The 115343-nt window shown below is 30.9% G+C and carries 113 protein-coding genes, 2 tRNA genes, 3 rRNA genes, 1 other RNA gene, 4 pseudogenes and 2 riboswitches (1 of these 125 only partly in view); of the genes and pseudogenes, 24 read left to right on the top strand and 99 right to left on the bottom strand.

The genetic code is table 11. From position 1 onward, the window contains the following. Window positions 1-350, top strand: partial view of a GTP-binding protein gene (locus tag AB8B23_RS11205; RefSeq protein ID WP_006805894.1) — the 3' portion only. Its footprint begins 343 nt before the window's first position; only the last 350 of its 693 coding nucleotides appear in the window; its start codon lies off the left edge, out of view; its stop codon occupies window positions 348-350. A 34-nt stretch (window positions 351-384) separates the two neighbouring features. Further along, on the top strand, window positions 385-1401 hold the full coding sequence (locus AB8B23_RS11210; protein WP_369712810.1) for an ATP-binding cassette domain-containing protein: 1017 nt from the start codon (window positions 385-387) through the stop codon (window positions 1399-1401). Window positions 1402-1727: 326 nt separating this feature from the next. On the opposite strand, the gene AB8B23_RS11215 is transcribed toward AB8B23_RS11210, so the two are convergent. Further along, on the bottom strand, window positions 1728-2405 hold the full coding sequence (locus AB8B23_RS11215; RefSeq protein WP_369712811.1) for a hypothetical protein: 678 nt from the start codon (window positions 2403-2405) through the stop codon (window positions 1728-1730). Between the two features lie 203 nt (window positions 2406-2608). Further along, window positions 2609-3052, bottom strand: a complete 444-nt coding sequence (locus AB8B23_RS11220; RefSeq protein ID WP_369712812.1) for a hypothetical protein — start codon at window positions 3050-3052, stop codon at window positions 2609-2611. A 330-nt stretch (window positions 3053-3382) separates the two neighbouring features. On the opposite strand from AB8B23_RS11220, the pseudogene AB8B23_RS11225 reads away from it, so the two are divergent. Beyond that, a pseudogene (locus tag AB8B23_RS11225) lies at window positions 3383-4312 on the top strand (IS30 family transposase). Window positions 4313-4913: 601 nt separating this feature from the next. On the opposite strand, the gene AB8B23_RS11230 reads toward AB8B23_RS11225, so the two are convergent. The 9 genes from AB8B23_RS11230 to nadN form a co-directional block, all read right to left on the bottom strand. Continuing rightward, window positions 4914-5330, bottom strand: a complete 417-nt coding sequence (locus tag AB8B23_RS11230; RefSeq protein ID WP_021745277.1) for an adhesion protein FadA — start codon at window positions 5328-5330, stop codon at window positions 4914-4916. Between the two features lie 76 nt (window positions 5331-5406). After that, window positions 5407-5814: an adhesion protein FadA gene (locus tag AB8B23_RS11235; protein ID WP_369712813.1), complete on the bottom strand. Its 408-nt coding sequence runs from the start codon at window positions 5812-5814 to the stop codon at window positions 5407-5409. A gap of 166 nt (window positions 5815-5980) precedes the next feature. Further along, complete coding sequence (gene eno, locus AB8B23_RS11240) at window positions 5981-7291, bottom strand: phosphopyruvate hydratase (protein ID WP_021745279.1); 1311 nt, start codon at window positions 7289-7291, stop codon at window positions 5981-5983. A 322-nt stretch (window positions 7292-7613) separates the two neighbouring features. Further along, a complete protein-coding gene (locus tag AB8B23_RS11245) occupies window positions 7614-8129 on the bottom strand; it encodes a hypothetical protein (protein ID WP_021745280.1) in 516 nt (171 codons plus the stop codon). A gap of 27 nt (window positions 8130-8156) precedes the next feature. Further along, complete coding sequence (locus AB8B23_RS11250; RefSeq protein WP_369712814.1) at window positions 8157-8627, bottom strand: hypothetical protein; 471 nt, start codon at window positions 8625-8627, stop codon at window positions 8157-8159. Window positions 8628-8642: 15 nt separating this feature from the next. After that, entirely contained in the window at window positions 8643-9521 is an 879-nt protein-coding gene (locus tag AB8B23_RS11255; RefSeq protein WP_369712815.1) for a hypothetical protein, read from the bottom strand. Window positions 9522-9574: 53 nt separating this feature from the next. Beyond that, on the bottom strand, window positions 9575-11230 hold the full coding sequence (locus AB8B23_RS11260) for a bifunctional metallophosphatase/5'-nucleotidase (protein ID WP_369712816.1): 1656 nt from the start codon (window positions 11228-11230) through the stop codon (window positions 9575-9577). A 130-nt stretch (window positions 11231-11360) separates the two neighbouring features. Next, window positions 11361-11759: a MazG nucleotide pyrophosphohydrolase domain-containing protein gene (locus AB8B23_RS11265; RefSeq protein WP_369712817.1), complete on the bottom strand. Its 399-nt coding sequence runs from the start codon at window positions 11757-11759 to the stop codon at window positions 11361-11363. Between the two features lie 605 nt (window positions 11760-12364). Then, window positions 12365-14155 carry an NAD nucleotidase gene (gene nadN / locus AB8B23_RS11270; RefSeq protein ID WP_369712818.1) on the bottom strand — a complete coding sequence of 597 codons (1791 nt, stop codon included), beginning with the start codon at window positions 14153-14155 and terminating at the stop codon, window positions 12365-12367. A 202-nt stretch (window positions 14156-14357) separates the two neighbouring features. Here nadN and AB8B23_RS11275 point away from each other — a divergent pair, with 202 nt between their 5' ends. Continuing rightward, window positions 14358-14606, top strand: coding sequence for a hypothetical protein (locus AB8B23_RS11275; protein WP_369712819.1), 249 nt, complete (start codon window positions 14358-14360; stop codon window positions 14604-14606). 121 nt (window positions 14607-14727) lie between these two features. Here AB8B23_RS11275 and AB8B23_RS11280 read toward each other — a convergent pair whose 3' ends face one another. After that, window positions 14728-15645: an acyltransferase gene (locus AB8B23_RS11280; RefSeq protein WP_369712820.1), complete on the bottom strand. Its 918-nt coding sequence runs from the start codon at window positions 15643-15645 to the stop codon at window positions 14728-14730. A 258-nt stretch (window positions 15646-15903) separates the two neighbouring features. On the opposite strand from AB8B23_RS11280, the gene AB8B23_RS11285 reads away from it, so the two are divergent. Beyond that, on the top strand, window positions 15904-16422 hold the full coding sequence (locus tag AB8B23_RS11285; protein WP_021745289.1) for an OmpA family protein: 519 nt from the start codon (window positions 15904-15906) through the stop codon (window positions 16420-16422). A 200-nt stretch (window positions 16423-16622) separates the two neighbouring features. On the opposite strand, the gene AB8B23_RS11290 is transcribed toward AB8B23_RS11285, so the two are convergent. Next, entirely contained in the window at window positions 16623-18887 is a 2265-nt protein-coding gene (locus tag AB8B23_RS11290; RefSeq protein ID WP_021745291.1) for a RelA/SpoT family protein, read from the bottom strand. Between the two features lie 292 nt (window positions 18888-19179). On the opposite strand from AB8B23_RS11290, the gene AB8B23_RS11295 reads away from it, so the two are divergent. The 14 genes from AB8B23_RS11295 (at window position 19180) to AB8B23_RS11360 (ending at window position 32591) form a co-directional block, all read left to right on the top strand. Continuing rightward, window positions 19180-20889 carry a DUF262 domain-containing protein gene (locus tag AB8B23_RS11295; protein WP_369712821.1) on the top strand — a complete coding sequence of 570 codons (1710 nt, stop codon included), beginning with the start codon at window positions 19180-19182 and terminating at the stop codon, window positions 20887-20889. Window positions 20890-21041: 152 nt separating this feature from the next. After that, a complete protein-coding gene (locus AB8B23_RS11300) occupies window positions 21042-21527 on the top strand; it encodes an HMA2 domain-containing protein (protein ID WP_369712822.1) in 486 nt (161 codons plus the stop codon). Further along, complete coding sequence (locus tag AB8B23_RS11305) at window positions 21527-21898, top strand: HMA2 domain-containing protein (protein WP_147004897.1); 372 nt, start codon at window positions 21527-21529, stop codon at window positions 21896-21898. Before AB8B23_RS11300 ends, AB8B23_RS11305 begins: the two co-directional genes overlap by 1 nt. A 33-nt stretch (window positions 21899-21931) precedes the next feature. Further along, on the top strand, window positions 21932-24112 hold the full coding sequence (locus tag AB8B23_RS11310; protein ID WP_369712823.1) for a heavy metal translocating P-type ATPase: 2181 nt from the start codon (window positions 21932-21934) through the stop codon (window positions 24110-24112). Between the two features lie 36 nt (window positions 24113-24148). Further along, on the top strand, window positions 24149-24895 hold the full coding sequence (locus tag AB8B23_RS11315; RefSeq protein WP_369712824.1) for a hypothetical protein: 747 nt from the start codon (window positions 24149-24151) through the stop codon (window positions 24893-24895). 50 nt (window positions 24896-24945) lie between these two features. After that, window positions 24946-25233 carry a hypothetical protein gene (locus tag AB8B23_RS11320; protein ID WP_021745297.1) on the top strand — a complete coding sequence of 96 codons (288 nt, stop codon included), beginning with the start codon at window positions 24946-24948 and terminating at the stop codon, window positions 25231-25233. A gap of 63 nt (window positions 25234-25296) precedes the next feature. Further along, window positions 25297-25983, top strand: coding sequence for a 2,3-diphosphoglycerate-dependent phosphoglycerate mutase (gene gpmA, locus AB8B23_RS11325; RefSeq protein ID WP_021745298.1), 687 nt, complete (start codon window positions 25297-25299; stop codon window positions 25981-25983). Between the two features lie 147 nt (window positions 25984-26130). Beyond that, the gene (locus AB8B23_RS11330; RefSeq protein WP_021745299.1) at window positions 26131-26550 is read left to right on the top strand and encodes a DUF2721 domain-containing protein; all 420 of its coding nucleotides are present in this window, start codon (window positions 26131-26133) and stop codon (window positions 26548-26550) included. 52 nt (window positions 26551-26602) lie between these two features. After that, entirely contained in the window at window positions 26603-27550 is a 948-nt protein-coding gene (locus tag AB8B23_RS11335) for a hypothetical protein (protein WP_369712825.1), read from the top strand. 222 nt (window positions 27551-27772) lie between these two features. Then, a complete protein-coding gene (gene glmU, locus AB8B23_RS11340) occupies window positions 27773-29107 on the top strand; it encodes a bifunctional UDP-N-acetylglucosamine diphosphorylase/glucosamine-1-phosphate N-acetyltransferase GlmU (protein ID WP_369713939.1) in 1335 nt (444 codons plus the stop codon). A gap of 132 nt (window positions 29108-29239) precedes the next feature. Continuing rightward, on the top strand, window positions 29240-30232 hold the full coding sequence (locus AB8B23_RS11345; RefSeq protein ID WP_369712826.1) for a ribose-phosphate diphosphokinase: 993 nt from the start codon (window positions 29240-29242) through the stop codon (window positions 30230-30232). Next, complete coding sequence (locus AB8B23_RS11350) at window positions 30213-30827, top strand: L-threonylcarbamoyladenylate synthase (RefSeq protein WP_369712827.1); 615 nt, start codon at window positions 30213-30215, stop codon at window positions 30825-30827. The genes AB8B23_RS11345 and AB8B23_RS11350 overlap by 20 nt, the downstream gene beginning before the upstream one ends. A 37-nt stretch (window positions 30828-30864) precedes the next feature. Next, window positions 30865-31338, top strand: a complete 474-nt coding sequence (locus tag AB8B23_RS11355; RefSeq protein ID WP_021745304.1) for a hypothetical protein — start codon at window positions 30865-30867, stop codon at window positions 31336-31338. 44 nt (window positions 31339-31382) lie between these two features. Then, a complete protein-coding gene (locus tag AB8B23_RS11360) occupies window positions 31383-32591 on the top strand; it encodes a GspE/PulE family protein (RefSeq protein WP_369712828.1) in 1209 nt (402 codons plus the stop codon). Window positions 32592-32780: 189 nt separating this feature from the next. On the opposite strand, the pseudogene AB8B23_RS11365 reads toward AB8B23_RS11360, so the two are convergent. From AB8B23_RS11365 to recG, 11 genes and pseudogenes are all read right to left on the bottom strand, one after another. Beyond that, a pseudogene (locus tag AB8B23_RS11365) lies at window positions 32781-33652 on the bottom strand (IS630 family transposase). Between the two features lie 130 nt (window positions 33653-33782). Beyond that, window positions 33783-34313, bottom strand: coding sequence for an adenine phosphoribosyltransferase (locus AB8B23_RS11370; RefSeq protein ID WP_147006227.1), 531 nt, complete (start codon window positions 34311-34313; stop codon window positions 33783-33785). Window positions 34314-34607: 294 nt separating this feature from the next. Next, on the bottom strand, window positions 34608-35060 hold the full coding sequence (locus AB8B23_RS11375) for an NUDIX domain-containing protein (protein WP_369712829.1): 453 nt from the start codon (window positions 35058-35060) through the stop codon (window positions 34608-34610). A 9-nt stretch (window positions 35061-35069) separates the two neighbouring features. Further along, complete coding sequence (locus AB8B23_RS11380) at window positions 35070-36359, bottom strand: hemolysin family protein (RefSeq protein WP_369712830.1); 1290 nt, start codon at window positions 36357-36359, stop codon at window positions 35070-35072. Window positions 36360-36395: 36 nt separating this feature from the next. Further along, window positions 36396-36881, bottom strand: a complete 486-nt coding sequence (gene accB, locus AB8B23_RS11385) for an acetyl-CoA carboxylase biotin carboxyl carrier protein (RefSeq protein ID WP_369712831.1) — start codon at window positions 36879-36881, stop codon at window positions 36396-36398. Window positions 36882-36916: 35 nt separating this feature from the next. Beyond that, window positions 36917-37768, bottom strand: a complete 852-nt coding sequence (folD, locus tag AB8B23_RS11390) for a bifunctional methylenetetrahydrofolate dehydrogenase/methenyltetrahydrofolate cyclohydrolase FolD (protein ID WP_369712833.1) — start codon at window positions 37766-37768, stop codon at window positions 36917-36919. Between the two features lie 43 nt (window positions 37769-37811). Continuing rightward, a complete protein-coding gene (locus AB8B23_RS11395; RefSeq protein ID WP_299570659.1) occupies window positions 37812-38477 on the bottom strand; it encodes a redox-sensing transcriptional repressor Rex in 666 nt (221 codons plus the stop codon). Window positions 38478-38523: 46 nt separating this feature from the next. Continuing rightward, on the bottom strand, window positions 38524-39483 hold the full coding sequence (fmt, locus tag AB8B23_RS11400; RefSeq protein WP_369712835.1) for a methionyl-tRNA formyltransferase: 960 nt from the start codon (window positions 39481-39483) through the stop codon (window positions 38524-38526). Window positions 39484-39508: 25 nt separating this feature from the next. Beyond that, window positions 39509-40024, bottom strand: coding sequence for a peptide deformylase (gene def / locus AB8B23_RS11405; protein WP_039901191.1), 516 nt, complete (start codon window positions 40022-40024; stop codon window positions 39509-39511). Window positions 40025-40544: 520 nt separating this feature from the next. Continuing rightward, window positions 40545-41429, bottom strand: a complete 885-nt coding sequence (locus AB8B23_RS11410) for a DMT family transporter (RefSeq protein ID WP_369712836.1) — start codon at window positions 41427-41429, stop codon at window positions 40545-40547. Window positions 41430-41537: 108 nt separating this feature from the next. Then, the gene (gene recG / locus AB8B23_RS11415) at window positions 41538-43607 is read right to left on the bottom strand and encodes an ATP-dependent DNA helicase RecG (protein WP_369712837.1); all 2070 of its coding nucleotides are present in this window, start codon (window positions 43605-43607) and stop codon (window positions 41538-41540) included. 404 nt (window positions 43608-44011) lie between these two features. Between recG and AB8B23_RS11420 the strand changes: the two genes are divergently transcribed. After that, complete coding sequence (locus AB8B23_RS11420; RefSeq protein WP_369712838.1) at window positions 44012-44887, top strand: hypothetical protein; 876 nt, start codon at window positions 44012-44014, stop codon at window positions 44885-44887. A gap of 522 nt (window positions 44888-45409) precedes the next feature. Here the strand turns inward: AB8B23_RS11420 and AB8B23_RS11425 are convergent. The 11 genes from AB8B23_RS11425 to AB8B23_RS11475 form a co-directional block, all read right to left on the bottom strand. Next, window positions 45410-46207 carry an energy-coupling factor ABC transporter ATP-binding protein gene (locus AB8B23_RS11425; RefSeq protein ID WP_369712839.1) on the bottom strand — a complete coding sequence of 266 codons (798 nt, stop codon included), beginning with the start codon at window positions 46205-46207 and terminating at the stop codon, window positions 45410-45412. Between the two features lie 51 nt (window positions 46208-46258). Then, on the bottom strand, window positions 46259-46786 hold the full coding sequence (locus AB8B23_RS11430) for a hypothetical protein (RefSeq protein ID WP_369712840.1): 528 nt from the start codon (window positions 46784-46786) through the stop codon (window positions 46259-46261). Window positions 46787-46825: 39 nt separating this feature from the next. Next, the gene (locus AB8B23_RS11435) at window positions 46826-47638 is read right to left on the bottom strand and encodes a hypothetical protein (RefSeq protein ID WP_369712841.1); all 813 of its coding nucleotides are present in this window, start codon (window positions 47636-47638) and stop codon (window positions 46826-46828) included. Continuing rightward, window positions 47635-47850, bottom strand: coding sequence for a macro domain-containing protein (locus AB8B23_RS11440; protein WP_369712842.1), 216 nt, complete (start codon window positions 47848-47850; stop codon window positions 47635-47637). Before AB8B23_RS11440 ends, AB8B23_RS11435 begins: the two co-directional genes overlap by 4 nt. A 49-nt stretch (window positions 47851-47899) precedes the next feature. Next, window positions 47900-48739, bottom strand: coding sequence for an energy-coupling factor ABC transporter ATP-binding protein (locus tag AB8B23_RS11445; protein WP_369712843.1), 840 nt, complete (start codon window positions 48737-48739; stop codon window positions 47900-47902). Continuing rightward, complete coding sequence (locus tag AB8B23_RS11450) at window positions 48721-49476, bottom strand: energy-coupling factor transporter transmembrane component T (protein ID WP_369712844.1); 756 nt, start codon at window positions 49474-49476, stop codon at window positions 48721-48723. The genes AB8B23_RS11445 and AB8B23_RS11450 overlap by 19 nt, the downstream gene beginning before the upstream one ends. A gap of 15 nt (window positions 49477-49491) precedes the next feature. Then, the gene (locus AB8B23_RS11455) at window positions 49492-50085 is read right to left on the bottom strand and encodes an ECF transporter S component (RefSeq protein ID WP_369712845.1); all 594 of its coding nucleotides are present in this window, start codon (window positions 50083-50085) and stop codon (window positions 49492-49494) included. Between the two features lie 490 nt (window positions 50086-50575). Then, window positions 50576-50652, bottom strand: a tRNA-Asn gene (locus AB8B23_RS11460). Window positions 50653-50665: 13 nt separating this feature from the next. Next, window positions 50666-50778, bottom strand: a 5S ribosomal RNA gene (gene rrf / locus AB8B23_RS11465). Between the two features lie 63 nt (window positions 50779-50841). Beyond that, window positions 50842-53745 (bottom strand): 23S ribosomal RNA (locus tag AB8B23_RS11470). A 115-nt stretch (window positions 53746-53860) separates the two neighbouring features. Next, window positions 53861-55372 (bottom strand): 16S ribosomal RNA (locus AB8B23_RS11475). The 16S, 23S and 5S rRNA genes sit together here with 1 tRNA gene alongside, the layout of an rRNA operon. A 293-nt stretch (window positions 55373-55665) precedes the next feature. Here AB8B23_RS11475 and AB8B23_RS11480 point away from each other — a divergent pair. Beyond that, window positions 55666-55908: pseudogene (locus AB8B23_RS11480) on the top strand (helix-turn-helix domain-containing protein); the annotation flags it as partial. Beyond that, window positions 55823-56122 (top strand): hypothetical protein, encoded by a 300-nt coding sequence (locus AB8B23_RS11485; RefSeq protein WP_369712846.1) that lies wholly within the window; start codon window positions 55823-55825, stop codon window positions 56120-56122. The pseudogene AB8B23_RS11480 and the gene AB8B23_RS11485, both read left to right, overlap by 86 nt. 447 nt (window positions 56123-56569) lie before the next feature. Here the strand turns inward: AB8B23_RS11485 and rsmG are convergent, their stop codons facing one another. From rsmG to AB8B23_RS11560, 15 genes are all read right to left on the bottom strand, one after another. Further along, window positions 56570-57292 (bottom strand): 16S rRNA (guanine(527)-N(7))-methyltransferase RsmG, encoded by a 723-nt coding sequence (gene rsmG / locus AB8B23_RS11490; protein WP_369712847.1) that lies wholly within the window; start codon window positions 57290-57292, stop codon window positions 56570-56572. 65 nt (window positions 57293-57357) lie between these two features. Then, on the bottom strand, window positions 57358-59280 hold the full coding sequence (gene mnmG, locus AB8B23_RS11495) for a tRNA uridine-5-carboxymethylaminomethyl(34) synthesis enzyme MnmG (RefSeq protein ID WP_369713940.1): 1923 nt from the start codon (window positions 59278-59280) through the stop codon (window positions 57358-57360). A 201-nt stretch (window positions 59281-59481) separates the two neighbouring features. Further along, window positions 59482-59820: a transfer-messenger RNA gene (gene ssrA, locus AB8B23_RS11500) on the bottom strand. A 185-nt stretch (window positions 59821-60005) separates the two neighbouring features. Continuing rightward, a complete protein-coding gene (locus AB8B23_RS11505; RefSeq protein WP_369713941.1) occupies window positions 60006-60512 on the bottom strand; it encodes a COG2426 family protein in 507 nt (168 codons plus the stop codon). A gap of 159 nt (window positions 60513-60671) precedes the next feature. Beyond that, window positions 60672-61403 carry a class I SAM-dependent methyltransferase gene (locus tag AB8B23_RS11510; RefSeq protein WP_369712848.1) on the bottom strand — a complete coding sequence of 244 codons (732 nt, stop codon included), beginning with the start codon at window positions 61401-61403 and terminating at the stop codon, window positions 60672-60674. Window positions 61404-61557: 154 nt separating this feature from the next. Then, on the bottom strand, window positions 61558-62232 hold the full coding sequence (locus AB8B23_RS11515; protein WP_369712849.1) for a cupin domain-containing protein: 675 nt from the start codon (window positions 62230-62232) through the stop codon (window positions 61558-61560). 240 nt (window positions 62233-62472) lie between these two features. After that, window positions 62473-63486 carry a type I glyceraldehyde-3-phosphate dehydrogenase gene (gene gap / locus AB8B23_RS11520; protein ID WP_369712850.1) on the bottom strand — a complete coding sequence of 338 codons (1014 nt, stop codon included), beginning with the start codon at window positions 63484-63486 and terminating at the stop codon, window positions 62473-62475. Between the two features lie 214 nt (window positions 63487-63700). Then, a tRNA-Gln gene (locus tag AB8B23_RS11525) sits at window positions 63701-63775 on the bottom strand. A gap of 244 nt (window positions 63776-64019) precedes the next feature. Beyond that, window positions 64020-64736 (bottom strand): hypothetical protein, encoded by a 717-nt coding sequence (locus tag AB8B23_RS11530; protein WP_369712851.1) that lies wholly within the window; start codon window positions 64734-64736, stop codon window positions 64020-64022. Window positions 64737-64937: 201 nt separating this feature from the next. Continuing rightward, complete coding sequence (locus AB8B23_RS11535) at window positions 64938-65117, bottom strand: hypothetical protein (RefSeq protein ID WP_369712852.1); 180 nt, start codon at window positions 65115-65117, stop codon at window positions 64938-64940. A 68-nt stretch (window positions 65118-65185) separates the two neighbouring features. Beyond that, on the bottom strand, window positions 65186-65839 hold the full coding sequence (locus AB8B23_RS11540) for a hypothetical protein (protein WP_369712853.1): 654 nt from the start codon (window positions 65837-65839) through the stop codon (window positions 65186-65188). A gap of 264 nt (window positions 65840-66103) precedes the next feature. Further along, window positions 66104-67129, bottom strand: coding sequence for a hypothetical protein (locus AB8B23_RS11545; protein WP_369712854.1), 1026 nt, complete (start codon window positions 67127-67129; stop codon window positions 66104-66106). 61 nt (window positions 67130-67190) lie between these two features. Continuing rightward, window positions 67191-67775 (bottom strand): hypothetical protein, encoded by a 585-nt coding sequence (locus AB8B23_RS11550; protein WP_369712856.1) that lies wholly within the window; start codon window positions 67773-67775, stop codon window positions 67191-67193. Beyond that, the gene (cobM, locus tag AB8B23_RS11555; RefSeq protein ID WP_369712857.1) at window positions 67775-68536 is read right to left on the bottom strand and encodes a precorrin-4 C(11)-methyltransferase; all 762 of its coding nucleotides are present in this window, start codon (window positions 68534-68536) and stop codon (window positions 67775-67777) included. Before cobM ends, AB8B23_RS11550 begins: the two co-directional genes overlap by 1 nt. A gap of 34 nt (window positions 68537-68570) precedes the next feature. After that, window positions 68571-69218: a hypothetical protein gene (locus tag AB8B23_RS11560; RefSeq protein ID WP_369712859.1), complete on the bottom strand. Its 648-nt coding sequence runs from the start codon at window positions 69216-69218 to the stop codon at window positions 68571-68573. Between the two features lie 274 nt (window positions 69219-69492). Between AB8B23_RS11560 and AB8B23_RS11565 the strand changes: the two genes are divergently transcribed. Next, complete coding sequence (locus AB8B23_RS11565; protein WP_369712860.1) at window positions 69493-69906, top strand: pyridoxamine 5'-phosphate oxidase family protein; 414 nt, start codon at window positions 69493-69495, stop codon at window positions 69904-69906. A gap of 20 nt (window positions 69907-69926) precedes the next feature. Here the strand turns inward: AB8B23_RS11565 and AB8B23_RS11570 are convergent, their stop codons facing one another. From AB8B23_RS11570 to cobD, 49 genes and pseudogenes are all read right to left on the bottom strand, one after another. Further along, a complete protein-coding gene (locus AB8B23_RS11570) occupies window positions 69927-70256 on the bottom strand; it encodes a winged helix-turn-helix transcriptional regulator (protein WP_036060499.1) in 330 nt (109 codons plus the stop codon). A 257-nt stretch (window positions 70257-70513) separates the two neighbouring features. Beyond that, window positions 70514-72151 (bottom strand): AAA family ATPase, encoded by a 1638-nt coding sequence (locus AB8B23_RS11575; RefSeq protein ID WP_369712861.1) that lies wholly within the window; start codon window positions 72149-72151, stop codon window positions 70514-70516. Window positions 72152-72257: 106 nt separating this feature from the next. Beyond that, the gene (locus AB8B23_RS11580; protein ID WP_369712862.1) at window positions 72258-73106 is read right to left on the bottom strand and encodes a hypothetical protein; all 849 of its coding nucleotides are present in this window, start codon (window positions 73104-73106) and stop codon (window positions 72258-72260) included. Then, a complete protein-coding gene (gene cobI, locus AB8B23_RS11585; RefSeq protein WP_369712863.1) occupies window positions 73082-73810 on the bottom strand; it encodes a precorrin-2 C(20)-methyltransferase in 729 nt (242 codons plus the stop codon). The genes AB8B23_RS11580 and cobI overlap by 25 nt, the downstream gene beginning before the upstream one ends. Window positions 73811-73902: 92 nt before the next feature. Beyond that, the gene (locus AB8B23_RS11590) at window positions 73903-74574 is read right to left on the bottom strand and encodes a hypothetical protein (protein ID WP_369712864.1); all 672 of its coding nucleotides are present in this window, start codon (window positions 74572-74574) and stop codon (window positions 73903-73905) included. 195 nt (window positions 74575-74769) lie between these two features. Beyond that, entirely contained in the window at window positions 74770-76008 is a 1239-nt protein-coding gene (locus AB8B23_RS11595; protein ID WP_369712865.1) for an ATP-binding protein, read from the bottom strand. A 307-nt stretch (window positions 76009-76315) separates the two neighbouring features. Then, window positions 76316-77422: a cobalt-precorrin-5B (C(1))-methyltransferase CbiD gene (gene cbiD / locus AB8B23_RS11600; protein WP_369712866.1), complete on the bottom strand. Its 1107-nt coding sequence runs from the start codon at window positions 77420-77422 to the stop codon at window positions 76316-76318. Window positions 77423-77561: 139 nt separating this feature from the next. Next, window positions 77562-78218, bottom strand: a complete 657-nt coding sequence (locus AB8B23_RS11605) for a precorrin-8X methylmutase (RefSeq protein ID WP_299575095.1) — start codon at window positions 78216-78218, stop codon at window positions 77562-77564. A 150-nt stretch (window positions 78219-78368) separates the two neighbouring features. After that, window positions 78369-79712, bottom strand: coding sequence for a cobyrinate a,c-diamide synthase (locus AB8B23_RS11610; RefSeq protein WP_369712867.1), 1344 nt, complete (start codon window positions 79710-79712; stop codon window positions 78369-78371). Further along, a complete protein-coding gene (locus AB8B23_RS11615; protein ID WP_369712868.1) occupies window positions 79709-80515 on the bottom strand; it encodes an energy-coupling factor ABC transporter ATP-binding protein in 807 nt (268 codons plus the stop codon). Before AB8B23_RS11615 ends, AB8B23_RS11610 begins: the two co-directional genes overlap by 4 nt. After that, the gene (locus AB8B23_RS11620) at window positions 80508-81200 is read right to left on the bottom strand and encodes a CbiQ family ECF transporter T component (protein ID WP_369712869.1); all 693 of its coding nucleotides are present in this window, start codon (window positions 81198-81200) and stop codon (window positions 80508-80510) included. The genes AB8B23_RS11615 and AB8B23_RS11620 overlap by 8 nt, the downstream gene beginning before the upstream one ends. After that, complete coding sequence (locus tag AB8B23_RS11625; protein ID WP_012806217.1) at window positions 81187-81489, bottom strand: energy-coupling factor ABC transporter substrate-binding protein; 303 nt, start codon at window positions 81487-81489, stop codon at window positions 81187-81189. Before AB8B23_RS11625 ends, AB8B23_RS11620 begins: the two co-directional genes overlap by 14 nt. Next, window positions 81489-82196, bottom strand: a complete 708-nt coding sequence (locus AB8B23_RS11630; RefSeq protein WP_012806216.1) for an energy-coupling factor ABC transporter permease — start codon at window positions 82194-82196, stop codon at window positions 81489-81491. Before AB8B23_RS11630 ends, AB8B23_RS11625 begins: the two co-directional genes overlap by 1 nt. A 193-nt stretch (window positions 82197-82389) precedes the next feature. Beyond that, window positions 82390-82573: riboswitch (cobalamin riboswitch) on the bottom strand. A gap of 224 nt (window positions 82574-82797) precedes the next feature. After that, the gene (locus AB8B23_RS11635) at window positions 82798-83061 is read right to left on the bottom strand and encodes a Txe/YoeB family addiction module toxin (RefSeq protein ID WP_021743468.1); all 264 of its coding nucleotides are present in this window, start codon (window positions 83059-83061) and stop codon (window positions 82798-82800) included. Further along, entirely contained in the window at window positions 83061-83315 is a 255-nt protein-coding gene (locus AB8B23_RS11640) for a type II toxin-antitoxin system RelB/DinJ family antitoxin (protein WP_012806209.1), read from the bottom strand. Before AB8B23_RS11640 ends, AB8B23_RS11635 begins: the two co-directional genes overlap by 1 nt. A gap of 87 nt (window positions 83316-83402) precedes the next feature. Then, window positions 83403-84206, bottom strand: coding sequence for an ABC transporter ATP-binding protein (locus tag AB8B23_RS11645; protein ID WP_369712870.1), 804 nt, complete (start codon window positions 84204-84206; stop codon window positions 83403-83405). Continuing rightward, window positions 84199-84984, bottom strand: coding sequence for an ABC transporter ATP-binding protein (locus AB8B23_RS11650; RefSeq protein WP_369712871.1), 786 nt, complete (start codon window positions 84982-84984; stop codon window positions 84199-84201). The genes AB8B23_RS11645 and AB8B23_RS11650 overlap by 8 nt, the downstream gene beginning before the upstream one ends. Window positions 84985-84993: 9 nt before the next feature. Further along, window positions 84994-86559: an ABC transporter substrate-binding protein gene (locus AB8B23_RS11655; protein WP_369712872.1), complete on the bottom strand. Its 1566-nt coding sequence runs from the start codon at window positions 86557-86559 to the stop codon at window positions 84994-84996. Window positions 86560-86607: 48 nt separating this feature from the next. Next, on the bottom strand, window positions 86608-87429 hold the full coding sequence (gene nikC, locus AB8B23_RS11660; RefSeq protein WP_299574511.1) for a nickel transporter permease: 822 nt from the start codon (window positions 87427-87429) through the stop codon (window positions 86608-86610). Window positions 87430-87440: 11 nt separating this feature from the next. Continuing rightward, window positions 87441-88382: a nickel ABC transporter permease gene (gene nikB, locus AB8B23_RS11665; RefSeq protein WP_369712874.1), complete on the bottom strand. Its 942-nt coding sequence runs from the start codon at window positions 88380-88382 to the stop codon at window positions 87441-87443. Between the two features lie 248 nt (window positions 88383-88630). Next, window positions 88631-88813: riboswitch (cobalamin riboswitch) on the bottom strand. A gap of 19 nt (window positions 88814-88832) precedes the next feature. Further along, window positions 88833-89573 (bottom strand): sirohydrochlorin cobaltochelatase, encoded by a 741-nt coding sequence (locus AB8B23_RS11670; protein WP_369712875.1) that lies wholly within the window; start codon window positions 89571-89573, stop codon window positions 88833-88835. Between the two features lie 254 nt (window positions 89574-89827). Then, a complete protein-coding gene (gene pncB / locus AB8B23_RS11675; RefSeq protein WP_369712876.1) occupies window positions 89828-91207 on the bottom strand; it encodes a nicotinate phosphoribosyltransferase in 1380 nt (459 codons plus the stop codon). 136 nt (window positions 91208-91343) lie between these two features. Next, window positions 91344-91805: a cupin domain-containing protein gene (locus AB8B23_RS11680; protein WP_021743459.1), complete on the bottom strand. Its 462-nt coding sequence runs from the start codon at window positions 91803-91805 to the stop codon at window positions 91344-91346. A 25-nt stretch (window positions 91806-91830) separates the two neighbouring features. After that, window positions 91831-92928 carry a haloacid dehalogenase-like hydrolase gene (locus AB8B23_RS11685; protein WP_039901017.1) on the bottom strand — a complete coding sequence of 366 codons (1098 nt, stop codon included), beginning with the start codon at window positions 92926-92928 and terminating at the stop codon, window positions 91831-91833. Between the two features lie 83 nt (window positions 92929-93011). Beyond that, window positions 93012-94109, bottom strand: a complete 1098-nt coding sequence (eutH, locus tag AB8B23_RS11690) for an ethanolamine utilization protein EutH (protein ID WP_369712877.1) — start codon at window positions 94107-94109, stop codon at window positions 93012-93014. Window positions 94110-94372: 263 nt separating this feature from the next. Further along, window positions 94373-95026: an ethanolamine utilization microcompartment protein EutL gene (eutL, locus tag AB8B23_RS11695; protein WP_006805299.1), complete on the bottom strand. Its 654-nt coding sequence runs from the start codon at window positions 95024-95026 to the stop codon at window positions 94373-94375. 44 nt (window positions 95027-95070) lie between these two features. Beyond that, window positions 95071-95997, bottom strand: coding sequence for an ethanolamine ammonia-lyase subunit EutC (gene eutC / locus AB8B23_RS11700; RefSeq protein ID WP_147004703.1), 927 nt, complete (start codon window positions 95995-95997; stop codon window positions 95071-95073). A 13-nt stretch (window positions 95998-96010) separates the two neighbouring features. After that, the gene (locus AB8B23_RS11705; RefSeq protein WP_006805301.1) at window positions 96011-97375 is read right to left on the bottom strand and encodes an ethanolamine ammonia-lyase subunit EutB; all 1365 of its coding nucleotides are present in this window, start codon (window positions 97373-97375) and stop codon (window positions 96011-96013) included. 30 nt (window positions 97376-97405) lie between these two features. Beyond that, on the bottom strand, window positions 97406-98836 hold the full coding sequence (gene eutA, locus AB8B23_RS11710; protein ID WP_369712878.1) for an ethanolamine ammonia-lyase reactivating factor EutA: 1431 nt from the start codon (window positions 98834-98836) through the stop codon (window positions 97406-97408). 26 nt (window positions 98837-98862) lie between these two features. Beyond that, on the bottom strand, window positions 98863-100266 hold the full coding sequence (locus AB8B23_RS11715) for a sensor histidine kinase (protein WP_369712879.1): 1404 nt from the start codon (window positions 100264-100266) through the stop codon (window positions 98863-98865). Beyond that, window positions 100259-100837 carry an ANTAR domain-containing response regulator gene (locus tag AB8B23_RS11720; protein ID WP_299573810.1) on the bottom strand — a complete coding sequence of 193 codons (579 nt, stop codon included), beginning with the start codon at window positions 100835-100837 and terminating at the stop codon, window positions 100259-100261. The genes AB8B23_RS11715 and AB8B23_RS11720 overlap by 8 nt, the downstream gene beginning before the upstream one ends. Window positions 100838-100858: 21 nt before the next feature. Next, window positions 100859-101977, bottom strand: a complete 1119-nt coding sequence (locus tag AB8B23_RS11725) for a 1-propanol dehydrogenase PduQ (RefSeq protein ID WP_369712880.1) — start codon at window positions 101975-101977, stop codon at window positions 100859-100861. 118 nt (window positions 101978-102095) lie between these two features. Next, window positions 102096-102398 carry a hypothetical protein gene (locus AB8B23_RS11730; protein WP_369712881.1) on the bottom strand — a complete coding sequence of 101 codons (303 nt, stop codon included), beginning with the start codon at window positions 102396-102398 and terminating at the stop codon, window positions 102096-102098. Between the two features lie 4 nt (window positions 102399-102402). Beyond that, on the bottom strand, window positions 102403-102672 hold the full coding sequence (locus tag AB8B23_RS11735; protein ID WP_039900985.1) for a EutN/CcmL family microcompartment protein: 270 nt from the start codon (window positions 102670-102672) through the stop codon (window positions 102403-102405). A gap of 1 nt (window position 102673) precedes the next feature. Further along, on the bottom strand, window positions 102674-103318 hold the full coding sequence (locus tag AB8B23_RS11740) for an ethanolamine utilization protein (RefSeq protein ID WP_369712882.1): 645 nt from the start codon (window positions 103316-103318) through the stop codon (window positions 102674-102676). A 22-nt stretch (window positions 103319-103340) separates the two neighbouring features. Further along, complete coding sequence (gene eutD, locus AB8B23_RS11745) at window positions 103341-103979, bottom strand: ethanolamine utilization phosphate acetyltransferase EutD (protein WP_369712883.1); 639 nt, start codon at window positions 103977-103979, stop codon at window positions 103341-103343. A gap of 20 nt (window positions 103980-103999) precedes the next feature. Beyond that, on the bottom strand, window positions 104000-104785 hold the full coding sequence (locus AB8B23_RS11750) for a cobalamin adenosyltransferase (RefSeq protein WP_369712884.1): 786 nt from the start codon (window positions 104783-104785) through the stop codon (window positions 104000-104002). A gap of 17 nt (window positions 104786-104802) precedes the next feature. Further along, entirely contained in the window at window positions 104803-106269 is a 1467-nt protein-coding gene (locus AB8B23_RS11755; protein WP_369712885.1) for an acetaldehyde dehydrogenase (acetylating), read from the bottom strand. A gap of 51 nt (window positions 106270-106320) precedes the next feature. Beyond that, window positions 106321-106617 carry a BMC domain-containing protein gene (locus AB8B23_RS11760; RefSeq protein WP_006805312.1) on the bottom strand — a complete coding sequence of 99 codons (297 nt, stop codon included), beginning with the start codon at window positions 106615-106617 and terminating at the stop codon, window positions 106321-106323. A gap of 2 nt (window positions 106618-106619) precedes the next feature. Then, the gene (locus tag AB8B23_RS11765; protein ID WP_369712886.1) at window positions 106620-107375 is read right to left on the bottom strand and encodes a BMC domain-containing protein; all 756 of its coding nucleotides are present in this window, start codon (window positions 107373-107375) and stop codon (window positions 106620-106622) included. Then, a complete protein-coding gene (locus AB8B23_RS11770) occupies window positions 107376-107825 on the bottom strand; it encodes a EutP/PduV family microcompartment system protein (RefSeq protein ID WP_039900984.1) in 450 nt (149 codons plus the stop codon). It abuts the gene before it with no gap. Between the two features lie 2 nt (window positions 107826-107827). Further along, window positions 107828-108178 carry an ethanolamine utilization microcompartment protein EutS gene (gene eutS / locus AB8B23_RS11775; RefSeq protein ID WP_021743442.1) on the bottom strand — a complete coding sequence of 117 codons (351 nt, stop codon included), beginning with the start codon at window positions 108176-108178 and terminating at the stop codon, window positions 107828-107830. A 26-nt stretch (window positions 108179-108204) separates the two neighbouring features. Beyond that, window positions 108205-108480: a BMC domain-containing protein gene (locus AB8B23_RS11780; protein WP_006805317.1), complete on the bottom strand. Its 276-nt coding sequence runs from the start codon at window positions 108478-108480 to the stop codon at window positions 108205-108207. Window positions 108481-108551: 71 nt separating this feature from the next. After that, the gene (locus tag AB8B23_RS11785; protein ID WP_021770241.1) at window positions 108552-108836 is read right to left on the bottom strand and encodes a BMC domain-containing protein; all 285 of its coding nucleotides are present in this window, start codon (window positions 108834-108836) and stop codon (window positions 108552-108554) included. Between the two features lie 482 nt (window positions 108837-109318). Beyond that, window positions 109319-110812, bottom strand: a complete 1494-nt coding sequence (gene cobA / locus AB8B23_RS11790) for a uroporphyrinogen-III C-methyltransferase (RefSeq protein ID WP_369712887.1) — start codon at window positions 110810-110812, stop codon at window positions 109319-109321. Continuing rightward, window positions 110799-111767: a hydroxymethylbilane synthase gene (gene hemC, locus AB8B23_RS11795; protein ID WP_369712888.1), complete on the bottom strand. Its 969-nt coding sequence runs from the start codon at window positions 111765-111767 to the stop codon at window positions 110799-110801. The genes cobA and hemC overlap by 14 nt, the downstream gene beginning before the upstream one ends. Further along, window positions 111764-112804: a glutamyl-tRNA reductase gene (gene hemA, locus AB8B23_RS11800; RefSeq protein ID WP_369712889.1), complete on the bottom strand. Its 1041-nt coding sequence runs from the start codon at window positions 112802-112804 to the stop codon at window positions 111764-111766. Before hemA ends, hemC begins: the two co-directional genes overlap by 4 nt. A gap of 406 nt (window positions 112805-113210) precedes the next feature. Next, a pseudogene (locus AB8B23_RS11805) lies at window positions 113211-113453 on the bottom strand (hypothetical protein); the annotation flags it as partial. Then, window positions 113449-114555 carry a threonine-phosphate decarboxylase CobD gene (cobD, locus tag AB8B23_RS11810; RefSeq protein WP_369712890.1) on the bottom strand — a complete coding sequence of 369 codons (1107 nt, stop codon included), beginning with the start codon at window positions 114553-114555 and terminating at the stop codon, window positions 113449-113451. The pseudogene AB8B23_RS11805 and the gene cobD, both read right to left, overlap by 5 nt. Before the next feature lie 241 nt (window positions 114556-114796). On the opposite strand from cobD, the gene AB8B23_RS11815 reads away from it, so the two are divergent. Continuing rightward, complete coding sequence (locus AB8B23_RS11815) at window positions 114797-115096, top strand: hypothetical protein (RefSeq protein ID WP_369712891.1); 300 nt, start codon at window positions 114797-114799, stop codon at window positions 115094-115096. Window positions 115097-115343 lie beyond the last annotated feature (247 nt).

Consider the following 115343-nt stretch of genomic DNA (forward strand, 5'->3'; position numbering starts at 1 on the left):
TATCAGGAATTAATACGCCTAAAAAGATTGGACCATTATTAAAAGCCGCTGATATTGTGATTATTACCAAAGGAGACATTGTTTCACAAGCTGAACGTGAAGTTTTTGCCTCACGTGTGAACTCTGTAAATCCAAAAGCTGTAACAATGCACGTTAACGGGCTTACTGGACAGGGAGCGTACGAATTGAGTACACTTCTTTATGAGAAAGAATTGGAAATAGACAGCGTTCAAGGAATGGAACTTAGATTTCCAATGCCATCGGCACTTTGCTCTTACTGCTTAGGAGAAAAGAGAATCGGTGAAAAATACCAGATGGGTAATGTCCGAAAAATGAATTTACAGCAATAAAAAAATAGATAAAAATAATAAAAAAGGAAAAAATATGAAAAATAACGATTTAATAAATAAATTGACTATTAGTGAACTTAGCAATAAATATCCCTTTGCAGAAAATTTTTTTACTGAAAATCACTTGCCTGTGGAAACTTTTCAGGATAAGACATTTCACGAGTTCATCGTAACTTTTTCAGAAGATAAAATTGAGGACTTTGCACTGGATGTGGAAAAAATTGAGGAAAGTCTAGTTGATTATATTGAGCAGATGAAACTTTTTTTGGGAATGGAAGAGGAAAATTCGATTGATATGCTTACAATTGTCGCTGGACAAGATAAATCTGGGAATAAAGAGGGATTTGAGCGGCTTGATATTCATAAATCAGAAATTATTTCCATTGTTGGGCCTACAGGCTCTGGAAAATCAAGACTTCTTGCCGACATCGAATGGACTGCCCAGAAAGACACTCCAACACAGCGTCAAATCCTTATAAACAGTGAACTTCCAGACAAAAAATGGCGTTATTCCTCAAACAACAAATTAGTCGCACAACTATCACAAAACATGAATTTCGTTATGGATTTATCAGTAAAAGAATTTCTAGAACTGCACGCTCAAAGCCGAATGATTGAAGACATTGATGAAACTGTAGAAAAAATCATTACTGCTGCAAATAATCTGGCTGGAGAGCAATTTGACTTAACTACTGCAATCACAGCCCTAAGTGGTGGACAATCCCGTGCTTTAATGATTGCCGACACAGCCATTTTAAGCTCATCTCCAATTGTCCTAATTGACGAAATTGAAAATGCAGGAATTGACAGGAAAAAAGCCTTGGAATTACTTGTTTCATCTGACAAAATCGTATTAATGGCAACACACGACCCAACATTGGCACTAATAGCAGATAAACGAATTATAATAAAAAATGGTGGAATCAGTAAAATTATTACAACAAGCCCTGAAGAAAAGAAAATTTTGAAAAAACTCGATGAAATGGATGATATTATTCAAAAAATGAGAAGTGATTTAAGAAAAGGGGAAATTTTAAAAAGTGATTTTTAATCAAGAAATTTGTTTTTAAAAATTAATAATAAAAGTAAATTAGGGAGAAATATTCAGAATTTGTTTATTTTCTCCCTTTTTAAATAGAGAGTAGAGTGAACTGGAACAACTGGAGAATTTGAAAAATTGATTGAAAATGAAGATAAAGTTCATATTACACAATATTAAGCCATAGCGTTTGTTAAATCGTTTTTGGGTACAAAAAATATCCTACTTGATGCAAAATTTTTTTGTTATAGGGCTAATATGATCCTATTTCAAAACAAAAAATAATCGCTGTCTTTTACAACAACGATTATTTTAAAAATTAGCTTTATTTTTTATCACTATTTTTTCAACAATTTCTCCATTTTTCTATATAATAGTGATTTATATTCCATTCCCTCAATATGTTTTTCTAAACTTTCTTCTCCTTCTTTTAATTTCTTTTCTAATTCATCCACTTCTTTTAATATAACATTATAAAAGTCATATGTCTTTTCTTCATCTGGAAGATTATTATATTCTTCTCTTACTTTATCAATATTCTCCTGTATTTTTGAATATCTTTTAAACTTTGCAAAAGTAGTCGCTCTGAATAAATATTTATAAATGTCAGGCCAAAAATACTTTCTATCATTTTCTACTACTTCTTCAAAAAAAGTATCTAAATCTTCATATTTTTTAAACCAAGGAATTATTTTATTTTCTATTTCCTCTAAAATACTTTTCATTCCTTCTTCCATTTTTTCTTCTCCATCCAAATCTACAAATGCCGTTTTTGCACCATTTCCTATAGTATCTTTCATTATATAACTATATATCGGTATTATTGCATACTCTACTCTTAATTCATGATAATATCTGAAAAAACCTATATATTCAAATAATCCTAGTTTATTTAATTTAAAAAATTTTCCTGTTCCTTTCTTTTTAAATCCAAAGTCTTTCATTGGTTTATTGAAAATTTCTTTAAAATATTTTTTATATAGTTCATTGTATTCTTTTGTTGATAATTCTTCCATTTTTTCTTCCTTTCTATTTCCATATTGTTATATCTGATTTTTTTATTGTTCCATTAGATTTTTCAATTATTTTCTGGATTATTTTTTATTCTTGTGAATAAGTGATTCCTTGTCCTCTAGCGTCAATAATAATATTTTGTCTTGTTCCAATAGGTAGTTCATTTTTTCTTTTTTCATATTGTTCTACTATAGCTTTAGCCATATTAATTTGTTATACCGTATTTATTTATAAATTCATCTGGAGTTTCATTAAATTTTACATTTCCAAATTTTTCCTTTATTTCTTCCTCAGAAACATTGAATCGAATATCAGTATTGTCTTTTTTTATATAAAAATACCCTGAACATCTTTTCTTCTTTAAATCTGTCCCATCAAAATGTCCAATATAATAATTAGATAATTCAGAGAATCTATCTACAAACTTACAGTTATCATTATTTTCTGTCGTTAATTCTAATTTATCATTCATCAATAATTCCACTTTATCGTCTTCAAGTATTCCATATTTCTGAATAATATAATTATCATTTATATGGTATGCCATGTTATATTGTTTACTTGGCATGGTAATAATGTAACAAATAGAACATATAACAGCAATAAACATAAAAAAAATCCCAAAACCTAGTGACACAACGCTTTTCATTCTTTAAACTCCTCTATTTAATTAATTTATTTTCCAGCCTTTCCCTTTAAAAATTTCAATACTTCTTCTCTATTTTTAAATGTTCCTTGATAAATATATCTGTATCCACTTGACATACTATAACGAGCCATTAAGTTTCAATTCTGCATGTTTCTCAAAAGTTTTAGCATCCTATCAAAAATAGCCTTTTCAATGTCAAAAATTTTAGAAAATTTTTCTTCTTCATAAATTGTATAATATATTGCGACAAACTAAAAAAATGTAAAACTCATGATAATTTCGTGTTAAAATGTTAGTAATGACAAAAACATTAACGAAAGGAAATATATCATGAGCCATAAATATTTTACCATAAATGAAAGAAATAAACTAGAGGTTCTGCTAAAAGAAAATTGCAAAATTTCTAAAATTGCCAAAATCCTTAACAGGCACAGGGCTACCATTTATCGTGAAATCAAAAGAATTAATGGCGAATACTCTTCTGAAAATGCTCAAGAAGATGCCAATACAAAATCTGCTAATAAAGGAAGAAACTCAAAAATTACTGCTGAATTGAAAAATCTGATAGAGGACAGGCTCTGCAAAACCTGGTCTCCTGAATAAATTGCTGGCAGGGAATTAAAGGGGAGACTTTCATTTAAAACTATCTATAACTGGCTTTACAGTAATTTTTTAGATATTTCCCTGAATGTCTTGAGAAGAAAGGGGAGGAGAGCGAAAACTAAGGAGATGAGAGGAAAATTCAATATTGGGAAGACAATTGGCGATAGATCGGAAGAAGTTAAGAAAAAAGAAATTTTTGGGCATTGGGAGCTAGACTCGGTAGTTTCATCAAGAGGGGAAAGCAAAGCCTGCTTTGCAACATTTGTGGAATTGAAGACACGGTTTTATATAGCAATAAAGATGAAAGATAGAAGCAAAAATTCAATGCTGGAAGCAATAAAACAGCTGACAGACAGTATTCCACAAGGAGCATTCAAGACTTTCACATCAGACAGGGGGAAGGAATTTTCATGCTGGGAAGAAGTGGAGAAGCTGGGAATAGAATTCTATTTTGCAGATCCTTACTGCTCATGGCAGACAGGCTGCAATGAAAACAGCAACGATCTTCTAAGAGAATTTTACCCAAAGAAGACCGACATATCAAAAATAGATACAGAAAACTTGATAAGAACCTTGATGCTGATAAACTTAAGACCAAGAAAATGTTTAAACTATGCAACGCCATTTGAGAAATTTTTACACGAAATTAGTTTTTAAAAAAATTTGGTAAAATGTCGCAATTAATATTGCAATTTATGACAAATAAAAAACTAGTTTTCAAATTATTTGTCCAAAATTTTGGGTACATTCCATAAATAAGGAATTTCCATGCTGGGAAGAAGTGAAGAAGATGGGAATAGATTTCTATTTTGCAGATCCTTATTGGCTCGTGGCAGAGAAAATGCAACGAAAACAGTAATGACCTTCTAAGGGAATTTTACCCAAAAAAGACCGATATATCAAAAGTAGAGACAGAAGACTTGATAAGAACCTTAATACTTATAAACTCAAGGATAAAAAAATGTTTAAACTATGCAACACCATTTGAAAAATTTTTATACGAAATTAGTTTAAAAAAATTTAGTAAAATGTCACAGTTAATATTGCGATTTATGATTAAGAAATATTCTAATCAAATAACTGCAAGAAACTAGAAAGTTTTTAATTTAGATAAAAATATAGAAGCTGAACCCAAAATTTTAATCATTTTGAGACAGCTTCTTTTGAACTTTATTCAAAATACTAATTATTAATAGCTATACTTATAAAAAACATAAACCTGTTTTCTTTATTAAAGAAAGAGAATATAATTTTTAAATTATTGTCTTAAAGATCTAATTAATTCAAAATTCTCTATAGCTTGTTGTTCTTTAGCAATTTCTTTATCTAACTGGTTTCTTAAATTTTTATACTCAGCAATTTTTGCTTTAAATTCTTTCCCAAAAATACTAGCTTCTGCATTTGCCTCAATTTCAGCAATTCTCTGATCAATTTTAACTTGCATTGCATTATAATTACTTAATCTTTGAACTGCTGCATTAGCTTGAGCTTCTTGTTCTCTAAATTTTGAATCTTCCATTTGTTGTAATCTACTTAATTGATTTTCTAGATTATTTAAACTATTTTCAATAGAACCTCCTGCTGAAGGTCTTGTTGCTGCTTGTTTTGTAGGTGCAGCAAATGAAATACTGCTTAATACTAAGATTCCTAATGATACTAATAATTTTTTTGTCATTTTATATTCACGAGAATTTATAAGATAAATTTAGTGAGCTAAATTTTTATATTATCTCGTATCTCCTTTCATTTTTTTAATTTGATTTCAATGTTTCTATAGCTGTGAAATTATCTATTGTTGCTTTTAAAGACTTAATTTCATTATCCAGTGCTTTAACTACAGATTTATATTTTTTGGCTAATTCAGCATATTCTGCTTTGAAAGCTTTTGCTTCTCCAGCAGCTTCAACTTTTGATATTCTTTCTTGAAGTTGAGCTTTTTGAGCTTCTTTTTCTGCTAATTTATTTGTTGCTGCATCAGCGGTTGCCTTTAATTTATCATACTCTTGTTGTTCCATATTTAACAATCTTTCATATTCTGCTTCAAGTTGATTAAATCTACCAATTACTGATTGTGTTGTTGTTGTTTTAGTAGATTTTGCAGAAACTGCTGAAAACGATAGAACATTTAGAAGTATGAATAAAATTCCAACTTTTTTCATTATTTCGCCTCCTAAAATTTGTTATCTATTTTAATTATCTTTTATATTATATATCATTTAACAATAATTGTCAATTTTTATTTAAAAATATCTCTTTCAAATATATTTTATTTGCCTTCAAAAGAGATATTTTTAATCTTTTGACTTTTATTAAAATTTTATATTATTATTTAATGTTGATATTATAGAATGCTTTTTTACCTTCATAAACAGCTTCTTCAGCCAAATCATCTTCGATTCTTAATAATTGGTTATATTTAGCCATTCTATCTGTTCTTGAAGCAGATCCTGTTTTAATTTGTCCTGCGTTTGTAGCAACTGCAATATCAGCAATTGTATCATCTTCAGTTTCTCCTGATCTATGAGATACTACTGCAGTATATCCAGCTTTTTTAGCCATTTCAATTGCATCCAATGTTTCTGTTAAAGTACCAATTTGGTTTACTTTAATTAAGATTGAATTAGCAATTCCTTTTTTAATTCCTTCAGCTAATCTTACTGTGTTAGTAACGAACAAGTCATCCCCTACTAATTGAACATCTTTTCCGATTGCATCAGTTAATTTTTTGAATCCATCCCAGTCATCTTCAGCAAGTCCGTCTTCAATTGATACGATTGGGTATTTAGAAGTTAAGTGTTTGTACCATTCAACCATTTCGTCTGAGTTTCTTACAACTCCACCTTCTCTTTTGAATGTATAAGTATAAGATCCGTCTGCATTTTTAGTTGCAAATTCTGATGAAGCAGCATCCATTGCGAATGTAATGTCTTCTCCTAATTTGTATCCAGCAGCTTCTACTGCTTGAGAAATTACATCTAAAGCTCCTTCAGTTCCATTAATGTTAGATGGTGCGTATCCACCTTCATTTCCTACATTAGTAGAATCTCCGTTTGCTTTTAAGATTTTTCCTAAGTGGTGGAAAATTTCAGAACCCATTCTTAATGCTTCTTTGTATGTTTTAGCTCCTACAGGTTGTACCATGAATTCTTGAACGTCTACTGCTGAATCAGCATGTGATCCACCATTTAAGATATTCATCATTGGTACTGGTAATTCTTTAGCGTTTACTCCACCTAAATATCTGTATAAAGGTATACCTAATTGGTTAGCCGCTGCTTTTGCCACTGCTAATGATACACCTAAGATTGCGTTAGCTCCCAATTTACCTTTGTTAGGTGTTCCGTCTAACTCGATCATAGCTTTATCAATAGCTACTTGGTCTAAAGCATCAAATCCGATTAAGTGTTCAGCAATAACTTTGTTTACATTTTCTACTGCTTGTAATACACCTTGTCCTAAATATCTAGATTTGTCACCATCTCTTAATTCAACTGCTTCATGTTCTCCAGTTGATGCTCCAGATGGTACAGATGCTCTTCCCATTGCTCCACCTTCTAAGTAAACTTCAACTTCCACAGTTGGATTTCCTCTTGAATCAAGTATCTCTCTTGCATAGATATCTTCAATTCTAGTCATTTCTAATTACCTCCGTAAATTTATTTATTATAATATTTCTCAACTATAATTATATCACAATGTGTACTGATTTTCAAAACAAAATTTCAATTTTTTCCAAAAAATTTAATAAAATTTGTTAAAATTCAATAATATAAAAATATTTTTATGTTCTTTTCATTTTTAATTATTTATATTTTAGTATCAAAATTTGAAAATAAGAGTTTTATCCTTAAATTTCCTATCTGCTGATAGCTGAACTGTTAACAGCTAAATCCATATTTTGATATATTCCCATCTATTTTTGTCCTTGTCTGGCAAAAGACTTTTTTCTGTTTTTACTTTAATTTTGTTTTATTGACCTAATTTTATATTCCAGTACCCTTGGCGCTGCAGTTTGTACTGTAATAAAAGTGTGGTCTATCATTCTTGCAATTTCTATTGTTTTTTTACTGTTATACAGCAACAGCCTTCCTTTTGCTTCCAGTTTTGTCATTTTTTCCTTAGAAAGCCTGTTTTGGTTTTTTATGTACATTTTTATTATTTGTTCATGTTCAGCATCGGTAGTTTGTGAGTCAAAAACTGAAGAAACTAGCCTCCCATCGACAAAGTTAAAACTATTCAGCTGCCTTTCAATTCCCAGCGGATCTTTTACATTAGCATAGTAATAAACCGCATAATTCCCTTCATCATGTGAATTTGACAGAGCTTTTTTCTGAATAATTTTAGCAAATTCCTGTTTTGTCATTCCAAATTTTAAAGTGCTTGTAATACTTTCTCCATAACTTTTTTCAAATTCTGGATTTCCAAACATAAACGTTGAAAACATCAACATCATTACTAACAAAATTTTTTTCATAAATTTAATTTCCTTTCTTAAATTTGTTTATAATTTTTCCAATAATCTCTCATGATTTTCTCCAAGCAAATTATCCAATATTTTATAAAACTCCTTATTTTCAACATTTGAATCAAAAGAATAATGTTCATTTTTATCATAAATTATAATCTTGCTTTCTGGATAATGATCATCAATTACTACATTTTCGTTTGGATTTTTCATCCCATTTATTATTTTCTTAATTATATTATTTTTTTGTTTATAATCTTTTAAAACAATTTTTCTTGAATATTTTTTGACTCCATTTAAATAGTAAATATTACAATTTAACTTCTCACATTCAAGATTCCACTCAAAATAGTCTGAATTTCCTGTAACAGCTTCTTTATGCTTAAAGTCATAATTTTTACTAAAATCCAATTTTTTTAAATCTTTATTGCTGTATTTCTTTCTATCAAATTTTCCACAAGAAATAAACATCAAGATTAAGCATATAAATAAAAATATTTTTTTCATATTCAATTTTCCCCGCTACATCTCATTCAAATATTTATCCAGATAATCTACGTCTTTTGCAGTTGCTTTCTTTATTCCCTTAGAAATATAGGTACTTTCCAGCTTCTGTTTATTTTGTTTACGCAACTTTTTATTTGCAATTTCTTCATTTATCATCAAAACATTTAATAATAGCAATGTTTCTTTTCGGCGGTTATATTCGCGAACTTCATTTGATACATTGGCATTTACAACGTTGTTTATGTATTCTGAAACTGCTTTTTCGATTTTGCCGTCATTGTAATATTTTCTCACTTCAGACAATGTGTAAGTCAAGTTCATCGAATGTACTTCTTCATCTGGCATTCCAAGCTGTCTTTTTACATCTTCACTTTTTAATAAATTTAAAACTTTTTTTATTTGAATCTGTCTATTATCTTCGTTTGCGATGTTAAATATTTTTACAATTTCCATAATAGGAGTATTGTTATACTTTTTTTCTATTTCTTTATAATAACCATCGCTTTTATCTTTTTTTCCAATTCCACGATAATACACCATTTTTGCAAATAATTTTTCATACTCGTAAGGAGTGTATTTTGTGAATAAATCTAAATATTTTTCATAATCTTTTCCAATTTTAGACTCATAAATTGTGATAATATCTTCTGACACAATGTAATTTCGCTCATCTTTTTTCAAGATGGCAAGCAGTTTATTCAATTTTTCCCCAATTACAGTTTCATCATTTTCAAAAGCCACAATATCTCTTATTTCATAATCAATTTTTTTTGTTTCATCAATTATTGCCTGCTTTATTCCTATTTTTGAAAGATTTTCCTGAATCTGCTCCTTTCTTGTGTAAGCAAAGCTCAGACTGCTTAACAGTAAAAATGCTATTGTTAATTTTTTCATAAATTGTTCTCCATTTTTGTATTTTTTATTTTTATTCCTTCAGCAATTCTAAATTATAATCCAATTATTTCCCAGTTATTATGGCTCTTTCCATCAATTACACCTTTTTTTACATCTCGAATATAGTCAATCATCATATTCTGAATAGTTCCCTTTATATTTCCAATTGCTTCTTTTGATGCCCATAAGACTGGAATTTCCTGCCCGTCAAAAATACCGCCTTTTCTAGCCAGCTGTTCAAATCTATAGGCATTCATTCCAACTTTTAATTTCATTTCAGGCGTTACTTTAGTCCCGTTGACTAACATCAGATTAGTAATTTTATTCCCTTTTTCATTTCTTAAATCAATTTTATATTTCACCCCGCCAAAAATATCAAATGTTACATATTTCCCGTTAGAACGTTCTGGATTATAGTGATACTCAGTATCTCCAGGCCGAATTGTATCAAAATAATCAGCAGACCATTCCATATAGTCTTTTAACTGTTTTCCAGTCATTTCGTAAATTGTAACATCCCCACCTGTGTAACGGTAGTTGTAAACTATGTCTTTTCTCTTAATTTCCCCTTTATCCAGTTTTACATTTTCATAATTGTATGCAAACGAAACAACATCTGCCCCGCTGTAATAAAGCTCAACATCAGTTATAAATGACGACAGTCCAGTATCTTTAGCAAAAGCTGCTGACACACCGTAATATTTTTCTTTGGGAACCATATCATTTAGTGTACTCCCTATTTTTTCATTTGCAATTCTGCAAAGCCTATTGTGAAAAGGTTTATAAATCTCTTCAATTTTTTTATCAGGTTCTTCATCTTTTACAGGAATAGTCGTAGAATCTTTACTTATTAATTTAATATTTTCATCCAATACTTCAAATTTTAGGTCTACTTCTGAAACAACAGTTCCATATCTATGAGGTTCTGTAATAAGAACACCGTTAATTATTTCCTTTGGTATATTCTGATGCATATGTCCAGCTACAATTACATCAATTTCAGGTACAGCGTTTGCTAAATCTCTTACTCCAGTTTCAGGAATTCCATTTTCATTTTCAATGCCCATATGAGCTACTACAACAATAGCGTTCGCACCTTCCTTTTTAAGTCTTTTTACTTGTTTCTGAGTTTCCTTTATAGGCGACACAAAATAAAAATCCTTCAAATAGCCAGTATCTTCTTCAAATTGTGCTGACATTGGAGTTGATAATCCAATAATTCCAATCTTCACGCCATCCTTTTCAATAATCGTAGAAGCATCTAAATATCTGCTTTTATCTTTTGAAAAATTGGTATCATTTTCAGCGTTTTCATTGTAATACAAATTAGCAGTCAGTTTTTTAAATTTCATATCTCGCAATATATTTGATAAAGTTGGCATTCCAAAGTTAAACTCATGATTTCCCGGTACAAAAATATCATAACCTATGTAATTTAGTATTTCTGGGATGGGATGTTTTGAAGCCATTGCAAATTTTTCTATCCAATTATCTTGAATCGCATCCCCAACTTCAACCAAAATCACATTTTTATTCTTTTTTCTAATTTTTTTCACCAATGTTGAAATCTGTGCATAAGAGCCTGACCTATCCTCTTCATCAGCTGCATAGTTCCAAGCAAGCACTCTACCATGAACATCGCTTGTTCCCAATATTTTTATACTTACTTCTCGTTTTATTAAAATGGTATCCGTATTTTCTGTTGTCATAATATCTATATTTCCTTTTCAGTCTTTTTATTTTCTATACTTAAAATTTTTTTTAACATACTAAATTCTCTTAAAATTAAATAAATTTGAGAATTAAATAGTTATAGATTTTGTGAACTGCATTTTACATTTATTTCTTCATATTTTTCCATTTTTCTCTAGCTTCAAAAATTGAAAATTCCCTGTCATATTTTATTTCATTTACTTCATCTTTTATATAAAAAATCTTTTCCAAATCAATCTCATAATCATTAGCAATTGCAATAATATAATAAAAAACATCAAATACTTCCTCTTCAATAGTTCCTTTTATATTTTTTCCATCATATCTCACATTTTTTCTAATATTTTCCGCAAGTTCCCCAAATTCTTCTATTAATTTCAAAATAAGCCTTTGTCCATTTTCCTTTTTATTTTGCTTAATTTTATTATCCTTTGTTTCATCCAGAGTTCCTTTTTCTATTCTTTTTATCAAATACTGCACTTCTTTAAGTGTCATATCATCACTATTATTTTTTTTACTATCCATAACTCAAATTACCTCCTTCTTTTATAACTCTATTTTTAAAAATACTTAAATTAATGTTTTTCTTTTGTTTAACAACTTGTTATTAATAAATACTTTTTCAATAATTTTTATATTTTTCTTTTTTTATAAAGCAAAGGGGAACAGTCGCCATCCCCTTTGCAAACCCGGATTGTCTAAGCATTTTTTGAAATAAAAACTAAACTCGCTTTTTAATAAAGACTATTCTTACCTCTTCAAATAATCTTAATTTCAATATTTTGAAAAAGCTCAGATAGTAGTTTTCATTCAAAAAAAATCACGACGTTTTTAGTTTATTTACAACAAGACAGTTTTATTTCAAGCAAAATTTTGTTAAAGAAAAAATAACTGTTTGAGATTTTGAAATATGTTTTGAATTATACACAGTTATTTCAGTTAAAATAATCTTGGTTCAAAATCGAGTTTTATTTTTTCTTTATAAGAAAGTTTTGCGTAAAGCGGGAGTGCAGAGGTATGGCGTCTGATACCTCTGCGTAAAAAAACTAATATTAAATAAAACAAAAAATATTTATTAATCAAAATAATTTTTAATTAAAGTATCATTTGTTTTTAAATTTTTTAAAAAATTAATATTTGAAGATTACGTTTGTAGATTTTGGTTTTCCTATTTCTTTTTTCTCTTTCAAATAATCTATAAATATTTTTGTATCACTTAAATGAGTATCTGTTCCACGTTTTTGAGCAGTGATTTTCCCTAATGTTGTGTAGCCATCTTTTCCTTTGGCTATATAAGAGTTTACAGCTAACATGTAGGATTTTTTAACGTCAATTGGTACCCATTTGTTTGCTTTAAAGTCAAATACTTCTATTTTTTTGACCCTTGTTCCAAGTTTTCCTTCTTTTGTGGCTTCATATCTAATTCCTGCACCATAAGGGAATGCTCCTGTTGAGCCTCCATTTAAGACATAGTCAATTGCATCTTCTAATGTCTGTTTCACTTCTGCACCTGTAATATCAGTTATGAATACTGTGTTTGAAGTGAAAGGCAATAATGAATATGCTAAATCATAAGTGAATACACCAGGATTTAGTGTAATTCTTACATTTCCCGCATTTACAATTACAAAATCAACATTTCCAGTTCCTGTATTTCTTAACTTATGTAAAACTGATTCAGCTACAAGAGTTGTTGCGAAAGAACCGTCCTTATTATGTTCATTTGGTACTCTGTTGTCTGAACCTCCTGGGATTTCTTCTGTAATTTTACCAACTGTACGTTTCCCAAGTTCTGTTTTTTCTTTTTGGTATCTTTCAAGAAGTTTTGCTAAAGCTGAATCATTTTTGATGGCAGCTATATTTTTATTATTTTTTATTGAACTTAAAATTTCATTTTTTTCTTTTTGATCTAATTGAACTCCTTTTCCTTCAGCATTTTTCACTTCAAAAAAGTCATCTCCAATTAAAACTTTTGGAGTTGGAATTAATTCAGTAATTACCCCATTTTTATCAAACTTTGCCTTCATTTGCCCTAATAAATATGAATAATTCCATGCTTCTGCAATATAAACTGGATTTCCATTAGGAGAATTCACTTTTTTAGGATAACTGTCTGCTTCTGGAACTAACCCAAATTGTTCAAATTCTTTTCCTAAAAGGTAGTGAGTATCCCCAGTTATAATTAAATCTACACCGTCAACTTTTTGTCCAATTTCAACATTTTTTTCATATCCTGCATGAGATAATAATATTATTTTATTTATTCCTTTACTTTGTAATTCGTTTACATATTTTCTTGCTGTTTCAATTTCATCTAAAAATTTGATATCATCTCCAGGACTTGATGATTCCTTAGTCTTTTTCACAACATCTATTCCTATAATTCCAATATTCTGACCACCAATATTCTTTATCATATACGGTTTCCATTTTCCTTCCAGAATACTTCCTTTATCAGGAACAACATTGGCTGAAACTACTGGTATTTTTAAAACATCTAGAAATGATTTCAAAAATTTGTTCCCATCGTCAAATTCATGATTTCCCAATGTATAAACGTCAAAATTTATTGCATTCATAAGTTCAGCATCGGCTTTTCCTTCAAATAACGTATAATAAAGTGTCCCTGTTACAGCATCTCCTGCGTGTAATACAAGAGTATTTTTATTATTCTGTCTAAAATTTTTGATTGCCTGTGCCACTCTTGGCAATCCTCCAATATGTACCGTAACAGTCTTTCCATTAAGTTTAAGAGGCATTTTTTCCTCTTCAAGGTGCGAGTGATGGTCATTAATATGAGCCACATTTAGCTCAAATGCTCCAGATGAACTTTGGCTGTTCGATTTACGACTAGTCTTTGCCTCCAAATTAGGTGCTGAAAATAATGCTAATGTCAATCCCAATAATAATAATTTTTTCATAATTTTTCCTCCTTAAAAAAGTTATATTTATTAATATAATTATAACTTGATTTCCAAAAAAAAACACTAAAAAAAAGTAAAATTTTTAAAAAACATAAATTTCAAATAGATTTTACAATATTTTAAAATAAAATAATGTTATCATTCATTAGATAATTTTTTTAAATTATCAAAAAAGAATTTTTATAAAGGAGAAAAGAAAATGAATATAAAAAATTTTATGAAAAAACTAATTTTAATTTTAGGAATACTTGGAATTTCAGTTACTTCATTTGCAGCAACTAGAAGAAATAACAGGGTTGTATACGTAAAAAGAGAACCTTCTCGTAGAGTAATAAGAAGAAGATACATCTTTATAAGAGTTCCAAGAAGAAAAAAAGTTGTATATGTGAAAAAAGAGCCTTCTCGTAGACAAAGACGTGCAAGAATAGCTGCTGGAAGAAGAAGATAACTTTAACTTAGTAAGACATTTTATGTCCTTTTATAATTTAAAAAATTTAATATTTTAAAACACAAGGGGCTTCAATTCTCTCTTATGAACTGTACCCCTTGTTTTTTATTGCTATTTGTTTTTAGTTCTTAATATTAATTTGCTTGAAAAGATTATACAAAATTCCTAAAATTATACTTATCCCAATTGTCATTACTGATTTAAAAATCATTTCATCACTTATCTTTATAATAAAATGAAGTACTATAAGATGAACTAGGAATGCAAAATATGTAGAATCTGCTACTATTTTTATAATCCTGTCTCTTTTAGAAAAGTTAAATTTACACCAAAATACAAAAAAAGAAAGCGTCATAATAAATGTTCCAAGTGAATTTTTATCAAAAAAATCAGATACACGTTTTCCTGTTACCGCTAAAACATATTTAGTAGATAAAAAACTTAGCAAGAATCCTAAAGCATAGATAACTATTATTAAAATAAATGATGTCCTTTTAACTTTATTGTCATATTTCTTTACAAAATATCCTAAAATATAATACCCAATAAAGCCTGTCAATGGAAAATTAGAAAATGGAATTTCAGCAAGATTAAAATATCGTAAATACGGATTTAAAATATTGCACAAAAACCAGAGAAAAACTACAAAAAGAGTCTCTTTTTCTGCATATTTCAACACCTTTTGCAGCCATGGCGTAAGAAGATACAGGCCCAATATCATATAAATATACCAAAAATGCGACGCTGAAATCGCTTTCCCTTTCAAAACTGGTATAATTGGAATTTTTCCAAAATAAATATATATAATATTAAATACTAAAAAAAGTGGTAAAATATTTAAAATCCTTTTTTTAAAAAATACTATTACCTCCTCAGTTTTATCAAGCAGCAAATATCCACTAATCATAATAAACAAATTAACCCCGATCGAAATAATTGCATAGCCTCCCATCCATACATCTACTCCAAACTGCCTGTTTAAAGTATGTAAAAACACAATAAAAACAAATGCAAAAATTCTTATAATATCAATCGCCATCCTATTTTATTCTCCTTTTTTCTAAATTATAAAAAAATTCTAAGTTTTTGTCAATATATGCTCAATCTTTTTAATTTTCAAATGATAAATTTCATTTTAATCAATAAAATTAAACTAAAAAATAGAATTAAAAAAATTTTTTGAAAAGAAATTTAAATAAAGACTATGAAAATTAAAAAAAATATGCTATACTTAATAAAGGAAAGTATAATTTAAATATAATAAAAAATATAAATAAAAAAGGAAAAGAGGTTTAATATGGAGAAAAAATCAAAAATAACTGCAATGCTATCTGTATTATTAGTTTCTGCTCCAACTACAGCTAAGAAAATCACAACATCAAACCTACGTGACAATGCGATGAGAACAACTGCAATTGAAGTTGAAGGATCTGAACTAGGAGAACTGGAAGTCTCAAAAGAAAGTAAAAATTCAGATGTTGTAGTGCTGGATACAAATCAGCTAAAATTTGACTTTAATAGTGCCACAATCAAGGAAGAATACACTCCAGCATTAAAAGAGCTAAAAGATTATATAGAAGCTAAGAATCAAAAAATCTCAATTATAGGCTATACAGATTCCAAAGGTACAAGAGAATACAATAGAGAGCTATCTTTAAGAAGAGCTGAAAGTCTTGAAGAAAAATTGATAGAGCTTGGACTTTCTCCTGAAAGAGTAATCGAAACAAAAGGAAACGGCGATGCTAATCCAGTAGCAACAAATGATACAGAAGAAGGAAGAGCAGCAAATAGAAGAATTGAAATACAATTTATGTAAAAAAAAGCCAGATTTTTTAAGTTTGGCTTTTTTAATATCTCAAATAATTTAAAATAACTGCAAAAATAACAATTACAAAAAAGAAAAACAATATTTTTTTAGTAATTTTTATAAAAATTTTAAATAAAAATATTAGTATAATTATTGTGATTATTGTTTTTAATTCCATTTATAACTTCCCCCTTTTTAGCTTTCACTTACTATTTTTTGATTATATCTATCACTTCTGACATTGATTTCAAATTGTTTGCCAATCTATCAAAATCTTCACGGCTTCTTATTGTTATTCTTAAATGTATGAGCATTCTTTTATTGCCATTTTCCTTGAAAGCATTTGTGTTTACATTTAGAAGATTCATTTTGTATTCGTTTAAAATCCGGATAATGTCAAGAAGAAGTCCGTTTCTATCTGAAGCTTTTATTGTAAAATTAAATTCATATGTTGTATTAGCAGACATTGCAGATTTATCCCAGTAAACATCAATTTCTCTTTCGGGCTCTTTTTCCATAAGGGATATGAAATTTTGACAATCTGAGCGGTGTATTGCTATTCCACGTCCTCTTGTTACATAACCTCGTATTTCATCTCCAGGAAGTGGACTGCAACATTTTGCAAAGCGATACATCGTATTCTCAGTTCCAGATATTTTGACTCCACCATTATTTTTCCCTTTTTGTCTATTTGCTTTTTCTGTTTCTTCCTCAAGCACTTTTTCAAGAGCCTTTTCTTCTTTTTTTTCAAATTTGTTCATAAATCCGTCAAGCGACAAATCTCCGATAGCAAATCTGTAAAATAATGTTTTAGTATCAGCTATATTAAATTTTTTCATATAAAGGAAAACACGTTCATCTTCAAGCATATCCTTCAGTTTTAGTCCAAGCTGCTCAAATTCCTTTTCCAGAATTTGTTCCCCTTCTTTTGATTTTTCTTCAAATTCCTTATCTTTAAACCATTTTCGAATTTTCACACGAGAACTGTGATTGTTTACCATTTCAATCCAGTCTTTTCCAGGACCTTTATTAACATTTTTGGACGTCATGACTTCGACTTTATCTCCATTTTTAAGTACCTGATTTAGCTGTGTAATTCTTCCGTTTACCTTTGCTCCAATCGTTCTGTATCCAATTTGCGTATGAACTTGGAATGCAAAATCAAGTGCTGTTGAATTCCTAGGCATTTCCATTACATCATCTTTTGGTGTGAACACAAATATCGTCTGTTTTAAAACATCTCCTGTAACTTCCTGTGCAAATCCCTTTTGTTCCTTTTCATCTGATTTGCTTTGAACAGAATCAGTTAATTTTTTTGCATCTGCATAAAATTTTTCATTTTTAGACTTAGATTTTTTTTCTTTGTATTTCCAATGTGCAGCAACCCCTTCTTCTGCTATTTCGTGCATTTCTTGAGTTCTAATCTGAATTTCGACATTTTGGTCATTAGGCCCTTTCACAGTTGTATGGATGGATTGGTAGCCGTTTGGTTTTGGCTGGGAAATATAGTCCTTGAAACGTTTAAATACTGGAATGAACAAATCATGAATTATTCCAAGTACATTATAGCACTCATTTTTTTTCTCAACAATAATTCTTATCGCAATCAAGTCATTCAAATCTACGAATCTTTTTTCCTTTTCATTCATTTTACGATAAATGCTGTATAAATGCTTTGGACGTCCTGTAACTTCTCCTTTTATATGATTTTTTTCAAGTTCTGCTTGAATTTTTTCAATAAAATTTGCTGTATATTCTTCACGTTCCTTCCTTTTGGAATTTATAAGTTCCTTAATCTCGTAATAATCTTTTGGATATAAAAATCTAAAACTAATATCTTCCAGTTCCCATTTTATCTTTGCCATCCCAATTCTATGTGCAATTGGTGCATAAATTTCAATGGTTTCTTTTGATTTTTCCTGCTGTTTTTCAGGCTTCATATATTTTAATGTCCGCATATTATGAAGTCTATCCGCAAGTTTTATAATTACAACCCGAATGTCTTCCGACATTGCAACTACCATTTTTCTTATATTCTCCAGCTTTTTACTATCTGTTCTTGGTAAATTCCTAAGTTTTGTAACTCCATCTACAAGTTTTCTTACATCTTCTCCAAAGTTATACTCAATATCTGCCAATGTTATAAGCGTATCCTCAACTACATCATGAAGAAGCCCTGCCACAATCGTATCTGTATCCATTCTCATATCAGCGAGTATTTCTGCTACTTCTACAGGATGCAAAATGTAGTTCTCTCCACTTTTTCTCTTCTGTCCCACATGTGACTCATAAGCAAGTGTAAAAGCCTCTGCTACTTTATCCATATCTACATCTAGATTATTTTCCTTAATTTTATCTGCCAACTGCTTATACAGCTCATTATAACTTTTATTAACAATCTCCGGCATTTTCATATCTTCAATCTCATCATCTGTCATTTTCCAGTCATTTTTTAATACTTTTTTCTCATCCATCTCGCATCCATCCTCCTCTTATCTAACAAACTCTATCATAGCCCTGTTTATACATAAATATCTTCTTAAAATTATTTTACTATACATTTAAAAAAAAATCTATTATAAAGTGTGAATATTGTTAATTATTTTTGTTTTGAATAACTAAATTGTTGAAAAAATTTATATTCAAAAGTAAAATATAAGTTTTATCTAATTAAAAAAATAAATTTTTATAACTAAAAATTTTTCCAGTTGAAAAATACCATCGAAATAGTGTATAATTTATAAAAAGAACACTGTAGGAGGCGTTATGGTTGCAACAATACAAGTTAATAAGCAAAGCATAAAGCAGTTGCTGGAAAGCGGAAAAGATCAGACGTTTTTAATACCTGAATATCAGAGACCGTATTCCTGGACTGAAAATGAGACTAAGACGTTGTTTTATGATTTATTAGAATTTACTGAAAATGAGTCAAAGAGAAATAGTGAAGTGGAAGGAACATATTTTTTAGGAAGCATAGTTTCTTATGAAAATGAGAACGGGGAACAAGAAATAATTGATGGTCAACAGAGAATTACTTCATTGTTTCTTCTTTTGCGTGCAATTTATACGAAATTGGTTTCCTATGAGGAAAAAACTATTGAGCAGGAAAATTTTATAAGACAAATTCAGCCTGCACTCTGGAAGCAGGAGAAATTAACTGGGGAAGTTGACTATAAAAGTGTACTTATTAATTCACGAGTTATAGATAATGAAGGGAATAAAATTTTACAGAATATTTTAGAAACAGGAGTTGCAGATTCTAAGGCTACTGACAATTATTCAAGAAATTATATTTTATTTCAAAAGTTATTTGATAAACTTTGTGAACTAAGCCCTACATTAATGCTTGAATTTATTTATTATACTTTAAATAGAGCCGTTGTCTTTCCAATAAAAACAGATTCACAAGACGATGCATTAAGTGTATTTTCTACCTTGAATGACAGAGGATTACCACTTTCTGAAGCTGATATTTTTAAGGCAAAAATGTATAACCGAATCAAAAAAGAATACAAGAAAATGTTTATAAAACAATGGAAAAAACTAAGTGAACGGGCAATTTATGCCAAAGAAAATGTAAAACAGCTATTTTATTATTATATGTTTTATCTAAGGGCAGTAGAAAAAGATGTCGCAACGACTACACTTGGACTTAGACGTTTTTATTCAAAGGGCGGATTTACAAGGCTTTATAAATCAAATCTTTTGAAGCATCTGGATCAGATTCTTGATTTATGGATTGTAATGAATAGGCACGAATCAATTGATGACAAACCTTGGACAGAAAATATACAGATTATAAAGATTTTGGATACTTTATCAGCTTATCCAAATGAATCTTGGAAATATCCTGTTGTTGTCTATTATTTGTCACATGGCGAAAAAGAAAATTTTGAAACTTATTTCTTAAAATTTTTAAGAAAGCTATTTTTAGAATTGACAGCAAATTATCTTGTAACACCGAGTGTTGCCGCTGTAAAAGCTGATATTCTTAAACTTAATGTTGATATCGTTGATAATATTTCTCCAAAGATTGCATTCAAGAATATTCCAATTTCAATATTGCAAGAAAAAGTCAAGACACCAAACAAAAATCTTGTGCGGATGATTTTAAAAATGGTTGTTTACAACAATCAAGACGAATTATTGCCTGAAAAATGGGAAATTGAATATATATTGCCACAAAAATGGAGTAACTGTTTCTCAGAAAGTGTTGAAAATAAACAGGTTAAAGAATATATAAATTATATTGGAAACAAGATTCCTTTTGAAAAAAGATTGTCAATTAAAGCTTCAGAAAACTTTTTTGAAAAGAAAAAGGAAAATTATGCAAAATCTAAAATTAAATATGTACGTGAATTAATCCCAGCTGATAAGACTGACTGGACTTTTGAAGATATTGACAAAAGAAACAGAAAGGTATCGGAAGAACTTGTTAAATTGTTCATTACATGGAATGGGGAATATGAATTTTAAATTTAATAATTTTTTAGGATAAGGGTGTTAGAAATGCCCTTATTTTTTTAATAAAATTGTTTTAAAGTTCGTTTTATTTTATTTAATTAAATCCTTGAAATTTAAAATAAAAAGGTATATAATGATTTATAAAAATATTTAAGGAGTCAATTATGTTACAAAATTTTTATGGCGTTATTCAAGTAAAACATTACCAGAATGGACGGTTGAGACTTCAAACAGATGCATTAAAAGAGAATGAGGAGTTAGAACAGGAATTTTTAAATAATATGCGTCAATTATCAGGAATACACTCAGTAAGCGTTAATTCAATTATTGGAAGCATCTTAATTTATTTTGATGAAAAAATTATTGAGAGTTCGTTTTTGTATTTAATCGTTCTAAAATTGCTCCATCTAGAAGAAAAAACCTTAAAAAATAAGCCTGGAAAAGTAAAAAAAATGTTAAAACAGGCATTTGAATCTGTTGATATGGCTATTTACAATAAAAGTAGAGGTTATCTGGACTTAAAGACATTAGTTGCAGGAATTTTTGCTTTTTATGGCATTAAAAAATTAAGAGAAATTCCAAAATTGCCTACAGGTACTACTTTATTATGGTGGGCTTTTATTTTTTTATCAGAAGGGAAAAGAAAATAATGTTAGAAAATTTATTTAAGGCTACATATTTGATGTTTAACCAGATAAAGGTTGTACACAGTATTCCTGGCAGATTAAGGCTTTCGGTCCCAAATTTGTCAAAGATTCCAGAAGAATTAAAAAAATATGATTATCGAGTTACAGAACTTATTTTATCAAAAAAAGGCATAAAAAGTATTGAGTATTCGTATGTGACAAATAAAATTCTGCTTTACTATGATGTAAAATTAATTTCAGAAAAACAAATACTAGACTGGCTGAACAAAGTCTGGAAAACTATGATTAATCATTCTGAATTATATGAAAATAAATCCTTAAAGGAAATAGAAGATAATTTGGATACTTTTTATAACATAATTAAAGAACTTTAATTATTGCCAAAATGAAAAAAGAAAGGGATTTTTATGTTAAATAAAGATTATTTGCTGGACTGCAAGATTTTACACGAAATTCGTGGAAGAATCAGAATAAAATCAAGAGCTTTAAAATATCTTGGAATTCATAAGGAAGAGATAACAAAGCAGCTAATGCAGGTTCATTATATCCAAAGTGTTGAAATTTCAAGTATTACAGGAACTATTCTTGTTTATTTTGACAATTTCTCATTAACTGGTGAAAACTTAATATCTTTACTTCAAAATACATTAAATACATATCTAGTAGATATATACAAAAACGAAAAAAAACAAATATCAAATAAATATGTGATTGAAAGACGTCTGCAGGAAGAATCTCCACAGGAAATTATTAAAAATATTGGTGCTGCTGTACTTTTACTGCTACTGCCAAATCCAAACATAAAATTAACAGGAATCAGACGGCTATTTAACTACAAAACTTTATCAACAGTTTCTTTAGCCCTGCCTGTTTTAAAAAATGGAATTTATTCTCTTATTCAAAATAAGCGTCCCAACGCAGATACTCTAAGTTCTACAGCTATTGTCAGCAGCATTATTTTAGGAAGTGAACGAACAGCTTTGACAATTATGATTTTAGAAAAATTTGCAGAGCTTCTGACTGTTTATACAATGAAAAAGACACGTGGCGTAATTAAAGACATGTTAAGTGTTGGAGAAAACTATGTCTGGAAGCAGTCTGATGATGGAAATACGGCCAAAAAAGTTCCAATTGAAGAAATTAGCAAGGGAGATTTTATACTTGTTCAAACTGGGGAAAAAATAAGTGTGGATGGAACGATTGAAAAAGGTGAGGCGATAATTGATCAGTCGGCAATTACTGGGGAATATATGCCTGTTACGAAAAAGGCTGGAGAAGAAGTTTTTGCAGGAACACTTTTAAAAAGTGGAAATATTACTGTAAAAGCTGAGAAGGTTGGAGATGACAGGACAGCTTCTAGAATTATAAAATTAGTGGAAGATGCCGCTTTTAACAAGGCTGATATTCAATCTTATGCCGATACATTTTCTGCACAGTTAATCCCGCTTAACTTTCTGCTCGCCGGAATTGTCTATGTTTCAACGAAAAACTTGCAAAAAGCCCTTAGTATGCTTGTAATTGACTATTCATGCGGAATAAGACTGTCAACAGCAACAGCATTTTCAGCTTCAATTAATACAGCGGCTAAAAATGGAATTTTGATTAAAGGAAGCAACTATCTGGAAGAACTTTCAAGATCTGACACAGTAATATTTGACAAAACAGGTACAATTACCGAAGGAAAACCTAAAATTCAAACGCTGAAGACTTTTGGAAAAAATATGAAAGACAACCGAATGCTTGCACTAGCTGCCGCGGCTGAAGAAACTTCATCACATCCTTTAGCAAGTGCAATTTTGAATGAAATTAAAAATAGAGGATTAAAAATTCCAAAACATAAGGAATCCGTTATTAAAGTTGCAAGAGGGATAGAAACTTTTGTAAATAAGGATATTATTCGTGTAGGAAGCCTGAAATACATGGAAGAGAATGATATTTCACTAGAAGTGGCAAGTGATATAGTGAAGGGAATGCAAAATCGTGGAGAAATTGTAATTTACGTGGCTAAAAATAATGATTTAATAGGTGTTATCGGTGTTTCAGATCCGCCTAGGGAAAATATAAAAAAGGCAATGAATCGGCTAAGAAATCAAGGAATAGATGATATTGTACTGTTAACGGGAGATTTGAGACAGCAGGCTGAAACTATCGCTTCAAGAATGTCAATGGATAGATACGAGTCTGAATTGCTTCCTGAGGACAAGGCTAAAGATATTTTAAAATTCCGTTCAATTGGTTCAAAAGTTATTATGATAGGTGACGGAATAAACGACGCTCCTGCCCTTTCCTACGCAAATGTAGGAATAGCTCTAGGAAGTTCACGTACCGACATTGCGATGGAAGCTGCTGATGTTACAATAACTTCAGACGACCCATTACTAATACCAGGTGTAATTGGTTTAGCAAAAAACACTGTAAAAATAATAAAGCAGAATTTTGCAATGGCAATTGGAATAAATAGTTTTGCCCTTGTATTAGGTGCAACAGGACTTCTGCCTGCAATATACAGTTCAATTTTGCATAACTCTATCACAATTTTAGTAGTTGGAAATTCATTGCGACTATTAAAATACGATGTTAATAAATAAAAATTTTTGTGTTTTTAAAGGAGTTTGAATTAAGATATGAAAAAACTAACCTTAATAATATTGCATAAATTACCGAATCGTGTCAGATTCAAAATTTCACACGATATTGCCAATACAAAAAAAATTTTTGAAACAGTAAAAGTTGAAACTAAAAATACAGCTTTACGGTATAATCAGACTATAAATACTTTGCTCGTTACATTTGAGCCTGAAGAAATTTCAATAGATGAAGTAATTTACCGAACTGCGACTGCCTTATCAGTTGAACATGGCATGACTTCAGTAAAACTTGTTGAAGATTTTGAAGAAAAATCAATAGATTTACTGTCTGTTTATTCTGGAGCCGCAATATTACTTTCGTTTCTGTATGGGCTTGGCAAAAGTAAAGTTGAAAAATTACAAATCGGCATAAATAACTTTACAGCGGGGCTGACAACCGCAGCAATTATCGAGCATGCTTACAGGGAAACACAGCGTAAAGGTTTTTTTGACATTGAAATATTGCCTGCATTATATTTGCTCAAATCGTATCTGGCAAACAGATCGGTTACAGCGATAGCGCTTATGTGGTTTACAACTTTTGGACGGCATCTTGTATTAAATAACTTTTCCAACAAGGAAGTAAGAATTTATCGTTTAAAAGCTGATAATGGAAAATCTCATTATGTTGTAGATGTAAGAAATGATAATTCTATTGAAAATCTGAGTGATTTGATAGATCACATATTTTTTAATAACAGGGCAGGCAATGAGCTAGATGACAAATACATTGCTTTGCAATAAAAATTAATAAATGATAAAATAATAACAAATAAAAATTTGGAGGTATAAAAATGATAAAATTTGGAAACATTAAAAAGGAACATTTAGTAGGAGCAGCAATCGGAGTAGGAACTGTAGCAGTAGGTTATTACCTGTACAAAAAAAATCAAAATAAAGTTGACAGTTTTTTAAGAAAACAAGGAATAAACATAAAAACATCTTCAGAAGCGGCTTACGACAATATGAACCTTGAAGAATTGATGACAACAAAAGAACATCTTGAAGATTTAATTGCTGAAAAAGAACTATCTACAAACACAGCTGCTGCAGAAGCAGTTGCAGAAACTGAAACACGATAGTAAAATAAAGCCGCTTTTTTATTAGTTCAAATATAAAAGGACTTTACCAAAAGGAGGAAAACAATGAAATTAGTATTAATTCGTCATGGAGAAAGTGAATGGAACTTGGAAAACAAATTTACTGGATGGAAAGATGTAGATTTGACTTCAAAAGGAGTGGAAGAGGCAAAAGCTGGAGGTAAAGCATTAAAGGAAATGGGATTAGTTTTTGACATTGCTTACACGTCTTATTTGAAAAGAGCTATTAAAACTCTTAATTACGTTTTGGAAGAACTGGATGAACTATACATTCCAGTTTACAAATCTTGGAGATTGAATGAACGTCATTATGGAGCATTACAAGGATTAAACAAAGCTGAAACTGCTAAAAAATATGGAGACGAGCAAGTCCTTATCTGGAGAAGAAGCTTTGATGTTGCCCCGCCTGCAATAGACAAATCAAGCGAATACTATCCAAAATCAGATAGAAGATATGCAGATTTATCTGATTCTGAAGCGCCACTTGGAGAAAGCCTTAAAGATACTATCGAAAGAGTTCTGCCTTACTGGCACTCACATATTTCAAAAAGTTTGCAGGAAGGGAAAAATGTTATTGTAGCAGCTCACGGAAATAGTTTGCGTGCTTTAATAAAATATTTGCTAAATATTTCAGATGACGATATTTTAAAACTGAATTTAACAACAGGAAAACCTTTAGTATTTGAAATAGATAAAGATTTAAAAGTATTGTCATCACCAGATTCATTTTAATTTTAATAAAAATAAAATCTTTTAAGCAAGGGCAAAATTTTAGTCCTTGCATTTTTATTTTGCATTTTTTAGTAATTTCAATTATAATAAAAATAAAGTGTAGTATTTAAATTGTTAAATAAATATATATTATAAAAAAATGGAAGGATGATGAAAAATATGACTTTGGAAATAACTACCCCAGCTGTTCTTTTTCCTACGGTATCTCTTCTTTTGCTGGCATATACTAACAGATTTTTGGCACTTACAGCGATTGTTAGACAGATGGATTCAAGCGGAGAAATCGAGCATGAATTTTATCAAGTTAAGAATCTAAGGAAAAGATTGAAATACATTAAAAGAATGCAGTATTTTGGGGTTTTTAGCTTATTATTATGTGCTGTTTCAATGTTATTCCTGTTTTTCCAAATAAATTTTATTGGATATATAAGTTTTGGGATAAGTCTAGTGTCGCTCATAATTTCGTTAATATTTTCATTGTTAGAAATTCAGATTTCACTAGAGGCTTTGAGGATTCATTTAAATTATAATGAAAATGATAATGAAATTAAGAAAAAAAATAAATAAAAACTAGAATTATTGAACATACATAAATTATAAATATTTTGATGGAGAAAAAATGAAAGAATTTTTATTAAATTTGGAAAGTATTGATAAAATTGGAATTTACAGATTTGATACTGATGGATTTTCTGTTGGAAATATAATAAAAATCTGGGATAATTATCTACTTTTAAAATCTTATGATGTTGAAAATAATGAAGATGGAATGAAAATCTATAAAATTGATAAAATTCAAAGAATTATTTTGGATTCAGATTATATAAAAAATTTAGGAAGTAACTTATTAGATAAAACGGAAAGCAGTTACGAATGGCTGTATACAAAAAACTTAAATTCCATTGACGATATTTTAGAAAATATTATAAAATACAAAACTTTAGTTTTTTTACATTTGAAAGACGAAACAACGGAAATTTGCTATATTACCAAAAAAATTGGAGAAAACTATCTTTTGGAAATACTGGATTATAATCTAAACGTAACTTCTACAGAAATTATTTCTAAAAATTATATCCGTTTGATAAAATTTTTTGACAGGAAAAAAATAAATAAAAATTTTGAGATTCATAAAATCAAATTATTTGTTGGAAAAACCTATATTGGAAATATTGTTATGGAAAATGAAAATTTTTTAGTTTTAAAAGAAATCCCCAATTTTGTAACTGAAAAATTTGTAAGAGTTATCCAAAAAGAATTTATTGAAGAAATATCTAAGCCATTTACTAAAGTTAAATATATTGACAAAATAAACTTAAATAAATTTTTTGAAAATATTAATAAGTTAGATTATCTTTCAATTTTAAAAATTTGTCAGGAAAATAATTTATTTGTTTTTATTGACAATGAATGTTTTGAAGATAGTAAAGTTGGGATAGTAACAAAATTGGAAAATAAAAGATTACAATTAAAAATATTGGATAAAAATTTTCAATTTATTGAAATTTTGAATATAAATTATTTAGATATTCATATTCTTTATATAACAAATTATTGCTATATATAAGGTTACATTTCGATAAAGTTAAAATTTTTTGCAATATATTTTAACAAATAAAAAACTTTTTCATAACATTTGAATAAATCGGAAAAAATTGATATAATTAGAACGTAAAGTAATTTTGTTAAACTCAAAAATTTGAGTTTTTTTAAACACTAGATTTTTTATAGCTTTGAGTAAAATGAAAACAAATATTTTATTGTTAATAATTAAATTGAAGGAGGAATGATGATTTCGTTAATTTTGGCGGCAGGAAAAGGGACTCGTATGAAGTCCGATCAATCGAAGGTTTTACACAAGGTAAATGGTGTTCCTATGATTAAAAGAGTTGTCAATGTGCTGGAAAATATCGGGAATGAAAAAAATATTTTTATTCTAGGACACAAAAAGGAAGATGTTCTAGCTGAAATGGGAAATGTCGTTTATGTCATACAAGAAGAACAGCTTGGAACAGGACACGCTATTCTAATTGCAAAGGATAAAATCAAGGAATACGGTGAAGATGTGCTCATCACTTGCGGAGATACGCCTCTTTTAAAAGAAGAAACTTTGAAAAAATTAAAGGATAACTTTGATGAAAAAAATCTTGATTGCATCGTGCTTTCATGTAAAGTTAAAAATCCATTTGGCTACGGACGAATTGTTAAAGAAAATGGCAAAATTTCAAACATTGTCGAAGAAAAGGAAGCAAGCGAAAGTGAGAAAAAAATAGATGAAATTAATACTGGAGTCTATATTTTCAAAAATCAAAGTCTGCTTTATGCGATAGAAAAAATTGACAATAACAATTCAAAAGGTGAATATTATTTGACCGATGCTATAAAAATTTTATCGACAGAAGGCTATAAAGTTGACAGCTTTCAAATTGAAGATGAAGATGAAATCTTAGGAGTAAACTCAAAAGTTCAGTTAGCGCAGGCAAGTAAAATTTCAAGGGACAGAAAAAATATTGAACTTATGGATAACGGAGTAATTCTGATTGACCCAGATACAACTTATATTGAAGATAATGTTGAAATTGGACAGGATACTGTAATTTATCCAAATGTTACAATTCAAGGAAATACAAAAATTGGAAAAAACTGCGAAATCCTGGGAAATACAAGAATTGAAAATTCTGTGATTGCTGATAATGTGAAAATAGAGGCTTCTGTGGTTGAGCAATCTACTCTTGAGGAAGGGGTAACTGTGGGACCTTTTGCACATTTACGTCCAAAGGCACATTTGAAAGAAACTGTACATGTGGGAAACTTTGTGGAAATAAAAAATGCTACGCTTGAAAAAGGTGTGAAAACAGGGCATTTGACTTATATTGGAGACGCTGAAGTTGGGGAAGACACAAATATTGGTGCAGGGACAATTACTTGTAACTATGATGGAAAAAATAAACATAAGACAAAAATTGGGAAAAATGCCTTTATTGGAAGCAATTCGATAATTGTAGCTCCAGTTGAAATAGGAAGCAAAGTTCTAACAGCGGCTGGATCGGTTATTACAAAAGATATTCCAGATGAAGCATTGGCATTTGGAAGAGCAAAACAAGTAAATAAAGAGAAAAAATAGAAAACTAGCAATTTCTAAAAAAATGTCAAAAAATCAAAAATGTTATAAAAATATCATTTAATTATGTAAATTTAATAAAAGATAAAAATTTTTCAAATAAAAATTCAAAATATAGAGAGAAAGGGAAATGAAATGATAACATTAACCAAGGAAGACAAGAGCAGAATAAGAATATTTGCAGGAACATCAAGTGAAGTTTTAGCACAAAAAATTGTAAAATATTTGGATATGGATTTATCATCTGCTGAAATTGTAAGATTTGCCGATGGAGAAACTTTTGCAAAGTCAAATGAAAGTGTACGAGGATGCAAGGTGTTTATCATCCAATCTACTTCAAAACCTGTAAATGAAAGTATTATGGAGCTTTTAGTTTTTATTGATGCGATTAAGAGGTCATCAGCCAGAGAAATTATTGCAATAATTCCTTATTACGGGTATGCAAGGCAGGACAGAAAGGCAAGTCCACGTGAGCCAATCACATCAAAACTTGTTGCAAACCTGCTTACTGTTGCAGGAGCTACAAGAGTAGTCACAATGGATTTACATGCAAGACAAATTCAAGGATTTTTTGACATTCCAGTAGATCACATGGAAGCTCTGCCAATTTTAGCTAAACATTTTATAAAATATGGATTTAGTCCAGAAGATACAGTTGTTGTATCGCCTGACGTTGGTGGTGTAAAAAGAGCAAGAGGACTTGCAAACTGGCTACACACTCCACTTGCCATAATTGATAAAAGACGGGCAAAAGCAAATGTTTCGGAAGTTATGAATATTATTGGAGATATAAAGGGTAAAAAAGCCATTCTGATTGACGATATGATTGACACAGCTGGAACAATCTGTAATGCGGCACAGGCTCTGATTGACAAAGGGGCAGCAGAAGTTTATGCTTGTGCAACACACGCTGTTTTCTCTGATCCTGCCATTGAAAGATTAAAAAATTTAGCTTTTACAGAAGTTGTAGTAACTGATACGATTCAATTACCAGAAAACAGAAAATTTGATAAACTAAAAATCTTGTCAACAAGCAAAATGTTTGCTGAAATAATAAAAAGAATTGCTACGAATAATCCAATAAGTGGCTTATTTGAGATGCCAGTTGATGATGAAAATGATGACTAAAATAAAAAAAGCGGTATGTATTCTGAAAAATGGAGGAGTTGCTGTATTCCCAACAGATACAGTTTATGGAATTGGCTCTCTTCCTGAACAGAAAGCTGTACAAAAAATATATAAGATAAAAAAACGTGATTTTTCTAAAAAAATAATCGCACTAATCAGTAACAGAGATATTTTGATTGAATTAATAAACGAAACAAAAGAAAATATTCAGAAAATTTCTAAAATTCTTGATAAATACTGGCCTGGAGAATTGACAGTTATTTTTTCTGCAAATGAGAGTTTTACCCAAAAATTTGATAAAAATATGAAAACGATTGGTGTTCGTATTCCGAAAAATAAGATTACTCTTGAAATTATAAAAAATTCTGGTGGAATTTTATTAACAACAAGTGCAAATATTTCTGGTGAAAATGCTGTTACTGAAATTGAAAATCTAAGTGAAGAACTGTTAAAAAATGTAGACATTGTCATTCCAAATGAAAAATCAGAATTAACTGGAAAACCTTCAACAATTGTGAAATATGAAAATGGAAAACTTACATTGTTAAGGGAAGGAAATGTTTCATTTGAAGAAATAATGAAAAATTTTGAATAATAAATAAAGAAATAATGAAGAACAGAAAGGAGAATTTATGGCAAAGATGGTAAATCCTAACACAGTAAGCAACATGGATTTAATAAATGCAAAATCACAGGCTAAAATGCAGCAGCTTGTACAAAAAATTGGAAAAGGGAAAAGAAAAGTCAATATTACATTTTCTAAAATGTCAAGAAGTTATCTAACAAAAATGATTGAGGAAATGAGAAAAATGATGAGCCAGTATGAAAAACAGCTGCCAAACGTGTTTGGTTTCTTCAAATATCTGGAAAATGAAGTAAAAATAACAAAGGCAAACAAAAAGGAAAAAACTAAAAATGTAAAACTTTCTTATGAAGAAGTTGACTTTTTTAAATTACAGCTAAAGGAAACATTAAAGGGGATTGATGCACAACGTGCAGCTTTGAAATGGTACAACTTGATTAAAAAGGCATTATTTAAAACATTGAAAAAACAGACAGAATTAGTATTGGAAGAATTTAATGCTGGAAGTGTAAAAAAGAAATAACTAAAAATAAAAAACTATAAAAGCGGGAAGGAAAATTGAGGACAATGAATGAAAAAATAACTGAGAAAGTAAAATTAAAGGATATTTCTGATAATAAAAAAAATAATTTGTTATCAAAAGATACAGTTTCTTATTTAAATGAAATTGTAAAAGCAGGGTTTAAGGAGCGTGCCAGTGATATTCACATAAAATTTGACTTGCTGGAAGGTATGGAAATAAAATACCGAGTTGACGGGTATCTTATGGAAAGTGAAAAATTATACGAATCCGTAAACAAAAAGGTGCTTGAAAAAAATATTACAGAAATTATTGCTAGAATAAAAATTTTGGCGGGAATGAATGTTGCAGAGAAAAGAAAGCCACAAGATGGCAGCTTTTCTTTTTTATTGAATATAAAAAATATTAATAAGCGATATGACATAAGAGCTGCCTATATGCCGACAATTGGCGGAGAAAGCATAGTTCTCCGTATTCTTGAAAATTATCTGGAAGATATAAACCTTGAAACACTGGGATTTTCAGACCAAAGCATAGCAATGCTAAATGAGATTTTAACTAGAAAATATGGAATGATACTTGTAAGCGGACCGACAGGCTCTGGAAAATCCACAACCTTAAAATCTTTAATAAATATGTTAAATGATGGAAGAAAAAAAATCATAACGGTAGAAGACCCTGTAGAAAGCAAAATTGACGGAATTATTCAAATACAGGTAAATCAGAGTATCGGAGTAACATTTGCTGAAGTCTTGAAAGCTACATTAAGAAATGACCCCGATATTATTGTAATTTCAGAAATTAGAGATGAAGTTACGGCTGAAATCGCTGTAAGAGCAGCATTAACAGGACATCTTGTAATTTCGACAATTCACACAAACGACGCTGTTTCCACATTAATCAGGCTAGTAGATATGGGTATTCCCAAATATTTGATACTAGATTCATTAATTGGAGTAATTGGACAAAGACTAGTTGGGAAAAAGTGCCAGAAATGTATGGGAGAAGGCTGTGATGAATGCTCCAGCGGATACAGCGGCAGAATTTCGATAAATGAACTGCTTGTACTAAATCAGGATGTGCGAAATATTTTGAAAGAAGACAATCATCTTGGCTCTGAAACAAAAAATAAATTAAAAATGCTGAATCAAAAGTACCAAAATCAGAAATGCTTTATTGATTTTATGGAAGATGCAGATGAAAAAATTGAGAAAAAACTGATTTTTGAAAGGGAAAAAACTAGTATTATTTTTTAACAAAAAAACCTTATGGGATTTTATACTCATAAGGTTTTTATAATTCTCATTTATTAATTTTTATTTCTAATCTATGATTATGAAATTATGTTATTTTTTTCTTTATCACTCATACTAAACTCCATTTATAGTGCATGACAAGCGCATGAAAAAAATCTAAAAGAATTGTTAATATATAGTAAAACCTGTTTAAAACTGAACTAATTTATTAAATAAAACAGAAGTAACTGCTTCTTCTAGTGTATTAAAATTATAGGCTATGCCTTTTAATTTTTTCTTCATATTAGCCCATAATTTTTCTATTGGATTTAAATCCGGTGAATATGGCGGAAGAAATAATAGACAATGCCCGTCCCCTTTATTATCTTTTCTAATATATTCTTTCTGTGAAATCTCGCATTATCCATCACTATTAGAACTTTCTTCCCTAATTTTTCAATATCTCTTAGAAGTATTTCCCTGAACCATTCTTCAAAAAATTCACTTTCCATTGTTTCCCTGTATATCATACTTCCTATCAGTGCATTCCCTATTTTTCCAGCAACCAGATTTATTCTTGAATATCTTAATCCTCTTTTCTTCCCTTCAATAGATATTCCCCTTTTACTCCAGTCGTATTCACGGTAGTAATATTCGTCAAAGCCTATTTCATCAATATAGATTATTTCTCTGCCTGAACCTGCTTCTGATAATTTTTTTAAATATCTATTTACTTTTTTCTCGTCCTGCTCCCTGTATTTTGTCTGTTTTTTTCTTGTGTATCCTGATTTTTTTAGTGCTACTCTCACTGTCTCCTTTCCACAGCCAAAATCTTTTGCTATTTCACGGATGTATTTATCTGCATTCTCTGGATTTTTAATATATTCATCAAGTTTTTCAGGATCAAGCACCTTAAATTTTCTTTTCCGTGTTCTTGATGAAAGATCTCCTGTTTCATTCTTAAGTTTTATCCATCCGTACAATGTGCTGGAACTTATGTTGAAATGAAATAATGTTTTTGTTTTTCCATTTTCGTAATAAAAATTTAAAATTCTTTTTCTATAATCTTTTTCATATGCCATAAAGTCATTATACCATATTTTTAGGTCGGTTTTGTATAAGTTTCACTATAAAAATAGTCTTTTAAATTTTGTATAAAAAAAGGAATTTTTCTAATCATGATAATTAGAAAGTTATTCCTTTTGAAGTTTATTAATATTTTAGTTGTGAATAGACTTCATATCCTTTAAGAAATTCTCGTCCTTTTAAATCTGATAATTCTATCATAAACGCTAATTCATATACTTCTGCTTCTAATTTTTCTACTAATTGAACCATTGCTTTGGCGGTTCCTCCTGTAGCTAGCAAATCATCAACAATCAATATTTTCGAATTTTTTTCAAAAGCATCTTTATGGATTTCTATACTATTTTTACCATATTCCAAAGAATACTCTACACTTTCAACTTCTGCAGGTAATTTTCCAGGCTTTCTTGCAGGAACAAATCCTGCTCCAATATTATAAGCTATTGCAGCTCCGAAAATAAATCCCCTCGCATCAGCTCCTACTACATAGTCTATTCCTTTATTCTTGTATCTGTCTGTAAAATCCTTTATGATGATTTTCAGCCCTTCTTTATCTTTTAACGCTGTTGTAATATCTCTAAAAATTACTCCTTTTTCTGGAAAATCTTCTACTGAACGGATTAATTTTTCTATTTTTTCTTTTTCTTCTATTTTCATTTTTTCTTCTTCCTCTTTTCTACAATTATATAATTAACGATAATTCTGTGTGCAACTATACTTATGAATTTTTGATTCGTATTGTTTGAATTAATTTAATTTTTAATAAATTTAAGATATAACAGTATTTCATAAATCAAAAACAATTTTACTGACACAAATGTTATTATTTTCAAAAACCAATAGTTATCATCTTTATTGTTTTTATCAAAATATTAAATACATAAAATTTATGATTCAGTGATTTATTTAACTTATGATACAACTAATAAACTACATATAAATATTTCTTAATTAATCATTCCATAAACTTCCTAAATCAGTTCTTATTTTTTCATTATTCATTAGTTTTAATAAATTTTCCTTAATATTTGGATAAATTATCATTGTTTCCAATTCTTCTTTTGTTACAAATTTCAAATCTATCAAGACTGCTTCTTCTCCTAATTTTATGATACTATCATTTTTATTATTACGGTGTATTTTATAAAACAGATTTAAAACATGACGTTTCTTATCTGGGGAAATTGTTTCTGAAAAGAACAGAAATTCATCAACTTCTATATCCATATTTGTTTCTTCCTTATATTCACGAATTAAAGCTTCTTTTGTAGTTTCGCCCCAATCATTTCCACCGCCAGGAATAAGCCAGTATTTTTTGTCATTTTTGTGATGTTGGATTAGCAGGATTTTATTATCTTCGATAAGAATTCCTGCCACACGTATTCGTGGTCTAACTTCTTCCATTTTTTCTCCTTATTCTTCCTTTTCTTCCTCCTGATCAATAATAATCGCTCTTATTCTTTCAACACGTTTATTATCCATATCAGTCACTTTTAATATAAATTTATCACCTTTTACCTGATCAAAAACATCAGCGACTTTTCCAAGTTTATCTTGAATGTATCCTGAGATTGTATCGTATTCTTCAGATAAAGGAATTTCTATATTCAATTTATCGTTTACTTCCTCAATAGGGGTGTCTCCTTTTATATCAAATATTTTTTCACGAATTTGCTGAATATTTTCTTCTTCCTGATCAAATTCATCTCTTATTTCTCCAACAATTTCCTCCAGCAAATCTTCAATTGTTACAATTCCCTGTGTTCCTCCATATTCATCAATAACTATTGCCATATGAAGCTGCTTTAACTTGAATTCCTCTAGCAGTTCAATCAAAGATTTTGTGATTGGAACAAAATAGGCTTCTTTCATAAAATCCTTTATTAGAGGATTTTCTCCAGTTTGCTTATCGTAACGGAGTAAATCTTTCATATGGACTGTTCCTACTATTTTGTCGATTGTTTCTGTGTAAATTGGGATACGTGTGAATCCTTGATCTAAAATTTCATCCCATACATCGTCTATTTTGCTTTCTGCTTCCAATGCAAATACATCTCTTCGTGGAGTAAGTATTTCCTTGACTGTTGTTTCGGAAAATTCAAAAATACTGGTAATCATTTCCTCTTCGCCTTCTTCAAATACACCGCTTTCTGTTCCCGCCTTTAAAAATGTTAAAATTTCATCTTCTGTTATTTCAAACATTTGATCTTTTACCTTTATCTTGAATATTCCAACAATAAATCTTGAAATATGTATAAATAAGCGAATTAACGGTTTTAATACAATTCGTATTGTATTTAACGGAATTATTAATGTTCTAGAAACTCCGTAGATGTTGTTTCTTGCTATCAGCCTCGGTACCATTTCAGAAAATATCAGGATAAGAACAATTAACACAAAAAATGAAATTCCTACAAAAAGATTTTCTGCATAAATTCTTTTTATTAAGTAAACTCCTGTAAAAACCATTGAAGAATAAGAGATTGTCTTCACAAACAGAAGTGTTGTAAGTAATTCATTCGGATTTTCCAGCCAAAGCTTTAAAAGTTCGCTTTCCTTTGTTTTCTCCTTTTCTTTTGAATCACTTTTTAAATGTATCTGCTTAAGCGATGATAATGCTGACTCTGCAGCTGATAAAAACGATGTAAAAAACAATAAAACCAATAATAGAACAATATCTAACAAAATCCTCTTCTCTTCCAAATTTTATCCCTTCTTTATTTTTTATTTTTATAAAAATTATTCAATAATCATTAATGTCTGACCTTTTTTTATACTATCCTTGTCTTTAACAAGTATTTTTTTTACTTTTCCTGCAACTGTTGATTTTACTTCATTCATAAGTTTCATTGCCTCTACTATACAAAGTGTCTGTCCTTCTGTAACGGAATCTCCTTCTTTTACAAACGGAGATGCTGTTGGCGATGGTGATGCATAAAAAGTACCAACCATTGGGGACGTGATTTGTGTTCCTGAAATTTCTTCAGAAGATGCTTCCTGTACTGGTGCAGGAGAAGATGTTTCTTGCGGTTGTACTTCCTGTGGAATATTTGATGGTGCTGTAGCCATAGGCTGAGCTAGTGCGCTATTTACTATGATATTTCTTTCTTTCCTTTTCTTAGTCAATGAAACTTCAAAATTATTATCTTCATATTTTACTGATTCAATTTTGTTTTCGTTCATACTTTTGGCTAATTTTTCAATAAATTTAATTTTATCTTTCATTAATTTTCTCACTTTCTTTTTTAATTTAATTAATCTTATTTATTCATTTTTTGATTGTATGATTTAAATGTATTCTTTATTAGCATTGCAATTGTCATCGGACCAACACCACCGGGAACTGGAGTAATGAAAGAGGCTTTTTTAGAAACTTCCTCAAAATCCACATCTCCACACAGTTTCCCATCTACACGGTTTATTCCAACATCAATTACAACGACACCTTCCTTTACATCAGTTGTTTTTACTAATTTTGGATAACCTGCGGCTGCTATTACTACATCGGCTCTTTGTAATTTTTCAGATAGATTTTTTGTTTTTGAATTACAAGTTTGAACCGTTGCGTGCTTTCGCATTAATAAAAGTGTCATTGGTTTTCCCACAATATTACTTTGTCCAATCACAAGGACATCTTTTCCTTTCAAATCAATATTATATTCTTCAAACATCTGAATCACTCCAGCTGGTGTGCAAGGTAAAAATCCTGATTTATCTCCAATCATCATTTTACCAATGTTTGTCGTATGAAATCCATCAACATCCTTTTCGGCTGAAATTGCATTTATAATATTTAATTCATCAATATGTTCAGGAAGTGGTAATTGTACCAAAATTCCGTCTACATTGTTGTTATTATTTAATTTTTTTATTTCTGAAAGTAAATTTTCTTCTGTAATATTTTCATCAAGTCTAATTGTTTCAGAATGAAATCCGACTCTTTCACAAGCTTTTATTTTATTTCTTACATAAATTTGTGAAGCAGGATTGTCTCCTACTATAATTACCGCAAGTCCAGCTTTTCTGCCAACTTTTTTTTCCAGTTCACTATGCTCCTGTTCAATTTCTCTCAAAATCTTTTCTGAAAGTGCCTTTCCATCAATTATAGTCATAGCTTTCCTGCCAAATTAAATTCAACAGGTTCTCCTTTCGATATTATATTTTTTCGCTTATATTATTTATTCTCCAGAAATTTAATTCCTGTAACTTTGCTGAAATATCCATATCTACAACTTTTATGTTTTTATCTAATTCCAATTTATAAGTTGTCATGTTAAGTATTGCAGAAATTCCACTTTTTACAAGACCTTCTGCTGCAATTTGCGCCTGTTCTTTTACAACTGCTAAAATAGCCATTTCAATTCTTGTATCAGAATTATTCTTCATGTTTTTTATAAATTCATCAACATTTTGTATATCCTGAACAATTAAATTATTAGCAGCTGTTTTCCCAATCTTATTCTTATCCTTGTCAAATATCCCAACAATTTTAAATCCTTCACCTAAGACATCGAGATTCGAGGAAAGCATTTCTCCCATCTTACCATGTCCTACAATTATCACATTGTTAATTTTATCAATTCCAAGAATTTTTGTAATAATTTCTATCAGATTATCTATATCATAACCTTTCCCTCGTACACCAAACTCACCAAATGTTGATAAATCTTTACGTACCTGAGCAGAAGTAGTGTTCATAATTTTGGCAAGTTCGATGGAATTTATTTCGTTATACTGTTTTCGGACTTCTTTTAGAATAGATAGATATTCTGTCAGTCTTTGTACAACTCTTTCAGAAATTTCCATTTTTTTTAACTTCATATTTCCTCCTATGAAAATTAGAAAATTACAATCTAGCCTTCTATTCTTATTTTGAACTAGGATTGCTATACAATAATTTTTCTCCAATTACCATTTTACGTCCATTAATAATATCTACTCCCTTTTGAAGTTTTTTCCCTTCAAATTTTGCCTCTAAAATCAATAATCCTCCATTTGCGACTTTTACAACAGGCCCTTTTTTATTGATAATTTCGACAATTGTACCATTTTCTACTTCATCTTCATATTTTTTTTCAATTTTTTCACTTTTATAAATTTTTATGTTTTCACCTTTTTCGTTGGAAGTATGTGCTGCTGGAAATGGGTTTAATCCACGAATTTGATTGTAAATAACTTCTTTTGTGCTACTCCAGTTGATTTTTGCCTGTTCCTTTGTAATCGGCTTTACTAAAGTGGCTTTGCTGTCATCTTGTTTTTCCGCCTGAACTTCCCCATTTTCAATCAGTTTCAACGCTTTTTCAAGTCCAGCCGCTCCCAGATCCTTCAATTTATCGTGCAGAGTCCCAAGCGTATCATCTTCTGCAATTTTACAATATTCCTTTAAAATTACATCTCCAGAATCAAGCCCTTCCTCAATATACATTATGCTTACACCTGTTTCAGCGTCGCCATTTAAAATAGCGGAATGAATAGGCGAAGCCCCTCTATATTTCGGCAAAAGTGAAGAATGCACGTTTATTATTCCATATTTTGGAATATCAATTATTTCTTTTGGCAAAATTTTTCCATAAGCTACAACTACGATTAAATCAGGATTTACTTCCTTAATTTTGTTTATAACTTCTTCATCCTTCATTTTTTTTGGCTGAATAATTTCCACATTATTATCAATTCCAAACTGCTTTACGGGAGAAAATATAATTTTATTTCCTCTGGCATTTATTTTATCCTCTTTTGTAAAAATAAGCTGTAAATCCGTATTTTTAAATACAACTTCCAGACTTGGTATTGCAAATTCTGGTGTTCCCATAAATATTGTCTTCATTTAATTTCTCACTTTCCTGACTTTATTAGTCCAAGTCCCTGTAAATTCTGCCTTTTGCAAAATCTTTCTTTAGAACATCTAATTTTTTAGCAACTAATCTTTTATTCATAACCGAAAGTTTGTCTGTAAACAGGATTCCTTCTATGTGATCAAATTCGTGCTGAAATGCCCTAGCCCACATTTCATCGAGTTCTTCAATGACTTCTTCCCCATTTTCATTCAAATATTTCACTTTAATTTTTGCAGGACGGTTTACTTTCTTAAAAACTCCAGGAATGCTCAAGCATCCTTCCTCCATATCTGCAATTTCTTCAGAAAACTCCAAAATTTCTGGATTAATAACTTTTTTTACAACTCCTTCGTGTTCCAGCACAAAAAATCTTTTGGCAATATCCACCTGATTTGCAGCAAGTCCCACTCCATTGGCTTTTCTCATAAGAGCAACCATTTCATCTAAAATTTCTCTTATATTATCATCAACTACGTCAACTTTTTCTGATTTTTCACGTAAAGTTGGATGTCCATATAAAACTATTTTCATTTTTATTTTTTCTCTCCTTATTAAACTCATTATTACCCATTTTATTTTATCATATTATTTGATAAATTTTAATACAAAACATCAATTAATTTTTTATTTAAATTTTATTTTAAATTATTTCTACCAAGCTAATTGTTTTTCTCAATTTTTCATATTAGTTTTTTTAACGCAGAGGTATCAAACGCCATATCTCTTATTTCACAATATCAGTTACTTTAACATCTTTGAATTGATTAGCACTTAACAATTATGGCGAAAGTTCTACGAACTACTCCCGCTTGACGCAAAACTTTCTTATAAAAGAAAACTTGTTTTTGAATACTCGACTATTCTAATATGAAAAATAAATTTTACTTTAAATACATTCCAAAAGCTCAAACAGTTCTTTTTCTCTTAATGAAATTTTGCTTGATAAATTTTACTTATAACAATTATTTCAATAAACTAAAAAAGTTGTTATTTCTAGAAATTTAAAATTACTAATTTCAACAGAATGTTATAAATATCAAAATTAAATTTTTCAATCAATTAACTTCCTAAATCCCAATTTTGTTTCCGATACAAGTACTGCAAAAAGTACCAATCCAGCACCAACTACCACTCTAAATGATAATCTTTCACTTAGTATAAAAAATGCAAAAAGTGGTGCAAAAAGCGATTCTGTTGACATTAGCACTGAAGCTCTTGTAGAAGTTGTGTATTTTTGGCAGAATGTCTGTAATACTGTTGGTATCGCCGTTGAGAAGATTGTTAAATAAATTATTGCAATCAGCATCATTCCTGCAGGCTTTTGAATTTTGCTCGTATCTGAAAAGATAAAAATATTTATCACAAACAATATTCCCGCTACAAACATCTGCATAACAACAAGTTTTAAAGGCTCAACTTTTTTACTAAAATATCCATTCGTAGCAATTTGTCCTGCAAAAAATATCGCACTTATAATTGTCAAAATATCACCAAAATTAAGATTTGCAAGATTCATCTTCCTGTCAAAACTTATCACAGCAACTCCCATTACACAAATAACCGAAGCCAGAAATGCAAAAATATCAGGACGTTTTTTGTGCAAAAACCAAAAAATATAAGGAACAATTATAACGTTTATCGAAGTAAAAAAAGCATTTTTACTGGCAGTCGTAAGCATCGCTCCATAAGTTTGGAAAGCGTATCCAAAAAACTGAAAAATTCCAACTATTAATCCAGCAAGAACATCATTTTTTTTGAATTTTCCTACTTTTCTAAAGAAAATTCCATAAAGAATAATCCCTCCCACAAGAAATCTAACCGCTGACAAATAAAATGGATTAACTCCTGTATTCAGCCCAATCTTCACAAATACAAACCCAAGTCCCCAAAATATCCCTACAAAAAGCAGTCCAAAATCTGCTAAATACTGTTTCACAAAACTTCTCCTTATCATTTTGAAATTTTTCCAAAAATAAATTAGTAATATTAAATAAATCTAACTTATATTAAACACTATTTAAAAATAATTTTACAATTCATTTCATTACTTTGTTTCATCGCTAAAAAACTTCTTATAAATATCCATTTTCAAAAATTCATTTTCTATTTTTCCATCACTCTTTTCTAGATATTCCATTACAAAATCACGTACAAATTTGATTTCTTTCACATTTTTTACAATGTCGGTAAAAAGCATGTCAGACACTCCACTTTGTCTTGTTCCCAAGATTTCTCCTGAATTACGTAACTTTAAGTCTTCTTCGGCAATTTTGAATCCATCTGTTGTTTCTTCCATAACTTCCAGCCTTTTTACTGAAATTTCATTTGTTGTTTCGGATTCTAAAAAGCAGTAGGACTGGTATTTTCCACGACCAACTCTTCCTCGAAGTTGATGAAGTGAAGAAAGTCCGAATCTTTGAGCATCACGGATTACCATAATTGATGCATTTGGAACGTTTACTCCAACTTCGATTACTGTTGTGGAAACAAGAATATCGAGTTCGTGATTTTTAAACTGCTCCATAACTGTCTGCTTTTCCTTGTAAGTTTGCCGTCCGTGCATAAGTCCGATTTTTCTACTTGGGAAAATTGAAATGTATTCTTCGTATGTTTCCTGTGCTGATTTTACATTCAGGCTCTCACTTTCCTCAATTAATGGCGACACTATGTATACTTGCCGTCCATCTTTCATTTTCTTTTCCATAAAGTTATACATTTTTTGCCTGTCAATTTCATTTTGTATCCATTTTGTCTTAATCGGACTTCTTCCAGCAGGCAACTCGTCAATAATTGATATATCCAAATCTCCATAAATTGTAAGTGCAAGTGAACGTGGAATCGGAGTAGCACTCATAACAATTAAATTGGCAAGATTTCCCTTATCACGTAAAAGTTTTCGCTGTGTTACCCCAAATCTATGCTGTTCATCAATTACAATCAGCCCAAGATTTTTGAAAATCACATTGTCCTCGATTAGAGAATGTGTTCCAATTACAATGTCAACAAGTCCTTCTTTTATCTCGTTCAGCAGTTTTTCCTTTTTCTTTCCCTTCACACTTCCAGTCAAAAGCTCCACTCGTATGTCAAGATTCATAAATTCATCTACAATTCCTAGATAATGCTGTGTTGCAAGAATTTCTGTCGGTGCCATAATTACCCCTTGATAATTGTTTTCAACCATATAAAGAAGCATTATAAATGAAACAATCGTCTTTCCAGAACCAACATCCCCCTGAATCAGCCTATTTACAATCTTTCCAGCCTTTAATTCAGAATAGATCTCCTTTATTACACGCTTCTGTGCTTTTGTCAAATCATAATCCAGACCCTTTATAAATTTGCTCACAAGACTTTTGTTATCCTCAAGTTTATAAATATTCTTATTTGCCTTGTCAACACTAAAACGATTTTGTAAAATTCCCATTTCCAGAAGCAAAATTTCCTCCAGCATAAATCTTTTTCGTGCTTTGCTTTGCTTTTCCTCATTTTCTGGAAAATGAATATTTAAAACTGCCTCTTTTCTTCCAAGCAGTTTCTCCTTCTGCAAAAATTCCTTTGGTAAATTTTCCTGCAACAAATATCCGTAATCCATCAAGGCATTTTCCATAACTTTTCTAATTGCCTGCTGTCTAAGCGACTCAGTAGACGGATAAATCGGCAATATCTGCTTTTGTTCCTGCATATCAAAACTAGCCTGCTTGATTTTTTTATACTCGGGATTCACAAGCTGAAATTTTACAGTCTTTCTCACTTTCCCATAAACTATAATCTCATCGCCAATATGAATACCATTTTTCACAAACCTGTTATTAAACCACACAAGCTCAATCATTCCGCTATCATCACTCAAAACCGCTCGAAACATAGTCCTTCCAGCCTTTATATACTGATTAACCACATTCACAACTGTTCCCTGTAAAATCACAAATTCATCCGCCAGAATTTCCGCAATTTTCTTATGATTACTTCTATTCTCATAAGCCCTCGGGAAAAAATAAAGCAAGTCATAAAGTGTAAAAACTCCTAATTTCCTAAATTTTGGAATGTTTGTTTTTGTAACTCCTTTTATTTTCACATTTTCTAAATTTCCATAAAGCAAGTTATATGTTTTCATATCTATTTCCGCCTTATTTTAATATCTCCAAACCAAAAACAATTAATAAATAAAATATTTTTAAGTTTGAATTTTAATAATATTTTTCAATGTTTACGTTTTTTATTACTGTTTTTTCTATATCATTACTAATAATGATACCATAATTTATCGAAATTTTCCATATTTTGAAAAATAAAAACTTCCCTAAGTTTTAAGACAGTTTAACTAATTTTTTCATTTATAAGCATCCTTTTTTTCGCAAAAGAATTATCTCAAAAAAATTTATTAATTAATTTGAAAAAATTTTCTCAATAATGTAAAATATAGTAAAAATTCTTAAAAATTAAGAACTGTATTTTTGACTTCAAGAGGAAAAATATACATGTTTATAATAAACAAAAAATTGAAAGGAAATAAACAAGATGAAAAAATTAACTGCTATTTTATTATTTTTAGTATTTGGAATTTTTGGGAATGCAGAAAATGTAAGCAGTATTATTTATAAAAAACTGAGTGCAAAAGGGATTAAACGTGAAATTATTGAAGAAACTATTAAGCTTGATGAAGAAATTGGCGATGGAATGCTTTTTGAAACTGCGGGTATTGATGGAGCAGAATATTTGAAAAAACTGGAAAATTTGCTTGAAAAGGATAGAAATAATTATATCGTAGCAGGAAAAATCGCTGAAACTTATTTGGCAAGTCTTTACTTGAAAAATATAAGAAATGGAAAAAAATATATGGATATTTTTGAAAAGGCTAATCCAACAGATTATGAAATTTGGAGCATGAAAGTCACTTACTATGGAAATATTGAAGATATAGATGAGAAAAATAAAATTATTAATCAAATAAACAAAAAATATCCAAATTCTTTATTTTTAAAACTTATAAAATTACAGGAAGAAGCCAATGATAATGGTGTGAAAAACTTAAAGCCTGAAATAGATGAAGTTCTAAAACTTTTGAGCAATAAAAGTGAAACTGATAAATTTACAATGTCAGATGAAGAAGTCTATTCCTATAAGTTAAGTTTACATTTTTTAAATATTCGGAATTTTGTTGAAAAAAATGAATTTCAAAAAGGAATTGACTATTATTTAAATAATATTGCAACACTTTCTGCAAGTAATGAAGTAAAAAACTATAATTTTGGACAGGAAAAATTTTTGTTTATGATGATAACTACAATAAATAATAATATTGAAAACAAAAGCCAAAAGAAAAGAAATGTAGAAAAGCTCAAAAATACAGATATTTTTAGAAAGATTGATAGAAACAGGGAAATTGAATTATAAAAATTTTTAATCAGTATCTTGTAAACTAATAAAGCTTATAAATTGGTTTAGGAATAACTCAAATTTCTCATATATTATGTTATACTAAACCTTATTTAAATAATGAATTTATTACAAATTTTTCTAATAAAGGATATAAACCTAATATTTTCAAGTAATTTAAGATATAATTTTTATTTTTTAAACAGAGTTTAGTATGAACTAATCCGTCGGAGCATTTTTCTGTGCTGGCAAAACTGTTTGAGCATAGCGAGTTTTTTGTCAGTGCAGAAAAATGTCGAAGACTAGCCATGGGTTATTGCGTAGCAATCTTGCCATAATTTTAATTATTAGGATAAACCTTTATTGCAAGGTAAGGTTTTGCGGCAATGAGCAATCCTACGAAAATAAAAAATAAAAAAGCTGAATGATATTGTTTCCCACTTAATCCTATTTTTTTACTCTATCTATTTTTAAAATCAAAATCTTAATTATTTTAATTTGTATAATTTTTCATTTTACTAAAGACAACCAATATATATTTTAATAATTTTCCACAAATTCCTTCACAGACAAAATCTTTCCATCCATTTCCATTTCCTTAGACAAATCACTGATATACGGTTGTTTTACCATGCTTTGCTCCAATGTATCAAATTGCCAGAAAATATCACGTTTATCTCCATCAGCGATAACTTTTCCATTTGTCATTACAATTACCCTGTCAAAATTTTTTACTACAAATTCCATATCGTGAGTTATTGTAATTATAGTTTTTCCTTGCTTTTGAAGTTCGTCAATCAAGTTATGCAAAACTCTCATTCCTCTAAAATCCTGCCCTGCTGTTGGCTCATCCATTACAATAACGTCTGAACCCATTGCAATTACTGCGGCAATTGTAACAAATTTTCTCAAGGAATACGGTAAATTGTACGGATTTTCCTTTTGATATTTTTCAAGTTCCGTTAATTTTATGGCATTTTCCACCATTGTTTTTGTTTCATCAGGAGAATATTTTAATTTTTTTGCTCCAAAGGCTATTTCATCGTAAACATTGTTATGAAATATCTGATCCATTGGATTTTGAAAGACATATCCGACTTTTCGGCTCATTTTGGCAACGGTATATTTCTTTGTATTCCAGTCATCTACAACAACATCTCCGCTTACTGGCTTTAAAAGTCCATTCAACATTTTTACCATCGTTGTTTTCCCAGCTCCATTTTGCCCAATAATCGCAACTTTCTCCCCTTTTTTAACTTCAAGAGAAACATCATTAAGCACATTTTCAGTTCCATTCGGATATTTAAAACTCAAATTTTTTACAGTAATAAAACTCATAGTTTTGTCTCCTTTAAAAATTTTATTAAACAATTATCTTCAATAATTATTTTATTGTTCCAGCTCCTCTTTTTTCCTCTTCATGTATTCTGTAACTGTTCTAAAACTAAAAAAAGCCCCAAATATTATAAAAGTTACTGATACTATCAATAAATTTTTATAAAAAAAACGTTGATTGAAAACTTCATTTATCGAATTAAAAAACTCTGCTGTAAATTTTGTTTTCTCAGATGAACTTATAAAATATGCCAGTTCAGTCACATTTCCAAGATAAATTGTTATAATTGCTGGAATATATGCAAGAAAAAGGGCTGACAACAATTCTTTATTTGACGGCTCTTTATTTTCTTTTGGTGCAAATCTGCTTCTATTCTTATCCTTTTCATTTTCAAAATTTTTTTTATCATATCTATTTAATCCGTATGTCCAGCCACTACATATTCCTAAAAAAATCAGCACTTCAAAAAAAGGTATGTATTTATTAACAAATATTTTAAAAAGGCAGTATAGACAATAAACAATTGTCATCACAAAAAATAACAAAATAATTCCTAATAAGCCTGACAAACATCTTTTCATCAAAATTTCCCTTTCTCACTTTCCAAATTTTCTTATTTTCTAATAAAATTTAGGATATTTTTTATCAAAATTTTCTATTAAATTTTTTAATAAAATTTCCTGACAAATTACTGTATTTTTAGCTTCAATTTCAATAATCGTATTCTTTTTCAAATCACTTACTGTAATTGTGCCGATTTCAAATTCAATATTATAATTTTCCCAATCATAAATCTCATTATCAAATGTTACAGACTTATTCGATACTTGTATTTTGGGTGAACTTTCAAAAATCTGAGTCAATTCCTGCAATCCTTCTTCACTTGAAAATAAAAATTTATTTTTCACAAAACCTTGATTTTGAAATGGAAAAATCTCAACTCCGCCATTTTCAATATTTTCTGCCGCTTTTGGAAAATTTTTTTCTAAAAAACATTTTTGAAATACTGAAAATAAGTCATAATCATACCCGCTTCCATCTATCTTTTTCCAATTACCACCCTCAGATTTATACAAAATTTTAGAAAATTTCTTCATTTGAAATAATCTATTATCCTTAAAGAAGAAATATTTTAAATTTTCATAGTACACTTTCTCTTTTTTGAAAATAAAATAATCATCATAAAATTCTATGTTAGGAAATTTATTTTTGTAATAAAAAATAAACAATCCATTTAATAAGACAAATAGTATAAATAAGACTATTGAAGTTGAAACAGAAGATACGCTAAAGCCTTTTTCCATTTCTTCTGTAACTGAGAAAAGCAACATTATATCCAAAAATATCAAAATTCCTAAAATTTGTATTCTTGGTTTGGAATAAAATATAGTCCAGTCTATTTTTATAATTTTTTTCAGTTTTCCTTCTTTCATAAAATCCCTTTCTCTTCCAGTAATTTTTGATAAATCTCAAAATTTTCATCTTCAAAACATACAAAATTTACTTTTTCTATAAAATCACTTTTCGCCAAATATTCTGTCACAGCGTTAATAGCAGTTTTTGCAGCTAAATCTTTTGGAAATCTGTACACTCCTGTCGAGATATTTGGAAAGGAAATATTTTTCAGTTTATTTTTTTCAGCCAATTCTAAACTTAAGATATAGGTTTTTTAACAATTTTTATTTTTTATTACTTTATTTTTTCAATAACTCCACTATCTTTTCCTTGGTTATAGGAATTTCTTCAAGCTCAACTTTTCCTGATTTTTCAAGTTCATAAGCAAGTATAGAATATTGTGTCATACCAATTTCCTTTTCTAGCAAGATTTTATTATTTAAAACTTCTTCCGCTTTTCCGCTCAAAATTATTTCTCCTTCATCAAGGACAAGTATATTTTGGGCATATTCTGCAATAAGTTCAAGTTTATGTTCAACCAAGATTATTGATTTTCCTTCATTTGCCATTAAATTTATAATTTTGAAAATATCTTCTGTTCCTTTTGGATCAAGCTGTGAAGTTGGCTCGTCAATAACTAGAATGTCAGGATCCATTGCGATAATTGAGGCAAGTGCCACTCTTTGCTTTTGTCCGCCAGATAAATCGTAAGGATTTCTGTCACGCAGCTTTTCAATTTCAAGCAGTTTCAATATTTTTTCAACTTTGGAAATTATTTCTCCTTTGTCTAAACCTAAATTTTCAAGTCCATAAGCTATTTCCTCAAAAACTGTATCTTTTACTCCGCTAATCTGTGTAAACGGATTCTGAAATACAAACCCAATTTTCTGAACAAGTTCCTTTTGAGAATAATCTTTCAGTTCTTTATCTTCCAGCGTTATTGTCCCTGTCAGTTCCCCTTTATAAAAATCAGGCACAAATCGCCTTAACATATTGCAAAATGTCGTTTTTCCGCTCCCATTTTTTCCGATTATAGCCCAAAATTCGCCTTTTTTTATCTCGATATTAATATTTTTCAGAGCTTGTTTTTCTTCAAGCGGATATTTGTAGTTCACATTTTCTATTTTGAAATAACCCATACCACCCTCCACACAATACACAGCACTATAAAAATAGCCAGCATAATTTTCATAATTTTATCATTTTTTGTTTCTTTTATATCATTCAATATTGTCCGCTTTTCTCCAATCGAAAACCCACGTGCCTCCAGCGTAATCGCTCTTTCTTCAGTATTTAAAATAGAAGATAGCACTAATGGCACAAATACTGGTAGTAAAGCCCTCGTTCTCACAAAAATATTTCCTTCTGTTTCCACACCTCTTGAACGCTGTGAATCCAAGATTACGCCAGCCTGTTTTCCCATTTCAGGAATTATTTGAAAAGTTAAAAGAAGGATAAATGCAAATTTAGGATTTATTCCTTTTTTTTCAAGAGCTACTGTAAAATCCTTTATTGAAGTTATAAGAGTCAGTAATGTAACTGAAGCCACGATTGCCCATAACTTTGATGTGATTTTTACAGCTTTTAGTAATCCAGCTTTATAAATTGTAAAAATCCCAATTTTTGCTACAATTTCATTTGAAGCAAATAACGTACTTTGTGCAGCAAATATAACTAAAGTCAGTAAAAATAAACTTATAAAAACTCTTTTGAAATAAGCGCTGCCTTTTCCATAAAAACTTGCTAAAATTCCACAAACTATAACAAGCACATAGCCATAAAAGTCATTTGGGATTAAAAATGCTGAAATTATAAGTGATATTGCAAAATATAACTTTGTAAGCGGATACAGCCCTTCTAAAAATTTTTTTATCATTTTATTTCTCCACTTCTATTTTGTTCCATGAATATAGTTTTCTCCATACTTAAATTTAATCAAATATCTATCAGACATACTTTTAACAATTAACATCGCAATAACAACTGTTATTACTTTATCACCAATTTCTGAAATAAAATTAGATAAAGTTGCAGCAACTTTTAAGCTTATCCCTTGTTTTACAAAAAATGAAGTTAAAACTCCAGTTGCATTCGGTGTAATTCCACCATACATTAAAATTGTTATTAGAGTAGATGAACTAATACTAACTATCGTCAATATTAATGTACAAACTACTATTTTTACAACATAATTTTTCATTTTAAATCTAGTCAATGTTCCCATTACAACAGCAATCAAAATTCCAACTGGTATAAATGCCAAATTTTCAGGTGCAAGTCCACCAGTAACTATACTTGTAATAATTGCAGCAACTGATCCAACCCAAGGACCAGCCAGAAGACTTATAAAAACTGTTCCTATCGAATCAAGAAATAATGGCACATTTAACATTTTTGCAATAGTAAATCCTGTAAAATTAATAGCCACTGCTACTGGTATCAACAAACTTGACATTAAAGAAAAATCCTCTTTTAAACTTTTCATTTTTCTGCCTCCTTAAAATTTTATTTACTATATTTTAAAACATATTTGGCAATATTTCAACCTTTGGAAGAAAGTTTTGTTATTTTTTTAACAATCATATTAAATTTATTCTTTAAATATTTTTACTATTTTCTATTTAAAAAACAAAAATTATACTTTATACTAAAAAATATAGAGGCATTCATCAAATAACATAATAATTCTTTTTTAACCGCTTTTTTAATCATGTGATATTTCCTTCAGAACATTCCTTATTGGACTTTCTTTTCCTAAAAAAAAGATACAAAATACAGAGAGCAGGACGAGAAAGAAGTAAATAGATATTTAAAAAAATTACCAGAAGCAGGTTCAGGCAGAGAAATAATCTATATTGATGAAACAAATTTTGACGAATATTACTAGATAAATAAGGCTGGAGTAAAAGGAGAATATCTATAGAAGAGCAGATAAGAGATATAAATCAAACTGAATTCCTTTTTGAACAAAAAAATGGCGTCCCCGGTTGGACTTGAACCAACGACCCTCTGATTAACAGTCAGATGCTCTAACCAGCTGAGCTACGGAGACGCAAAGAAAAAAAGTTTGGCAACTTCCTATTTTCCCGGGACGAATCCAAGTATCGTAGGCGCAGGCAGACTTAACTGCCGGGTTCGAAATGTGACCGGGTGTATCCCTGCCGCTATGATCACCAAACTATGTAAGATTAAATTGTATGAACTAAGACAATGAGAAATAAATAGTAGAAGTAAAAGACTACCTAAAAAGCATATGTAATATTAGTACCAGTCAGCTAAACGCATTACTACGCTTACACCTCTGGCCTATCGACCATGTGTTCTCCATGGATACTGCGAGTACTCATCTCAAAGCCGGCTTCCCGCTTAGATGCTTTCAGCGGTTATCCGTTCCAGACGTGACTACTCAGCCGTGCCACTGGCGTGACAACTGATACATCAGAGGTCTGTCCAACCCGGTCCTCTCGTACTAAGGTCAGATCTTTTCAGTACTCAAGCGCCTGCAGTGGATAGGGACCGAACTGTCTCACGACGTTCTGAACCCAGCTCGCGTGCCTCTTTAATGGGCGAACAGCCCAACCCTTGGGACCTTCTCCAGCCCCAGGATGAGACGAGCCGACATCGAGGTGCCAAACACTTCCGTCGATATGGACTCTTGGGAAGTATCAGCCTGTTATCCCCGGGGTAGCTTTTATCCGTTGAGCGACGGTCCTTCCATTCGGAACCGCCGGATCACTAACTCCCACTTTCGTGCCTGCTCGACCCGTCAGTCTTGCAGTCAAGCTCCCTTATGCGTTTACACTCTTAGGCTGATTTCCATCCAGCCTGAGGGAACCTTTGAACGCCTCCGTTACTCTTTGGGAGGCGACCGCCCCAGTCAAACTGCCCATCTAGCACTGTCTCCGTTTCCAGATTAGAATTCCGACGGCATATGGTTGGTATTCCAACAGCGACTCTGCCAAGACTGACGCCTTGGCTTCATAGTCTCCCAACTATCCTATACACATGCAGCCAGAACCCAATGCCAAACTACAGTAAAGCTCCACGGGGTCTTTCCGTCCTACTGCAGGTAGCCGGTATCTTCACCGGCATTACAACTTCACCAGGTCTCCAGCCAAGACAGCTCCCAAATCATTTCACCATTCGTGCAGGTCGGAACTTACCCGACAAGGAATTTCGCTACCTTAGGACCGTTATAGTTACGGCCGCCGTTCACCGGGGCTTCAATTTGAGTCTCTCAACCCTCCTCTTAACCTTCCGGCACTGGGCAGGTGTCAGCCCATATACGTCGCCTTTCAGCTTAGCATAGACCTGTGTTTTTGGTAAACAGTTGCTTGGGACTCTTCACTGCGGCCTGTTTCCCCTCAGGGTGTTTCTCCCATCAGGTATATCAGGCACCCCTTCTCCCAAAGTTACGGGGCCATTTTGCAGAGTTCCTTAGCTAGAGTTATCCTGTCGGCCTTAAGTTTCTCACTCTGTCCACCTGTGTCGGTTTACAGTACGGGCGCTGCTTCTCATCGATAGAAGTTTTTCTCGGCAGTGTAGGATCTGCAGCTTATGCAGATGCACTTACCCATCAGGTCTCACATTTAGGCATGCGGATTTTCCTGCATGCCCATGCTACGCCCTTAGAAAGGCTATTCCGTCAGCCTTCCCGCATACCTTCCTGCGTCACTCCGTCTCTCAGGCGATAACAGCGGTACAGGAATATTAACCTGTTTTCCATTCGCCATCACATTTTTGCTTATGCTTAGGTCCCGACTCCCCCAGGGCGGACAAACCTTCCCCTGGAAACCTTGGACTTCCGGCCGGCGGGATTCTCGCCCGCCTTCTCGCTACTCATTCCTGCATTCTCACTTCTGATACCTCCAAGACTGCCTTACGGCGTCTCTTCAACGGCCTACAGAACGCTCTCCTACCAGGCGTAAAAACGCCTCCGCAGCTTCGGTTTATGTCTTAGCCCCGTTACATCTTCGGCGCAGATACTCTCGACCAGTGAGCTGTTACGCACTCTTTCAAGGCATGGCTGCTTCTAAGCCAACCTCCTGGTTGTCTGTGAATATCCACCTCCTTTCCCACTTAGACATAATTAGGGACCTTAGCTGGCGGTCTGGGCTGTTCCCCTCTCGTCCGAGGACCTTGTCATCCACGGACTCACTCCTGACTATTAATATGCGGTATTCGCAGTTTGCTTGATTTCGGTAAGCAATACGCCCCCTAGACCATACAGAGCTCTACCCCCGCATATCTTAATATCAAGGCTGCACCTAAATGCATTTCGGAGAGAACGAGCTATCTCCTAGTTCGATTGGCTTTTCACCCCTAGACCTATCTCATCTCCCAACTTTTCAACGGCGGTGAGTTCGGCCCTCCACTGAGTCTTACCTCAGCTTCAGCCTGGACAGGCCTAGATCACTAGGTTTCGCGTCTATGACTAGCGACTTAATGCCCTATTAAGACTCGGTTTCCCTTCGGCTCCACTTTATTAACCTTGCCACTAATCATAACTCGCAGGATGATTAACCAAAATCCACGCAGTCACACATAAAGTGCTCCTACCGTTTGTAAGCACACGGTTTCAAATTCTATTTCACTCCCTTGCTCAGGGTTCTTTTCACCTTTCCCTCACGGTACTCTTCACTATCGGTCAACAGTAGTATTTAGCCTTGCGTGATATGGTCCACGCTGATTCACGCCAGATTCCTCGTGCCTGACGCTACTCGGGTGCTTCCAGTCACAGCATATGTTTTATGTTCTACAGGACTATCACCTTCTTTGGTCCAGCTTCCCAGCTGGTTCCACTTACACACATGCAGCTTAAACATTATGACAATCCGTTAATGGAAGTCCCTCAACCCCGTGCCAGCAACGCTGTCCGCTTGGCACTGACACGGTTTAGGCTCCTCCCTGTTCGCTCGCCGCTACTTAGGGAATCGTTTTTACTTTCTTTTCCTCCCGCTACTTAGATGTTTCAGTTCGCGGACTTACCGTTTTCACACATATCCTTCAGATATGTAGGTTTACCCATTCGGAAATCCAGGGATCAATAATTATGTGCATCTCCTCCTGGCTTATCGCAGCTTATCACGTCCTTCATCGGCTACTGTTGCCTAGGCATCCTCCGTGTGCCCTTATTAGCTTTTTCTCCAGAATAACTTTTACTCTAGTTTTATTGTAATCTTTTACCTACTATTCATTTCTCATTGTCCTAATATAAAACATAGAAGATATAAGAAGAAGCTGTGTTTATTTCTCCTTAGAAAGGAGGTGATCCATCCGCACCTTCCGGTACGGATACCTTGTTACGACTTCACCCCAATCACTATCCACACCTTAGATGCCTTCCTCCTTACGGTTGGACCAGCAGCTTCAGGTGCAGACAACTCTCGTGGTGTGACGGGCGGTGTGTACAAGACCCGAGAACGTATTCACCGCAGCATTGCTGATCTGCGATTACTAGCGATTCCAGCTTCATGAAGCCGAGTTGCAGGCTTCAATCCGAACTTGGACCGGCTTTCAAGATTCGCTCAGCGTTGCCGCCTGGCTGCTCTCTGTACCGGCCATTGTAGCACGTGTGTAGCCCAGATCATAAGGGGCATGATGACTTGACGTCATCCCCACCTTCCTCCTGCTCTTCGCAGGCAGTCTCACTAGAGTCCCCAACTTAATGATGGTAACTAACGATAGGGGTTGCGCTCGTTGCGGGACTTAACCCAACATCTCACGACACGAGCTGTCGACAGCCATGCACCACCTGCCTCTGCGTTCCCAAAGGCACTGCCCGCTCTCACGGGCATTCGCAGGATGTCAAGATCTGGTAAGGTTCCTCGCGTTGCGTCGAATTAAACCACATGCTCCACCGCTTGTGCGGGTCCCCGTCAATTCCTTTGAGTTTCAGCCTTGCGGCCGTACTCCCCAGGCGGATTACTTATCGCATTTGCTTCGGCACGGACACTCTTCATGCCCACACCCAGTAATCATCGTTTACAGCTAGGACTACCAGGGTATCTAATCCTGTTTGCTCCCCTAGCTTTCGCACTTCAGCGTCAGTTGCCGTCCAGTGAACTATCTTCATCATCGGCATTCCTGCACATATCTACGAATTTCACCTCTACTCGTGCAGTTCCGTCCACCTCTCCGGTACTCTAGCCCTGTAGTTTCCGGGGCAAGCCTGCGGTTGAGCCGCAGGTTTTCACCCTAGACTTACAGGGCCGCCTAGATGCCCTTTATGCCCAATAATTCCGGATAACGCTTGCGACATACGTATTACCGCGGCTGCTGGCACGTATTTAGCCGTCGCTTCTTCTGCAGGTACCGTCACTTTCTTCTTCCCTGCTGAAAGCACTTTACAATCCGAAAACCTTCTTCGTGCACACAGAATTGCTGGATCAGGGTTGCCCCCATTGTCCAATATTCCCCACTGCTGCCTCCCGTAGGAGTAAGGGCCGTATCTCAGTCCCCTTGTGGCCGTTCACCCTCTCAGGCCGGCTACCTATCATCGCCTTGGTAGGCCATTACCCCACCAACTAGCTAATAGGACGCAAGGCTCTCCTGCAGCGTCTCCTTTCATCAGGCTTGACATGCGTCAGCCTGACAATACCAGGTCTTATCAGTCGTTTCCATCTGTTATCCCTGTCTGCAGGGTAAGTTCCTTACGCGTTACTCACCCGTCCGCCTTGGCTAGTCTGTGCAAGCACAGCTTCGCCAAAGACTTGCATGTGTTAAGCATTCTGTCAGCGTTCATCCTGAGCCAGGATCAAACTCTTCATTCAATATATCATAAATATATTTTATTTCACCTTAGTTTTGACAAGTTCATATCTTACTCTACTAAAATATGTACTCTTGACTTTTGTTTTATCTATTACACATTATTGCTTCTTCTATTCTTATTTTCTATTGTCCTGTGATACCTTTTTCGTATCGACAAGATATATATTACCATAATCGCTCCCTTTTGTCAACTACTTTTTTTGAATTTTTCTAAATTTTTTCATAAGTGTATTGTATAATCAAGTGCAACACCTAAAACATAGTAAAAATGATGTACTAATATCTAACTCCTTCCAACAGAGGACAAATTCAGGCTTACCAAAATGAAGACAAGTCCATCCGCTTCATCGCAAAGTTGCTTGGAAAAAGTCCTTCCACTATTTCAAGAGAACTCAAAAGAAACTCTGTAACTCAGATGGTTTCATCCTACAGCTTTAAAGATATCTGTATTGCTGATACTGCTCACATTCTATACAAAAAAAGAATACAGAAGTGTCTATGCCATAAGCAGTATGACCCTCTATATCTTTGTTGAGATTAAAAAAGAGATTTTTGAAAAAGAGAAAAGGGTTCACAGCATTGACACCTTCTGCAATATCTACAAAAGAAATAATCTTGATAAAGCTATCCCTTCAACCAAAACTGTATATGAAATAATTCACAGAGGGGAAACTAAAGGAATAAAGCCATACATGCTTCCTAGAATGACTAAACTTAAGCCTAGAAAAAAAACTGATTGGACAACGTAATGCTAAAAAGAATAAAAGCATACTGGGCGCAAGAATTGAGCAGAGACCTGAGCATATTAACAGCCGTGAAGAAAAAGGATACTCTGAAATTAATGCCGTAAAAGGCAAGAATGGAAAAGAGAAAAAAATACCAGAAATACAAAAAATTTTGAATAAGAGATGCAGAAAAATACTGAACTATCGTTCAGCAGAAGAGTATTATTTTGATAACACTACAGCATAAAAATTAAAGAGCAGAAAAATCTCTGCCCTTAAAAAAACTTTAACTTTATATTATTTTTACTTTCTGTTGCACTTGACTTGACAATACACCGTTTTTTATAATTTTATACTAATCCTGTAACTTTTATTCCTCTGTTAACTATTGCCTTTATAAAGTTATTTCCTAAAAGTTTGTTGCTCCATACAAATGAATACTTTATTTTTACAACTTTTTAATTCTTTTATCTATAACGGCTTCTTGGATGGAATTCCTATTTTTCTTGGATATTTTTTGTCTGTTTTTTGTAGTTTTAAAATTTCCAAAATTATCCTTTTATCCATACTTTCTGGAAGATTAAATTCAAAAGTTTTGTTTATTTTTGCATTTAAAATCTTTAGAGCATTTTTCGATTCTTCTATTTCGTTTAGGTTTAATTTTTGTGGTAAAAATCGTCCATTTACTTTTATGAATGGAATCATATACTCCAGTATTATTCTTAAATTTGCTACTCCTCGACAAAGAGCAACATCAAAACATTCTCTTCTATCTTTTATTAATTCTTCTGCACGTTCAAAACTTGTGGTTACATTCTGTAAATTTAATTCTTTTATTACTTCATTTATGAATTCTATTTTTTTCCTTACTGAATCTACTAACAAAAACTTTTTCTCTGGGTAATAAATAACAAGTACAAGCCCAGGAAATCCAGCACCTGTTCCCACATCTATAAAAGATTTTTCGTCATCATTTATAACTTTTGTTAAAAGTAAGGAATCTATAAAATGTTTTTCCAGCATTCCTTTTTTCTCACGAATTGCTGTTAAATTCATAATCTGATTTTTATTATATAAAAGTTCCAAAAATTTCAGCATTTGTATAATTTTTTCATCTGGTACTTTAATTTCTGATTTTGAAAGCAAGTTTAAGAAATATTCTCTTAAATTGGCTTCTTCGTTTATATTTTCCACTTTTTCTCCTTACATTCCATTAATATATAAAAACTTTCTTTAGTTTGGTTTTAAAATAGCCAAATTTATTTTAAAACTCCATCTAAATACATTAGCAGCACAGAAATATCTGCTGGCGTTACTCCAGACATTCTGGATGCCTGTCCTACATTATATGGTCTATTTTCTTTCAATCTTTGTTTTGCTTCTCTTGTAATTCCCTTCATACTGTCATAGTCAAAATTTTTAGGAATTTTTTTATCATCAAGTTTTTGCTGTTTTTCCATAATTTGGATGGCTTTGGCAATGTAGCCCTCATATTTTGTCTGAACTTCAATTTGATATTCAGTTTCATCGTCAAAATTTAGATTTGGAACATTTTCAATGATTTCAGCGATATATTTTATATCTTGATATGTAACTTTTGGACGACGTAAAATTTCCTTTAAAGTCGTTCCACTTTTGAGACTTTCGTTATATTTATCAAGAATTTCCATGAGTCTTTGGTTACTGCTTCCAAGTTTTATATTCTCAAGGTTTTCTATTGTTATCTTAACATTTTTTTTCTTTTCCTGTACAATATCATAATATTTTTTATCAAGAAGTCCGATTTTATAAGCCTTTTCAGAAAGTCTTATATCAGCGTTGTCTTCACGTAAAATAAGTCGAAATTCAGATCTTGCTGTAAACATTCTATATGGCTCAAACAATTCCTTATTTATTAAATCATCTATCATTGTTCCAATGTATGAACTCTCCCTATCCAAAATAAACGGCTCTTCTCCTTTAATTTTTAAAGCTGCATTGATTCCTGCGATAATTCCCTGTGCAGCTGCCTCTTCATAACCGCTTGTCCCATTTAGCTGTCCAGCTAAATAAAGTCCTTTTACTTTACGCGTTTCAAGAGTGTAGTCAAGTTCGCTAGGGTCTACAATATCGTATTCTACCGCATAACCATATCGCATTATATGAGCATTTTCAAGTCCATCAATTGTATTTACTATCTTTTGTTGCAAACTAGCGGGATAGCTTGTGGAAAGTCCACTTATGTAGACTTCCGCCGTGTCAAATCCTTCTGGCTCCAAAAACAGATGATGGCTGTCTTTATCATTAAATTTTACAACTTTATCTTCAATTGACGGGCAGTATCTTGGTCCTGTGCTGCTTATACTTCCATTATACATCGGTGCTTTGTCTAAATTATCAAGTATTAGCTTATGTGTTGTTTCATTTGTCCGTGTTATGTAGCATGATAATTGAGGTTTTTCTAGAACTTCACTATTTGGCGTTCTCATTGAAAATTTTAATGGAATACCTGTTATTCCTGGCTGTTCTTCCAATTTTTCCAGATTTAATGTTCTGATATCAAGTCTAGGAGGAGTTCCTGTCTTGAATCTATCCATTTTAAATCCTAAAGATTTCAGGGAAGTTGTTAAATCTTCTGCTGATAACTCTCCCATTCTTCCACCTTTTACCCTTTTATCTCCAATATATAAAATCCCTCTTAAGAATGTTCCTGTTGCAAGCACAACTGCTTTTGCAAAAAACTCCATTCCTGTCTTAGTTCTTATTCCTTTTATAACCTTTTCAATTCTTTTAGAATTACCTTCTAAAATTTCAATTTCTTCAACAATTAATTCTGTGACAATATCTTGAACAGTATCTAAATTTTGCTGATTTTCTATTGTTTTTTTCATTTCCCTTGCGTAAATTTTTCTATCTGCCTGAGCCCTTAACGAACGAACTGCTGGTCCTTTTTTTGTATTTAGAATTCTCATTTGTACAAAGCTTTTATCCATATTTCGTCCAATTTCTCCACCTAATGCGTCAACTTCCTTAGCCAAATGGCTTTTTGCAGGCCCTCCAACTGATGGGTTACAGGACATAACACCTATATTATCTAATGTTATTGTAAAAATTGCTGTATTCAATCCTAATCTCGCTGATGCCAATGCCGCTTCAATTCCTGCATGTCCAGCACCAACTACAATTACATCATAATTTCTCATTTTATTTATAAATTGTAATTTTTTATGCTCAAAATAACACTTTGATCTAAAATTACATTCTCCTTTCGTTTCCAATTCTTTTTATAAATCCATTATATATTAATATTTTGTTTTTTTCAATAAAGTATTTTCAAAAAAGAAAAAACGAGTTATGCAACTCGCTTACAGTTTATTTAATAATTCGATTTTTATTTTCTGTTTTGGTGGAAATGACGGGAATCGAACCCGTGTCCAAAATAGAAAGTTCTTACTATCTTCTACAAGTTTAGTCTATTTAACGCTTTAACCATTAGATATTAAACAGACAAAAGTCTAAAGGCGAGATTATAAGATTTCCCCAAATGACATAATCATACATTTGAGTAAGCCATTAAAAATGACATCATCTAATGGAAAAATGGCGTTCCCAAAAGAGATGAGCTGCTATCTTAGGCAGCTAATGCGTAATTATCGTTTCCGATTATTTTTAAGTTGGATTTTAAAGCTCCCGCTTACTTGCCAATAGTAATCTTTTTATCCTGTCGAAACCAAAACATTCCCTTATTTTAAAATTTACTTTTTTTAGTATAGCATATATTTAAGATTTTGAAAAGATATTATTTAAAAATTATGTTAGCCTTGTTCGGAAACTTTATATTTTTTTATTTCTAATAAGATGTCTTGCTTCCCTTAGAGCAATATTTATCTCATTGTATTTTCAAATTCAATATAGTTATCGAACAGATCTATTTTAAAAATCCTATCACTCCGTATACTCCCAATGTTACAAGAGCTGCTGCAATTAATACTCCAAAAAGAATATATAAAAAAGATTTTTTTCTGTCAAATTGAAGTAATGCCGCAATCAATGCTCCTGTCCAAGCACCTGTTCCTGGAAATGGAATAGCTACAAAAATCATAAGTCCCAAAAATTCCTTATTTGCAATACTTTCACTTCTGCTCATCGCCCTTTTTTCAATTTTTTCAATAAAGTTTACCAATATATTCTTCTTTTTCATAAATTCAAATAATTTTACTACAAATAAAAGAATAAACGGCACAGGAAGCATATTTCCAACAATCGAAACAATCATATTCAAGTACCAAGGTAATCCAATAGCTGCTCCAATCGGTATTGCTCCACGAAGTTCAATTATAGGCAACATTGATATAAGAAATATTCCTATAATCTTATTTAGAAGCGGAGCTCCAATTAAAGTTATCTTTATAAAATTTTTAAAAGATTTCATAATTTTTACTTTTTACTTTATAATAATTAAATTCATTAATTATCATAAATTTCTCCTTTATTGATTATTTACGTTAATTCAAGAGAACGCATACTCTATTTTATTATTTAAAATTTCATCTTAATTCTTACAAAAATTTATACATTTACAACATATTTCAAACTAAATCTTATCAGCTTTTGTAATCACAAATATTAATGGCTGCGATTTTTCCAAGATAAACTCAGACTCATTAAAGCCTCCAAATACTTTTACATTGCTTATGCCTAACTGTTCAAAAAATTTCATAAAATCAAAATAACTAACATTTGTTAAAATTTCCTCATTTTCAAGCTTATCATCCAAAATAGTTTTAAAAATCACATTATTATCAGAATTTTTGTAATAATAACGTTCAAATTTCACATTTTCATTTTCAATCAATGGTAAATTTCCCAAAAAATCAGATTTAGATTTTTGATTCTCAAAAAATTTATAAAAATTTATTAGCTGAATAATCAGTTTCCCATTATTTTCAAGCTGTGAATAAGCCTTTTTTAAAAATAAAAAAATCTCTTCTTTGCTATTTAAATGCGGTAACGTATTTCCAACATTTATTATTGTGTCGAATTTTCCCAATTCATCGACTCTCATCATATCCAAATTTTTTACATCAACATTTTTTTCTCTAGCCTGCTCAATCAGTTTTTCATTTATATCAATGGAATTTACTTCATATCCTTCATTTTTTAAAAATTTTGACAAATTACCTGTTGCAGCTCCTACATCAAGTACTTTTTTTCCTGTAATATATTTTTGAAAAAAATTCTTCTGAACATCTGAAAGTGAAAAGATAAAATCGTATTTTTCTGCTATTGTATCGTAAAACTTCTTCATATTTTCTTTATTTTCCATATTTTCTCCAAATTTTAAAATTTTTTGAATTTTAAAAACAAAGTTATAATTTTAGATTATTATATCATAAATTTTATAGAATAAGAATTAAATTTATCCAGCTTTTCAGGATCAACACATCTATCTAATTTATATAATTTTTTTGATAAAATTCTTATTCTTTAACAAGTATTAACAACATCTTGAAATTTTCTGTTTCAGCTTCTACAGCGTGAGGTATGTTTGCAGGAAGAACTGCACTTTCACCTTTTTTCACAACAAATGGTTTTCCGTCAACATAATATTTTCCTTCTCCATCAAGCACAGTAACCAAAGCATCTCCAGGTGCTTTATGTGGATCAAGGCTCTCACCTTTCCAAAAAGACATAATTGTCATTACTAAGTTTGGTTTTGCTACCAAATTTTTACTTACAATTTTTCCTTCCTGATAATCAACAACTTCAGCAAGATTAAAAGCACTTGCACTTTCCAGCATTTTTAATGTCTTATTTTCCATATTTCCATCTCCTATCTTTTCTCCAATTTCAATCAACTTCAAATTATCTCTTGCTTCAATAGAATAATTATGATTTGCTGTGATTTCAAGAAAGTCTCCATTGGAAATTACTTTCTTATTATTTTCAATAAAAATCTCTCCATTACCGTTAAAGCAGTAATAATAACGATTTCCGAGCATAGCTTCTGCAGTTATTTCCTCATCTTTTGCTAAAGAGAATAAAGAAATATAGCTATTTGGCTGATTTAAGATTCTCATACTTACAACTTCGGCTTCCTTAGATGTGATAAGTTCATTAAAATTTATCGGTTTTGCTACTTCTATTTTAACCATAAAATATCTCCTTGTTATCTATAGTAACTTTTTTGAAATAATTTTATATAGTATAACATATATTTTATAAAATATACAGTCAATTCACTTAAAATTCGCAACAAATGCACGAAATTATTATGAATTTTATTTTATTTTAAATTTGCTGCATTTTATTATACAATCCATTATAAAAAAAGAAAACCGACTATTTCTAGCCGATCTTCAAAGTTAATTTTTAAGATTTCTGTTTAAAATCAATTATTTAGCAATTTTGCTTGCGAAGTATCCTAAAGTTCTGATTAATTGAGCTGTATAAGACATTTCGTTGTCATACCAAGATACTGTTTTAACTAATTGAGTATCTCCGTTTTGAACGATTTTTGTTTGTGTTGCATCAAATAATGATCCAAAGTGAATTCCAACAATGTCAGAAGATACTAATTCTTCTTCAGTATATCCGAATGATTCGTTAGCTGCGGCTTTCATAGCTGCGTTTACTTCTTCTACTGTTACTTTTTTGTTTAAGATTGATACTAATTCAGTTAATGAACCAGTTGGAACAGGTACTCTCTGAGCAGCTCCATCTAATTTTCCGTTTAATTCAGGTACTACTAATCCAATTGCTTTTGCAGCTCCTGTTGAGTTAGGAACAATGTTCACAGCTGCAGCTCTTGCTCTTCTTAAGTCACCTTTTCTGTGAGGTGCATCCAAAGTGTTTTGATCTCCAGTATAAGCGTGGATAGTTGTCATTGTACCAGTTACAACACCAAAGTTATCGTTTAATGCTTTAGCCATTGGTGCTAAACAGTTAGTTGTACAAGAAGCTCCTGAAATAACTGTTTCAGATCCATCTAAAATTTCGTGGTTTACATTGTAAACAACTGTTTTAACATCGTTTCCACCAGGTGCAGTAATAACTACTTTTTTAGCTCCTGCTTTAACGTGTAATTCTGCTTTATCTTTTGTAGCAAAGAATCCTGTAGCTTCCAATACTACGTCAACACCTAATTCTCCCCAAGGTAATTCTTCAGGGTTAGCTTTTGCGAAAGTTTTGATTTCTTTTCCGTTTACTACGAAAGCTCCTTCTTTAACTTCGATAGTTCCGTTGAATCTTCCTTGAGATGAATCATATTTGAATAAGTGTGCTAACATTTTAGAGTCTGTCAAATCATTAATTGCCACCACTTCAAATTTGTCTGTTTGTTCAGCCATTAATCTTAATGCTAATCTTCCGATTCTTCCAAATCCGTTAATTGCTACTTTAACTGCCATTTTAATAATACCTCCTAAAAATTTTAATATATTTAAAAATATATTATTCTATACAGTTTGAGTATATCACATTTTTATTGAATTTTCAACAGGTAGAAATCAATAAAATTTTATATTAAGATTACCAAAAAAATTATCTAAGTTTTTTGTTTTTTGTCAAAAAAAAACTACTGATAAAATCAGTAGTTATATATTACACAATTTATATTCAAAATGGCTGGGCTGAATGGATTCGAACCATTGCATGCTGGAGTCAAAGTCCAGTGCCTTACCGCTTGGCGACAGCCCAACAATATTTCCTAAGACAAGAACTATTATACAAAAAAATTTTTATTTTGTCAACACTTTATTTTCAAACTTTTATATAATTTCTAAATTTATTTTATTTTACTGCTTAAATTCTGTTAATATTCAACTCTTTAAATTTCTATTTTAAAAGTAATTTTATTATAAAAATAGACCTCTAAAATATACTAAGAGGTCTTTTTCTTAATTTTCTTTCTCAATCTTCTGTTTACAAGAATATATTCCTTCTATTTTAATTCTATCCCATCTTCTGTAACTACAGGATTTGTAACTTTCCATTTCCCATTCACCCTTTGAAGTGTTGCTGGCAAATTATCTAGAATTACATCTTCATCTGTAATATTTTTTATTTCTTCAGCAAAACGGCTTACCAGCTCTTCCAATGCAACATTGTAAAAATTTCTTTTGGTAGGCTCATTTCCTCTTCTTTTCATAATTCTTTCCAATTCATCCACGCTTCCAAATCTTCCACGCTCTACAACTCTTCCGATGATATCGTTGTTTATTGTCAGTCCATTCGTAGCCCTTGTCAAGTTTCTTGCTTTTATGTCAAAAACTACATCTACTTTATCTTCTGAAATGTGATTTATCTGTTTTGTTTCGAATCTCAAAGTTGATTCCTTTATTGCCTCCTTTGCCAATTCACGTACATATTTTTCTGCAATTTCACGTTTTAGTGAATTGCTTACGATATAATTTCTGTCAAACAGATTATTATACGCCTGTTTTTCAAGTTTTTTTTCATTTTCTCCTATCATAGCATTTACATAGCTGTAAAAAAAATCCTGTAAATCTCTTTGAAGCGTGTATTCAATTTCCTTTTTTTCCCAGTTTGCTGCTCTTTGCTCTTCCTTTTCCCTTCTGATTGTTTCCGATATGCTACGGTTTGACGCAAGGATATTTCCTGCAGCTGCTAGCATAATTACAAATAATATTTTTTTCATATTTGTCTCCTTATTCTGTTTTTTAGTTTCCACTAAATTATACCACACTTTTTAGTTAAAAGTATTAGTATATCCTAAGTCTTCAACTTGCCACTTTCCAATTTCTTTTTTCAAAATATCACTTAATAATGTAATCTTTTTCAAAAAATTGTTCAAATGCCTCTTCGCCAATATTTCTTCTTGCTTCCGTAATTCCAAAGTTTATAACATAATCTGCAAAAGGTTTTGTTTCTTTTTGAACTGCTTCCTCAATCTTTTTTTTTCGCTTTCCAATATTCTGCTTGCTATTGAATTTCTTGTACTTTTAGTCTTTTGCGGCTTTGGTGCTGTAAATGTATTTCCTGTTACCGTTAATATTAGCGGAAATAATAATTTCTTCATAGGTTATCCTCATTTTTATTGATTTATTAATTAAAAACGTTCCTTAAATTCTCTAAATTTTCTATTTTCTATTTGTTATTCACTTTTTTTATTGTAACTGACATATTTTCCAGCAAAGTTTCTTCCTCTTTGAATCCCTTTGCTTTTTCATTAATGAAATTTACCATTTCTTCAAGAAATATATAATAATATTTCCTCTTTAATTCGTCATTTCCTTTACTTTTCATAACCCTTTCTATTTCATCTTTATTTTTAATTCCCATTTTTTTTATAATTTTTCTTTCCGTTCCATCATCCAATTCTAATATATCCCAAAATTTTTCTAAATTTTTAATTTTTATATCATAATTTACTTGCACTTCATTTTGAGAAACATAATCAATTTTTTTTATTACAACTCTTGGTTGTACTCCTTTTAATGTGAATTTTACTATTTCATCAATGTATTTTTCTGTGATTTCATTTTTCAAAGAATTACTTATAACATAATCTTTTCCAAACAATTTATCAAATACTTCTTCACTAAGCTGTTTTCTAGCCTCTGAAATTCCAGCATTCATAACGAAATGTACAAAGGGCTGAATCTCCTTTTGAATTGCATTTTCCATTTCTTTTCTCTCATTTTCTAATACTCTAGCCGCTGTTTTTATATTTCTTGATACTGTTGCTGTAAAAGTATTTCCCATTATTACTAGCATTAGTACAAACAATACTTTTTTCATAAAATCTCCTTATTCTATCTTTTAGTTTTCTTACAAAAGTATAACATATTTTTATGAAATATTAAAATTAAAAATTATTTCAAAAGAAAAGTTATAAAATAAAGTGTTACTATTTAGAAATAAATAAAATTATAAAAAAATAATCTATGCGATATAATACAGGAAATTTACGATTTATAAGGAGAGATTTAATGCCTAGAAACAAATAAAAACATGATTATCAAACTATTGTCAGTTTCTTTAATCATGTTATTTTTTACTATTTTACATATTTTTCAAATCACATCTTTTCCCAAATTCATCATATTCTTCTCTTGTTACAATCTTATTATTTTTATCAAAAAAAATCCAGTTATAAAACTTTCTCCCATCTCGTATAACACCTTCTATAACTGTCTTTTCTCTCAAATTATTATCTTTTCCCTTGCTAAACCATTTATTAAAATAACGAAAAAAATTATTTTTTATTTCCACAAAATCTGTAACTTCTATTTTTGCATTTATTTTTCTTCCATTTAACCTGTAAATCGAAACATCTTTTTCAAAATCTTTTTCTTCAATTTCAATAATATTATTTTCTGCTTCCAATTTTTTCCATTTCTTAAGATTATTCCATTCTTCCAAAGTCATTTTTATCATATCAAAATCTTTAATTGGCTTAAAATCACGAAATTCTACAATTATATATTCTCTAATAAATTTCCCTATTTCTTCAATTTCTAAAAACTCGCCATTCTCAAAGACAATTCTACTCACATTATTTTCTTCAATAAATTTCATTATCTTCTCAAAGCCAATTTCCCGTGTTACAACATCATCAAAAATTTCTGTTTTTTCTTTCCAAATTGATTTATACAGCCCAACTTTTTTCAGTTCTTTCCGAAATTCCTTCTTGTTTATTTTTTCTCCCACTTTTATTTTCTCAAGAAGTTCAATTAATTTTTTTGAAAAATCAACCTTATTTTTATGAATTATTTCTTTCAAATATCTAATTGTACTGTTTCTCAAAATATCATAATTTCCTAAAATTTCATTTTTCAATTTTTCATTATTCGTAACTTCATTTTCGTAACATTTCCAAGAATAATCCTGTCCATCAAAACAATGAAATATTTTATCTCCCTTTTCTTTCTCAAAATCATAATAAGAACAGGTATACAGCGGATCATCTTCCCTTCTCAGATCAAATGCCACATAATTTTTATCTTCTTTTGCTTCTCCAATATGCAAAAAACATTCTGCTTCAAAAAAAGAATCATTTTTCTGATTTTCAAGTTTTATAATTTCCATATTTTTTAAAATCCTCACGTAATAAATAATATTTTATTACTTCATTTTATTTAACATTTGCTCATATTCCTTTGATTTCCCAACCATTCTTAACTTTTTCTAAGTTAATATCTCCTTCAATAACTCTATAAGATGGTTTTTCTTTAAATTCTTTTTTTATAAAATCTGCCATTAAAATTCCAAGTTTCGATAACGTTTTTAAATCATTTGTATTTTCAAATTCCTTTAAATTATATTTTTTTATAAATTTTTTTTCTAGTTCACCTTCATTTAGATTATCAAAACTATCAGATGAAGGCATTGTTATTTTAGATTTTACAACTGCTTTAGTATTTGATAAATACTTTATATTTTTTATTTTTATTTTAGTATTTTCAACTATAAAATTAGAAAGCTGTGAGAAAAGTTCCAACAAAATATAATAACCCTCTTCTGGTATATCCTTAATAACTTTTTTAAATTCAGAAATCAGACTCTCTTTCAAGTCTTTCTTTGCGTAATTATTCAATCTTTCTTCAATTTTTTTATTCTCCACTTCAATCTGCTCTTTTGACAAGGTAACATTTTTCTGCTTAGTTACTTGATATTGCCCTGCAAAAATTTGCATGGAAAATATAAATAGAATTAATGTTATTAGTTTTTTCATTATTCTTCAATTCCTTTTCTAAACTCATGCGTAAATGCTTTGTCGTAAAGTTTAGACTTGGAATACTCATTTCCCATAAAGTTTCCTACCAGAATTTGCGCTGTTTTTGTAATTTTCTCTTTTTTCACAAGTTCGGCAATGTTTTCTAATGTTCCCATAACAATTTTCTGATCTTCCCAAGTTGCTCTTTGAACAATTGCAATTGGTGTTGTTTTATCATAATGTTTTAATAATCTTTTTACAACTTCATCAATCATTTGCACAGATAGGAATATTGCCATCGAACATTTATGTGAAGCAAGGCTTTCAAGACTTTCTGCTTCAGGAACAGATGTTCTTCCTTCCAGTCTTGTACAAATTATTGTCTGACTCACATCTGGCAAAGTAAATTCTTTTTTTATTGCAGCAGCAGCAGCCACAAATGAACTTACTCCTGGAATTACTTCATATTCAATCCCATATTCATCCAGAATATCCATTTGTTCCCTTATTGCACCATAAATGCTCGGATCCCCAGTATGAACCCTTGCTACCAGCTTCCCTTTTTTCTGTGCCTTTATCGTAACTTCCATCACTTCGTCCAAGTTCATTGAAGCAGAGTTATAAATTTCAGCTCCATCCTTATGGCAATCAATAACCTCTTTTGGAACCAATGACCCCGCATAAATTATTACATCTGCTTCCTTTACAATTTTTTGCCCTTTTACTGTAATCAATTCAGGATCCCCTGGTCCTGCTCCTATAAAGTATACTTTTTTCATAAAATTACCTCTTTCTTTTTTAATTTTTTTATTTTTATAATATTTCATTTATTTGAAAACTTACTGATATTTCTGTATTCAAATATATTTTTTTATCTTTCTTAAAAAACGCTTCCCAAATTTTCCCATTTTCAAGATAAACGGATATTTTATCAAGTTTTTCAACTTCTTCAACATTTATTTTTTCTATTTTTTTGTTTTTTATTCCGAAAATCTTTTCAAATTTTTCCGAAATATCATTATTAATTATCTCGTTATCCACAAAATAAATTTCATTAACCAATTTTTTCTGATAATCTTCAAAACTATTGCAAAATTCTCTAAATTGACTATTACATACCCATTCACACAAAATATCCTTTATTGTCAATTTCTTGATTTTACTAGTTTCTTCCTTACTCTCTAAAATTTCTTTTATATCATTTTCCAAAAATTCCAATGGTGAATATCCATATACCTTCTCATTACAAAAATTATACTTTGGAATAAAATAAATTTTATCTTCCCATTTTTTCAAATAAATTTTAAAAAATTTGTAATACTCTATATTTCCATAATTTCCATTTTCATATTTCGGAAAATCAAAACTTTCACCATAATGAATTTCTTTTCCGTCTTTTAAAACTTGAATATATTCTTCATACCAATCCTTATCATCATAGACTTTTCTTTTTATTTCCAACTTTTTCTCTTTTCATGTTATTTATTTTTTATAAAATTATAAATTATTATTTTTAACTATTTTTACTTTTCAAATATCAAATATTTACTTCCTGCATATTTCATAAGCTATACATTGTTATTTAATAAATAAAATTTATATAACTCTTTCCCTCTTAAAGTTACCATCTTGTTACCTTGTAATAAAAATGTACCTTCTTCACAATTTTTCTATTTTAAGCTATAATTAACATAGTTAGCTAACTCGAAATAAATTATATTTGGAGGAAATTAAAATGATTGATTATAATAAAATATTAAAAGAAAACTCTTACGGAATTTTAGCTACACTCGATGATAATAAACCTAAAACAAGAATTTTACAATATCTGTTTTCTGAAAAAAATAATGTATATCTTGCAACTACAAATAATAAAAACGTTTACAAACAGTTAAAAAAATGTCCTTACGTTTCTTTTCTGTCTCACTCAAAGGATTATTTATCTTTTATATCTGTAAATGGAAATATTTATTTTACTGATGATATTAATCTTAAAACAAGAGTTTTAAATGAATATCCAGCAATAAAAGAACTTTTTAAAACTCCTGACAATCCTCTTTTTGAACTTTTTTATATTAATGTAGAAGAGATTAGAACTTTTGATTTAAAAACTTATACCAATGAAAATTTTAAAATAGAAAAACCATAATTAATTTGCTACAATCTTAGTTATTCATATTTTGTTTTTTCTCGGTAATTTACACCCCATTTGTCCATACTTTCCAGTATTGGTTTTAAGCTGTACCCTGTTTCAGTAAGAGAATATTCAACTTTTGGAGGAACTTCAGGATAAATTTTTCTTATAAGAAGATTGTCCTCCTCCATTTCTCTCAAATTATATGTCAAAACTTTATTAGAAATTCCATTTATAGATTTTCTCAATTCTCCAAACCTTTTTGTTCCATCAAGTAAATCTCTTATTATAAGTATTTTCCATTTATTAGAAATTAAAGAAAGTGTTATTTCAACAGAACACTTCGGTAATTCTTTTTTATTCATAATTATTATTCTCTATTCTTTTTAATTTTATTTTTCTCATCATATTCCCCTAAAACTTTTTCTACCTCATTTTCAAGAACTTCCTCATTAGGAATAATGTGTATTTTGAAGCAAAAATTTGATTAGAAAGTTAGTGTATATTTGAACTGAATACTATTTTCTTTCATAAAATGCCCTTCCTTTATCATCAGATATACTCAAAATCTCACAATGCTCTGCTTTCTCACTATTTTCCTACTCATCTTCTATAATAATTTTCAATTTCTAGCAACCTTCACTAATTTTCCATAAAAAGCTACACCTACAAAAATAATATCCTTTATTCCTTTTTCTTTCAAATTTACATCATATTTTTTAGAAATTATTTGTTCTACTGCTTCTTGGCTTTCTTTATTTAAACTTTCTTCACTTTTGGCAACTTTAAATTCTAAAATATAGGCTTTATCATTTTTATTCTTTGGTTCCATTACTAAATCGTATCTTCCTAAGCCACTTTCTTTATTTGAATTTATATAATATTGTTTTTCTAAATAAAGGCTCATTCCTAAAATTAATCCGTGATAAAAATCTTCATTTTTTGTATCATGGTAACTTGCTGAAGTCAACAAAATTTCTTGAAATTTTTCTTCAAAATCTTCTATTCTATTTTCAGTCAAAGCCTCCATTAAATCTATTAGTTTACTTCCTCTTCCAAAATATCTTTCTAAAAACGTTTTTCTAAAAAGATCCTTCACTTCTTTATTCGGTAATCTTAATGTATAAATACTTTCGTGAATATCTCCAATTTTTTCTTTAACTGTTAAATAACCGCTAAATAGAAGTAATTCCCATAATTCATCCTCGCCTAATAACCTTGATAAATCTGATGTAGAAGATATATTTTGCTTTAAACCTTCTCCATTAAATAATTTTTCTAAAGCTCTAATAGTATATTTATTTGTTGTTTTCAGTACATCATTTATTAAATCGTTTCCTGAAGTATCTACCCAGTAGGCTCTTAATTCTTTAGATTGTAAAAAATTTAATATGCTCCAAGGATTATAAACTTCGCTTTTCCCAAATTTATAGCCATTATACCAATCTTTAACATCTTGTATTTCATATTCTAAATTATAATCTTTTAATGCCTGTTCTACTTCTTCTTCTGTTAATCCATAACAATCAGAATAAAAATCATTTAATATAGTATAAGTGCTTATATTATTTAAATCTGAAAAAATACCAGCTTTAATAACTCTAATAATCCCTGTCATTACTCCTATTTGTAAATAGACATTGTCTTTCATCACTGTGCTGTAAAAAGTTTTAAAAAAGTTTTTAGCCTTTTCATAATATCTGTTCATATATGCCGATACTAGAGGAGCATCGTATTCGTCTATTAATACCACAACTTTTTTATTATATTTTTCATATAGTATTCTTGCTAAAAATTTTAATGAAGATTTTAATCCTTCAACTTCTATTTCCTTGTTAATAATTTTTTTGAAATTTAATAGATCAAATTCATCTAATTCTTTGGCTAAATTTTTGTATTCTATAAATATATTTTGTAACAACTCTTTTATTCCAATTTGCATTTCTTCCCAAGTTTCAGCTTTTAAATCCTTTAAGGATAAAAATATAACAGGATATTGCCCCTGCCTTTTAAAACTTTCTGTCTTTTCTATATACAGTCCGTTAAAAAGTTTTTTATTTTCTTTTGCTTCCTTAATATCAAAAAAATATTTTAACATCGACATATTCAATGTTTTCCCAAATCTTCTTGGTCTAGTAAAAAGTTTTACTTGAGAGCCATCTTTAATAATCTCATCAATGAAATTTGTCTTGTCAAAATAATAATAGTCTTCCTCTATTAAATACTTAAAATCACTTATTCCTATTGGCAATCTCTTCATAACGAGTCTCCTTTCAGAGAATTTTCTTAATTAAATAATAACATTTTTTATTACTTTATACAATTTTATATTCAATCCTAAATCTTCTCTGCCATAAATAATATTATTATTTTGTTTTTTTAAAAGTCCCCAAATAAAATCCCATATTAACAATCATAGCATAAACAAAGTACCTCGACTCTAACGTCTTTATAATCCCAACTTTTTCAATACTAATCTGAGCTTCTTCTAAATACATCAATACTTTATACGGAAAAGTATAAATTATTGCGTGATAGTCTTCTTTATACCAATTAAAGCCCATAAAAATAAATATTCCCATAATTACTAGACAGCCTGCTATTGTCAGTATTCTTACAATTTCAATTTCTTCTTTATCAAAATATTTTTTTATAAAAAATCCAAAACAAACATTAATAATAAAAAATGGAATTAAAATACTAAATTGGCTCATATCTCCATAAATTCCAAACATATTTTTTACTATTTCGACAAAAATTCCAAAGCAAATTGCAAAACCAGGAATCAAAAAATACATTGTAACAAACCACAATATAATTTTAGAAACTTTAGACAGATAACTTCTAATCTTTATTTTACTTCTAAATATTCCTAAAATGAATAATCCGTTGTAAAAACATAATTTTATAACTCCAATAATATCTATTCTAAACAATAATACTACTGATAAAATTATAAAAAATATTGGCAATTTCAAAATTTTATCATTTTCATAATTTTTACTTTTCCCCATTGAATAAAATATCCATCCAAAAATTATTCCTGTTATTGCTGAAAATATTCCACCAAATAATAACCGAAATGGCAAATCAAAGCCATAATCCCAATCATATTTTCCAATCCAAAAATAATACATAAATAATAAAATTTGTAAAACTATAAATATTGCTATTTTAGGTTTTAACTTTTTTACGCTTTTAGAAATCTTTTCCATTCTTCTATTCCCTGTTTTTTAAGAATTAATGTAGAAAAATAATGTACACTTTCAACATTTTCAATATTTGTAATAATTTCTTCATTTTCTTTTCCGCAGTTTGAAACAATAACTATATTTTCTTTATTTCCTGTTTCAATAATCGCTTTTTTTATTCTCTCAAAATCTCGGCTTATTTTCATTAACACTAGATTTTCGCTATTTTCAATTTCTTTATGAACATCAGTCTCTCTGCTGACAGACACTATTTTTAAATCTTCATCTCCAACCATAAGCGGTATATTAAGTCTTGCCGCAATACTATTAAACGAAGTTATTCCAGCGATAGTTTCAACTTCCACATCATCTGAAATATGTTCCAATACATAAGTATAAGTACTATAAGTCATCGGATCACCTATTGTTAAAAACGCTACATTTTTACCTTTTTCCAATTCAGCACTTATTACATCCGCATTATTTTTTCTAAAAACTTTTCTCGCTTCCACATCCCTTATCATAGGAAACTCCAAAAATAGCTGCTCTACTTCTGGTTTTACATATTCTTTTACAATATTAAAGGCTGTACTTCCTTCTCCGCTTTTTGCCTCAGGCAGTACTATCACATCTACTTCATGCAGTCTTTTTGCTGCTTTAACTGTTATATTTTCAGGATCTCCTACTCCTACTCCTATTCCATAGAATTTACCTAATTTACTAGCCATTTTTTCTCCTCTAATTTTTATTCATTCCAAATTTTTTAGTTTCAAAAACTTTTTTCCAATAATTTTATATTATCTCTTCCTTTTTTACATTATTAAATTTTGAAAATAATTTCTATTTTTTCTCTGAATTCATTACTTGATTTTCCCCCATCTTTTCTTTTTCTATACCACCATCTTGAAACAGGGTGACAAAAAGTGTAAGTTTTTTTTAAGGATTCTGAATTCTGTTTTTCAAAAATATAATAACTTTTTTTACTAAGAAATAATATATAATTCGGTTTCAACACTTTAATTACTTCTTCAAAATTATTTAAAGACTTTTCTTCCATTTCCTTTGTAGCTATTATTCCTCTACTTCCATTTGTTGAAGGAACTACAAAAAAATTCATGAATGAAACTCTTTCCCAAAAATGTTTTATATCAATATTTGCTTTTTCAAGTTCTTTTTTTATTCTTTGAAAAAAAACATTTCCTCTAGAAAAACATTCATCTACTACTCTTCTTGTGTATATATATTTAGGACAAGATAAAGAAATATTTCCTTTATCGCCATACCATTTTTCAAAATTATCTACTTTTTTTCTATCTTCTTCATTTTTAAGGTAATGACTTTCAGCAACTAATAATACTCTATACTCTTCATATTTAAAGCCAACATAAGGTAACATATATTGATGTATTTTTGAATTTTTATAAAATTCAATTTCTTTTAACTTAGCATTATAATTTTCACTACTTTTTAATTCCATAATTTCTAATTCCAATAAATTCATCCTCTCAATTAAAATTCACAAAAAATATATTAAGTTTACTTTTTGAAAATTTTTCTATACTTAACAATCAATTTGTTTTTCAATATTAGAAACTTCTATTTTTTCTATTGATTGATTTTTAAAACATAATGTTAAGACTAAAGTTATCGTAAACAAAGAAAATTTTCTTTAATTTTACGGTTTTACCTAATTCCACAACAACCACTCCAGAGCATTTACAACCTTTATTCCGTCATAGTCAGTATTCACCATTACATCATCTAAAGTTATAAGATACTTCGGATAGTTATCCTTAATATTTTTAAAGGCATCCAATTCCCTTTTTAAAGTATTTTCATCTAAGACAGTCAAAGCGACCTGATAATATTCAATTTCATTTGAATTAATAACAACAAAATCAATTTCATTTTTATCAAACTGCCCAACATATACATTGCCTTTTCTTCTAATTAGTTCAAGATAAATTATATTTTCCAGTATATGTCCCATATCTATATTTCTATTACCTAAAATCATCTGTCTAAGCCCTAAATCTGCAACATAATATTTTGATAATGTAGATAGAAATTCTTTCCCTTTTATATTATATCTGCTAACTCCATGCACAAGTAAACTGTCAGTAAGCCCTCTAATATACTTTTCAATGGTTTTTGCATCTGTTTTTCTTCCCATTGAAGTTAGGGTATTCGCTATTTTTGAAAGCGAAGTTAAATTACCGATATTATCAAATATATACTTCACAACACTTTCAAGTCTCATCACATCTGAAATTTTCAATCTTGCAACTATATCTTTTAAAAGCACAGAATTATATATCCCTCTTAAATATTCATGTATATTTTTCAAATCACTATCTAACTGTAAAGTATAAGGAAACGAACTGTTCACTATATATTCATTATAATATTGTATAAGTGTTTTTAACGTCCTATTTTCCTTTTGCTCCAGTTTTTCATACTCTAATTTAGCCTGATAATACTCCTTAAAGGATAAAGGTAGCATTTTCAGTTCTATATAACGTCCACTTAAAAGGGTTGCCAGTTCGCTCGACATAAAATAGGCATTAGAACCTGTTATATATAAATCTGTATTTTCTTTTATAAAAAGGCTGTCTACAACTTTTTCAAATTTATCCACATGCTGAATTTCATCTAAAAATATGTAATTTTTTTTATCTCTAATCATTTTAGATTTTATATATTCGTAAAGTTTTTTATAATCTGTAAGTTCTTCATAATCAATATCTTCAAAATTTATAGATATAATCTGATTTTTTGCAACTCCATTTTCAAACAGAAAATCTTTATATATCTCAAAGAGAGTGGATTTTCCACATCTTCTTACACCAGATACGACCTTTATTATCTGTCTGTCTTTTGATTTTACTAAAAAATCTAAATATTCTTTTCGATCTATTCTTATCATTTTAACACCTCATTTCCTTTTAAATTATACCTCTTTTTTATTCAAAAATCAATTTTTATGGAATATAATCTCTTTTTTTTATAAATTGTTAAAATTTAAGGAATACATTCCGCAAATTTTAGAATTTTGACTTTTTTTAGGAATATAATCCTGTAATTTAAAAATTATCAATGAGGTTTTACTAACTTTTACTTCTCCGTAAATTTAATTAAACTTTTTTATAAACTATATACATCACAGTATATAGCCCGCTTTTTTGCCCTATTGGCAATAACCATAACAACTTCTCTATCCTTAAAGCTATTTTTTAAAAATTATCAAAAAAGTGCTTACTATGCCCTATAACTTCTTTTTCAGCTGATAAAATCAATGTTTCCACTTCTAGATTCCATCCATTTTTTCTACAATGTTCCTCACATTTTTGTTTTGCTTTTTCAGCTAGCAAGTTAAAAACTTCTTTTTTTTCAATGTATCCAGAAGCCTCTTCAGTTGTATTCGATTCCAGAATTTTATATACATTTTCTAGCTTTTCACCCACTAACAATGCGTTTGCAGCCAAAATTTCCATTTTTGCATCAGAAACTCGACTATGCGTATGAAAAATTCCTCCTGCCACTTTTACAAATTTTCCCAATTCTCCGATGAAATAAATTTTCTTAACTTCAAATTCACACGCCTTATCAAACATATATCCCACAAAATTACTGATTACAACACCTTCTTCAGATTTTTCTGGAAATTCCTTTTTCAAAAACATTTTTCCTCGATTTCCAAAAAGAAATATCGCTGTTTTTGTATTAAAATATGTTAAATTTTGCTTCAGCTCTATTGCAAGGGAAGCTTTCCATGACTCTTCAGACATCGGACGTACAATTCCCATTGTTCCAAGAATAGAAATTCCGCCAATAATACCTAATTTCCCGTTCATTGTTTTTTTGGCAGCTTCTTCACCCAGAGGCACGCTAATTTCAACATCTACTCCTTTTTCAGGTGGAAGAAGTTCTTTCACAATACCAGTCAGCATTTTCATTGGTGTTGGATTTATTGCTGATTTTCCAACTTCGACAGGAAGTCCAATTTTTGTGACTTTTCCGACTCCTTTTCCTCCAAAAATATTGATTTTATCATCTTCTCTAAAACTTACTTTTGATATGATTTCTAGACCGTGTGTCGCATCAGGGTCATCTCCCCCATCTTTTATGACAGTTGCTGTTGCGTAATCCTCTGTCTTTTCAAAAGACTTAATCTTAATTTTTATCTTTTTACCCGCTGGAACATCTATTTCAACTTCTTCGACTTTTTCAGCTTTTCCTAGTAAAAGTAACAGTGCCGCCTTAGTCGCTGCTGTTGCCGAACTTCCTGTGGTATAGCCATATCGCAGTTTTCTACCGTTAAAATATACATAATTTTCCATTTTTATTTCTCCACAATTATACTAAAATATATCTGAAAATGCTCAAAACCAATAAATTTCCAGCATTTTTGATTAAATAAAATCAAAATACTAAAAATAAAATAAATTTTGGATTTTCAGATATTTAAAAATTCATTTATTAATTATTAAAATATTTATCTCTTTCATACATTTGATAAAGGATTCCGTGCATTACACCAACTGCAACTGTACTTCCACCTTTTGTTCCATTTGTTCGTATAAACGGAACATTATATTTTGAAAGTTCTGCCTTAGATTCGGGACATCCCACAAATCCAACTGGAACTCCAACTATCAATTTCGGTACATTTTCCCCTTCTTTTTCCATTTTTTCAAGTAATGTAAACAATGCTGTTGGAGCATTTCCGATTACAAAAATTTTTGTTTGTGGATCTTTCAATGCTCTTTCTAATCCAACCATCGAACGTGTAATTCCTCTTTCCTTCGCTTCTCTGGCTACATCTGGATCTGCCACTAGACAATATGCCTCTGCTCCAAATTTTTTCAGACCATTTTTATTCAATCCATTAACAATCATGTTTGTATCACAATAAATTTTGCAATTTCCAGCTTCTAATGCTTCTTTTGCTGATTCAATTGGATTATTATGAAATTCAACAATGTTCACATAATCAAAATCTCCAGTTGTATGAATCAATCTTTTTACGATTAATTGCTCTTCTTCACTAAAATGGTCTGCTTTCCCAGCCAGCCCTTCTGTAATCATCTCAAAACTCCTTACCTCAATCGATTTTGGATCTTTAATATACGACATAATTTATTCTCCTTTTCTTTATTTTTATTTATTTAAATATGTTTAATAACTTTATTTTTTACTTTTGCTTATTTAATAATATTTTTTCATCTATATTTCTAATTTGTTTTCACGCAAAAGCAATGAACAACGTACTCTTACTTGAAAAAGTTACAGTTTTTCTATCAAGTATTTAAAAAACTCTATATTTGAATAAAATGAGATATGCGGGTATCCTGCTAGAAGACTATTCTTCCGATATCCACAAACCCAATTTCTTCCATCATTTTTCTCTATTTTATAAAATTTTTCTTTTTCATTATCTACAGAAATTTCTGAATAATGAAATTCGTGTCCTTTTGTACAAATTCCATTTTCGGCTTTTATATTTATATAGCCAAATCTTCCGATATTCAGCCTATTTTTCATAGAAATTTCCACATCTATCAGTCCACAGAAATCTCCACTATTTCCATCTAGCAAATTCAGTTTATTTGTTAAGTAGATAAATCCGCCACATTCTCCGTAGATTTTTACTCCATTTTCATGAGCCTGCTTTATACTTTCTTTCATAGATACATTTTCAGACAATTCTTTCCAGTAAAGTTCAGGATAACCTCCGCCAAGATAAATCATATCAAGATTTTCTGGTATTTTTTCATCTTTTACAGGGCTAAATTCTACTATTTCTAATCCTGAAAATCTCATCAGTTCCAGATTTGACTCATAGTAAAATGAAAATGCACCATCTTTAGCAACTCCAACACGTTTTCCTTTATATTTATTCTTTAAGTCCTTTATTGGCTCAAAACTATCTATACTGCTTTTTGCTTCAAATTCTTCTGCTATTTCGTAAATTCTTTCTAAATTTAAGCAATTTTGTGCAATTTCCTTAAACAGCTGTTTCTTTTCCTCAAGTTCTTTTGAACCTTTCAATTCAAAAGCCTGTTTTAGTCCCAAATGTCGGCTTTCTACCGATAATTTCTCATTTTTTGGCAAATATCCTACGCATTCTATTCCTGTAAATCTTTCTACTGCTTCCTTTAAGTTCAAATATAGTTTCTCAGATGAAACATTATTTAAAATAACGCCCTTTATTTTAACATTTTTATCAAATAATTTGAAGCCCAAAATTTCAGCAGCTATACTTGTGGAAATTCCTTTTGCATTAACTACTAGAATTACTGGAATATCAAGGATTCTTGATACGTGAGCTGTGCTAAAATTATCCTTTTCATGCCCAATTCCATCATAAAGTCCCATAACTCCCTCAACTATAGCGATATTGCTACCTTTTGCTCCAGTTTCAAATATATATCTTAACGTACTTTCATTAAACATAAAAGCATCTAAATTACGAGATTTATTCCCCGTAAACAATTCATGATAGCCAGGGTCAATGTAGTCTGGTCCGACCTTAAAAGGTGCCACATTTTCAAAAGCTGACATCAATATGCTGCTTACTGTAGTCTTTCCGCCACCGCTCATTGCTCCCGATATAAGTATTTTTTTCATAGCAAGTTTTTTTCCTCCAAAAATTTATAATAATCATTTTCATCAAGATTTTTATACTTGAGATAACTTTTTATTTTCAGTACATTTGGAATATTCAAATTTAATTTCTTCAAAAATTCAAAATCCTCAAAAACCTCATCTCTGCTCCCTTGCCGTACAATTTTCCCCTTTTCAAGTACATAAATATAATCAGCAAATTCATAGGCAAAATCTGTATCGTGCGTTGATACCACCATTGTTTTTCCTGCTTTGGAAAAATTATCTAGAATTTCTGATACTCTTTTTGTATTTTTAGAATCAAGCCATGCAGTTGGCTCATCTAGAATAAGAAGTTCTGGCTCCATTGCCGTAATTGCAGCTATTGAGACTCTTTTTTTCTGTCCATAGCTCAGATGATGACAAGGTCTATCTTTTAAATCTGTTATATTGATTTCTTTCATTGCCCTGTTTACATTTTTTTCTACTTCCTCTTTAGAATATCCAAGATTTTCAGGTCCGTAAGCTACTTCCTGAAATACTAAAGGTGCAAAAATCTGTATTTCAGGATCCTGAAAAATTATTCCGACTTTTTTTCTCAATTCTTCGAGATTTTTCTTTTTATGTTCTATTTTTTTCTCTTCAAAATAAATATTTCCCTTTTGTGCTTTCAAAAGTCCATTCATTATTAAAAATAATGTTGATTTTCCTGAGCCATTTTCCCCAAGAAATAATGTTTTTTTCCCTTTTTCAATATTCAAAGTCACATCTTTTAGAGCCTCTGTTTCTTCGTCGTATGAAAAAGTTATATTTTCAAGTCTAAGCATTGTATTTTACCACCAAATATAAATTTATTATAACTATTATTATTACGAATATTATTTCAAACCCAATTTTTTTATATTTTCTATGAGAAAAAATAAACTCCTTTCCCATTCTTGATTCCACAGCCTTTATAGAATTCAGATTATAGTAGTATGTTTTTTTTAGTATAGCAACTACTAACATCGGAAATGATTTCATCCCATTTTTAAAACTGCTATATCCTAGCCTTACTTCCTGTGCATTATGTAATTTTTCCTTATTGTCAAATAATAAAAATATATATCTGTAAATCAGTAAAAACATTTCCCTAAATATTTTAGGAAATTTCAGCTTTGCAAATATATAGTCCAAATCTATAATTGGAGTAGAACAAATAAGGAAATAAACTACAGCTATTGAGGAAAATGAACGTAGCAAAAATGTCCATATATCCGCTTTTATAAACAGCAAGGAAATTACAGTCGTTAAAATAAATAAAGCCGGAATAAAGTTCAGCTTTAATAAGTCGCTTATTTTTACTTTTACAACAAATAAGAGAAGTAAGTTAAACAGTATAAAATTAAAAATAAATACTGTTTTACTTTCTGTATAAAGCAAAAATACTAATGTCGTCATTGACAATATAAACTTTACTCCGGGATTTATATTTTTTATGGGATTTGTGTAAGATACCTTATCTATTAGCATTTTTTCTTTCACCTTTGAAATAGCCTAATACATACCCTACAATTCCTGCACCTAATGCCGCCTGTAATGCAAACAGCAGACTTTCAGTTTCATCTCCTGGTAATTCTATTAAATTTTTAGCCCATGGCTCATAATCAGGTTTTATAGTTTTTATTACTTCTTCTCCCTTGTCATCAGATCCGCCAAATTCAGATTTTACGAGAAATAAAGGAATAACACCTATTAAAATTATTGCAATTATTAAAATAATATTCTTTTTAAATACACTTTTGTTTTTATTTTCCGACATTAAGCTTCCACCTCTTTTACGTTATATTTTTCAAGTATATTCATCACCACGTTTGTAAGCAACCCTTCAATAACTGCAAGTGGGACCTGAGTTACTGCAAATACCGCTCCAAATTTGATAAATGAAGCAACTACTCCACCTTGTGGAGATGGATATGCAAGTGCAAGCTGAATTGATGTTACCACATAAGTCGCAAGATCTCCTAACGCAGCTGCCAAAAATACCGCTAACGCCTTATTCTTTTTCTCAAATCCTTTATACACTAAATATGATACAATTGGTCCTGCGATTGCCATTGAAACAGCGTTTGCTCCCAAAGTTGTAAATCCTCCGTGTGCAAGCAATCCTGCTTGAAATATTAATACGATTGTTCCAAGAATGGAAGTTACAAAAGGTCCGTATAATATAGCAGATAGCCCTACTCCTGTAGGATGTGATGAACTTCCTGTAACTGACGGAATTTTTAGTGCAGACAATACAAATATAAATGCACCAGCCAATGCAAGCGTCATTTTTTCCCGCACGCTCCCTTTAGAAACAGATTGAAGCTTCTTTATTCCTATTATCCAAAACGGAATACACACTGCAAACCATACTATAACCCAATTTAAAGGTAAAAAACCTTCCATAATGTGCATTGAGTAACCATTTACACCTATTAACAGCATACTGGTTAAAACCAAAAACAATAATGTTCTCTTTTTCATTTTCTCTCCTTCTCCAAATTTAATTTTAACCTTCGGCAAGTTCCAAAAAAAAATCAGCCAAAGCTGAAGCCAATACACGTCAAAACTTCCACAACAATAACTATATCATCATCGCATAGTATATTTATGGAACAAATCACCATTGATTTATTTTTACATTGATGTATATTAAATCTTCCCTTCCCAGAAAATTTTATATAAAAAATTATTAGGCAAGTCTCCTGACTAACTTCATCCTACTCGTACCCTTCCCAAAATATCCAAGATATCTCAGTGGTTTTGTGTACTTTCGTCAGCTTCACAGTAGTGGGGGCTGTATCGGATTCTAACCGATTTCCTTATTAAGTTTGTAAAACACCTATAATTCTTTAATAATAGTATACTCTCTTTTTTATATTTGTCAACCCTTTACAAACACAAAATTTAAATCCAAGTTGCTCAAAATCCAATCTCTTCTAAAAAAAATTCCTCATAAATTTTTAATTTTACCATGTCACTGTGGTACACTCAATCAAAAAAATACTTATCAAAAATATTTAATAATTCAATGAAACTTATTTAAACCAAACTCAAAAAAAGGTAGAAAATTTTTCCACCCTTTTTATTTTTTCTTATAATGAGAACCGCATTGCAAAAACCAGATTTCACCATTTTCTATTTTATAAACAATTCTATTTCCTTCATTAATTCTCCTGCTCCAGTAGCCAGACAGTTCATGCTTCAAGCCTTCAGGTTTTCCTATACCAGCATATCCATTTCTATCAATGTCTTTTATAAGTTCCAATATTTTTTTGAAAACTTTCTTATCATTTTTCTGCCAGAAAAGAAAATCTTCCCATGCTTCATCAGACCATCTTTTTACCATTACAGCACCTCGTGAACTGTTCCACCAGTTTTTTCAATTTGTTCCTTTGCTTTTAGAAGTCTTGTGATATTTTCTTCACTGTAGAAATAATCGTCTTTTTCTGACAAGTCAATTTCCAGTTTTCTTTCTCTAACCAATTTTTTGGCTGCCATTGTAAAAAAAACAGGTAGTGTTATTCCCAATTCTTCGCATACATTTTCCAAATCAAATTTTAAATTATCGTCTAATTTAAATGCATAAGTTGTTTTACTCATTTTTATCACCCCTATACATAAATATATAACCATTATAGCATAAAAATTATAAGAAATAAAACTTTTGTTATATAAATAGCAATAAAACTACTTAACTTCCGTCATTTCCCCATGTACAGGAAAAATTGCATTCAATAGCGACTTTGTATATGGATGTTTTGCTTTTTCAGAAATTTGTCCGCCTTCTATTACTTCCACTACGTCTCCGTGATACATTACTACGATTTCGTGTGCAAAAGATTCTATTAATGCTATGTCGTGGCATATAAAAATCATTGTTATGTTTTTTTCTTTTTGTAATTTTACAAGAAGTTCCACTATGTTTTTTTGAATGGAAACATCAAGTGCGGAAGTTGCCTCGTCGCATATAAGTATCTCTGGCTCAAGCGAAATTGCTCTTGCAATTCCAAGCCTTTGTCTTTGCCCACCGCTCATATTTTGTGGATACTTTGTTACAAATTCTTCGGGCAAGTCAACCATTTTAAGAAGTTCTATAGCTTTTTGCTTTCTTTCTGATCTTTTTAATCTCCCGTAGTTCATTAATGGCTCTGTGAGAATTTGCATAACGTTCATTTTTGGATTAAAAGCTGACCATGGATCTTGAAAGACTATCTGAATATTTTGTCGATTTTCCCAAACTTCCTGTTTTGTAAACTTGCTTATATCCCTTCCGTGATATAAAATCTCTCCAGAGGTTGGCTTTTCCAAGTCCATAAGCATATTTACAAGTGTTGTTTTTCCTGATCCTGATTCTCCAACAATTCCCAAAGTTTTTCCTTTATGAATTTTTAAATTCACTTTATTACAAGCCACTACTTTTTTATCATTTGATTTTTCATAAATTTTTGTAAGATTTTTTGTTTCAAGAATTACGTCATTAATATTAGACAAGCCTTTCACCTCCAATTTCAGGCACAGCTTCTAGCAATTTTTTAGTATATTCACTTCTTGGATTTTCTATAACTTCGTTTTTATTACCTGCATCAACAATTTTTCCATTCTGCATAACAATTATTTTATCTGAAATATATGCAGCAACTCCCAGATTGTGAGTTACCATTATGATAGAAGTGTCAAATTTTTTTCTGAGATCCATTATTTCCTTTACTATTTGAGCCTGTGTTATAACATCTAATGCACTTGTAGGCTCATCTGCCAGAATAATTTTTGGATGGAAAGTTAGTGCCATTGCTATTCCTACACGCTGTTTCATTCCACCTGACAGTTGGTGCGGATAGCTTTTCATAATGATTTCAGGATCTGGCAAGTTTACTTTGGAAAACATATCTTCTGCTTTTTCTTCAGCTTCTTTTGCTGACATTTTGGAATGTGTCTGAATGTATTCGACAAACTGTTTTCCTATTTTTCTTATTGGATTAAGAGTTCCTCCTGAATCCTGTGAAATCATAGTTATTTCAGTCCCTCGCAGTTCCCTCCATTGATTAAGGCTTTTACTGAGCATTGATTCTCCATTATAAATTATATCGCCTGAAATTATTTTCCCTCCATTTGGCAATAGTCCCAAAATAGAAGAAAGAACGGTAGATTTTCCACTACCGCTTTCCCCAACTATTGTTATTATTTCACCTTTTTTCAATGAAAGAGAAAAATTTTCAACTACTGGATCCTTATCTCCATACTGAATTGTCAAATCTTTTATCTCCAACATAAATTCTCCTTAATTAGCTTTTGCTACATCTTTTGTTATCCAGTAGTAATCCATTGGATACATTTTAAGCCCTGTTACCACTTTGTTGCTGTAAAGGAATGTAGTTTCATATCCAAAGAATAATGTCGCTGCATCGTTCATTATTAGCTGCTGTATTTTTACAACAAGATCTTTTCTCTTAGCTTTGTCAAATTCTTTTGATAATTCATCAAGCATTTTATCAACTTCAGGGTTTGAATAACCTGTTTTGTTTGTTTCTGCTTTGCTGTACCAGTTTTCATGCAAGTATTTTTCAGGATCTCCAGTATTTGCAGCAAGTACGTTCCAAATTAACATATCAAAGTTTGAATCGTCTCTCATACTCAAAACTGTTTCATAACTCACAGGCTTTAATGTTACTTTGATTCCAATTTCCTTCATATCTGTCTGAAATGCCTGAGCATAGATTCCTAATTCTTCTCTACTTGTATAAATTACAAAGTTCAAGTCAAGTTTTGATCCATCAGGACGTTCTACAAATCCATCTCCATCCACATCTTTATAACCTGCATCTGCTAATAATTTTTTAGCACTTTCACGATTATAAGCATTTTCATCCTTTAATTCATTAAATCCGAAGTCCAATGTCGGAGGTACTGGTGCTTTTCCTGGAGTTGCTCCACCTTGTAATAAGTTTTGTGTATAGTTTTCTCTATTTGCACCTCTTATTATTGCTTCTCTTAATACTTTATCTTTAAGTCCTTTAGTTTGATTCATAAAGGCATAAGTTGATCTAAGTGATTTCAATTCATTTATTACAATATTTTTATCCCCTTCAAAATCAGCCTTATTAGTAACTTTCAAGTTGTACGCTACATCAATTTCTCCTGATTTTAACGATAATGCTCTTGTATTTTGATCATTTATATCTTTAAATGTTACTTTTGCCAATTTTGCTTTTCCATTCCAATACTTTTCATTTCTTACAACAACTGTCTGTTCACCAGGCTTAAATTCTTGAACAATAAACGGTCCTGTTGATATTGGTCCTTTTTGAGCAAATTCATCTGTATTAACTGATGTATCAACTATTAAGAATAATGGATCTGCCAATGATTCAGGCAATATTGCTACAGGCTCTTTTGTTTTTATTTTCAATTCTTGTCCATTGGCTTCTATTGAAGCATATTTAAAGAATGATTCTGCTCTTTTATTTTTAGCAAATACTCTTTCTATTGATTTTTTTACTGCTTCTGCTGTCAATGGATGTCCATTTGAGAAAGTTACTCCATCTCTTATTTTAAAAGTCCACTCTAATTTATCATTACTTAATTTCCAGCTTTCAGCAAGCAATGGCTGCAAGTTACCCTTTTCATCAAAAATTGTCAAGTTCTCTCCAACACCATAACGAGTTACAACCCAGCTAAAATACTGATCTGTAGGCTCAAGCGTATCTGCAAACGAAGTTACTCCTACTACAAGTTCATCTGGATTAGTCTTACTTTTTGTAGAACTGCCTTTTCCACCACATGCTACAAGCAGCATCAATACTGCTAAAATTAAAATTAAAAATTTACTTTTACGATTTTTTAACATTTTTTTCTCCCTATATATTTTATTTTTTGTTACCATATTTTTTATAAATTACTCATTTTTTATATCAACTACATCTCTTACTGAATCTCCCAGCATATTGAATATAACTACAACTACTACTATTGCTAATCCCGGATACAGCATTACCCACGGTGCTCTACTAAGTGCTGATCTTCCTTCATTTAACATTGCTCCCCATTCTGGAGTTGGTGGCTGTGCCCCAAATCCTAAAAATGAAAGTGCAGCTATTTCCAGCATTAGTGTTCCCATATCCGAAACTGCTGTTACTATCATTGTTGTAATCATATTTGGAATTATGTATTTAAATATTATTGAATAATCCTTACTTCCTGTTATTTTTGCAGCTTCTACATAAAGTTCCTGCTTTATTTTCAGTACCATACTTCTTGCAAGCCTTGCATATTTTGTCCAAGTAACTGCAGCTATTGCAATAATCGAATTTTTAACGCTTGGATTCAAAAGTCCTGCTATTGCTATAGCAAGAATAAGTCCAGGAAACGCAATCATCATATCTCCAATTCTCATTATGACTGTATCCACAATCCCACCAAAATATCCTGCAATTACTCCTAGTATCGTTCCTACTGCAAATATTACAAACATTAACGTTAAAGTCATAAATATAGAATATCTTGAGCCATATATAATTCTTGAAAATAAATCTCTTCCAAGATGATCGGTTCCAAAAATAAACCGATTTGATGGCCTCTGTAAACTTGGTCCTAATTGTTTAAAAGGATCCTTTGGAACTATAACTGGTGCAAAAATTGCGATTAATACCACAATAATAGCCAATACCAAAAATATTTTCAGCTGAGTATCTTTTCCTATAAATTTTAATTTTTTCAATTTATTCAAATCTAAATTACCTCCTCAACTCTCGCATCCAAATATTTGTATGAAATATCAACTGTAATATTTACTAGTAAATATAAAAATGCAATTATAAGAACATAAGATTGAACTAATGGATAATCCTGTGATTTTATAGCAGCTACTGCCATTCTTCCCATTCCTGGCCAGTTATAAACTATCTCTACAACTGCAGTTCCTCCCAGAAGGCTTCCTAATGAAAGTCCAAGCAATGTTATTATTGGAAGCATTGCATTAGGCAGTACATGTTTCCATAAAATATCTCTTTCTTTTATTCCTCTCATTCTAGCCCCTGTCACATAACTTTTTCCAAGTTCTTCAAGGAATATATGTCTTATTTGACGTATATACTTAGCTGACATTGCTATCGCTATTGTAAATGCAGGTAAAATCATTGAACCAAAATCAGCATTTCCGCCTGAAACTGATACCAATCCTAGTTGCACTCCAAAAATACTCAAAAATACTAGCCCTAGCCAGAAACTAGGTACAGACATTCCCATAAATGTTATCATTCTTATCAAATAATCTTGCCATTTATTTTCTTTTACTGCCGCAAGTATTCCAAGCGGTATCGACATTGCACACATCATAAAAAGAGACAGAAAAGATAATGACAATGTAGGTATGAATGCCTGAGCAATTTTCTGAATTACAGGTATTCTTAATGAATATGACTTTCCAAAGTTTCCTTGCAGTACTCCAAACAGCCATTTCCAGTATTGAATATAGAAAGGCTGATTAAGCCCAAGTTCCGCCCTTGTTTGAGCCAAAAGTTCAGGCGTCGGAATATGTCCGCATTCTGTTAGCATTACTTGTGCAGGGTCTCCCGGCGAAATATACATAAGACAGAAAGTAAAAAAACTTATTCCAAAAAGTACAATTAATATTTGTGTAGCATATTTTGCTATTTTTTTATTCTTCGTCATTGGTCTAAACTCGTGATACTTATCACTTCCTCCTTCAAAAAATATGACTATTTTATTTATCTCAATAGTATTAGTTATATTTTATTATTCCTATACTAAAAGAGATTTTTTTATATTTTTAAAATTTTACATAAACAAAAAAATCCAACTCAGAAAGTTGAACTAAAATTTATATATTAAAACAGATGAATAGTATTTATGCAGATTTACAGCAGTTTTTATATATTAAATTTTTCCCTTCCCGAAAAATATAATTTTTTAATATAGGCAAGTCTCCTGACTAACTTCGTCCTACTCGTACCCTTCCCAAAATATAATAATATTTCAGTGGTTTTTCAATACTTTCGTCAGTATCACAGTAGAGGTGGCTGTACCAGATTCTAACTGGTTTCCTTATTAAGTTTTACAACACCTATAAAATTATAAATTTAAAATTATTCTTTTGCTATATTAATAAACTTCTTCTAATTTATCCATAAACATTTCACGAATAAATTCATATTCTCCCATTCCTTTTAATAAAGGTGTTACTTCATATCCTTCATTCTCAAGAACGGTTTTCCACGAATCGTCCTCATCAGAAGCCATATCATTTTTTGCATGATCTCCTGCGACTATCATAAATGGCTTTAACAATATTTTTCTAAAGCCTCTCCCTTTTAACCTTTGAATAACATCTTCAATTGTTACTTCCCCTTCAACAGTCGCTATAAAAATATTATCTTTTCCAGCCTTCACATATTCTTCTTGAAGTCGCTGATATGTACTGTCTGCGGCACTTTCGGATCCATGACCCATAAATACTATGGCATCATTTCCTTCAAGATTGTTAAATTCTTCATTGCTCACAACTTTTTTAAAGTCTTCATCAGTTGCTAAAAGTGGTTTTGAAATTTTTCCATACTTGTTATTAAGTTTTGAATACTCAATTCCATCTAGAATATGTAAAGACATTGTGATAATCTCATCATATCCTTTATTTTTTAAGGCTTCTAGCCCTTCCTCCTGATCAAATATGTGGATTCCTTCTTTTCTTTCCACTATTCGTCTTACAACTCCTGAAGTGTAGGCTCTTTCCACATTTTCAGTTCCATATTTTGCCTCCACTTCTTTTTGAATCGAGTCAAGGCATTTTTCTCTTGTATCCTTATGCGATGTACCAAAACTTGTTACTAAAATCGCCTTTCTCATAACACTTCCTTTCCATCTAAAATTATTTACCTTACTGAATCTTTTAAATTTGATTATCAAACTATCTTTTGTCTCTGTTTGTATTATAATAGTTTTTTTCATTTTTTGCAACTATTTTTTTAAATTATTTTAATATTTTTTGTTTTATCAAAAAAAATTATATACATCATCTAATCTTCTATTTATCAACATATTTTTGATACAACTTTGTTTTTCTTATATTTTATAATTAAATTATAATTAACAATAAATGTTTATTTTTTTGTTTCAAAAAGTAAATTTTTTAATTTTTCTAATTTTTCTGATAATTTTACTCTTCTAGTTTTCAGCTTTTCACTATAAATTTTTTTTAAGTAAATCAAATTGCTGTCATAATATTCCTTTGCCTTTTTTAAATCTAAAAGCTCATAATTTTTTTCTATTTTTTTACCATTTTCAATATAATTTATCGTTATTTTTTGTATATTCTCTATATTTGCCAATTTTTCTTCTTCTAATGCCACAACATCATAAAAATCCTGATTTTCATAAATCCTATATAATTCCTTATTTCCTGGCAATGATGTTTTTCCGCTTTCATCAGAAATTTTCATTACATCATTTTCATTAATTTTAGACATTTTATATACAGTGCTTATTTCTCTTTCTGGCAATGCTATGGCATCTCCTACTCCAAAGACATCAACTTCTGCCTGATTTTTTATTAGATTTCCTATTTTTTTATCGTCAAGTCCGCTCGTTAATACAATTTTCGCTTTGTAAAGTCCACTTTTATCCAGTATTTTCCTACATTCTTTCGACAATTTTTCCAAATTTCCCGAATCTATCCTTATTCCATACATTCCTTCGTATTCATCATCTATGCCATTATCTTTAAATGCCTTCACAGCACTAATTATTCCACTCTCAAGAGTGTCATAAGTATCAATTAGCATTATAAGAGCCTGATTTTTGTTTCTATACATTTTTATAAAAGCATCAAAAGCCTTGTATTCAGCACTTTCTCCCATTCCAAAAGTCTGAATAAAGCCATGTGTCATCGTTCCTGTGCTTTTCAAGTCATAAAGATATTCTGCCACAAGATTTGAGTGAGATATGCAGCCAGCTACATAGCTAGCTTTTGTCATTGTCATCGCTGCATCAAATCCAGCTGTTCTTCTTGTTCCAAATGAAAGTACTCCCCTTCCTTCAGCCGCTAGCACAATTTTAGAAGTGACTGTTGCCGCAAGTGTCTGAAAATGAAGAATATTCAAAATAGGCGTTTCAAGGATTTTCCCTTGTATAAGTGGAGCAGTAATCGTTAGTATTGGTTCATTTGAAAATACAATTTCTCCATCTCGTACCCCTTTTATCGTACCTGTAAATTTCATATTCGCAATATATTCGATAAAATCAGAATTATCAAATATTTTTGACAAATATTTCTTCTTATCGTCATAAGAAGTTTCGTTAAGTATCTCGATAAGCTCAAGAACATCAGATATCCCATATACTACAGCATAGTCATTTTCTTTTTTTGTACGCAAAAATACATCAAAAGTTGCAATTTCATTTTGCATATTATTTTTTAAATAAATCTCACTTTCTGTGTATTGATATCTGTCTGAATTTAAAAATTTAAAAAATTTTTCCATAAAATAACCTCATTTTGTATTTTTTCTATCTTTATCAAGTAATCTGTTTTATACATTATATTTTCTAAAATAAGTAAAGAGGCTGTTATTGTTGTATCATTTTACAGCCTCTATTTTTTAGGGGTATTTATTTAACTTATTTACAAGTGTCTTGCCAATTTGCAGGATAGATTACATATAAGAATCTTGCAAAGTTAGGAGCACTAAATTTTATTTTTGAACCTTTAGGGATTAAAATGGCATCTCCCCTGTTTCCTGTAACTTTACGTCCATCTACTATAATTTCTAGTGTTCCATCTATTACATAATCTATTTCATCATAGTTCAGTTCCCAATCAAATGCAGATTCTTCCATTTCCATAACTCCGCAACTCAATCTTCCGCTTTCTTCTATTGTAAATACATCAGTTAAGAATACTTTGTCATTAGGATTTCCAGTATCAAATCTTTCAGGTTTTACTGAAGGAATTTTAACAACTCCTACTCCACTTTTATCAATATGTTTTTCAAATCCTCCAACTTTTCTTCCAAGTTCTTCTTGTACTACTTTTCTTAATATTTTTTCCAATGTTTCCTTATCTAAATTTTTTAAGTCCATTATTTCTTCCTCCAAAATCTTTCAATTAATTTTCAGGAACGAATAACCCTGTTTCTTCGTTTCTTGTTTGAATTAACGCTCTAGCATCTTTTGCAAGATTGTCAAGTTTTCCTTTTCTTTTCATAAGAAGAAGTGCCTTTGTACCTTTGTATTCAGAAAGCATATTTACATCTCCTTCACTATCTCCTGCAACTAGAAGCGGATCTTTTCCACCATGTTTAGGTTTCAAGTATTTATTAATTACTTCAACTTTTCCTTTAGTTTGTGTTTGTGGATAACCGTGCTTATATTCGGCAACATATTTGTCTCCGTTCATTTCAAGACGCATTCCATAAACACTATCAGAACTTAAATTATATCCATAAGACTTATTGCTTGCGAATACTTTTACAATATCTTCAAGAGAAGCTGAAACTATATATACTTTTATACCATTTTTTTCAAATTCATGAAACAAATTGGCTGTTTCAGGCTGAGTTCTCAAACCACTCTTATATTGATGGCTTACTTTACCTGCTTCACCTGTTAGTTTATCACTTGACTCAAGAACATATTTTCCAAGTTTATTCCCAATTCCAAAATCATTTGCTTCTTTAGCTAGTTTTTGAACTTCTGATACGCTCATATTTTCAAATAGGTAAAGTACCCACGGATAAGCTACATCATGTGAAAAACTTCCACCTATTGCTTCATAAAGAAATGCTAATTTCCCTCTAAAATCTTTAAATTCTTCAGTTTGCTTAATTTTTTCCAAAGACATTTTTTGAGTTTTTATGTAGTTATTGTAAAGAAAAGTGTATCTTTTATCCAAATCATTTGCTATTTTTGTAATGTTAATAGGCTGACCTTTTACATTAACATAGTCTTTTGCAAAGTTATCAAGCGGAATATCTTTTCTTATTGCTTTTGAAAATTGTGCCGGTGTCATTTTGAACTTTAAATTATCTATCTGATATCTAAACAAATTTTCTTGTGTGTCTTGATAAATTGATGTATAGTCCCAGTCAAAGACTACATAATTTCCTTGATTTTTATTTTCATCTATAAGTTTTGATAAAGCTTCCCTGTTTTTTGGAACCCATCTCAATTCGTCCAAATTAGCAGCTGATAAAGCGAATGCCATAACTAAAAATACCAATAATCCAATCAATTTTTTCATACTAAATTTCATCTTTTACCTCCTCAGGTAATCATTTTTTCATATTTTTATTTTACAGTTTCTTTTTTACAGAATAATATTTTCGCTACAAATATCGCTGTTACTCCTGCTACTAATTTTCCAACTATCATTGGGAAAATCATTTGAGTATATTTTCCACCAGCAAATCCAGCTGTAAATCCTAAATGATCCCCAAAAACGAATGCCGCACTTACTGCAAATGCAATATTCATAACTTTTCCATTTGCATCCATATCTTTTAAAATTCCAAACATCGGAATATTGTTAGCCAAAGTTGCAACTAACCCAGCCGCTCCAGCTTCATTCATTCCAAGACCTTTTCCTAATACTTCAAGCGGTTTACTAAATACTTTTGTAATAAAATGTACTAATGGATATGCTCCAGCAAGTACTATTGCAATTGCCCCAACTGTTCCTAACCCATCTGTTATCGGAGCCATTCCAGGAATTACCACAAATCCTGTTAATTCTTGAATTATCGCCGCTACTAATCCTATTGTTATTATAATTACCACCGCTTGTCCAAAAACTTCAAATCCTTTTGTCATTTTTTCAGGCATAAAAATTAATCCTAAAATAATTAATGTGGCAACAATTATTATTGGTATCAAATTCACCAAAATCAATCCTATTGGGAATCCAGCTACTAATCCACCTGCAAGTACTCCTAATGGTATTGTAGTAATTCCAGCTAAAATTCCTTTTGCTAAGAACTGTTTATCATCTTTTTCAATTATTCCCAATGCTACTGGTATCGTAAACACAATAGTCGGTCCCATCATTGCGCCTAAAATAAATGCTGCTAATCTACCAGCTTCTGGATTTTTAGCCATTTCTAATGCAAGTGGAGCTCCTCCCATATCATTTGCAAGAAGTGTTGTTGCAAACATAGCCGGATCTGCTCCTAATGCTGAATAAATTGGTCCTACTATTGGTGTCAAAAGATTTTTTAAAACTGGTGCTAAAGAAATAATCCCAACCATAGCAACCGCAAGTGAACCCATAGCCATTATTCCTTCCTCAAATTTTTCACCGTATCCCAGTTTATTTCCAAATATTTTATCTATTCCACCTATTGCCATAAAGATAGTCATAATAATAATTATTATTTTATCTATTCCCATTTTATATTCCTCCCAAATTTTCATTTAATTATTTTGTTTTAAATGAAAATACTCAAAATTATATTTATTCAAAATCATTTTCTATAAAATTCTTTTTATTAATTTGGATCACAAAAACTTTAATTACACAAATAGAACTATACTTAAAAATTTTTTAAATATTTTATAAAAATTTAGAATTGCCCAATAAAAATATTTTTTATTTAAAAATTTAATGCTATAAATTTACAAGGCAATTCTAGTTTATAACAATGGTTCTTCAATTAATAATTTAATGGATTATCTGCCACAGATTTTACTGCTTCAGCAAAAGCATCGCACGCAGCTTTACATGCTGACTGACTTCCTGTTAAAAGTGCTCCACCAAAGTTTGTTTCTGAAGGTGGTCCAAAGAACGCAACTAAACTTACATCTGCTGCTTTTAATGCAACATCTAAAGCGTACATTGCTTCAAGCGGAGGTGCTATTAGGTATGCTAATGATTCCCCTTCTGCAATTCCTGCTGTTTTTGATAAGTAACTTCCTGTTCTTGATACACAATGTGCATAATATGCAATGCTATCATCATCATTTGCACTTATGAATGCTCCTTCATTTTCAATAAAGTCAACTGCTGCAGCTAGTCCACTTTTTACTTCCGCAGGAGTAGGCCCTGACAATATTCCTATTACTTCTCCTGCAAGTTTTGTATTCGCATTTGCAGCTCCACCATAGAATGATTTTCCGTAAACTACATCAACTACAGCTTTTTTTGTAGCTTCATCAAGTGCAGTATATGTAACATCATCACAATCTGCTGTTATAATTCCTATACTTCTATGTCCTTCAGGTAATTCCAGCTCTTTAGCCATATCATTATCTACATTTGGAATTAATCTTACAGCTAGTACATTTGCTTTTAATCTATCGCCTTTCATTGTTCCTCCTAAAGTTTTTAATTTTTATTTTTTATTAAGTTAATTTATAATTTTAAATCTTGTCCACTTGCTTTTGCATCAATTACTTTCTTAATTAATGTAGCAACGTGAGCTCCTGCTTCTGAAGATGGAGTTCCATCCTTATGAATATTTGAAACAACTGTTCTTTTTGCTTCAGAAATTCCAGGACGAGCCTTGTAAGTAATGTAGGCACTCATACTTTCCGCAGTTGTAAGTCCAGGACGTTCTCCTATTAATATACAAACTACATCAGCATTTAAAATTTCTCCAACGTGATCTCCTGCTCCAACTCTTCCATATTTGATAAAAAATGGTGTTCCTGTCTCAATTCCATATCCTTTAAGCCCATTTAACAATGCAGGTATTATATTTTTTGCATTTGCTTCAACTGCAGTTGAACTTAATCCATCTGACAATAATATTTGAACTGTTGGATTTTTTTTGCATTTTTCTTCTATTGTCTTTATTCCTTCTTCAGAAATTCTTCTTCCTAAATCAGGACGCGTGATATATTGGTCTCTGCTTTCACATTCAGTAGTAACTTCAAACAATCCAAGTTCATCAAGAAATTCTGTAGGTACGTCATTAAACACGGCATCCTGGGCTGCAGCGTGGTCTGCTCTTAATCTTAACAAAACTTCTGTTCTCATTCTTGTTCCAGCTCTTCCAATTCCAAGTCTTGCAGATGTTTTTTGTTTTAACTTCATATATTCTTCTCTGTCTTCAGGATTATCCACAAGCATTTGATCTTTTATGTTTATTTTTCCAATATCTCTTACTTCTCCATTTACAATATGCGGATTTTCACGTGGCTCATCTCCGCTTTCGATATAAACTGAGCTTGTACTGACAACTGGCGCTTTTTCTTCAACAGTTGTTGATGGTTCGTCTATTTTCATTTCACCTATTATTTTTTCAATTACGTCTTTTAGTTCTCTTTCTGATAACATTGATTTTTCCTCCCTATTTTAAGAAAATTGAAGCGTCTCCGGCTCTATCTGTAAGTTTTCCATCTTTCATTATTCCCATTTTTTCTAACCATTGTTCAAAAGGTTTTATAGGTCTTCTGTTACATAGTTCTCTTAATGTAGCATCATCATGATAAGAAGATGTTTGATAGTTAAGCATTATATCATCTCCTGCAGGAATAGCCATAAAGTAGTTACATCCTGCTACTGTTAATAATACTTTCAAGTTTTCGATATCGTTTTGATCTGCTTTCATGTGGTTAGTGTAGCAAGCGTCAACTCCCATTGAAATTCCAGTAAGTTTACCCATGAAATGATCTTCAAGTCCAGCTCTTATTACTTGTTTACTGTTATACAAATATTCTGGTCCAATAAATCCAACAACCGTATTTACAATAAATGGATCAAATTTTTTCGCAAATCCGTAACATCTTGCTTCCATTGTAACCTGATCGCAACCATGGTGAGCATCTGATGACAATTCTGAACCTTGTCCTGTTTCAAAGTACATTACGTTAGGTCCTGTCGCTGTTCCGTGTTTTAATGCCAAATCTCTTGCTTCCTGAATCATTGTTCCATTTATTCCAAATGCTTCATTTCCTTTTTCAGATCCCGCAATACTTTGGAAAACTAAGTCTGTAGGCGCTCCTCTTCTAATTGCTTCCATTTGTGTAGTTACGTGAGCTAATACACATATTTGTGTAGGAATTTGCCATTTAGTCTTTATTTCGTGGAATCTGTGCAACACTCTCATAACACTGTCAACACTGTCATCAACTGGGTTTAATCCTAAAAGAGCATCTCCTTGCCCAAAGCTAAGCCCTTCATAAGTTGATAGCATAATTCCATCTGGATCATCTGTTGTATGGTTAGGCTGCAATCTTGTTGCAAGTATTCCTTCTCCACCTATTTCAGTATTACAGAATTTTTTAATTCTTATTTTGCTTGCTCCTTGAATAAGGTCCATATTACTCATAAGTTTAGCAACTGCTGCTACCATTTCACTTGTAAGACCTTTACTGATTCTCTTTATGTCATCACCACTTGTATGAGAATCTAAAATCCATTCTCTTAATTCACTTACAGTCCAGTTTTTTATTTCTCCATAAATTTTTTCATTTACAGCATCCTGAATAATTCTTGTAACTTCATCTTCTTCATAAGGTACTGCAGGATTGTTTCTTAAATCTGCCAATGTTAACTCAGCCAACACAGCTTTTGCGGCAACTCTTTCTTCCGCTGTACTTGCACTTACTCCCGCAAGTTCATCTCCTGATCTAAATTCACTTGCCTTATTCTGTACATCTTTTACAGATTTAAATTCATATGTATGACCGAATAATTTTGTTTTTAATACCATCTTATTGCCACCTCTCTAAAATTTATTAATTTAATAACTGAATACCAATGTTTTTATTACGACAGGCAAAACATTTCCGTTTCCTAGCGGCGCTCCTATATCAATGTAGTCTCCATCTCTTACTTTAACACTATCTATACAGATTATGTCATAATCAACAAGCTCCAGTTTCATACATTGTCCAAGGACTTTTGCCATATCATTTTCAACTATGACGATTACAGGATGTTTTTTGTCATGCTTTCTTTTGATAATATCTGAAATTACTAAAGATAATTCCATTATTTCGTTATATGCCATATTATGCTTTCCTTTAAATGCAAGAGCCACATTTTCAAGTTCATTTTCAGAACTAAACCAGTCTAGTTTACCTTCTATCACTTTTCCCAGTTCATTAACAGGCAAATTCTCATCTGACTCAGACATTTTTAATACAGGAATATTTTTTATTGGGAAGATTCCTTCAGTATAAGTAATTGTGCTTCCGCTTATTTCTGTAGTATGGCTTCCTGCTCCAACTACTGTCGCTCCTATTGTTTCACTTAACTTTAAAGGCTCTATATTCAATTCTTTTAGAACTTTTACAATTTCTTCACCAAGAACTACTCCAATGTCATTATACTTGTACAAATCTTTTTCTACACGTCCATAGATGAAATCTGCAACTCCTCCAGTAAATGAGTAATGTTGAATGTCTTTATTGTGCTTTCTGAAGTCATTATATGTTACGATTTTATGATACAGTTCTGTTTTTGGAAAAATTTCTACACTTTCAAAAATAAGTTGTGCCATTCTTCTTGTTATTTTTCTCAAATCAGATTCACTTATAGGTTTTCCTAGTTCCAGCTTTACATTCACATCTTCAGCAATATCGTACATTTTTTTGAAAATATAACGTGTATTCCTGTTTTCATCAAATTTTATAAGTCGTCCTCCTATATCAAGGCAAGTAGTGTCTTCCACTTCTCCCCTGTTAAAGACAACATTATTTGTAGTACCTCCTCCTATATCAAAGTTTACGATACTTGTATTTTTTTCTTCAGAATATCCATAGGCTCCCGAACCTTTTCCAGCAATAATGCTTTCAAGATCAGGTCCTGCAGTTGCTACAACAAAATCTCCTGCCATTCCACTAAGTATCTGCAATACTTCCTTAGCGTTTTCCTTTCTTGCAGTATCTCCTGTTATTATTACAGCTCCTGTTGAAACATCCTTATATTGTATATTTGCTTTTTTGTATTCAGATTCTATTATTTCCTTAACTCTTTTTGCATCTATTTTTGTTTCATTTTCTAATGGGGTAATATAAATTTCACTTCTGTAAACAACTTCTTTTCCTATTATTTTTATTTGAGGAGCTGTAAAAGCGCTTCCTCTATTTTCTATATATATCTTTGAAAAAATAAGCTGTGTTGTGGAAGTTCCAATGTCTATCCCCACACTTAGTATTTCTTCTGTCATCTCAAGACTCCTTTGTCTTTAAATCATCAATTTTCAAATCCAAAACTAATCTCAGTTCCTTTATTACCAGTCTTTATATCCAGATTCCCATAAAGTTTCTCTTTCACAAGACTTTTAACTATTTGCAGTCCAATGCTTCCTTTTTCAAAATCTCTTTCATCCATTCCTATTCCATTATCACTTATGGAAATACGGGATTTTATTTCCCCTCTTTTCACTTTTATTATTATTTGTCCTTTAGTTTTTCCTTTAAAGGCATGCTTTATACAATTTTCTACAAGTTCGTTTACTATCAAGGCTATTGTTGTTGCCTTATCTGAACTTATTTCAAAGTTGTCTCCAATGACATCTATTTTAAGTTTCAGATGCCCGTCTAAATTCTCTCTCACTGAATTTTTCAGAATCTTATTTATAACTTCCTTTATTTCAAGCTCATCAAATCCATTCTGTGCAAGCAGTTCATGAGTAACTGAAATACTTAAAATCCTATTTATACTATCACTAAATGCAGCCTTTACAGCTTTATCATCAGTCTTTCTAGCCTGTATTCTAAGTAAACTTGCTATTGTCTGCAAATTGTTCTTTACTCGATGGTGTATTTCCTTTATTGCAACAGATTTTAGAACTAATTCCTTTTCCTTCACTTTAATTTCAGTAATATCTTTTATAAATAAGACTACATTTTTAACGCTCTTTGTTTCCTTTACTAATATATATTCAAGACTAAGAACCATATTTGATATATTTATATCAGATCTTTTATTTACTTTTCCACTTAGCACATCTTCAAATTCAACATTATCAATTACAATATTATCAAATTTTTCTCCAAGGAAAGAATCCTTATAGCCAATTTTTCTGTAAACATATTTTGCTCTGGAATTAGCATATATGCATATACCTTCCTCGTTAAAGATTATAATTCCATCATTTATATAGTCAATAATTTTCCGCTCTCGCATCATTCCAACAGAACTCATAAGTATATCATCAGTTGCATTGTTCAAAAAGCTCAGTCCCTTGCCGATATTTTCCTCATTCATTCTTTCTTCAACTATAAGAACGGCTATTATTTTTCCATCCTGTTCATCACTTCTTATAGGTACTACATTTTGTGTTACACTTTTATTTTCTTGCGTCAACGCCTTATAATCTCTTGATGGATGCCCAGTTTCAAGAGTTCTAAGTACAGCTGGTTCATTTTTCCTATAGGCAAATTTTCCTACTACACTTTGAGTATAGCTTGATCCTATTCTTGGTTTTGCCTCAGCAACTACAATTGCTGTATCTCTATTTTCTGTCATGCAGTCTATAAATACATCTGCCTTTAGAAGTTTACTCATTACAGGCAGCCCTTCACATATTTTTTCCAGCTTTTCAATATCTTTATTTGAAAGTTGCGTATATTGTCTACATATCGTTCTAAGCATCTTCATCTCCAGATAAAATTATAATATCTGCTATTTTTCCCATGTCACATCTTTTATTCATACTAAGCGTTCTTATGTATTCATATGCCTCATTTTCAGTAAAGTTTCTTGTTTTCATCAAAATACTTTTGGCAATATCAATTTTTTTTCTATCCTCCAGCTTCTGACTTGTTTTTAAATATTTTTTTTCCAGCTTTTCAAATTCTTCTTGCTTATTAAATATGATTTCAAGATTAGGAATAAAGGATTTTTCATCAATGGGTTTTACTATATATCCTATTATTCCTATATTCTTGGCTTCTTCTATAAATTCCTTATTGGAATAGGCTGTGAGTAAAACAATACCTCTAGACAATTTTTCCTCTGTTATGACTTTTGCTGCTTTCAGTCCATCAAGTATCGGCATTTTGACATCCATTATTACAAAATCAGGTTTATATTTTCTGCTCTGCTCAATTGCATCAAATCCGTCTCCCGCCTGAGCGACTACATCATAATTTGCTTCTTTCAATATTTCACATATATCCATTCTTGTTATCGGCTCATCATCTACAACTATTATTTTTCTCATCTTTTTTCCTTTTCCTCAAATTTAATATAAATCTGTCAGTAGCTGCTTCATTTCTATTCTGCTAAATCTTCTTGGGTTTTCCCCAGTACACATATCATTTTCTATCTGATCAATTACGCTTTCCATTTCTGAAAAATATTGATCTTCAGGTATACCAAGCTCTCTTAAACTACCTGGTATTGACATTTTAGCAGCTCGCATTTTAATAGCTTTTGCTAAAATTTGTACTCCTTCTGCATCTTCCTTAGGTGCAAATCCCAATGCTTCAGCAATTTCACGATAATATCTAGCCGCATTCTTATTTTGTGCATTAAACTCTATAACTTTTGGCATTATTATCGCATTAAGCCGTCCATGCGGTTTATGAAATCTTGCGCCTAGCGAATGTGCTATACTGTGGTTTATTCCCAGTCCTGCATTGCTAAATGCTACTCCTGCCATACATGAAGCAATCTGTAAATCAATTCTTTCTCTTTCAAGTTCAGGATTTTCAAAGTTGCTTACTAAATCAGCAAAAACAGTTTTTATTGCTCCTATGGCAAGTGTATTTGTAAACAAGTTTCTAGATCTTGAAACGTAAGCTTCTATAGCATGTGTCAAAACATCCATTCCTGTATCCGCAATTATTGATGGCGGAAGAGTTTTTATAAACTCTGGATTTAAAATTGCTATATCAGGCAGCATTTCACTGTCACTTAGCGGTATTTTTTTGCTTTGAGTTGTAACAACTGCATAAGATGTTACTTCTGAACCTGTTCCACTTGTTGTTGGTACTGCTATGAATTTAGGCTTTTTATATTCCCCCATTGCCTTTTTTATCTTATTTGTAAAATAAATCATTGATTTACAGGCATCTATCGGTGATCCTCCTCCTAGTGCTATTATGCAGTCAGGATCATAAGCACTAAGCTCAAGCATACCCTTTATAATTTCTTCATCTGTGGGATCTGGTTTAACATCCGAATATATTTTAGCATCTATTCCTCTTGATTTTAAGATATTTGTTATTCTATTCACTACTTTTAGTTTGACCATATTCTCGTCTGTTACTAAAAATACTTTTTCGATTTCCATTATTCTTAATATATCCAAAGAATTAGCACCATAATGAATATCCGGCTTTATTTGAAATAAACCCATTAAATCCACTTCCTTTCTATTGTGCTCTCAATCTTCATAATATTTAGCCAATAAATCTAAATAGTCTAGAGTTGAGAAAATAGTTATTACTTTTAAATTTTATTCTAAAGTAATCTTACTATAATTCCTTTATTTTGGATAATATTTTTCGGATTGTGTCAGAATCTGTAATTTTGTAATTTTTTACAAGTATTTCAATTACTTTCTTTTCCAAATCCTCACAATCTCTTGTATTTTTTCTGATTTCATTTCCCGATGCAGAGTTTGACACGCCACAAGTCTTTTCGTATCTCACTTCTATTCCTTGTTCTCTGATCATGTCTTTTGCTCCGGGAGTAATAATCATATCAGCCTGAACCACCAGTTCCTTATCTTGAATATATTCAAAAAGATTTTTTACTGTTATCAATCTTTTTCCCATTTTTTTACTCCTTTTCCGATTCCAAACTGTCTATTATTCCTACAATAGTCGCATCTACAGGAGTTTCAGCATCAAATACATGTCTTGCAGAACTTCCAGTAACAATTATTACCTTATCGCCCTGTCCAGCACCAATATAATCGGCTGCAACCATTTTTCTGCTTCCATGACCTTCACCTGTACCTTCCACTTCAACTACCATAAGTTTTAGTCCTCTTAGCTTTTCATCCTTTCTTGTTGCCCAGACATTATCTACAACTTTTCCAATTAACATGTTATTGTCCTCTTTCATAGCAAAGTTCAATGCTATTTTCTTTTATATAATCCATCGCAAGGGAAGTCACTTTAGATTTTGCATCAACTTCAAGTATCTGATTTTTTAATCCTAGCTTTCTAAGTCTGCTTTCTGTTACCAAACCTTTTAGATACACTTTTTCTTTAGCATCAAAAGCATTTTTCACTTCTGTTCTTTTCACAACCTTTATTCCAAATTCTTGAACTTTTTTGACATATTCATCATAAAGGCTTATTAATGCAGCAGGTTTAGTATATTTTTTATATTCCAGCCCTTCTTCCACAAGCAGAACTTCTCCTTCATTAAAAAGAAATTCTGTTATGATACTTTTTTTCCCTTGTGAGAGATCAATTAAATCATTTATTCCAAGAGTTGATACAACAAGTCTCTTTTTATTTTCATTTTTTTCTATTTCTTCCCATGTACTGTCCAACTTTATGTTGTCTACAACTGATGTCTCTTTTTTAAGTTCATCCTTCAAGACTTCATCATTTCCTAAAAAAGCTGTTATTATTGATTTTTCAGGAGAATGTTTGATATTTTCAGATAAACTTTGATTTTCTCTTTTGGCAATTTCCTTTAATACTTCCCTTGCAAGCACTTCTATTAAATCTTGAGTATCCATTTCATCTCCTGCCCTTTTCACTTTAATCTTTTACAATGCTTCCAGTTACTCCTGAAGTATATCCACAAGCATTTGCTTCATCAAAATCAATATGCATGCTCAATCTGAAACTGTCCTTTACTCTTATTAAAACATCATCAAATATTAATGGTCTGTCACTATGAATTTTTACTTTCACAGTTTCACCATCATTTACAGAAAATCTTTTTGCATCTTCACTTGTCATGTGTATATGTCTTCTTGCGACTATAAGCCCTTTATCCAACTGTATATATTTATCACCTACACCTATAAGTATTCCTGGTGTCCCTTCAATTTTTCCACTTTCTCTTATTACTCCTTTGACTCCAATTTCACGGCAGTCAGTAAGTGATAACTCCACTTGAGAAAAATTTCTGCATGGTCCTAATATTGCAACACTCGAAAATTCTCCTTTTGGTCCAATTACTCTGACTCTTTCCTTTGCGGCAAACTGTCCAGGCTGTGATAAATCTTTTACAGGTGTCAATTCATATCCTTCTCCAAAAAGTGCTTCCACGTGTTCTTTAGTAAGGTGCACATGACGACCTGATGCTTCCACCATAAAGGTATCTTTTTTTTCTGTTGTCAGAATTTCCTGCAACTTATCTCTTATTATTCTCTCCAATTCATTTCTGTCCATAATATCTCCCAATTCAGAGCTTATGATTTATAATCTCCGTTATTTGCTTTTAACATCATCAAGTACAATATACTGCTCAGACGGTTTAGTGCCTTTAGCATGTCTACTCTTTCCGTCTTCCCTTCCTTATAAAAAGCATCTACTGCAGCAACTTCACACTCTCTTGACAAAGCTCTAAGACAGTTTATATCAATGACTGTTTCATCAAAGTCAGCATTTATTTCAAAGAGATGTCCTGTTTTGTAATATTTAATTGTATTATGAGTTATATCTTTTAACGTATCAATGTCATATCCAAGAACATCTCTTTCCTGAAACGGTGTATCAGTCATTTCACTTATAAACAAATCTCTTACAAATCTGTATGCCTGTGCAAAGTCACTTTCCAATTTTTTATTCTTTTCATATTTTTTCCAGTATCTTATTACCTCAGCCTGCAAAATATCAAACTTACCTCGTAAAACAATTCTCTTATGATTTTTTACAACAAGTTCATTTCCAAACAGTTGAGTCATAAATTCAGGCTTTTTATCATAAGTTGCTCCTGTAATATAGTCTTTATACTGTCTTTTTGGAGGGGCTTTTTCTTCGGAAGTATTTGCTTGAGAGTCTTTAACTTTGTTTACATTGTCTGATTCGCTATTCACAACTTGATCCTGTGATCTTTTTATTCTAAAATCAATTTTTTTTACATTTAAAAACTCTCTTGCTGACGGTGTAAGGATGTCTTTTTCAGTTATATGTACTTTTTCAAGCTGCCCTTCCTTATCTAATTTTCTAAGCATTCCTTCTGTTATAACAGGCATTTTTTATCACACCCTATCTATTTTTTTATAATTCCGTCCAATACTTTTCTTATGATATCTTCAATTTCATTTTCGTTCACTCGTGAATTATCAACTGAGTATGTATTTACACATGAACCTTCTTCTTTCAATTCTTCCAGTTCCTTTGTACCATAAGCTACTCTTCTAATGTTTATAAGGTTTAATGGTCCAATATTGTCAGAAGTTGCACTTCCTCCAACAGTTCCACATCCTAATGTAAATGCAGGTAAAAGATTAGTTGTTGCTCCTACTCCTCCAAGTGCCGCAGCTGTATTTACAAGTAGTCTTGACACAGGTTTTTTCAATGAAAATTCTCTTACGATATTTTCGTTATTTGTGTGCATTGACATTGTATGTCCAATTCCTTCATTTTCAAGAATTTCTATACATTTTTCACATGCTTTTTCCCAAGTTTCTTCTGTATAAAATCCTAATACAGGACATAATTTTTCTCTTGAATATGGATTTAAATGAGAAACTTCTGTTTCTTCAGAAACAAGTACTTTTGTAGTTGTAGGAACTGTTATTCCTGCCATTGCAGCTATATATAAAGCTGTTTTCCCAACTATTTTTGGATTCATTGTGTTGTTTGCACGCATAAGGATGCTTCCAACTTTATTTCTTTCATCTTTGTTAAGGAAGTATGCTCCTTGTCTTTTCAGTTCATCTACTACTTGATTTTTAATTACTTCTTCTGTAACTATTGATTGTTCTGAAGCACAAATTACTCCATTATCAAAAGTTTTACTGTCAATAATTCTTTTAACGGCTTTTCTTATATCAGCACTTCTTTCAATAAACGCAGGTCCATTTCCAGGTCCTACTCCTATTGCAGGTGTTCCTGAACTGTAAGCAGCTTTTACCATTGCTTCTCCACCTGTTGCAAGAATTAATGAAGTCTTTTTATGTTTCATAAGTTCTTGTGTAGCTTGTAATGTAGGTGTTTTTATAACTCCAATAAGTCCTTTTGGAGCACCTTTTCTTTCAGCAGCTTTTATCAAGTATTCTGCAGTCTTAATTATACAGTCCTTTGCATTTGGGTGAGGACTTACAATTACTGCGTTTCCTGCCTTTAATGCTATCATTATTTTATAAATTGTTGATGAAGTAGGATTTGTTGATGGAATCAAGGCTGCAATTATACCCATTGGAACTCCTATTTCAGTTATTCTTTTTTCCTTATCATCAAGAATTATCCCTTTTGTCTTCTGATCTTTTATAGCTTCATATACTCCTATTGAAGCAAGTCTATTTTTTAGAACTTTGTCTTCCCAACGTCCAAATCCTGTTTCTTCATTAGCAAGTTTTGCTAGCTCAACTTCATGTTTTTGAGCTTCTTCACAGATTTCCCTTACTATTTCATCAATTTGACCTTGCGAGAACTGACTATATTCTTCAAATGCTTTACTTGCGCTATTTAATAAATCTCTTACTTCTTGTATTGATTGTAAATCTTTATCCATAGTTTGTCCTTTCTATAAATAATCACTGTTATCTGATTACTTTAAGTTCTCTTATTCACCCTCAACTATTCTTGCTTTAGGCAATATAGCCTCAATTTCAGTATGAGGACGAGGAATTACGTGAATTGAAATCAATTCTCCTACTCTTTCAGCCGCTGCAGCTCCTGCATCTGTTGCAGCCTTAACTGCTCCTACATCTCCTCTTACTAATACTGTTACTAATCCTCCACCTACGTGTTCTTTTCCGATTAAAGTAACATTTGCAGCTTTTACCATCGCATCTGCAGCTTCTACTGCTGCTACCAATCCTTTTGTTTCAATCATTCCTAATGCATTTAATGTTGCCATCTCTATTCCTCCTGATTATTTTTTATCAAAATTTCTATCAATTTTTTCTTTGGCATTGTCTTTATCTGGTTCCAAGTATAGCCAAGTTTAAGGTTATTTACCTTCGTTTTTAAGTCAGCTACCTTCATATCCTGATATTCTTTTCTCAATTTTTTTATTTCTTCTTCTTTTTTGGAAGTTTTCTTTAGTGAGATTTCTTTATTTTCCTGATTACCGTCATTTAATTCTGATTTTACTTCTTCTTTTTGAGGTACATCTTCCACTTTTTCTATTGTTTCAATTTTTTCTGAAATTTCTTCAGATGCTTTTTCAAAAATCTCTTGAGCAGGCTCTTTTACTACTATATCCTCCATTTGTTCAACTATTGCCTCTTTTTTATCTGTATTCTCAACTATTGATTGTTCTTCTATTTTCTCTTCTAGAGTTTCTTCAATAACTTTTTCTTCAGATTTTTCTTGGACAACTGTCTTTTCATCTGATTTTTTTCCATTATCACTTATTAGGATTTTCTTCGTTTCAGTAGCCACTCTTGCAATAACATTGCTACTCAGGAAATTGCCAAGTCTTTTAGCACTTTCAACGGCGGCATCCACAGCGGCATTTACAGCAGCAACATCTCCCATCACTTCAATGGTTACAATTCCACCTTTTACATAGTAATAGTTTGTCAATGTTACATTAGCAGCTTTCAATGCAGCATCGGCAGCCTCTATTGCCGTTACAAGTCCCCGTGTTTCCACATATCCGTACGAATCCATTTATTTATCACCTTCTAACTGCCCGTTATCATCTTCCAGATATTTGACAAGCTCTTCAATTCCTTTATTTTCATAAGAACTTACAACAAAAACTTTTTGGGCTCCTGCATTTTCTAATATTTCACAAGCTCTTTCCACATCTCCACCCAAATCAGATTTTGTTACAATTCCAATTACAGGTTTTGTAAAAGCTGTGGAAAATCCTGGCGGAAAAACATTATGCTCCTCATTACACGCCTGTACCATTCCTATAACATCACAGTCATACGAACTTATAATCAAAGCCTTGTAAAGCATTCTATTTTCCATATATTCACCAGGCGTATCTAAAATATCATCAGAATACTTTAACATCTGTGTTTTTTCATATTGTATATCCAGACCGTGTATTCTTTGAGTCAATGTTGTCTTACCGCACATTGATTTTCCTATTAAAAGTATCTTTTTCAATTTTATGACCTCGTTATTTGAGTTATGCTAAATCTTAGTACATTTTTAAAATATGAAACTACTTCATTTACAGCAGCTTCTACGCTTCCCACATCTCCGTTTATTACAACCGATCCTGTAAACCTGTCAACAAATCCTATTTCCACTCCTGCACTTTTAGTAGCCAGATCTGCCGCAATTATTGCCGCTTCTCCCGGAGTTATTGTAAGTATTCCTATCGCATTTGTATTATTTTCGGAAAGCCCTATCTTTTTTGATAAATCTCTTTGTGGATTTGCAATTATGTGAGCCAGAGTCAACTGTCTACCGGGCACATATTCCTGTATCATTCTCTGTTTTTTTTCTTCTTCCATCTGACAAATCCTTTCTAAAAATCCCTTTATCTAGGCAAAATAGTTTCAACTTCAGCATGTGGACGCGGGATTACATGAATTGAAATCAATTCTCCTACTCTTTCAGCAGCCGCAGCTCCTGCATCTGTCGCAGCTTTAACTGCTCCTACATCTCCTCTTACTAGTACTGTTACTAATCCTCCACCTACGTGTTCTTTTCCAATTAGAGTAACGTTTGCAGCTTTTACCATTGCATCTGCAGCTTCTATTGCCGCCACTAATCCTTTTGTTTCAATCATTCCTAGTGCATTTAATGTTGCCATAGTTTTTTCCTCCTAAAAATTTTATTTAATAAACATTGTTTATATGCTATGTTATTTTAAGAACTTAAAAATTATTCTCTTCCTTTTGGCAGAATTGTCTCAACTTCAGCATGTGGACGCGGGATTACATGAATTGAAATCAATTCTCCTACTCTTTCAGCAGCCGCAGCTCCTGCATCTGTCGCAGCTTTAACTGCTCCTACATCTCCTCTTACTAGTACTGTTACTAATCCTCCACCTACGTGTTCTTTTCCAATTAGAGTAACGTTTGCAGCTTTTACCATTGCATCTGCAGCTTCTATTGCCGCTACTAATCCTTTTGTTTCAATCATTCCTAGTGCATTTAATGTTGCCATAGTTTTTTCCTCCTAAATTGTTTTATTAACAAAATATTCGAATTTTTCACCTCCTTAATTTTTCTAAAATCAATAATTTGTCTATATATAAAAAATTATTAATTGACAAAAATAAAAAAGGAACTAAAAAAATAAATAATTTCTCAAGCTCCTTTGCTTTAAATATTATTGTTCTTAAATATGTTTAGTTTAGTTGATTTTTTCGCTATTTAACAGTCTTTTCAAAAGTTTTGCATACTCCATTGTAACACAACTTCCATTTTGAGTATACTACGATTTTTCATTTTGTCAATACTTTTAAAAAAAATTTTTAAAATTATATTTTAAGTTTATATAAGTGTATTTAAAAAATAAAACACTTTGTATTAAACAAAATTGAAAAAATGTTTTTGTGGTTACTAACATTTTAACACGAAATTATCATGAGTTTTTACATTTTTTTTGTTTGTCGCAATATATTTTACAATCTATGATTAATATTCTTATTTTAAACTATCAACAAATGTCAAAATTTCATCAAACAATCCTTCTTCAGTATATTTCTTAGGCTCTATTCCTACTTTTAATCCATATTTTTCAATACTTTTTGTAGTAACAGGGCCGATTGAGGCTATAACTTTATTTTTCAGAATTTCTTTTATTTCCTCATTTTCACTTAAGTTTATGCTATCAGCAAAAGCTTTAAAGGTCGATGAGCTTAAAAACATTAAGATGTCGCTTTCTTTTATATATTTTTCTGCTTTTTCCTTTTCCACTTCAACTTTCTGAGTTTTATACACTACAAGTTTTTCATAATTTCGGTTGTATAAATCTGAATATTTTTTTTCATTTACTGGAGAAATGTCAGATACTATAAACAGTATTTTTTCTCCTTCCTTAGTAAAATTCACACTTTCGCTAGCCAGTCTTTCTACCGTATATTCTTTTGGATAAAAATCTGGAATTATTTTATATTTTTCAATTTCTTCAGCAGTTTTTTCTCCCACTACACCTATTTTAACATTTCCCAAAGAACGAATATCCTTAACTTTCTTCATAAATCCAATAACAGAATTTATGCTGTTAAATAGAAGGGTGCTGTATTCCTTCAAATCAGGCATTTCAAAATCGACATACTCTATATTAATAAATGGAAGGCTCAAAGCCTGTCCGCCAAGTTCATTTATTTTATTTGATATATTTTGTTGTTTTTCCCTATTTCTTGTAACAAGAATATTTTTCCCAAATAACGGCTTATTCTCAAACCATTTCATTTTTTCCCGTAAATTTACTACTTCTCCAATCAAAATAATGGCAGGCGATTTTACATTATGCTCTTTTACTGTATTTACTATTGTTTCCAATGTTCCTGTGTAAGTTTTCTGTCTTGTCGTTGTTCCATCTTTTATTATTGCGACAGGGGTTTTTGGATTTTTTCCGTTATTTATCAAGTTTTCTGCTATTTTTTCAGGATTGCTTAATCCCATTAAAAAGACCAAAGTTCCTTCCAATTTTGCAATAACTGGAAAATCAAGTTCTATTCCATTAAATTGCGTATGTCCAGTAAATACATGAAAGGAAGTATTAATTCCTCTGTGAGTAACAGGGATTCCAGCATAAGCTGGCACAGCGATTGAAGAAGTTATCCCTGGAATTACCTCAAAATCTATATTTTCAGCAACTAAAGCCTCTATTTCTTCCCCTCCTCGTCCAAATACAAAAGGATCTCCTCCTTTTAGTCTTAGAACTTCAAGTCCTTCTTTACCTTTTTCAACTAATTTATTATTTATTTCTGCCTGCAATTTTCCTCCAGCAGTATTTTCTTTACCCATATAAATCATTTCTACATCAGATTTTGCATATTGTAAGATATTTTCATTTACAAGCCTGTCATAAACAATGCAATCAGCTTTTTCTATCACGTTTTTCAATTTTAAAGTTATAAGCCCCTCATCTCCACAGCCTGCTCCTGCGATATAAACTTTACCTTTTCTCATTTTTCATCTCCTCTTTTTCTATTTCTTCAGCCAATTTTTGTGCAGTTTCCTTTGGATTTTCCCTATTTCCTTCAACTTCTTTAAATATTCTGGTTCCGTTATCATTAAACATTCCCTTTAATTTTAATGTATTTCCTTCAATAACCGATGAACAGCCTATCGGAGTATGGCATCCTCCATCAAAAATTTTTGAAAATTCTCTTTCAGCTTTACACATTATCGTAACTTCATCATCATTTATAATTTTCAGAAGATGTCGTATTTTATTATCATTTTCCCTGCATTGAATACACAAAATCCCTTGTCCTGGTGCTGGCATAAATGAATCTGTATCAAAATATTCAGTAATTCTGTTTTCCAGCCCAACTCTTTTTAATCCAGCCGCAGCCAGCACAATCGCATCATATTCCCCATCATCAAGTTTTTTTAACCTTGTGTGAATATTTCCACGAATTGCTTTTATCTTTACATTATTTCGCAAATTCAAAAGCTCCTTTTCCCGTCTTATGCTTCCTGTCCCAATTACAGAATTTTCATCAAGTTCTTTTAATTTTTTCCCGTTTTTTGAAACAAGCACATCACGGTTGTCTTCCCTCATTGGAAAGCATGCGTTTAAAAGTCCTTCTGGAGTGTTCTGTGGCATATCCTTTAACGAATGTACCGCCAAATCTATTTTATTTTCCAGCATTTCCTTTTCAATTTCCTTCACAAACAAGTCCTTTTGCGTAGTTCCCTTTATTTTTGTAAAGTCCCTTAGGTCTTTATCTCCCTTTGTAACTATAACTTTCAGTTCTATTTCCAGCGAATTTTTTTTCTCAAACCCTTCAATTTCACAAAAATTCTCCATACTTCTTAATTCATCATATTTTTTAATAAGCATTTCCTTCACTTTTTCTGCTTGTGCAAGTGCCAAGATGCTTCCTCTCGTTCCAATAATTATTTTATTTGATTTCATCTATTTTCACCCATCTCAATATTTTTCTGATTTGTATATTTTCTTCTTTTTTCAAGTTTTTCCGCTATTTTTTTCAACTGCTCCTCAATAATGTAAGAATATTTTTCTACAATTTCATCCCGTTTTTCCACATTTTTATTATATTCATCCCAAATATCCTCCAAATGATAAAGCGAAGCATTTTCAAACTCCCCAATACTTGTTTCAATATCTCTCGGAACTGCTAAATCAAGGAAAAACCGTTTTTTTCCATCATTCAGAATATTTTGAATTTTCGCTGTTTCAAGAATCAAATGTGGTGCAGAAGTGGCACTTATTACAATATCCATATTTTTTATAACATTATATTTCTCATTAAATTCTGCTGTCTGAACGTCTGGATACACTTTCTGCAATTCAATAGACTTTCGTAAACTTCTATTTGTCATTGTCAAATGGCAATTGTTCATTTTGTGAAGAAGTGCAAGAATCGACTGGCTCAAATCTCCCACTCCAATTACAAATATTTTTTTATTTTCAAGGCTCTCAAATTTTGTTCTTATAAATTTTACAGCTATCGAATCAAGTGAAATATTTTTTTCATTTATCTTGCTTTCCGTCCTAAATCTTTTTCCAGTTTCTATCGCCTGATTAAACATTATATTCAAAAATGAAGATGTAATATTTTTGTCAAGAGCGTCAAAATATGCTTTTTTAAGCTGTACAAGAATCTGATCCTCTCCCTTTATTATTGAATCCAGCCCACAAATCACCCGCAACAAATAATTCACGGCTTCAGCACCTTTATAGTCCTTCATCTTATCAATTCTAAAATCCCTCTTTAACCTCTCAATTTCAAATTCCTTGCTAACATCCAAATAAAGCTCTATCCTAAGGCAAGTTTCAACAGCCACATACCCCTTTATAATCCTTTTTTCCAAATACCCCCTCAAAACATGTCTATACCCCTCTTTTACAAACTTTTCCCTTTCTTCCAAACTCAAATTTTTATAACTAAAACTCAGAATATAAAAATTTTTTACTAAATTTTCCTTCATTTTTCCTCTCTCCAATTTTTATTTTATAGAATTTTGTAATTTTTTAAAATATTTTTTCTTAATTTCTATCTGCAAAATGAATATTACTAAATTTATTTATTATATGAAATGATGTATAAATTTTAGTATTCTAATTTTTTTATTTTTTCTCCTCACAGACGATTACCTATATTCTATTAATTTTTCCGTTTTTTGTCAATTCAATTTAATAATAAGATTCTCAAACATTCTAATCGTAAATTTATAACAAAATATATTAAAACCTATTTAAAATTAAACTACTAAAAATTATATAAATTTAGGGTTCGAGTAAAATAGTCATAACTTTTGAGTTTATTTTTAAAGCAGTTTTACTATAAAATAATAGGGAATATCTTATAAATCATAAGAATCCCCATTTAAAATACTAATAAGCATATTTCGCAATCTCATCGACTATATCGCTTGTCATTTCATCTAACACATATTTTTTATTAGCTTTAATAGTTTTCCATTCTTCCTTAGGTTTATTTGCCTTTTCATCAAACATATTTCCACCAGTAGTGATTTTTACTTTATTAGTTGAAAAATTAATGCTAAATTCCTCTTGATTGCCAGAATTTCTCATATATAAATTATTGTCAAATCCGATAAGTTCGAATTTTTTATTTTAAAATTTCTCTCAAAATCTCAATAACTCTATCATTACTCTTTCTGTCCTTAATTGCTAGTCTAAAAAATCTTTTATCCAAAAATTTAAAATTGGACGCATCCCTTATCAAAATTCCTTCTTCCATCATTTTTTCCCGCAATTTTTTCACATTCAGCCCTTTAGAAATCAGTTCATCTTTTATTTTTACACAAATAAAGTTTACTTCAGTTTTATAAGGCTTTATTCCTGAAATTTCATTCAGTCTTTTATACATGTATCTTTTTTCTTCTGTTATCCAGTTTAATGTCTTTTCTATGTATTCTGTATCATCAAGCACTGTTATTCCAGCCATTTCAGCGATATTGTTCACGCTCCATGGCTCTTTTTTTTCAGCGATTTTCTTTTCTAAATTTTTGTCAAAATAAATTCCGTATCCCAATCGTAATCCTGGAATAGCAAAAAATTTTGTAAATGCACGAGTTACAAACAAATTTTTTTTATTTTCCCCACTATTTACAATGCTTTCCTTTAGTCCATCCTCTAAAAATTCGATAAATGCCTCATCAATAAATAACTTTGTATCATATCTATTGCATTCTCTCAAAATTTCCTCTGTTTCAGCCATTTTTAAAAATTTTCCAGTTGGATTATTCGGATTGCAAATTATTACCAAATCATATTTTTTCTCAAGTTCCTTTTTTAATTTCCTAATACTAAGTCTAAACTCATCTTTTTCTTCCAGTTCAAAATATTTAATTTCAATTTTTTGACTTTCAGAATTTTTACACGCTCTTACTGCCCTTTCATATTCACCAAAAGTAGGCGATACAATCAGCACTTTTTCGGGCTTTATTACTTTTATGAACAAAAATATAGCTTCTGTTGCACCATTCCCCAGCACAATATTTTCCAGTTCAACTTTATTCAGCTGAGCCAATTTTTCACGCAATTCCACATAGTCAGGATCAGGATACCTCTCAAGAATCCCAATATTTTCAATAATCTTCTGCTTTAAGCTCTCAGGCACTCCGTAAGGATTGATATTTGAACTGTAATCCAGTATTTCTGTTATATTTTTTTCCCTGAATATTTTATAAATATTACCACCATGAAAATCCATTTTCCCTCCATTTCAAGAAAATTGTTTTTATACAATCTCTCATCTTATTTTACATTAAAAATCTTTTAAAATCAAACATATATTTAAATATTCATAATTTTTTTGTTTAGTTATAAAAAATTTTTACTATAAATTGGTAATCATTAGTTCTACTTAGTTTTTTACAATATTTATAATTAATTCTTATTAAAAAAATAATGTATAATAATATTAATAATGAAATTAAAGGAGTTGAAAGTCTATGAAAGTAGTATTTAAAATTTTAGCTTTAATTTTACTTGGATTAACAATAACAGGCTGTGAATTGTTTGATCCAAGAGAGTGGCAAAGACTTAAAAGAGAATACTTTCTGACAGGTAGAGATTATGACAGGCCCACTGGAAAAACCTCTATTGAGAGACCACATTGCCTTGTAGATGAAAATGGAAATAAGAAAGAGTGTCGAAAAACACCTTATGAGAACAAAAGATTTACAGGTTGTAGCGGATCAAATACAGGTATGCTTGGAACTGGAAGAATCTGTACGTATGAAGATTATTAAACAATTACCTCAAATAATAGTTAGGAGAGATTTTTATGAACAAAATATTTAAAATATTAATTATAGGCTTACTAGGATTGACTCTAATCAATTGTTCATCGCCAGATGTAATAGGATATGATGGAGAAGGATATTATCGTAATTAAGATTAAAAAAGATATTATTTAATTCATAGATTGACTAGACTGCACCCCAAAAATTATGTATAATATAAGAGGTGCAGTTTTTTTATTAAGAGAATTTATAC

This window comes from Leptotrichia sp. HSP-342, assembly GCF_041199995.1.
Classification (GTDB): Bacteria; Fusobacteriota; Fusobacteriia; order Fusobacteriales; family Leptotrichiaceae; genus Leptotrichia; species Leptotrichia mesophila.

What these genes read in the sequence shown, in the direction of transcription:
- gap (WP_369712850.1), bottom strand. Translation starts at nt 63,486, where the DNA reads ATGGCAGTTAAAGTAGCAATTAACGGATTTGGAAGAATCGGAAGATTA.
- AB8B23_RS11360 (WP_369712828.1), top strand. Translation starts at nt 31,383, where the DNA reads ATGAATGAAAAAATAACTGAGAAAGTAAAATTAAAGGATATTTCTGAT.
- AB8B23_RS11355 (WP_021745304.1), top strand. Translation starts at nt 30,865, where the DNA reads ATGGCAAAGATGGTAAATCCTAACACAGTAAGCAACATGGATTTAATA.
- AB8B23_RS11630 (WP_012806216.1), bottom strand. Translation starts at nt 82,196, where the DNA reads ATGAAAAAGAGAACATTATTGTTTTTGGTTTTAACCAGTATGCTGTTA.
- AB8B23_RS11535 (WP_369712852.1), bottom strand. Translation starts at nt 65,117, where the DNA reads ATGAAGAAATTATTATTTCCGCTAATATTAACGGTAACAGGAAATACA.
- AB8B23_RS11625 (WP_012806217.1), bottom strand. Translation starts at nt 81,489, where the DNA reads ATGTCGGAAAATAAAAACAAAAGTGTATTTAAAAAGAATATTATTTTA.
- AB8B23_RS11435 (WP_369712841.1), bottom strand. Translation starts at nt 47,638, where the DNA reads ATGAAAGAAGGAAAACTGAAAAAAATTATAAAAATAGACTGGACTATA.
- AB8B23_RS11760 (WP_006805312.1), bottom strand. Translation starts at nt 106,617, where the DNA reads ATGGCAACATTAAATGCATTAGGAATGATTGAAACAAAAGGATTGGTA.
- AB8B23_RS11295 (WP_369712821.1), top strand. Translation starts at nt 19,180, where the DNA reads ATGGTTGCAACAATACAAGTTAATAAGCAAAGCATAAAGCAGTTGCTG.
- eutL (WP_006805299.1), bottom strand. Translation starts at nt 95,026, where the DNA reads ATGAAAGGCGATAGATTAAAAGCAAATGTACTAGCTGTAAGATTAATT.
- AB8B23_RS11245 (WP_021745280.1), bottom strand. Translation starts at nt 8,129, where the DNA reads ATGAAAAAAATTTTGTTAGTAATGATGTTGATGTTTTCAACGTTTATG.
- AB8B23_RS11260 (WP_369712816.1), bottom strand. Translation starts at nt 11,230, where the DNA reads ATGACAACAGAAAATACGGATACCATTTTAATAAAACGAGAAGTAAGT.
- AB8B23_RS11250 (WP_369712814.1), bottom strand. Translation starts at nt 8,627, where the DNA reads ATGAAAAAAATATTTTTATTTATATGCTTAATCTTGATGTTTATTTCT.
- AB8B23_RS11550 (WP_369712856.1), bottom strand. Translation starts at nt 67,775, where the DNA reads ATGAAAAAACTAATAACATTAATTCTATTTATATTTTCCATGCAAATT.
- AB8B23_RS11640 (WP_012806209.1), bottom strand. Translation starts at nt 83,315, where the DNA reads ATGAGTAAAACAACTTATGCATTTAAATTAGACGATAATTTAAAATTT.
- AB8B23_RS11305 (WP_147004897.1), top strand. Translation starts at nt 21,527, where the DNA reads ATGTTAGAAAATTTATTTAAGGCTACATATTTGATGTTTAACCAGATA.
- AB8B23_RS11430 (WP_369712840.1), bottom strand. Translation starts at nt 46,786, where the DNA reads ATGAAAAGATGTTTGTCAGGCTTATTAGGAATTATTTTGTTATTTTTT.
- AB8B23_RS11635 (WP_021743468.1), bottom strand. Translation starts at nt 83,061, where the DNA reads ATGGTAAAAAGATGGTCTGATGAAGCATGGGAAGATTTTCTTTTCTGG.
- AB8B23_RS11420 (WP_369712838.1), top strand. Translation starts at nt 44,012, where the DNA reads ATGAAAAAATTAACTGCTATTTTATTATTTTTAGTATTTGGAATTTTT.
- AB8B23_RS11345 (WP_369712826.1), top strand. Translation starts at nt 29,240, where the DNA reads ATGATAACATTAACCAAGGAAGACAAGAGCAGAATAAGAATATTTGCA.
- mnmG (WP_369713940.1), bottom strand. Translation starts at nt 59,280, where the DNA reads ATGAGAAATTATGATGTAATTGTAGTTGGTGCTGGACATGCAGGAATT.
- AB8B23_RS11215 (WP_369712811.1), bottom strand. Translation starts at nt 2,405, where the DNA reads ATGGAAGAATTATCAACAAAAGAATACAATGAACTATATAAAAAATAT.
- AB8B23_RS11545 (WP_369712854.1), bottom strand. Translation starts at nt 67,129, where the DNA reads ATGGAAATTATAAAACTTGAAAATCAGAAAAATGATTCTTTTTTTGAA.
- AB8B23_RS11540 (WP_369712853.1), bottom strand. Translation starts at nt 65,839, where the DNA reads ATGAAAAAAGTATTGTTTGTACTAATGCTAGTAATAATGGGAAATACT.
- AB8B23_RS11605 (WP_299575095.1), bottom strand. Translation starts at nt 78,218, where the DNA reads ATGTCGTATATTAAAGATCCAAAATCGATTGAGGTAAGGAGTTTTGAG.
- AB8B23_RS11530 (WP_369712851.1), bottom strand. Translation starts at nt 64,736, where the DNA reads ATGAAAAAAATATTATTTGTAATTATGCTAGCAGCTGCAGGAAATATC.
- recG (WP_369712837.1), bottom strand. Translation starts at nt 43,607, where the DNA reads ATGAAAACATATAACTTGCTTTATGGAAATTTAGAAAATGTGAAAATA.
- glmU (WP_369713939.1), top strand. Translation starts at nt 27,773, where the DNA reads ATGATTTCGTTAATTTTGGCGGCAGGAAAAGGGACTCGTATGAAGTCC.
- AB8B23_RS11255 (WP_369712815.1), bottom strand. Translation starts at nt 9,521, where the DNA reads ATGAAAAAATTAACAATAGCATTTTTACTGTTAAGCAGTCTGAGCTTT.
- AB8B23_RS11620 (WP_369712869.1), bottom strand. Translation starts at nt 81,200, where the DNA reads ATGCTAATAGATAAGGTATCTTACACAAATCCCATAAAAAATATAAAT.
- fmt (WP_369712835.1), bottom strand. Translation starts at nt 39,483, where the DNA reads ATGAAGACAATATTTATGGGAACACCAGAATTTGCAATACCAAGTCTG.
- AB8B23_RS11750 (WP_369712884.1), bottom strand. Translation starts at nt 104,785, where the DNA reads ATGCCTGTTATAACAGAAGGAATGCTTAGAAAATTAGATAAGGAAGGG.
- AB8B23_RS11655 (WP_369712872.1), bottom strand. Translation starts at nt 86,559, where the DNA reads ATGTTAAAAAATCGTAAAAGTAAATTTTTAATTTTAATTTTAGCAGTA.
- AB8B23_RS11335 (WP_369712825.1), top strand. Translation starts at nt 26,603, where the DNA reads ATGAAAGAATTTTTATTAAATTTGGAAAGTATTGATAAAATTGGAATT.
- AB8B23_RS11725 (WP_369712880.1), bottom strand. Translation starts at nt 101,977, where the DNA reads ATGGGTTTATTTCAAATAAAGCCGGATATTCATTATGGTGCTAATTCT.
- AB8B23_RS11220 (WP_369712812.1), bottom strand. Translation starts at nt 3,052, where the DNA reads ATGAAAAGCGTTGTGTCACTAGGTTTTGGGATTTTTTTTATGTTTATT.
- AB8B23_RS11280 (WP_369712820.1), bottom strand. Translation starts at nt 15,645, where the DNA reads ATGGCGATTGATATTATAAGAATTTTTGCATTTGTTTTTATTGTGTTT.
- nadN (WP_369712818.1), bottom strand. Translation starts at nt 14,155, where the DNA reads ATGAAAAAATTATTATTATTGGGATTGACATTAGCATTATTTTCAGCA.
- AB8B23_RS11210 (WP_369712810.1), top strand. Translation starts at nt 385, where the DNA reads ATGAAAAATAACGATTTAATAAATAAATTGACTATTAGTGAACTTAGC.
- AB8B23_RS11370 (WP_147006227.1), bottom strand. Translation starts at nt 34,313, where the DNA reads ATGAAAATAGAAGAAAAAGAAAAAATAGAAAAATTAATCCGTTCAGTA.
- hemA (WP_369712889.1), bottom strand. Translation starts at nt 112,804, where the DNA reads ATGAAGGAAAATTTAGTAAAAAATTTTTATATTCTGAGTTTTAGTTAT.
- cbiD (WP_369712866.1), bottom strand. Translation starts at nt 77,422, where the DNA reads ATGGAAAATTATGTATATTTTAACGGTAGAAAACTGCGATATGGCTAT.
- AB8B23_RS11685 (WP_039901017.1), bottom strand. Translation starts at nt 92,928, where the DNA reads ATGGCATTCGCTTTATCAGCTGCTAATTTGGACGAATTGAGATGGGTT.
- AB8B23_RS11580 (WP_369712862.1), bottom strand. Translation starts at nt 73,106, where the DNA reads ATGGAAAAGATTTCTAAAAGCGTAAAAAAGTTAAAACCTAAAATAGCA.
- AB8B23_RS11715 (WP_369712879.1), bottom strand. Translation starts at nt 100,266, where the DNA reads ATGCTTAGAACGATATGTAGACAATATACGCAACTTTCAAATAAAGAT.
- AB8B23_RS11575 (WP_369712861.1), bottom strand. Translation starts at nt 72,151, where the DNA reads ATGAAGAGATTGCCAATAGGAATAAGTGATTTTAAGTATTTAATAGAG.
- AB8B23_RS11565 (WP_369712860.1), top strand. Translation starts at nt 69,493, where the DNA reads ATGATTGATTATAATAAAATATTAAAAGAAAACTCTTACGGAATTTTA.
- def (WP_039901191.1), bottom strand. Translation starts at nt 40,024, where the DNA reads ATGAAAATAGTTTTATATGGACATCCAACTTTACGTGAAAAATCAGAA.
- eutC (WP_147004703.1), bottom strand. Translation starts at nt 95,997, where the DNA reads ATGTTATCAGAAAGAGAACTAAAAGACGTAATTGAAAAAATAATAGGT.
- AB8B23_RS11785 (WP_021770241.1), bottom strand. Translation starts at nt 108,836, where the DNA reads ATGGCAACATTAAATGCACTAGGAATGATTGAAACAAAAGGATTAGTA.
- AB8B23_RS11765 (WP_369712886.1), bottom strand. Translation starts at nt 107,375, where the DNA reads ATGGATTCGTACGGATATGTGGAAACACGGGGACTTGTAACGGCAATA.
- eutD (WP_369712883.1), bottom strand. Translation starts at nt 103,979, where the DNA reads ATGGACAGAAATGAATTGGAGAGAATAATAAGAGATAAGTTGCAGGAA.
- AB8B23_RS11515 (WP_369712849.1), bottom strand. Translation starts at nt 62,232, where the DNA reads ATGGTTAAAATAGAAGTAGCAAAACCGATAAATTTTAATGAACTTATC.
- gpmA (WP_021745298.1), top strand. Translation starts at nt 25,297, where the DNA reads ATGAAATTAGTATTAATTCGTCATGGAGAAAGTGAATGGAACTTGGAA.
- eno (WP_021745279.1), bottom strand. Translation starts at nt 7,291, where the DNA reads ATGACTAGAATTGAAGATATCTATGCAAGAGAGATACTTGATTCAAGA.
- AB8B23_RS11595 (WP_369712865.1), bottom strand. Translation starts at nt 76,008, where the DNA reads ATGATAAGAATAGATCGAAAAGAATATTTAGATTTTTTAGTAAAATCA.
- hemC (WP_369712888.1), bottom strand. Translation starts at nt 111,767, where the DNA reads ATGAAATCAAATAAAATAATTATTGGAACGAGAGGAAGCATCTTGGCA.
- AB8B23_RS11510 (WP_369712848.1), bottom strand. Translation starts at nt 61,403, where the DNA reads ATGGAAAATAAAGAAAATATGAAGAAGTTTTACGATACAATAGCAGAA.
- AB8B23_RS11320 (WP_021745297.1), top strand. Translation starts at nt 24,946, where the DNA reads ATGATAAAATTTGGAAACATTAAAAAGGAACATTTAGTAGGAGCAGCA.
- AB8B23_RS11265 (WP_369712817.1), bottom strand. Translation starts at nt 11,759, where the DNA reads ATGGATAGTAAAAAAAATAATAGTGATGATATGACACTTAAAGAAGTG.
- AB8B23_RS11285 (WP_021745289.1), top strand. Translation starts at nt 15,904, where the DNA reads ATGGAGAAAAAATCAAAAATAACTGCAATGCTATCTGTATTATTAGTT.
- AB8B23_RS11650 (WP_369712871.1), bottom strand. Translation starts at nt 84,984, where the DNA reads ATGTTGGAGATAAAAGATTTGACAATTCAGTATGGAGATAAGGATCCA.
- AB8B23_RS11445 (WP_369712843.1), bottom strand. Translation starts at nt 48,739, where the DNA reads ATGGGTTATTTCAAAATAGAAAATGTGAACTACAAATATCCGCTTGAA.
- AB8B23_RS11235 (WP_369712813.1), bottom strand. Translation starts at nt 5,814, where the DNA reads ATGAAAAAAGTTGGAATTTTATTCATACTTCTAAATGTTCTATCGTTT.
- AB8B23_RS11425 (WP_369712839.1), bottom strand. Translation starts at nt 46,207, where the DNA reads ATGAGTTTTATTACTGTAAAAAATTTGAGTTTTAAATATCCGAATGGA.
- cobD (WP_369712890.1), bottom strand. Translation starts at nt 114,555, where the DNA reads ATGGATTTTCATGGTGGTAATATTTATAAAATATTCAGGGAAAAAAAT.
- AB8B23_RS11815 (WP_369712891.1), top strand. Translation starts at nt 114,797, where the DNA reads ATGAAAGTAGTATTTAAAATTTTAGCTTTAATTTTACTTGGATTAACA.
- AB8B23_RS11450 (WP_369712844.1), bottom strand. Translation starts at nt 49,476, where the DNA reads ATGATAAAAAAATTTTTAGAAGGGCTGTATCCGCTTACAAAGTTATAT.
- eutA (WP_369712878.1), bottom strand. Translation starts at nt 98,836, where the DNA reads ATGACAGAAGAAATACTAAGTGTGGGGATAGACATTGGAACTTCCACA.
- accB (WP_369712831.1), bottom strand. Translation starts at nt 36,881, where the DNA reads ATGAAAGATAAAATTAAATTTATTGAAAAATTAGCCAAAAGTATGAAC.
- AB8B23_RS11455 (WP_369712845.1), bottom strand. Translation starts at nt 50,085, where the DNA reads ATGAAAAGTTTAAAAGAGGATTTTTCTTTAATGTCAAGTTTGTTGATA.
- AB8B23_RS11720 (WP_299573810.1), bottom strand. Translation starts at nt 100,837, where the DNA reads ATGAGAAAAATAATAGTTGTAGATGATGAGCCGATAACAAGAATGGAT.
- nikB (WP_369712874.1), bottom strand. Translation starts at nt 88,382, where the DNA reads ATGACGAAGAATAAAAAAATAGCAAAATATGCTACACAAATATTAATT.
- eutS (WP_021743442.1), bottom strand. Translation starts at nt 108,178, where the DNA reads ATGGAAGAAGAAAAAAAACAGAGAATGATACAGGAATATGTGCCCGGT.
- AB8B23_RS11310 (WP_369712823.1), top strand. Translation starts at nt 21,932, where the DNA reads ATGTTAAATAAAGATTATTTGCTGGACTGCAAGATTTTACACGAAATT.
- AB8B23_RS11615 (WP_369712868.1), bottom strand. Translation starts at nt 80,515, where the DNA reads ATGCTTAGACTTGAAAATATAACTTTTTCATACGACGAAGAAACAGAG.
- AB8B23_RS11350 (WP_369712827.1), top strand. Translation starts at nt 30,213, where the DNA reads ATGATGAAAATGATGACTAAAATAAAAAAAGCGGTATGTATTCTGAAA.
- pncB (WP_369712876.1), bottom strand. Translation starts at nt 91,207, where the DNA reads ATGGAAAAATTTTTTAAATTTTTAAATTCAGACAGATATCAATACACA.
- AB8B23_RS11730 (WP_369712881.1), bottom strand. Translation starts at nt 102,398, where the DNA reads ATGGGAAAAAGATTGATAACAGTAAAAAATCTTTTTGAATATATTCAA.
- AB8B23_RS11395 (WP_299570659.1), bottom strand. Translation starts at nt 38,477, where the DNA reads ATGAAGTTAAAAAAAATGGAAATTTCTGAAAGAGTTGTACAAAGACTG.
- AB8B23_RS11755 (WP_369712885.1), bottom strand. Translation starts at nt 106,269, where the DNA reads ATGGATAAAGATTTACAATCAATACAAGAAGTAAGAGATTTATTAAAT.
- AB8B23_RS11570 (WP_036060499.1), bottom strand. Translation starts at nt 70,256, where the DNA reads ATGAATAAAAAAGAATTACCGAAGTGTTCTGTTGAAATAACACTTTCT.
- AB8B23_RS11275 (WP_369712819.1), top strand. Translation starts at nt 14,358, where the DNA reads ATGAATATAAAAAATTTTATGAAAAAACTAATTTTAATTTTAGGAATA.
- AB8B23_RS11670 (WP_369712875.1), bottom strand. Translation starts at nt 89,573, where the DNA reads ATGAGAAAGGCGATTTTAGTAACAAGTTTTGGTACATCGCATAAGGAT.
- cobA (WP_369712887.1), bottom strand. Translation starts at nt 110,812, where the DNA reads ATGAGAAAAGGTAAAGTTTATATCGCAGGAGCAGGCTGTGGAGATGAG.
- AB8B23_RS11680 (WP_021743459.1), bottom strand. Translation starts at nt 91,805, where the DNA reads ATGGACTTAAAAAATTTAGATAAGGAAACATTGGAAAAAATATTAAGA.
- AB8B23_RS11290 (WP_021745291.1), bottom strand. Translation starts at nt 18,887, where the DNA reads ATGGATGAGAAAAAAGTATTAAAAAATGACTGGAAAATGACAGATGAT.
- AB8B23_RS11315 (WP_369712824.1), top strand. Translation starts at nt 24,149, where the DNA reads ATGAAAAAACTAACCTTAATAATATTGCATAAATTACCGAATCGTGTC.
- AB8B23_RS11780 (WP_006805317.1), bottom strand. Translation starts at nt 108,480, where the DNA reads ATGGCAACATTAAATGCACTAGGAATGATTGAAACAAAAGGATTAGTG.
- cobM (WP_369712857.1), bottom strand. Translation starts at nt 68,536, where the DNA reads ATGAAAAAAGTATACTTTATAGGAGCAGGACCAGGGGATCCTGAATTG.
- AB8B23_RS11375 (WP_369712829.1), bottom strand. Translation starts at nt 35,060, where the DNA reads ATGGAAGAAGTTAGACCACGAATACGTGTGGCAGGAATTCTTATCGAA.
- AB8B23_RS11740 (WP_369712882.1), bottom strand. Translation starts at nt 103,318, where the DNA reads ATGGATACTCAAGATTTAATAGAAGTGCTTGCAAGGGAAGTATTAAAG.
- AB8B23_RS11735 (WP_039900985.1), bottom strand. Translation starts at nt 102,672, where the DNA reads ATGTTAATTGGAAAAGTTGTAGATAATGTCTGGGCAACAAGAAAGGAT.
- AB8B23_RS11300 (WP_369712822.1), top strand. Translation starts at nt 21,042, where the DNA reads ATGTTACAAAATTTTTATGGCGTTATTCAAGTAAAACATTACCAGAAT.
- AB8B23_RS11230 (WP_021745277.1), bottom strand. Translation starts at nt 5,330, where the DNA reads ATGACAAAAAAATTATTAGTATCATTAGGAATCTTAGTATTAAGCAGT.
- eutH (WP_369712877.1), bottom strand. Translation starts at nt 94,109, where the DNA reads ATGGGAATAGATAAAATAATAATTATTATTATGACTATCTTTATGGCA.
- folD (WP_369712833.1), bottom strand. Translation starts at nt 37,768, where the DNA reads ATGACTATAATTGATGGAAAGGCACTTTCAGAAAAGATTTTGAGAGAA.
- AB8B23_RS11330 (WP_021745299.1), top strand. Translation starts at nt 26,131, where the DNA reads ATGATGAAAAATATGACTTTGGAAATAACTACCCCAGCTGTTCTTTTT.
- AB8B23_RS11610 (WP_369712867.1), bottom strand. Translation starts at nt 79,712, where the DNA reads ATGAAAAAAATACTTATATCGGGAGCAATGAGCGGTGGCGGAAAGACT.
- cobI (WP_369712863.1), bottom strand. Translation starts at nt 73,810, where the DNA reads ATGGCTAGTAAATTAGGTAAATTCTATGGAATAGGAGTAGGAGTAGGA.
- AB8B23_RS11705 (WP_006805301.1), bottom strand. Translation starts at nt 97,375, where the DNA reads ATGGTATTAAAAACAAAATTATTCGGTCATACATATGAATTTAAATCT.